The following is a 115343-nucleotide window of genomic DNA, read 5'->3' on the forward strand; positions in this document are numbered from 1 at the left end:
ATGCCGCGGGAGGGGGATCGACGAGGGGGACTGTGGTGACGTCGGTCCGCAGTGCGCACGTCAGCACCCCGGGTATCAGGGCGATGGCGTGGCCGGTTGCGACCAGCGCCATCTTGCCGGGCAGATCGGCCGCGGTGAGGTCGATGCGGGCGGTGACTCCAGCGCGGGCGGCGTGCTGGCGCAGCAGCGCCGCCGAGCCGTCGTTGTCCTCGACCCAGGTCTGGTCGGCCAGCGTCTGGATGCGCACCGGGCCGCGCCCTGTCCGCGGGTGGGCGACGGGCAGCGCGACGACCATCTCGTCCATCCCCAGGAACCGTCGTTCGACACGCGGGTCGTTGGGTAGCCCCGGTGGTGCGTCGGTGACAACAGCGACGTCGAGGTCGCCAGCGATCACGCGGTCGTGCAGTTCCGGGCTCAGCCCGGGCAACAGGCTCCACCGGAGAGGTCCGGCCGTCTCCAGCAGGCGGCGGATCGCCGCGGGCACGATCCCGGCGGCTAGAGACGGCGTCGCGCCGACAGTCAGCGGCCGACTGGGCGCCCCGTCACGAACGTCCCGCACGGCACGCACGGCACGGTCGGCCTCGTTGAGCGCGACCAGGGCGTGGTGACGGAACACCTCGCCGGCAGGCGTCGGACGCACGCCGCGCACATGCCGCTGCACCAGCGGCACCCCGAGCTGGCGCTCCAGCCCGGCGATCTGCCGGGAAACGGCCGACTGCGTGTAACCGAGCTCGGCGGCCGCCGCCGACAGCGACCCGAGTCGGCACACCGTCACGAACGTCCGCCACGCAGTCAACTCCATGGCACAAGTGTGCCTGCCAGGTATGCGCATCCCGCATCGTCGCCCTGCGATATCTGCGCTTGTCGCAGATATCGCCATGCCCCCACGCTGGAATGCATGATCGCACCGCACACGATCGCCGTCCTCGGCCGGGGCCGCATGGGAGCCGCGATCGCGACACGACTCGCCAACCACGACTGGGACGTCGTCGGTTGGACCCGCTCCGGGCGCTCGACAGGCGCTGTCGAGACGACCGGCGACCCGAACGACGCCGTGGCGAAGGCCGACATCGTGCTCCTGGCGTTGTTCGACGGCCGGGCCTGCCAGCAGATCGTCGACCACGTCCGCGACTCGCTGCGAACGGACACGATCGTGCTGAACACCAGCACCATCGCCCCCGCCGAGGCGGCGAGGCTGGCCCGGCAACTCGGCCCGTCCTACATCCACGCGCCCGTGCTCGGCTCCGTGCCGGCTGCCGCCGCCGGCGCCTTGGAGATTCTCGCCGCCGCCGACCGGGAGGCGCTGGACCGAGTTCGCCCAGTTCTGGAAGCGCTTGGCACGGTGCGGCACGTAGAGGACGCCGCCACCGCGGCTGCGCTCAAGCTGGTCGCCAACAACAGCCTCGCAGGTGCCGTCCTCGCGCTGCGTGACTCACTGCGGCAAGCTGATGCCCTGGGTCTGCCCCGTGCCCAGGTGCTGGACGTCCTCGAACTCGGCCAGCTCGGCGGGCTCGTCGCCCGCAAGAGAACCTTCCTCGCCGACCAGCCGACCGGCGCTGCCACGGCCACGGCCGAGTTCACGATCGGCGCGCTGGCCAAGGACATGGCGCTGCTGGCTGCGGCGTCAAACACCCCCCTGCACAGCGCAGCCGACTTGGCCGACACCCCTGTCGACCCTGAAGCCGATATCGCCGTTGCCGCCACGGTCCCCGCCGTGGGCGACGCCGTACTCGAACCGCTACGCGCCTACATCCGCGGACACGCCACCGGCGACCCCACCCACTTCCGCGACGCGTTCCTGCCAACCGCCCACATCGAGGGACTCCGGGACGGCGCATTCGTCTCGTGGCGCCTGGACGAGTACTGCGCTCTGTTCACCGGCCGGCCAGCCCCGGACGAGCCGATCCGCTCCCGCCGCATCGACGCCATCGATGTCCACGGCACCGTCGCAACCGCATCCATCACGCTCTGGCATGGCCCGGACACCTTTACCGACATCTTCCTGCTGACCCACGTCAACGGCAGCTGGCGCATCGCCAACAAGGTCTACCACCGCAACGCCTGAGCCGGTGTCCGATTCGTCGTTGCGCCGGGATCAGGTGAACCGGGCGCTGATTCCCCCGGTTCACCGCTGTCGCCACTGTCCGTCGTCGCGCGTTTCGGTGACGCCGCCCGGAACCGGCTGCAGGTAGTGGGCGAGGGTGGTGGACTGCTGCGGTGAGCGAGCGTCGTAGATTCTGCGTTGCCAGGTGCGCGAGCGCGCGGGCCGGGCGGAGGATCCGAGCCTGGTGGTGCCCGACCCGCAGAGCCTGCACGCGGCGGTGAACATCCCGGCATCCACGACCGGCCGGGACGCGGCGAAGAAGGTCCCCGGCCGCAAGCGCGGGATCGCTGTGGACGTCATAGGACTGGTCATCGCGGTTGTCGTGCTCGCCGCGAGCGTGCACGACAACCAGAGCGGCACCGAGCTGCTCACGCGGGTCGCCGCGCGCACCGCCGCGGTGAGCAAGGCGCTGGTGGACCAGGGGTTCAAGAACACCGTGGTCGAGCACGGCGCAGTGCTCGGCATCGACGACGAGATCGTCGAGCGCAACCCGCGCGAGGTCGGCTTCGCACCACAGCCGATCCGGTGGCGCGAGCAGACCCTCGGCACGCTGATGCTGCAACGGCGTCTGGTGCGCGACTACGAGGCAAACCCGCGCTCGTCCGAATCGCGTGTGTACTGGGCGATAACCGCTGTGATGGCCCGCCGTCCGGCGCAGCGGCCCCGACCTGGCGTGGGGCATAGCGGGATGCGCCGATGACAAGACCGATCCTGGAGAAGATCGCCGAGCGGGAGACTGCCGTGTCCGTCAAGGCCGAGCGGCTGCGCGCGGAGATCGTCCAGCTCGGCGATCGGCTGCGCGAGATCGAGCACGAACTCGCTGAACTCGCCACTGCCCGCAAGGGCATCCTCGCGCTCGATGGCGACGAGTCCACGCCGGCACACAGCAGCCCCGGCGGTACACGACACCTCGATCTCGGCAGCCGCGGCCGGGTCGGTGCCGCTCCCTTCGGCCGCTCCCGGGGTCGTGGCCGACTCCTGCGGATATCACTCCAAGTGAGCAGTCGAGTGCCAAGAGTGTCAACCAGCGCGTTCACTTCGCGTCGCACTGCCGAGCGGGCTCCCGCACGTCACTGAACGATTCCCGGCTCAGGCCCCCCGCGAGCGCACCTTTTGCGGCGGCCGACGAGACGTACAGGACAAAATCAGGCGATTTGGAATCACACCGACTCATGCCTGACCATAGCCCCCGTCCCGGCGATCCCGGGCATCTGTTCGAGAGAGGCGCACCACCCTATGCACGTCACCGGAACCGTCCCCCCGTCGGCTCCGGCCCCGCAGGAGACCCCCGCGGCCCCCGTCCCCACCGAAGACCCCACCGGGAACACCGGCAGGCATGCCCGCCGTTTCGGGCTGCCCGTCGCCACCGCCCTGGTCATGGGCAACATCATCGGCGGCGGTATCTTCCTGCTCCCGGCCTCCGTCGCCCCGTACGGCACGGTCAGCCTGGTCGCCTTCGGCGTCCTGACCGTCGGTGCCATCGCCCTTGCCCTGGTCTTCGGGCGGCTCGCCGAGCGGGACCCGCGTACCGGCGGACCCTACGTCTACGCCCGCGGGGCCTTCGGCGACTTCGCCGGCTTCCTCGCCGCCTGGGCATACTGGATCACCACCTGGGTGTCCAACGCGGCGCTCGCCGTCGCCGCGGTCGGCTACCTCGACGTACTGATCCCGGTCAACGGCCACCGCTGGACCGCGTGCCTGGCCGCGCTCGTCCTTCAGTGGCTGCCCGCGCTCGCCAACTTCGCGGGCACCCGCTACGTGGGCGCCGTGCAACTCGTCTCCACCGTGCTGAAGTTCGTGCCGCTGCTGCTCGTGGCGGTCGGCGGGCTGTTCTTCTTCGACCCGCACAACCTCGGCCCGTTCCAGGCGAGTGGCGGCAGCGCTGTCGGGGCGGTGTCCGCCTCCGCCGCGGTCCTGCTCTTCTCCTACCTCGGTGTGGAGTCCGCCGCCGTCAGCGCGGGCGAGGTCGAGAACGCCCGGCGCAATGTGGGGCGTGCCACCGTCATCGGCACCACGGGAGCGGCGCTGGTCTACCTGCTGGGCACGCTGTCCGTCTTCGGCACGGTCGCGCACGACCGCCTGGCGCACTCCACCGCGCCCTTCTCGGACGCCGTGAACGCCATGTTCGGCGGCTCCTGGGGCGGCTGGGCCGTGGCGCTCGCCGCTCTCGTGTCGATGACCGGCTGCCTCAACGGCTGGACGCTGCTGAGCGCCCAGACCCCGTACGCGGCAGCGCAGGACGGCCTGTTCCCCGCCGTCTTCGCGCGCCGGCGGCGAGGCGTTCCCACCGTGGGTGTCGGCGTCACCGTGGTTCTCGCCTCGCTGCTCACCGTCTCCACCTACACATCGGGCTCGGGCAAGGTCTTCGAGACCCTGGTCCTCGTCACCACGTTCACCGCGACCGTGCCGTACCTGCTGGCCACCGCCGCGCAGGTGTTCCACCTGGTCTCCGGCCGGCGCGAGCAGGTCGACCGGGCACGGCTGGCGCGGGACGCCGTGGTCACGGCGGTCGCGGCCGCCTTCACGCTGTGGCTCGTCGCGGGCGCCGGATACGCGGCGGTGTACCAGGGCGTACTGTTCCTGTTCGTCGGGATCATCGTCTACGCCGTGATGGCGGCACGCCGGCACAAGACGGCCTGATCCACCGCCTCCCCAGCCTTGACCACCTCGGCCCCGCGGCGCACTTGCACCCGTACACCGGTGTGTCGGCCGAAATGCGGCTCGTGACGTGACGGCTGGTTGCGTCAGCGGGCCGGGCGGGCGGCTCGCGTTGTGGGTGAGCACGCTCCTCTCTCGCCGAGACAGAGCAAGCCGACGAGCTGCGCCGCAGCCTGCCCGAACAGGAGTGCCGCCCGGAGACTGGCGGCGTCGAGCTGGCTCTGGCCACCGCCCTGCTGGGGCTGGGCCGCAGTACCGAGGCCCGCACCCTGGCCGAGACCGCCCACCACGCCTGTCTGGCCGCCTTCGGCCCGGACCACCGCCGCACCGCCGAGGCCCTGGCGCTGTTCGATCGCATCGACTGCTCATGACCCGGGCGCAACACCATCGACCGCACATCGCCGAGCCCTCACCTGCGCACTGACCACCCGGACCGACGACGGCGACGGCGACGGCGACGGACGGAAGTCGACCCGAACCCGCATATGCACGGGAACTACAGACAAAGCGAGCCGCGATTGAGCAGGTCAGCGCGTTCCGTCGGTTCCCCTTGCTCTGCGCCTGACACGCCGTCCGGTTCCGTGGTGGAGTGGCCTGAATCAGCCTGCGACCGGCCACCCGCCACGGCCCGCACGTCCGACACTCCAGCCGGGCGACCCCATCGATCCGCCGGCACGCCGCTCAGGGCAGCTCTCCTACAACCGCATGAGCGCGGACATCGCCCACGAGCGCGGCCTGCCGGCCGGCCTCAGGAACGACCTCCCGCAGATCCCGCACCTCGTTCGTGATTCGACTTCGGGGTCAACGAAGAATGCGCCCAGTACGGCGAGTGCGCCGAGTTCACCCGTTCATCAGAGCCGGCAAGGCGGTCTTCACGTCGAACACGCCGAGCGGAACGGGAAGTTCTGCGCCGAGTCCCGTCGGCTGAAGCTGTCGTCGATGCTGAGGAAGCCGGAACTCGGGGTGTGGCGCAAGCCCTGCTGACCGTGACACGCCTTGGCCCGCGTGCTCCGGGTCGGCGTGGATGTGCGCTACACCACCCGAATGAAACGAGTTGAACGGGCAACGTTCCCTCTCATGCCCCGAACCAATCCCCTCGGCAGGTGAGACGATGACGACGGCGACCAAGGCGCCCCGGACGCTGCCCGCCACCCCCACCGGCCGCGCCACCCAGACCTCTCCGCGTGCTCCGGTACCCCCGCTGCCGTCGCTCACCGGGCTGCGGTGGATGGCCGCGCTGCTGGTCTTCGGACTGCACGTGCGCAACTTCGGCTACTTCTCGGGCGCCGGCGACCGCGTCATGACGTGGGGGTTCGGGTCCGGCGCCACCGGAGTGTCGTTCTTCTTCATCCTGTCGGGGTTCGTACTGACGTGGTCCGCGCGGCCGAACGACCGCGTGCTCGCCTTCTGGCGACGGCGCATCGCCCGCATCTATCCGGTGCACCTCGCCACCGCCGCGATCGCGCTGCTCATGGCCTGCACACTGGCCCATCAGGCGAGACCGACACTGCCCCAGGGACTGGCGAACGTCCTGCTGGTGCACTCCTGGTGGCGTCCGTGGTGGCAGACACTGGACCCGGTCAGCTGGTCGCTGGCCTGCGAAGCCTTCTTCTACGCCGCCTTCCCGCTGCTGGCGGTCCTCCTGCGCCGTCTCGGCGCGCGCGGATCGGCGGCGCTGGCCGGGGCATCGGTACTCACGGTCCTGATCCTGAGCCGGGCGGACGCCCACCACTGGCTGAGCCAGCCGGTCAACTCCTTCCCCGCCGCCCGTCTGCCCGAGTTCGTCCTCGGCGCCGCCACCGCGCGCCTGGTGATCCTCGACCGGTGGCGCGGTCCCGGTCTGGAAGCCTCACTCGCTCTGGCGATCATCGGCTACTTCTTCGTCCCGCAGGTCACCGCCGGGTACCCGGCCACTCCCTGCACTCTCATCGGCTTCGCTCTGCTCATCCCGGCCGCGGCCGTCGCGGACCTCGAGGGCCTGCCCTCGCTGTGGCGGCACCGGCGGCTGGTACGTCTGGGGGAATTGTCGTTCGCCTTCTATATGGTCCACCTGCTGGTGCTGCGGGCCGGGACCAGCCTGCTGGGTACCTCCCCCCGCTTCGGTCTACCGACAGCCCTGGCCGTCACCGCCGTCCTGTTCGCCGTGTCCCTCGGACTGTCCTGGGTCCTGTACGAGGCTGTGGAACGTCCCGCGAGGCGGCTGCTGCTCCGCAACCGCCGTTCCGCCGGGACACCGCCGGCCACGCCGCCGCAGCCGGGTCCGCCCGCCGTCGAAGCCGCCGTCACGGCCGCGTCGGCGCCGAGCCCCGGCAGTCGGCAGGATCGCCTGAGCGAGTGACTTCCCCTGTCGGGCAGCAGCAGCCGGGCGGAGGGCAGACGAGCCTGACGGAGGGCGGTCTCGATGCCCACCAGCGGCTCGGTGCCGGGCGCCGCGGCCTGGCGCCGCGGGCCTCCATCCTGCCCGCGGAGCGCTCGTACACGGCGACTTCGGCTCCGACGGCCCGCATCTCGCGGGCGGTCGCGAGGCCTCCGACGGACCCGCCGATGACCAGGGCCTTGAACGTCGGGTGCCGCATCATATGCCTTTCTGACGCCGAGTCAGAAGGGGTGTCTCCGGCGGAGACACCCCTTCTGCATGTGTTCAGCCAGGGCTGCGCGGCGTTTGCCGGGCGCCTCCCGGGCCCGGCAATGTCATCCTGTCAGCGGACCGGTGGCTTCACGACGTTCAGGAAGACCGGGATCGGTGGCACCCAGTACGGCGTGTCACCGAGGGGGATCACGGACGCCGTCCGCAGGCCCGGCCGCGTCATGGCATGGGCATCGAGGGTGACGGTGAACGACGCGCTGCGGCCCGGAGTCAGGGTCAGCTGCCCGGGATTCTCCGACAGCCAGTCCACGTCCGTCTCCGTCTCGTCCCAGCCCGGCAGTTGCCGGGCGGTGGCCACGGGGACGGGGAAGCGGCTCTCCCTGCTGCCGCCCACCTGGTACATCCCCGGAGCGCCGCCACCGCGGTAGACCGCGGTCGGGGCGTCGGGCAGCCGGGCCCAGGTGTCGCTGCCCGGGTCGTACGCGTAGCCCTCGGCGGTGAGAACCCTGTTCACGCCGACCCGCTTGAAGCCGCCGGAGACGAGGAGCCGTCCGTTGGCGGCGGCGTAGGCACCGGTCGCCAGCCCGACGTCGTGCAGACCCGCCCCGCCGGAGGCGTACGCGTACACGTTGGGGTAGGTCCCGGCGACCGGGGCGCCCGCGTTCGCGTAGGCACCGGTGATGATGGGGGCCGATGCGCTGGTACCGCCGGCCACGCCCCAGCCTCCCGAGTCCCCGTAGCTGTCGTACACGGCGACGCCCGTGGCCGGGTCGGCCACTGCGGACACGTCGGCGACGGTGCGCCCGGGGCATCCGGTGTCCTGCTGGAAGGCGGGCTTGGGCTCGTACAGGGAGCACCCGGAGCCGGTGCCGCCGCCGTCGTGGCTCCACACCGACTCAGACCAGCCACGCGGCACTTCGGGGGCTTTGGTGAGGGTGGTGCCGCCGACCGCGGTGACGTGCGGGGAGGCCGCGGGGTAGGCGACGCCGTAGCGGGAGTCTCCCGAGGAGGCGACGATCGCGACGCCCGGGTGGTCGTAGTGGACGTCGGACGCGGCCTCGGCCGGGTCCTCCGGGTAGAACAGGTAGTTGGAGCCGTAGGAGTTGGAGACGTACCCCGCGCCGAGGGCCACGGCCTGGTCCACGGCGGATCCGAGGTCGTCGATGCCGGCGCTGTCGGCTTCCACCAGCAGGATGCGGGCGTTCGGGGCGACGGCCGAGATCATGTCCAGGTCGAGGGAGATCTCGCCGGCCCAGCCCGGGTCGGGGTCCGGGTAGGCGGTGCCGCCACGCTGATCGGCCTTGGTGAAGCAGCCGTTGGCGGTGGTGCAGGGAGGCAGCCCGTACTGCGCGCGGTAGACGGCCAGGTCCGCCTCGGCGTTCGGGTTGTCGAAGGCGTCGACGACCGCGATGGTGCGGCCCGCCCCTCCGTCCGCGGGGAGCCCGTGGGCGCTGCGGAGATCGGCCGGACCGAACCCGTCGGGGGCCTGCCCGGTGGCCTTGAGCCCCTTGCTTCGTGTGACGTCGGTGCGTCGCAGGCCGAAGCAGGCGAACTCGTGTGGCTTGGGCGGTCCGCAGAGCGGCTCGACGTGGCCCGGCAGCGGGCGGGCGGACGTCGTCGATGGTGACGTGGTCTGCGCGGCGGTGGTCGCCTGGGACGGCGCTGGGGCGCCGAGCGCGCCGACAAGGGCCGTGCTCACCGCCCCGGCGCCGAGGAGCAGCCGTCTCCCTCGACGCGGAACGAGGCTGTGCAATATGGACAACTCGCAACTCCTGGTGGGGATTCTGCGGGCGGCGGAACTCCGCCCCCGGCTGATAAGTGGAGAGCAGGGCCGGAAAAGTTCTCGGACTTCGACGGCTTTCTTCGCGGTCCGCGAGGCCGCCGCCGGGGTGCGCGGAGACTATGACGCACGAGGAAGCCTCGGAGGGCGGGGCCGGGTGGTTGATCCCGCCCTCCCTGCGGCTGCGTGCCGGTCAGAAACGGGTGACCGAGACGATCCATGAACGCAGGCGGGTGACGTCCGCGAAGCTCGCGACAGGCTGATTGCGCGGCCACCGGTCGCTCCCCGCGCCCGCGGCTCGCCACGCACACCCGCGCTCCCTTGCCTACCGAGCGCGCGCTCGTATGCGACGGCGCGAACCTTCGGGACCAGCAGGGCCGACAGACCCCGCACACAGTCGGTCACGGCAGGTAACAGGCTGTCGCTGACATCGGGATACGGAACTGCCGGGAGCCGCGCCGGTGGCCGTGTCGCACCTCGCGGGTGCGACGGTCGCGCTCTTGCGAGAGCCTGGGGAAGGTGAGCGTGCCCGGCAGTGGCGACGCGCCGCGGGAGCGCGCCTCGACACCGGCGCCGGACATCCGGGGCACCCGCGCCCCAGCGAGGAAGGCGGGCTGCGATGAGCGATTCGGATACGGGCTCCGTGGGGCGGGGCCAGGGCGAGACTGCCGGACTCTCGACGATCAGGCTGAGCGTCAACGATCAGGTGCGGCAGCTCGAGGTCGATCCGCGGACCTCGCTGCTCGACGCGCTGCGCGAACATCTGCGCCTGAGCGGCACCAAGAAGGGGTGCGACCACGGGCAGTGCGGCGCCTGCACCGTGCTGATCAACGGCTGGCGCGTCAACTCCTGCTTGACGCTCGCCGTGATGCACGAGGACGACCAGATCGTCACGATCGAAGGCCTGGGCGACCCGGATGCCCTGCACCCCTTGCAACGCGCCTTCGTCGAGAACGACGGCTTCCAGTGCGGCTACTGCACACCAGGCCAGATCTGTTCGGCCGTCGGCATGCTCGCCGAGGTGGAGGCGGGCTGGCCCAGCCACGCCACGGCTGACGTGTCCGCGCCGCAGGTCGCGTTGACCGACGAGGAGATCCGCGAGCGGATGAGCGGCAACATCTGCCGGTGCGCCGCCTATCCGAACATCGTCGCGGCCATCCGTGGCGCCGCGGAAGGGGGCCCGGAATGAGGCCGTTCACCTACGAGCGAGCGACGGACGCACAAGCCGCCGTTGCCGCGGCGTCCAGAGACGGCGCGAAGTTCATCAGCGGCGGCACCAATCTGCTCGATCTGATGAAGCTCGGCATCGAGAAACCCAGCCACCTGGTCGACATCAGCCGGCTTCCGCTGCGGGACATCGAGGAACTCCCGGACGGCGGACTGCGCATCGGCGCCCAGGCGCCGAACTCCGAGGTGGCCGCCGACGCCCGCGTACGCACCCGCTATCCCGTGCTGTCGGAGGCGCTGGTGTCCGGCGCCTCGGGCCAGTTGCGCAACAAGGGGTCCACCGGCGGAAACCTGGTGCAGCGCACTCGCTGCCCGTACTTCTACGACACCGCAGCGGGCTGCAACAAGCGTGATCCCGGGTTGGGATGTTCGGCGATCGGCGGGTTCAACCGGATACACGCGATCCTCGGCGCCAGTGGCTCCTGCATCGCCACCCACCCCTCGGACATGGCCGTGGCCATGACCGCGCTGGGAGCGGAGATCGAGCTGCTCTACGCCGATCAGGCGGTACGCCGAGTCGCCATCACGGACTTCTACCGGCTGCCGGGCGACACCCCGCACATCGAGACCGTGCTGCGGACCGGCGAGATGATCACGAGCGTCGTCCTGCCCCCGCCCCCGCCGGGCCGGCAGAAGTACCGCAAGGTGCGCGACCGGGCGTCGTACGAGTTCGCGCTGGTGTCCGTGGCGGCTGTCGTCTCGACCGATCAGGAAACGATCAGTCAGGCGCGGGTGGCGTTCGGCGGTGTCGCGCACAAGCCGTGGCGGTCCGTCGAGGCGGAGGCCGCGTTGATCGGTCGTCCGGCCATGATGGGCACCTATCACGCCGCAGCCGAGGCGGCGATGGGCGACGCGGTCGGGCAGGGACACAACGACTTCAAGATCGAGCTGGCCAAGCGCACGCTGTGCCGCACGCTGGCGCAAGTGGCCCGGGCGAGCTGAGGAGGCGGCATGATCGGGCAAGGTCTGAACCGCGTCGACGGCCCGTCGAAGGTCACCGGCCGGGCCACCTACGCCTACGAGCACTGGGAGGCCGGCCAGCCGCTCTACGGTTCCATCGTCGGCGCGACGGTCGGCAAGGGCCGTATCACACGGATCGACACGGAGAGCGCCGAACGCGCGCCCGGCGTGCGCATGGTGATGACCCATCTCAATGCCCCGGCGCAAGGCACTCGCGATGAGTCCATTCCGTTCGAGTACTGGCGCGCCCAGCCGGTGCTGACCGGCCCCGACATCCACCATTACGGCGAGCCGGTGGCACTCGTCGTCGCCACGGCCCTCGAGCAGGCCCGTGCGGCGGCCGATCTCGTCGAAGTCGAATACACCAGCGGTCGGGGACGTTTCAACTTTGCCGAGCAGGAAGACGAGGTGTACATCCCGAAGGTGGTCAATGCCGGTCTTCCCACCGACACCGCGGTGGGCGATTTCGATGCCGGGTTCGACAGCGCGGACGTCAGGATCGACCAGTACTACACGACGCCTTACGAGTTCTCGTTGCCGATGGAACCACACGCATGTCTGGTGGAACCGCGTGACGAGGATCTGGTCGTCTACGTCAGCTGCCAGATCGTCGATGCGGCGCAGGCCTCGGTCGCCAGCACGCTGGGGATCGACCCGGCGCGGGTACACATCGTCACTCCCTTCGTCGGCGGGGGATTCGGGTCCAAGCTGGGCATCCATTCCGAGACGATCCTGGCAGCGCTCGCCGCTCGCGAGTTGCGCCGACCGGTCAAGATCGCGATGACCCGGCAGCAGATCTTCCAGCTCGTCGGCATGCGCCCCACATCCAGCCAGCGGGTTCGGCTGGGCGCGGGGCAGGACGGACGGCTGGCTGCGATCGCCCATGACGTCACCATGCACACCAACCCGGACGTGGAGTACGCCGAGCAGACCGCCGCCACGACCCGCAGCCTCTATGCGGCGCCCCACCGGTTGACCAGCCACCGGCTGGCGCCACTCGACCTGCCGCCCGGGACGGACGTCCGCGCACCGGGCGAGGCGCCGGGCATGCTGGCGGTCGAGTCGGCGATGGACGAGCTGGCGCACGCGCTCGACATGGACCCGGTCGAGCTGCGGATCCGCAACGAGCCCACCGTCGATCCCGAGCGGGACGTGCCGTACAGCGACCGGCACCTGGTCGAGTGTCTGCGCGAAGGTGCGCGCCGGTTCGGCTGGGAGCACCGCCCCGCCGCCCCGGCGAGCGTGCGCGACGGGCGATGGCTGGTCGGCTACGGCATGTCGGCCGCCATCCGCGGGCACTTCCAAGGGCCGACCGCGGTGCGCGTGCGGTGGGAGGCGGACGGCACCGCCGTCGTCCAGACGGACATGACCGACCTCGGCACCGGTACGTACACCGTCCTGACCCAGGTCGCGGCTGACGGCCTCGGGCTCTCGCCCGATCGTGTGCGGATCGAGCTCGGGCGGTCCGATTTTCCCTCCAGCTGGGGGTCCGGGGGCTCGTGGGGCGCCACCAATTCGTGCACCGCGGTGCATCGGGCGTGCCTGGCCCTGCGCGAGAAGGTGCTGGTCGCGGCGGGCGGCGACACGCGCTCTCCGCTGCACGGCCTCGACCCGGCAGACGCCGTGTTCTCCGATGGCAACGTGGTTACCGGCGGCGCGTCCGAGGCAGTACGCGAGATCGTCGCACGCAACCATCCCGAAGGTGTGGAGGCGGAGGGCGGGACCCGCTTCATGGGCGATGATCCGAACTACACGGACTACTCGATCAACACCTACGGGGCCCATTTCGCCGAAGTGGGGGTCGACGCGGACACCGCCGAGATCCGTTTGAGGCGGATGCTCGGCGTGTTCTCGGTGGGGCGTGTGTTCAACTCGAAGACGGCTCGCTCGCAGCTGATCGGCGGCATGATCTGGGGTCTTGGGGCGGCCCTCGAGGAAGAGGCCGTCGTCGACCTGCGATCCGGCGCCTTCGTCAACCGGGATTTCGCGCAGTACCTGGTGCCGGTCCACGCCGACGTCCCCGACGTCGACGCCGTCGTCCTTGAGGGGTTCGACGACAAGGCCAACGTACTTGGCGCGAAGGGCGTCGGTGAGCTGGGAATCTGCGGGGCCGGCGCGGCGGTCGCGAACGCGGTGTTCAACGCCACCGGCGTGCGCGTGCGCGACTTCCCCATCACCATCGAGAAGGTGCTGCCCGGGCTACCGCCGATGGTTACCTGAATCTGTGACTACCGCGCAGAGAGTCAGCGGCAGCGAAGCAGACCGGTGTCCATCATCGGCCCGAACTCCTCCTGGGCGTTGAGCACTTGGCCGTGGATGCCGAACAGCCCACAAACGGCACCGGACGCTGCTCGTACGGTCGCCCGCTGCGGGATGCAGGCGCCGGCAAGCGGCTTTGCCCGGTGTGGCGTCCGGGCGCCGCTCAGCGCATCCAGTGGGTCGGACCGAACGTTTCGTTGCGCGCGCAACGATCGGTGGGGAGGGCAGGAAGTGATCAGGTGTCGGCCCGCGGAGGCCCGAAGCGGCGTCATCGAACGTGTGTCTAGGCCCATTCCCGACGGCAGACAGGTGCGGGCCGGCAGTATGTGGCGGTCGGGCTTATCTGGGGTGGGGCCGACCGGGTTACTTTTCGGCCTGGAGGCACTCGGAGGGAGTACGGGCTCGCGTGCTTGCCGTGTCCTTCAGCGGTCCAGGGCGGGGTGGGGTTGAGGGTAATTACGTTGCTGCTGCGATTCCGCTGTGCCGGCGTGGTGCCGGCCTTCGCGGCGGCGGCGAAAGGACGACCTCTGATGCGAGTGACCCGGACCATGTTCGCCTCCGCGGCGGTTGCCGCGGCCGTCGCGTTGTCCGCTCCCGCCGCGCACGCCGTGTCGCTGGCCGGGCTTCGCGCTCCGGACGGCGCTACTTCCCACGGCAGCCACGGGCACGACCCCTCCGGGGGAGCAGGCTCGGAGCACGAGTGGCACGGCGGCACCGGGGAGACACCCCGTGGCGGCGTGCGGGCCGGTGGCGGCGCCCTGGCCCTGACCATGGACCACCACGGCGGCAAGGGCCACGGGGCGCGCGGAGACGCGCAGGGCGAGGAGGCCCAGGGCGAGGAGGCCCAGGGCGAGGAGGCCCAGGGCGGGCCCCAGGCCGACAGCGACGCCCCGGCCGCCGGCGCCGAGGAGGGCGGCGAGGGCGGCCAGCGCGGCGAGGGCGGCAAGGGCGGCCAGCGCTGGGAGGGCGGCCAGGGCGGCGAAGGCGGCGAAGGCGGCCAGCGCGGCGAGACCCAGAGAGCGCCTCGCGGTGGCGTCCCCGCCGGCGGCGGTGCGCTGGCCGGGAGCACCAGCACCAGCGGCCTGGCTGCAGGATCGATCCTGCTGCTCGGCGGCCTCGGGGCAGGCGCCTACATGCTGCGTCGCCGCAACGCCTCCGGTGCCGCGGGAGCCTGACCGGTTCACCCCGCACCGGCAGCCGTACGGCCGCGGGTGCTGCCGCTCCACCACCAGCGACAGCACCCGCGGCCGCCGTGCCGACACAAGTGCCGTTTCGGTGCCCGTGCCGGACGCCGGCCGATCCACCGATGCCTGACCGCCGCCCCCCGTTGATGAACAGGCACGCTGCCATGACCCCCTCTCCTCGGGCCTCGACGGACCAGTCCTCCGCCGCTCCCACCCGTACCGTCAACCACACACTGCTGTGGCCTGCCGCAGCCGTGGCGCTGGGCGCCCTGCTCATCCACCACTCACTGACGCCCCCCGCCGATCCCAAACCTCCGACCCCGTCCGCCGCCGCCCTCATGCCGGCGGCCGGAGCGCCGCCAGCGCTCGTTCCCCCGGTCCAGCCCGCTCCGGAGACGACCGCACCCTCCGTCCTGCACGTGGTGCCGCGGTCGACGCCGAAGCGGATCGTCATCCCTCAGATCGGTGTGGACGCTCCCTTCACCGACCTTTCGCTCGACGCCTCGGGACATCTGAACCCGCCACCCGCGGCCGACAAGAACCTCGTGGGGTGGTACAAGGACGGGGTCCCACCCGGCGAACGAGGCACAGCGCTCGTGGTCGGCCACGTCGACACCACCACCGGCCCCGCCGTGTTCGTTTTCCTGCGCCTGCTCAAGCCCGGCAACACCGTCGACATCACTCGCGTCGACGGGGCCATCGCCCGCTTCCAGGTCGACTCCGTCGAGACATTCAGCAAGGCCCGCTTTCCCGACAAGCGGGTCTACGCCAACGCGCCCACCCCACAGCTACGCCTCATCACCTGTGGGGGTGCCTACAACCGCGCCGCGCACGAGTATCTGGCCAACACCGTCGTCTTCGCGCACCTGATCACACTCACCCACCCACGCAGCACCCCCAAACCGGCCACTCCCGCCGCGCCGGCCACCCACACGGCCCCCACCGCGCCCACCGTCTCGACGAGGCCCATCGCCCCCACCGCGCTCGCCGCGCACGGTGCCCCCACCGTGCCCGCCACCCGCACCGCGCCGGCCGCCTCCCGCCCACAGCCATCCCCGCCGAAGGCAGTGCCTCACCCCTCGGGCACTCCGGCCACGGGATCGGTCCCGGCCGTGCACCTCGCCCCGCGGCATTAGACGCCGACCACGGCGATCCGGGACGGGCGGGGCCAACCCTTGCCAACCAACCGAAACCTGGACCGGGAGGCTGGGGCTGTCCCCAAGCCCATCCGGGGAGCGAGCACCATCGCCGCCGGCAGCGCAGCCAGCGAAGCTGGAACCGACTTGATCACGTCGGGAAAGGCGTCCCATGATCGACCCCCCTATCCGGTACAGGCGTCCGCGGCACTCCGCCCTCGCCCTCGCAGTCACCTCACTCCTGGACGACCGATCCCCAGCCGTCGGTTCACATGGCTACGGCCAACGGGCACAAGCCGGCGCCCTACGTGACACCCGGTCATCTCCCGGCCGTGGTCTCGACTTGGGGCGAGGGCTCGACGCGTCGTATTGGAAGAGAACCGCACCCGTTCTCGCCCAGCGAACCGGCTCCGAGATCATCACCTACTCACTCCGGCGACTCGTCGACTCCTGGCAGCGGCAGACAACTACGGGCCGGTGCATCTCGTGCACGGCTGGAGCGCGAGCCCAGCGGCGGCACTGATCGGTGTGCCGGACCGAGGCCATTCATCCACGGAAGACGTTCACCGACCGGGCGACCACCAGGGCGAGGGTGAGCAGGGAGATCGACGCCTGCACCGCCATCAGCAGCTTGGCCCAGCGGGACAGCGGCATGGTGTCGGTCGGGCTGAAGGCCGTCGCGTTGGTGAAGGACACATAGAGGTAGTCGGCGAACGTCGGCTCCCAGTCCGCCTGCGTCAACTCGCCGCCCTGCATCTGGGGGAAGAGGAAGTCCGGGTAGTCGGCGCTGCCCTCGGCGCGGGCCACAGGTCCGCCCCGGTCCCACTCCCAATACCACAGAGCGAAGACGATGACGTTGGTCAGCCAGATGGCCGCCGCCGTCATCAAGAGCGTCCCGGCGTCGCTTGCCTCGGTACCGCGCGCCAGGCCCCGGATGAGGAGTACCGCGGACCACCCGTTGGCCAGGCTGACGACGGCGGCGAGCGTGAGCCCGCCGCCGCGCAGCAGAGATGTCGTCCGTTCGGTGTGGGCCCGGGAGGCCGGGAAGAGAACGACCAGCAGCAGCACCTCCAGCGCGGGAAGCAGCCATGCCGGCCGGAAGGCCAGCCGCTCGGGAAGCAGCAGCTGAAGGGCGACCGCGACCAGCACCGCCACGGTGACGGCCCAGCGGCTCTCACCGCGCGTGGGCCGACGCCAGGCCGGTTCGGCCGGCTTCTCCTGGGCCGCGGTGAGCAGTTCCTCCAACCGCGCAAGTCGCTCGTGCAGTGCCCTGAGCTCATCGTTCACGCACCCAGTGTGCCGTGAGAGATACGGGCGGCGCCTGCGGGGCCGTGGGACCCGGCACGCGCCGCCCTCCTCACATGCCGCGCGGCAGCGGTGACCGGCGAGGCGGCGTCACCGCGGCAGCGAGCCGGGCGGCAGTGCGGAGTTGTGCCTGCCTTGCTGATGGGGCGTGAACAGGTTCGGCTGGGAAGGGCCGGACGGCTGCCCCGTTCGCATGACTCCTTCCAGCTCGCGACGTATGCTCTCGGCCGCGTCGCGAACTCGCGCGGGCACATCACCGCGCTCAGCGACGAGCCGGTGATAGATCGGGGCATCCTGGAACACGTACAACGACACCTTTCCGTCGGCGGTTTGCGGCCGCATGGGCGACTGCCGAGTGTACGTGCAGCCGCCGCGCTCACCACGTCAGGTACCGGAACGGACGCCGACTTGACGACTTGACGACTCGGCCACTTGACGACCGGGCGGCCTGGCGACGGGGCACATGGGCGGATTCGAGGCCCGGGGGTCCTGGCGTCCGCGGTCACGAGCAGACTGAGTGCCACCCCGACGGTGCGCCGTTGTGTCCGAAGCAGGCCTCCTGCAATGTCATCACCACGTCGCTGTCAGGGCCGTAGAGTCGCCGGACCGCATTCGCCTCGAAGGCGGTGACCACGACATCACCGTCGCTGCCGCCGTGGATGTAGGGCACCTGCGAGAGGTCCCACCGGTCTCCCCGACACCGGTGAACGGCTTCCACCAGGGCGGCTCCGCTGTCGTCGCTGGCGAGGGGGTTCACCAGCCCGTCGCGGGTCATGGCGTGGGAGAGGATCCGCCCATGAGCACGCGCGCCCCGCTCATCGGCGTGCCGTCGGGACTCCAGGATGAAGGTGGCCGCGCCCTCGCCGTGGTTCACGCAGTCCGCCCGCCGGTCGTAGGGCGCATCAGGCGGTCGAAGGACGGCAGGAGCTCGGGCATGCCGTCGACGCGTACGGCCTCGTAGGCGCCCTGCGCCGAGCGCAGCAGCCGCTGGACGTTGAGGATGACGTCGAGGCCGAAGAGGTCCACACCCGAGACGACGGCGAGTTCGACCACACCGCCGGCGATCAACTGCTGGGCGGTTCCCACCTGCACCGCGGACGAGGCGCATCCGCAGGACACGGTGTTGATATCCGGTATTCCGGCGGCGGGTGAAGTGGATTGCTCATCTTGACCTCCACGATGCGGTTGGGGCGGCTGCGGATTCGAGTCCCGGGCTATTCCGCGTAACGTGTGTGACCCGCCCAGCGGTACACCGACATCGGGCCCGCACCGATGTCGGCGTATTCGCCGGTGAATTCGTAGTGGTCGTAACCGTCGCGATACGCGAGCTTCACGGGATCGTCGGTTCCGCCGGGCGGTGCGTGCACTACCTGCGGAGCATCGCTCGGGCCGCCTTTGAGCAGCACAAGACCGGCGGAAGACATGGGAGCATCACCCCTGGGACGCGTAAGGCGGGGACGGCTCGCCGAATGACCTGCCGATAAGGGGATTCCGCATCTCTCGCCAACTTAGATCTGAGCAACGACCGGCAGAAACGGGGCATCGAAGCAGAAAAACAGCGCGCGATTGTGGAATTCTTCCGCCCGCCCATGGGCGTGTAAATAAAGCGACCGGGGATCGGACGGCACTCCGGCGCACGCCTCCAACGGCATGAAATGCGGCCCCAGCCGTCGAAATCCAGTCAGCCGTGTGCGGCTGCCTCACCTTCCGAGGAATCGTTTCCCTCGGCGGAACAACACACTTGCATAGAGGCACGCACCGCGCGAGACCGCCTTGAAGCCACGGCCGCACCGCCGAGTGTCGTGTCGGTATACGGGGCGAACGGGCCCGTTTGTGCTCGCGCGAGGAGCTCCCGCGCCGCCACCTCCCATGCGCCGGGCACCCGGCCGGGCAGGTACGCCCGTTCGAGTGCCTTGGCGCAGCCGTATCGCCCGTCGTCCGCGCCCGGCGCGATCGTGTCCGAGGATGGCATGCGGCCAGCCTGTCCCCGAGCCACGGATGAGGACGACGTGACCGCCAAGACGCCGTTCAGGAATTCCGACCAGTTGCGGCCCCTGGGCGAAGCGCTCGACGGCGCCGCCATGTCCCGTCTGCACGTCCGGTTCTGGCTGCTGGCCGGTCTCGGCATCCTGCTGGACGGGTTCGACTTCTTCATCATCGGTGTCGCCAACCCGCTCATCGCCGCGGACTTCCCGGTGACCGCCGTGGAGAAGGGAATGCTGTCGGCGGCGGCGATCGTCGGACCGGTGTTCGGCGCCGCCCTGCTGGGGCCCCTGGGAGACCGCATCGGACGCAGCCGGATCTTCCGGGTCGACCTGTGGCTGTTCGTCGTGTTCTCCGTACTGTGCGCGGCCGCGTGGGACGTCTGGTCACTGACGGCCTTCCGGTTCGCGCTGGGCATCGCCGTGGGCCTGGACTACCCCATCGCCGCGAGTTACCTGGCGGAGATCCTGCCGTCCAAGGCGCGTGGACGGTGGCTGGTCGGCGCCTTCAGCCTGCAGGCGGCAGGCATCCTGCTGGGAGCGGCGACAGGAGTGGTCGTCCTCCAGGCCCGGCCACAGGTGACCTCGTGGCGGATCATGCTCGGGTTCGGGGTGGTACCTGCCCTGGCCATCATCTGGCTGCGCCGCCGCATGCCCGAAAGTCCCCGCTGGCTCGCCCAGAACGGGCGCGAACCCCAGGCCCGCGAGGTCGGCAGGGCGCTCGTCGGCACTCCCGTGCGGGTGACCGACGCGGACAGGGAACGGCACGAGCCGCCGGCGGAGGGGTTCCGGGCGTTCCTCCAGCCCCAGCTGTTCTCCCGCCGATGGCGCAGACGCACGGTCTTCACCGCGGTCCCCTGGTTCCTACGTTCGCCCTGCCCGCCGAGGTGTTCCCCTCCGAGATGCGCGCGGCAGGACATGGGTTCGCCGCCGGCTGCGGCAAATTGGGTGCCGCCCTCGGCACCTTCCTCTTCCCCGTGCTGCTGACGGGTATCGGCGAGACCGCACTGCTCTACGCGGTGGCCGCCGCCTCAGCGTGCGGATTCCTCATCACCCTCGCCTTCCGCGTCGAGACACGCGGCCACTCCCTGAACGCACTCTCCGGCGCCCAAGCCACCGCACTCGCACCCCGTATCACCCCGCCGTGACGTCCGGGCCGGGTTGGCCCCCCTGGGGTGGGGCGCTCGATGCCCGTGCTGCTCACCGTGGTCGCGGCCTGCCGGCTACAACGGAGAGCGTCCGGCCATATCGCCGCCCGGGTCGTCCCACAGGGCCAAGCGGGCGGTGACGCGTTTGCCGACCGGTTCTCGTTGCACCTCGAACCCCTGGGCGACGGCCATCACGATCTCCAGGCCGTGCTGGCCCACTCTCCCCGGATCCGCCGCTCGGGCCACCGGCAGCACCGGGTCGCTGTCCCACACCGTCACTTCCACCACGGCGCCGACGACCCGCAGCTCCAGCACCGCGGGACCGGGCGCGTACTTGCGGGCGTTGGTGACCAGCTCGCTGACCACGAGCTGGCTGAGGTCCATCGCGCGGGCCGACACGGGAAGCCCGTGATCTGCCTGCACCCGGGCCAGGAATGCCGCGGTGAGATGCCGGGCGTCGGCGATGCACGCGCCACCCCCGTCCAGCGCGATCGTGGTCTGTACCAGGCCGTAGTCCGGCCTCGTGCGGCTCTCGCCGCGCGGAAATGAATCCATCCGGACCGCCTCTGCCACCCCGTTCACACCCCGCGCCTACCCACAAACGGGCCACCCACGCCCCACAGGTCCTGACGGATTCGGTCCGGGAGCATTGCCCCGGCGTGTCCGGACATCGGACTCGACACCGTCATCGACTGCTATCCCGGTCTCCGCAAGGCTCCCGCCCTCCGGCCCTTGGCGGGCAGGACGGCAAGCGCGGTCGACGCGATCCGCTGCGCCTCCAGCCGGGACAGGAGCTGTGCTTCCTGTTCCCGTGTGACCACGAACCACAGGGAGGTTCCCGAGTCTCCGGCGCCGAAGACCTGCTCGCTCCCTCTCCGGCCCTCGGCGTGGATGGTGTAGGGCAGCAAGGCCGACAACACCGCGAACTGCTCGTCGTCACGGACGTCGATGTCGATCCCCATCCCGGGATCCGAGCGCCGGGCCCGGGTGCCGTCCGCGACCGCCTCCCGGGCCAGCGACAACGCGCGTTGGTACGAGGGCAGCACCTCGGGCGGCCAGGGGCCGTCGCTGTAGGCGTCGAGGTGGGCCTCTTCGAGGACGGGGCGCAGCACGCGAAGGGCCTCGCGATGAACGACCGCCACGTCCGCGGGAGTCAGTCCGCCCAGGAGCATCAGCGCGCGACCCGTCCCGCCCTGTGCAAGATCCCCGTGACCCCTACGGTCTCTGGGAGGAAGGTGGAACATACGACGACCTTGCCACACATGGTCCGTCGTGCCGCCCGCGGGGCTCCTGACGGTACCGTCGCGATTCAGAAGCGACACCGCTGAATCCGATGAGAAGGAACTGTTGGACTTCCGGATCACGCGGAGGCACTGTGAGCAGGGTCCCCTCTCCCCCGGCGGGGCACTTTTCACCGAACCATCCGGAGATCACCCGATGAACCACGTCGCGGATCCTGAGCGTTACAACGGCACCATGCGCTACCGCCGCACCGGACGCTCAGGGCTCGACCTTCCCGTCCTGTCCCTGGGTTACTGGCACAACTTCGGGGACGACAGGCCGTTCGAGACGCAGCGCGAGATCGCCCTGCGCGCCTTCGACCTCGGGATCACCCACCACGACCTCGCCAACAACTACGGCCCGCCCTACGGCTCCGCGGAGATCAACTTCGGGCGCCTGATGAAACAGGACCTGGCGCCGTACCGTGACGAACTGGTGATCTCCACCAAGGCCGGCTGGGACATGTGGCCCGGCCCGTACGGCCAGGGCGGCGGCTCCCGCAAGTACCTCCTCGCCTCGCTCGACCAGTCGCTACGCCGCATGGGGCTGGAGTACGTGGACATCTTCTACTCCCACCGCCTCGACGCCACCACCCCGCTCGAGGAGACGATGGGCGCGCTCGACACCGCCGTCCGTCAGGGCAAGGCCCTCTACGTCGGCATCTCCTCCTACGACACCCAGCGCACCCGTGAGGCGGCCGCCATTCTCAGGGAGCTGGGCACCCCGCTTCTCATCCACCAGCCGTCGTACAGCATGCTCAACCGCTGGATCGAGACCGAAGGCCTGCTCGACGCCGCCCAGGAGGAGGGCTTCGGAGTCATCGGTTTCACGGCGCTCGCCCAAGGCCTGCTGACCGGCCGTTACCTCGACGGCATCCCCGAGGGCTCGCGTGCCGCGCGCGGCACGTCGTTCGACACCGCATGGCTGTCGGACGACATGCTCCACCGTCTGCGCGCCCTCAACGACATCGCGGCGCGCCGGGGGCAGACCCTGGCTCAGATGGCCCTGGCCTGGGCCCTGCGGGACGAACGCGTCACCTCGCTCGTCATCGGCGCCTCCCGCACAGAACAGCTGGAGCAGAACGTCGCCGCGCTGGAGAACCTCGACTTCAGCAGCGAGGAGCTGGCCGAGATCGACAAGTACGCCGCCGACAGCGGCGTGGACCTGTGGCAGGACGCCCGTCTGGGCAATCTGCGCTGAGCTTCCTGTGGTACGGACCGGCCGTGGTACTGGCCGCTCCCGGCGGCCCGACCGGCCACCAGGTCGCCGGGCCTGAGGGCGTCGGCGCCGCCCGGTGCGCCCGCTGCCCGCCGGTGACAAGCAGGGTCAGCGGGCCCTCGCGCGTCAGATCCGCCCGCCGGTGAGCCGGGTGATGGGCCCCTGGGTGCCGTGTCCCGCGCGGCGGCCCACCGCGTACGACGCGGCGCTGAGCGCGGTCAGGCCGGCACCGACGCCTGCGGCGACGAGCTTCCGGTGGGCGATGACCGTCCAGGCGGTCTTGGCGGTGGCCGCGACCTGGCCGGAGGTCGCGATGATCGCCTGGCGGCCCGCTTCCACCCCCTTGGCGGCGATGTGCGCGGCCCCGGCTGCCGACTCCGCCGAGCGTTCGGCACCGGACTTGGCCGCTGACGCCGCGTCATCCGTGGCGGCAGCGGCGCTCTTCGCGGCCCGCGAGGCGGGAGCGGTCGCCTTGCTCGCGGTCCGCCTGGCCTTGGCCGCGGGCGTCCGCTTGGTATCGGTCTTCTGATTCGTTTCGCTGTTCGGTTCACTCATGCCCACCGCGTTACCGCTCGCGTCCGAGGCAAACACCTCCGGGAGGTACACCCGAGCTCAGCTCCGGGCGCGCACGACGAGCAGGGCGACATCGTCCTCGCCGTCCGGTGGCCGGAGCAACGTCAGAAGGCGGTCGCAGGTCTCCTCCAGGTCATGATGCCGAGTGTCGGTGAGGGCGTCGAGGAGGGCGTCCAGACGGACGTCGATGGGGTCGCTGCGGGTCTCGACCAGACCATCGGTGTAGAGCGCGAGCTGGTCACCGGGACGGAAGTCGATGGTGGTGGTGTCGAAGGGGACGCCTCCCACGCCCAGTGGCGCGCCGGCGGGCAGGTCGAGCAGCCGGGCCGTACGGCCCCGGCGCATCAGGGCCGGCGGCATATGCCCGGCGACGGCGATGTCGCACTGGGCCCGACGGGGATCGTAGACGCAGTAGAGGCAGGTGGTGATGGCCTGTCCGATGCCTTCGCTCAGGTGGTCGAGATGGCGCAGTACCTCGGTGGGCGCCAGGTCGAGCTCGGCGAAGGCGCGGGCGGCGATGCGGAGTTGGCCCATGGTGGCGGCGGCGTTGATACCGCTTCCCATCACGTCTCCTACCACCAGGGCGGTCTTGTCCCCGTGGAGGGATATGGCGTCGAACCAGTCACCGCCGATCTCGCTGGTGGCGCCCGCGGGCTCGTAGCGCCAGGCGACTTCCAGGCCCGGCCGTTTCGAGGGGAGTTCGGGGAGCAGACTGCGTTGCAGGGTGAGGGCCGCGTGGCGCTGGGTCTGGTATCCGCGGGCGTTGTCGATGCATACGGCGGCGCGGGCGCCCAGCTCGCAGGCGAGGAAGACGTCGTCCTCGTCGAAGGGGGCCGGGTGGTGGATGCGTTTGAGGGCGAGCGCGCCGAGGACCTCGCCCCGGGCCACGAGCGGCACGGCCAGGTAGGAGTGCACCCCGGCCGCCGCGAGGAGAGCGGCGGCCCTGCCGTGGTGTGCGATGCGCGGCAGATCCGCCGGGGTGGTGTGCGGCACCAGAACCGGTTGGCGGGTCTGCACGCATCGCGTGATCAGGTGGTCGCCGGGATAGGGGGTGGCTCTCGCGGGTGTGTCGCCCGAGTGGAAGGCCTCCTCGGGGCGAGCCGCGCTGACGGCGAGGACGCGGAAGCCCGCCGGGCCCGCGGACGGCGCGGTCCGCCCGACGAGAGCGCTGTCGAGCAGGTTCACCGCGGCCACATCGGCGAGGACCGGTACCACGACGTCGGCGAGCTCGCGCGCCGTCGTCTCCAGGTCGAGGGTCGTCCCCACGGACGCCGACGCGCTCGCGATCAGGGCCAGGCGTTGCCGGGCCTGGGCCACCTCGGTGGCCGCCCGGTGACGTTCGGTGATGTCGATGACGGAGAAGGCTATGCCGAGCACGCGCCCTCCCGAGTCCTCCAGCCGGTGATACGAGACCGACCAGGCGTGCTCGTGGTCCGGGTCGGCCGGGGGACGGCACAGGACATGACGGTCGACGACCGGCTCCCCGGTCTCCAGGACGCGCAGCAAGCGTTCCTCGACGGCCGGGACGTCGAGGAACGCCAGAACCTCGCCGACCGGTCGGCCGAGATGCTCGGCGGCGGGCAGGCCGACGATGCGCTCCAGCGCCGGGTTCACGGTCAGAAGCCGCAGGTCCGCGTCCAGCACGGCCAGCCCGATCGGGGACTGGGACACCAGGCGGGTGGACAGGGCGACATCCCGCTCGACGCGCTCGACGGTTGCCTGGTCGACCGCGAGGCCCAGCGCATAGGTGCCGCCGAGGCCGTCCAGCAGCCGCATGTTGCGGAACTCCACCAGGCGGGTGCTGCCGTCCTTGTGCCGGATCGGGAAGGCCCCGGCCCAGTCGGCTCCGGACCCCATGACCTCGGCGAACAGCCGGACCACCTCGTCCCAGTGCTCCTCGTGGACCATCAGCGGCGCCGCGTACCGGCCCAGCGCCTCGGCCGCCGTGTAACCGAACAACTCCTCGGCGTGAGGGCTCCAGAAGACCACCCGGCCCGTGGAGTCCAGCACCACGGCGGCGACGCTCAGCAGATCCAGGAGGCCGCTGGGCGGCATGGCGGCACCGGCCGGTGACGGGCGCCGGCACGGCCGGGAGGAGTCCGTCGTCCCCATGCACCACCCTCCTCTCCGGGTGCGTCGCGGCTCGTGTCGTCGTCGGTGGCCACTTTTGCCTCCTTCCATATTCGTCCCAAACCAACGAGGCACATCTGGAGCGGCCTGTCGGCCCTGACCTGCGTCGTTCACCGCTGTCATGGGGCCTGCGTCACGAAGCGCTCGGTGATGGCGAGGGCTGCCGCCACGATGCTCAGCTGGGGGTTCACCTCCGGGCAGCTGGGCAGCACGGAGCCGTCGGTGATCAGTACGCCGTGTGTGCCCCGCAGATGCCCGTCCGGGTCCGCCGGTGAGAGCTCGGGGTCGGCTCCGGCGGCGGCCGCACCGGGGGGTGGAAGGCGGAGACATGGAGGTTTCCTGACCATGCCCCTCCGGCGCGGGCGGAGTCGCCGCGCACGGCGACTCCCCCGGCCCAGCCGGTCTCAGATCCGGTGTACGGTGTGCAGCTTCCTGGCGTACGTACCCGTACCGTCCAGCAGGGAGGCGCCGCCGAGGTCGGCCATCGTAGGCCCGTTGACCGTCTTGCGGCTGGAGAGGAAGCGGCGCTTCCCGGTCGTGTCCTCGCCCAGGTAGATGCCCACATGGTCGACGGTTGCGGTGGTTATGTCGTCACCGGAGTCGGCGTTGAACATCACCAGGTCCCCGGGCTGGAGCAGGGCGGCGGCGGGCGGGTTGGTGCCGTCGGTCCGGTCGATGCGCACCCCGGGCGCGTAGTCGGCCATGTCGCGGGACCTGCGCGGCAGCCTCTCCTTGGAGGTGTCCTGCCCCGCGGCCAGCGGCACGCCCATGTGGTAGCCGTACACCATGCGCGTGTAGCCGGTGCAGTCCAGGTTGCCCACCTGCTTGCTCGACGGCCCGGTGTGGGTGCCGTGGTCGAAGGTCCAGCCCACGTTCATGTACTCGTGGAAGTCGGCGCCCTCGAAGCGGTAGCCCTGCGCGTCCAGGTAGCCGTAACCGGCCTCCCCCAGCACCCTCTTGCCCTGGGCGGGCCCCGAACCGGCGGTGACGGCGGGCGCACCGCCCAGGAACATCGCGGCATGAGCGAGCACATCCGGCACAGTGGAACCCGCCCAGGCGCGGAGGGTCTGCTCCAGTTGGTCGCTCCAGGTGCCGTCGAAGGGCCGGGGCAGAACGCGCACCCAGTCGCCGTGAGTGACGGCCGGCGGCGCCTCCCAGTTCGCGGCGGACACCTCGAAGCGGCTGACGGACAGCGTGACGGGCAGGTTGGTGCAGCCCTTGTTGGCCAGGGCGCGCACTCCCACCCGGCCCTTGGTGAACGTGGAGTCGGCGACGTCCACGGACCACGCGGGCGGCTCGGCCGAGCCCTCGCGCCAGGCCTTGGCCTGGATACGGGAACCTTCACGCCGTACCCGTATCGTCCAGTCGGTGCCGGCCGGCACCTCGGTGGCGAGGGTCTGGGGCGGGGCCAGCTGGGTGACGGTGTCGGCGACCTCCTTCTCCACTCGCAGTTCGACGGCGCCGGTGGTCAGGAAGGACAGCCGGGCGCGGTAGTTGTTGTGGGTGTCCTGGTGGCCGAAGGACAGTGCGAACGAACACGCCTGCCCGGTGGGCACCTTGTCGAAGCGGGCCGCACACCGCCCGTCGACATCGGTGATCTCATCGTCCTTGAGCGTGGCGTGACGGCTGGCGAAGTCGGTCGTCAGGCTGATCAGGCCGGCACCCGGAACGACCGAGTAATCGGTTTCCGCAGGGCCGAGGGTGAGCCAGCTCCCGCCCCCCGGCGAGGTCCCCCAGTACTGCCGGTCCTTCTCCGGCAGCGACAGATCCGGCAGGGTGCGCTGGAAGTCGTCCACGAAGGGCCGCTTGTTCTCGGCGAACGTGCGCTGCGGTCCGGGCAGTACGACGGTCCGGGCGCCGTGGGTCAGCAGGGCGACGCGCCGGCCGCCGGAGGTGACCTCGGTGCGGGCCGGGGTCCCCGGCAGCACCGAGGCGGTGAGCGGGGTGCTGAGCGTGACCGGGGTGAAGTAGGAGGCGTCCAGCGGCGGCAGCGTCACGGAGGAACGGGCCGAGTTCAGTCCGGCCGGACCGGCGAAGGGCGGCACTGTGGCGGCCGGGCCCGTGGCGCGGGCGGGGCCCGCGGCCAGTCCGGTGAGTGGGACGGCCGCGGCCGAGGCCACAAGGACGGCGAGAAGACCGCGTCGTGAAGTGTCAGGCATTTCGCCATGATCCCGCTCGCCCCGAGCGCCGGTGGCATCACCCCCGTCCGGCACCGGTGGACGCGGTCGGCGCTCCCGTGCCCCGACGGTCCCGCCCCGCCGGTGGGGCGGCGGGCCGCGGGTCACCGGGATCGGCGGGGCGGCGGGGCGAAGGAGACGTGGCAGGTGGACCGTTGGAAGTCGGGGGTGAGAGTCGTCGGGACACCGAGGCAGTCGGTGAAGAAGCTCTCCGTGGGTGCGGTCCGCTCCGGCACGGCACGGCCGGCCCCCCGCGCCGCACTTTCAGCCCGCGGCCATGAGGAATCGGGCCTTCCTGATCAACCCCCGACCATATGAGGATGAAGACGCGGGGAGGGCCTTCTCGAAGTACGCGCGTCGGACATCTGTACCGGTTCACTTACCGGCTGGTAGGGTCCGATCGCGGCTCGTACCGATCGTGCCGTCGAACTCAAGCCCTTGACGCGGCCCAGCCCATGCCGCAGCCGACACCGATGTCGACGCCGACAAGGAGCAGCAGCCTTGCGCGAGTTCAGCGTTCCGGCCTTGTACGACGTGCCCCCCGACGGCAACCTGGCGCAGGTCGTCGTCCGTAACGCGGCCGAATTCCCCGACCGGGCCGTGCTCGCCCGCAAGGTGTCCGGACAGTGGCGCGATGTCACCGCCGCCGCTTTCCTCGCCGAGGTACGCGCCGTCGCCAAGGGACTCATCGCCTGCGGTGTGCAGCCCGCGGACCGGGTGGCACTCATGTCCCGGACCCGCTACGAGTGGACGCTGCTGGACTTCGCCATCTGGAGCGCCGGCGCGGTCTCCGTCCCCGTCTACGAGACCTCCTCCGCCGAGCAGGTGGAATGGGTCGTCGGTGACTCCGGCGCCGTGGCCTGCGTGGTGGAGACCGGGACGCACCAGGCGATCGTGGAGCAGGTGCGGGAGCGGATCCCCCTGCTGAAGCACGTCTGGCAGATCGATGCGGGCGGAGTCGAGGAACTCGTCGCACTCGGGAGGAAGGTGACGGACGCTCAGGTGGACGAGCGCATCGGGACGGCCGATGCGGACTCGCTCGCCACCATCGTCTACACCTCCGGCACCACCGGCCGGCCGAAGGGCTGCGTGCTCACCCACCGCAACTTCCTCGCGGAGTGCGGCAACACCATCGCCCGAATGAAACCGATCTTCGCCGAGGACTCCTCCGTACTGCTCTTCCTGCCGCTCGCGCACGTCCTCGGCCGGGTGGTCGAGGTGGGAGCCATGATGGCCCCGGTCAAGCTCGGACACGTCAGTGACGTCAAGGACGTCACCGACGAACTCGCCTCCTTCAGGCCCACCTTCCTGCTGGGCGTGCCGCGCGTCTTCGAGAAGGTGTACAACTCGGCGCGGGCCCAGGCACGGGCGAGCGGAAAGGGCAAGATCTTCGACCAGGCCGTGGACACGGCGATCGAGTACAGCAAGGCGCTGGAGACACCGTCCGGGCCCGGCTTCCCGCTGCGGCTGCGGCACAAGCTCTTCGACCGGCTGGTCTACGGCAGGCTGCGCGCGGTTCTCGGCGGGCGCGCCCGGCACGCCATTTCCGGCGGCGCCCCGCTCGGCGAGCGCCTCGGCCACTTCTACCGCGGACTCGGCTTCACCGTGCTCGAGGGCTACGGTCTGGCGGAATCCTGCGCCGCGACCACCCTCAACCCGTGGGACCGGCAGAAGATCGGCACGGTGGGCCTGCCACTGCCGTGCAGCACGGTGCGCATCGCCGAGGACGGCGAGGTGCTGCTGCGCGGCGAGCACCTCTTCAGGGGTTACTGGAACAACGAGAAGGCGACCACGGCGTCGCTCGTCGGCGGCTGGTTCCACACCGGTGACATCGGCTCCCTGGACGAGGAGGGCTACCTCCGCATCACCGGCCGGAAGAAGGAGATCATCATCACCGCGGGCGGCAAGAACGTGGCCCCGGCCGTGATCGAGGACCGCATCCGGGCGCACGCGCTGATCGCCGAGTGCATGGTGGTCGGTGACGGCAAGCCCTTCATCGGGGCGCTGGTGACCATCGACGAGGAGTTCCTGCCTCGCTGGGCCGAGCAGAACGGCAAACCCGAGAGCGCGTCCCTGGCGGACCTCCGCGACGACCCCGAGCTCCTCGCCGAGATCCAGCGCGCGGTGGACGACGGCAACGCCGCGGTGTCCAAGGCCGAGTCAGTACGCAAGTTCCGCATCCTGGACGCCCAGTTCACCCTGGCCTCCGGTCATCTGACCCCGTCCCTGAAGCTGAAGCGCAATGTGGTGCTCCGGGACTTCGCTGACGAGATCGAGGCCCTCTACACCGCCTGAGCCGGACGACGGCCGACACCGGCAGCCGACACGAAGAAGCCTTCGGGGACCGCCCCGAAGGCTTCTTCGTATGACCGGGTGAGGCCGGTCGGGTCCCGTCTTCACTCCGAGGCACGAAGCCGTGCGCTCCCGCGGCACCTGGCAGACCGTCACCTCCTTACGGTGGGGCCGACCAGAACCGCACCATGCCCGGCCGGCCCACAACCAGCGGGGCGAGCTCGTCCTGCCCGGGCAGCACAAGTACCTGCTGCGCCGATAGCCCCCTCGCACCCCGGGTCGGGACGAACGCGAAGTCGAGCGTGGGGGAGCGTGCGCAGCGTCGCGACGGGCCGGACGTGGCCTGTTGGGGCACCTAGAGACGGCCTTCGTCGAGCGCGGCGTCGGGGCCTGTGTCCGGCCGGGTCCGGGAGTCCTCGGCCAGTGTCACCTCGACCCCGCCCGCGAAGCCCGACGACCAGTTGAAGAGGAAGGCGACCAGCGTCGCCAGCGCGGTGGCCAGTGCCACCTCCACCGCCACGACGGCGATGGCGACGGTGAGGGTGAGTTCCCAGCCCAGCGACAGCACCGGCTCCTGGCCGAACACGCTCATCATGATCGTGATCGCCGCCACGGTCACGATCACACACAGGCCCAGTCCCGCCGACACCAGGAAGCTCGTCGTCATCACCGACCAGGGATCGGCCCCGGATATCCGCAGCCGTGCCCTGCGCCACCGGGCTCCGCGGCCGGCGTTCGGCAGCCGCCGGGGCCCGTCGGCCGATGTCCCGGACACCCCGCCGTCCTCGTGACCGGGGACCGGGGGCGGCTGGTGCTTCCGGTGACCCGGCGGCCCATCCGCCGCCGCGGTGCCGGGAGCCGGCCCGCCGCCCGATGGCGAGAGGCGCGGTGCTGCGGTGTCGTCACCGGGTTCACCCTGCCCGCGGCTCTTCGCCGCTGGCGGGCCGGCCCCGGCCGTGTCCCCGGGCGCCGGCGCGGGGCGGTGGGTCTGTTCCCCCGGCCGGCCACCGTCCCGGCCGGAGGAACTACTTCCGGTGGCTTGCCGCGGGCCGGAACCCGTGGGGCGCTCGCCCTGGCTCATCCATCCTCCTCGTGCCTCACGCCCCTCGCGGCACCGTCGGACACGCCCGGTCAGGCGGGAGCGCCGACGGTGTGCTTCGGACCCTCAGTCAGCCGCCCGTACTCCGCCCTTGGCCGCGGAGGCGGGGGGCCCATGACGCGTGCGGCCTCGTGCCACGAGGGCCCGGCCGTTAGGGACGCGCCCAGCAGCCGAAGTGGTCATGGTGCGCATGGTGGACGGCCTCCCGCGCCGAACGGGCACTGCGCATGACAACGCGGCGCCCGGTGCCGCCCCCGCTGGGGTTCGCTTCAGACGCTAGGGGGACCCCCGTGGTTCCGCATCTCAGGGCACTGCGGAGAAGAACGGGGTCACGGCAGGATGGAGTCGACGTATCCCCCGTCCACCCGTAGCGCGCCCCCGGTGGTGGCCGAGGCCTGGTCGGAGCTGAGGTAGACGACCATATGGGCGATCTCCTCCGGTTCGATCAGCCGCTGGAGCAGCGACTGCGGCCGGTGCTCACGCATGAAGACGCGCTGAGCCTCGTCCCAGGGCAGTTCGCGGTCGACGAGTTCGTAGACGAAGTCCTCGACGCCTCCGGTGTGCGTCGGGCCCGCGATGACACAGTTCACCGTGACACCGGTGCCCGCGGCCTGTTTGGCGAAGCCCCGGCTCACCGCGAGCAGCGCCGTCTTGGACATGCCGTAGTGGATCATCTCGGCCGGGATGACGACGGCCGAGTCGCTGGCGATGTACTGGACACGCCCCCAGCCTCGTTCGCTCATGTCCGGCAGGTACAGGCGGGTCAGCCGCACCGCGGCCAGTACGTTGACCTCGAAGTAGCGCCGCCATTCCGCATCGGTGATCTCCAGGGCGTCCTTGACGCCGTAGATTCCGAGGTTGTTGACGAGGATGTCGACGTGCGGCAGCGCTTCCACCGCCTGGCGCGCGCCCTCCTCGGTGGTGACGTCGGCGGCGACCGGCACCAGAACGGCTCCGGGCACCTCGCGCGCCAGGTGGGCGATGCTCTCGCCGACGCGCTCGGCGGAACGGCCGTTGACACCCACGCGGGCTCCGGCCCGGGCCAGTCCGGCGGCGATCGCCGCGCCGATGCCCTTGGTGGAGCCGGTGACCAGCGCGGTACGGCCCGTGAGATCGATCTGCATCGTGTCACAGCCCTTTCGTGTGGGGTGCCCTTGTCCGAGTACCCGCGCAGTGGCCCCGACACGGACTTCGCGGGACCACGGCCCCCGGATGGCCGTTCCGCCCACGCGCGCCCTCAGCGGGCAGACCGCACCTTCCCCCTAGGCCGCGGTGCGGGCCGCCCTGCGGATCCCGTACTTCAGCGTGTCCCGCAGTGTCCGCGAGTACGCCGGCTACCGGCTGTGCGAGCAGTCCGTGCACACATGGGACGCGGAAGTCGCCCTGGACCCGGCCGCGTTGATCCCACCAGCCCCTGGGAGCCGAACTGCGCATCCACCCGTGTGAGCCCGCCGAGCCGACCGGCGCCCTGTCCGGCCCGGCGGAGGCGGTACCGCGCCTGGTCTACGGGCGCAACCGGCCGAGGAGTACGGCGTCGCCCTGACCGGCGCGGGCACGCTGCCGTATCTGCGCTCACTCTTTCCCGGCCACTGCCCGGGGGCTGCCGCGCCTAGGGGGCGGGCCGCCTCGCCGCTCAAGACGCGGACGTCGGGAACAGGACGCAGGTACTGGTGGCGTGGGCGAGCAGACGGTCCGCTCCGTCGAGCAGTTCGGCCTGGGCGAGGGCGGTGCGCCTGCCGCTGCTGAGCACGGTGCCCACGGCCCGCACCTCACCCGTGTCGAGGGTGACCGGGCGCAGGAACTTCACCGTCAGATCCAGCGAGGTGTATGCCATGCCCTCCGGCAAGGTGGAGTGGACGGCGCATCCCGCCGCGGAATCCAGGAGGGTCGCGTACACGCCGCCGTGCACACTGCCGATCGGGTTGTAGTGCTCCTCACCCGGCACCAGCGAGAACACCACACGCCCCCGCTCCACCTCCGAGAGTGCCAGCCCCAGCGTCGCGGTGACGGGCGGGGCCGGCAGTCGCCCGGCGAGCATCTCGTGCAGGAACTCGAGACCGGACGTGCGGCCCGCGGCAGCCGCGGTGACGGCGGGGTCTTCCCATGCGTACGTACGTGATCTCCCCATGGCCGGGGGCCTCCTCCTGTGCTTCGCCCCGCGAAACTAGCTCCCCCTCGAGCTGACTGTCAAAAATAAAAGTCAGCCCGGCCCGTCCTGGGAGCGACTCCGTCGGCGCGGATCAGTCACCGGCCGGCTGTTCGAAGGCGGCGATGAGGCGGCCCAGGTCCTGCCGCCGTGAATCGGTCGGCCGCACCGCCCAGGTCCGGCGGACGAGCGGGTGGCCTATCAGCGGCGACCACGCCACCCGCTCGGGAATGGGCTGCGACCAGTCCGGGGGCGCCAGGGCGAAGGCCCGGCCGGCGCTGACGGCCGCCAGTTTCACCTCCGCGATCAGCCGCTGCCCCTCGGGTGCCCCCGCCCCCAGATCGAGGCCGTGGCTGCGCAGGATCGCGGTCAGCTCGTCGTACCAGGCGGGGCTGTCCGAACGGGGGAAGGCGACCCACTGCAGACCGGCCAGCGCGTCCAGTGCGATCCCCTCCGCCGTGGCCAGCTCCGTCCGATGGCCGCCGACCCGGCGATCCACCGAGGCGGCTGTCAGCGCACCTCCCCGTCATCCGTGGAGGCCCGCCACGGCTCCGGTCCCGTTCCGTCGCTCCAGGCCTCCAGGTCCTCCCGGTCCCAGCACACGATCCCGCACTGCTCGGCGTACTCCCTGGCCGGGGCGGTGAAGCCGCTGGTGGTTACTACGACGGCGAGGTCCGCCTCGTGGACGGTGAAGCAGGTGCCGCCGAAGCGCTGGAGGTCCTGGGAGCCCACCCGGTTGCTGTCGCCGTAGCGCTTGCACTGGATGACCAGACGCCGTCCGTCCGGGGCCGTGGCCACGACGTCGGCGCCGAGGTCTCCGGCTCCGCCGACGACCTCCACTCGCGCGCATCCGTCACGCTCGCACAGCGCGGCTATCGCCCGCTCGAACTCGTCGGGGTCCAAGGCGCCGTAGTCGACGGCCTCGGTGGCCGGGGCCTCGGTGACCGCGCCGGGCGTGAGGGTGACGGTGGCTTCGACGTCACGGTGGTCGGCGGGTGGCTCCTGCGCCCCGGCCCGCCCGGCCGGGGCGAGGAGTGCGACCGTCGTGAACGGCACGCCCGGCTCCGGCCGGGGAGGCGACGCATGGTCCAGCGCGTCGATCGCCGTTCTGGTCGCCTCGTCCAGCGCGGCGGTCGCCTGGCGTACGGTCCGGGCCACGGAGAACGGGTGCCGTCGGCGCTGTCGGAGAACCAGGACGGCCGTGACGCCGAGCGCTCCCAGGACGACGGCCCAGGCGGGGCGGCGCTCGACCACACCGAGCGCCGTACGGGCCGCCAGGCCCACAAGGCCGACGACAGCTGCCAGAAGGCCGAAGAACAGGGCCGTGGAGCGGAGGTCGAAGGGGCGCTGGTTCCTCAGTCGGGTACGGCGGACGGGCGTTGCCACGTGGTGCACTCCCCCTCACAGGATCGACTCGAAGATCATTTCGGCCGTCTGCCCGGGATCGCGCATTTCACCGCCGTCCACTGCCGGCTTGTCAGCACAGCACGTCGAGCGCTCCGGGCAGCACCCTGGCCGTGACGGGGAGGACGGCGTCGACCTCGCCGTCGGCGCCGTAGGGAACCTTCCGGTCGGCCTCGATGCGGACCTCTCTGCCCCGCTCGATCCGCACTTCCCGCCGGTGCACATGGGCGCCCGACTTGAGCTCGTTCATCAGGGTGAAGAAGAGCCGGCGCGGCGCCTCGCGGATCATCACCACGTCGAGCAGTCCGTCGTCGACACGGGCGTCGGGGGCGATGATGCGGCCGGAGCCGTAGTAGGCGGAGTTGGCGGCGACGACGGTGTAGCCGCGATGCGTCAGTTCCTCGCCGTCGACGGTGACCCGGTAGGCGGCCGGGCGCCAGGTGGCGACGGCTCGCAGTCCGCCCGCGTAGTAGGAGGCGGCGCCTCTCAGGAGGGTGGAGCGGTTGGCGTGGCGGTTGGCGAGCGCGTCGACACCCGCGTACACGCTGCCGAGGACGACGCTGCGGCCGTGCGCGGACTCCACTTCGATGGTGTCGATGGAACGGGGCGTGTGATGCAGCAGGACGCGCGCCAGTGCCTCCGGATCGGTGGGCAGGCCGAGCGCGCGGGCGAAGTCGTTGCCGCGGCCGGCCGGGACCAGGCCGAAGAGCGTGCCGGTGCCGCTGAGGGCGCCGCCGATGCCGCCGACGATGCCGTCGCCGCCGACGGCGAGGACGACCCGCTGCCGCTGTCCGGCCTGCCGGGCAAGCTCCTGGGCGTGGGGGAGGCTGCGGCTGTACTCGGTCTCCAGCTCGGCCCCGGCCTCCCGCAGCACTCGGGCCACCCGGAGCAGTACCGCGACCCCGGCGGAGCCGCCGGCGGCGGGGTTGACGATGGCGGTGAACTGTCGCATCGGTGTGCCTCCGGGGGCGCCTTACGGGTCGTGGAAGAAGCGGGTGGTGTGCCGGGGGGTCAGTCGGCGGGCAGCAGGACGCCGGGGTTGAGCAGACCGGTGGGGTCCAGTCGTCGCTTGACGGCCTGAAGTGCGCCGATGCCGAGCGGCCCGGCTTCCCTGACGTACCAGTCGCGGTGGTCGGTGCCCACACCGTGGTGGTGGCTGATGGTGCCGCCCGCAGCCATGATCGCCTCATTGGCGGCGTGTTTGGCGGGGGCCCAGTGCGCCACGGGATCGTCGCCCTGTGCGCAGACCACGGTGAAGTACAGGGAGGCGCCGTTCTCGTAGACGTGGGAGATGTGGCACATCACCAGGGGCGGCGTTCCCGCGTCGGTGAGCGTGCTGGTGAGCGCTTCGCGGACCGATGCGTACAGCCGCGGCAGCCGGGACCAGAAGGCGGCGGTCTCCAGCGTCTCGGCGAACGCTCCGGCGTCCAGCAGCGCGTCCCGTAGGTAGGGCGCCGAGTAGCGGCCGTGGGCCCAGCGCTCCCCCGGCTCCTGGCCCAGGTGGGTGCCACCGCAGTCGCGCAGAACGGCCGCGGCCCGTTCCCGGCTGTGGGTGGTGTCCTCCTCGGTGCCCTCGTAGCCCACGATCGCCAGGCATCCGGCGGCCTGCGGCAGTCCGGAGGAACCGATGGCGTCGGGCTGGGCCAGGCCGATGAGCGTCTCGGTCTGGTCGGACAGGCGCAGTACGGTCGGCCGCGGCCCGTCCTGGGCCAGGCGACGCAGGGCGGCGGCGCCCTCCTCGAAGGAGTCGAAGCGCCATCCTTCGTAGACGCGGCTACGCGGGACGGGGCGGATCCGTACCGTCACCGAGGTGATGACGCCGAACGCCCCCTCGGAACCGAGGACGAGCTGACGCAGATCGGGTCCGGCGGCCGAACGGGGCGCGCGCCCCACCTCGAGGGTGCCGGCGGGGCTGGCGAGGGTGAGGCCGAGCACCATCTCGTCGAAGCGGCCGTAGCCCGCGGACGCCTGCCCGCTGGAGCGAGCGGCGGCGAATCCGCCGATGGTGGCCCACTCGTAGGACTGGGGGAAGTGGCCGAGGGTGAAGCCGTGTTCGGCCAGGAGCGCTTCGGCCTGTGGGGCCCGCAGGCCGGGCTGCAGGGTGGCGGTGCGGGAGACCGGATCGAGGTCGAGCAGGCCGTCCATGCGGCGTAGGTCCAGGGCTACGAAGGGGCGCCGCCCCTCGGGGGCGAGGCCGCCCACGACGGAGGTGCCACCGCCGAAGGGGACGACAGCCAGGTCGTGGTCGGCGCAGACCCTCAGCACCGCGAGGACCTCGTCGTGGCTCGCCGGGAGCACCACGGCCGCCGGGAGGTCGCCGATGTCGCCGCTGCGGATACGGAGCAGATCGGGGGTGGACTTGCCGCGGGTGTGGCGGATGCGGGACTCGGCGTCGGTGCGCAGACGCTCCTCACCGTCGACGGCGGCGAGAAGGGCCCGGTGCGCGGAGGGATCGAGGGTCGGCTCGGGAACGGTGATCTCTTCGAGGGCGACCGGCTCGGCGCCGCGCGGCTTCACTCCGAGCATGTCGCGCAGCAGCCCGATCACCGTGTCGGGCAGTGGCGTGGCCCGGGCCGGGTCGCCCCAGCCGCTCCACAACATGTCCATGGCACTCGTCCTCACCGGTCGTCGCGAAAAGAGCCGTCTCCCCGCACAGCCGCAGGGCGTTACACTGTGACACATGACGCCTATTCGTCACAACGCCTCGGACACCGATCCGGTGCTCGACGCGGTCCGCGACTGTGTCCTGGCCGTCGGTGTCCGGCGCACCACCCTGACCGACGTGGCCCGCCGCGCGGGCGTCTCCCGGATGACGCTGTACCGTCGCTGGCCCGACGTGCGGTCGTTGGTCGGCGACTTGATGACCCGGGAGTGGATCGAGGCGGCCACCGGCGCGATGCCCGAGCGCGGCACGGGGACGGACACCCGCGCCCTGATCGTGGAAGGGCTCGTGAAGGGCGTGGACGCCTTCCGCCGCCATCCGCTCTTCCGCAAGATCATCGACGTCGATCCCGAACTCCTCCTCCCCTACGTGCTCGACCGGCGCGGAGCGAGTCAGGACGCGCTCCTCGAACTGCTCGCCGGTGCCGTCGAGGAGGGCCACGCGGACGGGTCGGTACGCCCCGGCCACCCGGAACGGCAGGCCAGGTCCCTGCTCCTGATCGCCCAGTCCTTCACCCTGTCGCTGCGCACCATGACCGAGGAGGACGACGCCGAGTTGGGCACCGAGGCCTTCTACGCAGAACTGCGGACCATCCTCGAGAGGACCCTGACACCATGAGCTCCAGCAGCAGCCCGGCGTCCCCGGGGCAGCCGGCCCCGGGCGCGTCCCTGACCGCCGCCCGCCGTCTGCGTGAACTGGACGCGACCCTCGACGGCCCGCCCGTCGACGTGCTGGTCGTCGGTCTCGGCGCGACCGGCGCGGGCGCCGCCCTGGACGCCGCCGCCCGTGGGCTGACGGTCGCCGCGATCGACGCCCAGGACCTGGCCTTCGGTACCTCCCGCTGGAGTTCGAAGCTCATCCACGGCGGACTGCGTTATCTCGCCTCCGCACAGTTCGACGTCGCCCACGAGAGCGCGCGCGAACGCGGCATCCTGATGGAGCGCACCGCCCCCCATCTGGTACGCGCCCAGCCGTTCGTGCTGCCGCTCACCCCGCTGGTCTCCCGCGGTCAGGCCGCCCTGGCCTGGGCCGGCTTCCGGGCCGGCGACTCACTGCGACTGGCGGTGCGCACGGCCCGCGCGACGCTGCCCGCGCCGCGCAGACTCTCCGCGGCCGAGACGCGCCATCTGGCTCCCGCGCTGCGCGGGGCGGGCCTGCGCGGCGGGCTGCTGTCCTGGGACGGCCGCGTCACCGATGACGCCCGGCTGGTCACCGCGATCGCGCGCACGGCCGCGGCGCGGGGCGCGCGGATCCTGACCCGCGTGCGGGCGCTGGAGCTCACCTCGTCCGGAGCCCGGGTACGCGACGAACTCACCGGCCGCGAAGGCGAGATCCGGGCCCGCGCGGTGATCAACGCTTCCGGTGTCTGGGCGGGCAGCCTGGTGGACGGGGTCCGCATACGGCCCTCGCGCGGCACCCACCTGGTGCTTCGCGCGGATCGCCTAGGCTTCCTGCCCGCCGGCCTGCACATCCCGATCCCGGGCGAGACCAACCGCTTCGTCCTCGTCCTGCCCCAGGGCGACGGCCGGGTCTACGTCGGCCTCACCGATGAGCCCGTGGACGAAGTACCGGACGTGCCCTCCGTACCCGAGACCGACATCGGCTTCCTGCTCGACGTCCTCGGTTCCGCCCTGGACATCCCGGTCCACCGCGACGACGTGATGGGCGCGTTCGCCGGACTGCGGCCCCTGCTGGACACCACACCGGCCGGGGGTTCCGGTGCGGCGCCGAGCACCGCCGACATCTCCCGCAAGCACGCCGTCCTCACCTCGCCGGAGGGTGTGGTCACCGTGGTCGGCGGCAAGCTGACCACCTATCGGCGCATGGCCGAGGACGCCGTGGATGCCGCGGTCGCCGCCCGCCGTCTGACCGCGGGGCCCTCCCCCACCGCCGGCCTGCCCCTGGTCGGCGCCGCGCCGTCCCCTGTGCTGGGCGCCCTGCGCGCACCGCGCCGTCTGATCAACCGGTACGGGACCGAGGCACCGGCCGTGCAGACCCTCGCCGTGAGCGACCCCCGGCTGGCCCAGCCGGTCCTGGAGGGCCACCCGGTCACCCGCGCCGAGCTGCTGTGGGCCGTACGCCACGAAGGAGCGCTCGATGCGGCCGACGTCCTGGACCGCCGCACCCGCATCGGACTGGTTCCCGACGACCGTGCCACCGCGCTGGAGGCCGCACGGGAGGTACTCGGCGAGGACCCGGGCAGCCATTGACGGCAGCCGGAGCCCCGTCGCCCGCCGAACGGGGGTGCGACGGGGCCCGTACCGCCCTGCTGTCGTGCTGCCGTCGGCAGCGCACCGCACGCACTGCCCCGGCGGTCGGCACCGGTCACGCGGCGGTGGTCAGGTCCGCCCAGTCGGCCGGCAACTCCTCCACGGCGCCCGCCGTTTCGGGGTAGGGACGAGCAGCTCCGCGCCGGGTGGCCCCAGGCCTCCTCGCAGCCCAGCAGCCTCGCCACCACGTCGCACGTGGCCTGACGGGCAGCGAGCAGTGCTGCGCCACGGCCGCCCCCGGAATGCCCCGCCGGTGGAACGACTTCTGGGGTCGGCGCTACTGGCTCCAAGCCGCTTTGGCCATTAGGAGCATCAACGCCCTCGCGCACCGGCTCACCGCCCCGGCCGGCGCCCGGGAACGACTACGGGGGCCGGCCGTGCCCGGGTCTCCCGGCGGTCCGTGGCGCCACACAGGCACGTCGAACGGCCCCTCGGGAGCACTGCGGCTCAACACCGGGCTGCCACCGCACTCGTGAGCGCGCTTCAGGGGCGTACGCCGCCGCATGGGGTACCGGACACCCGGACGGGCTAGCCGGCTGCCTCGGCGTCGGACGTCCACCGCGCGCTGGTCACCGCAAGGAGCCACCGCCGGCCGCACCCGGGATGGACCAGGCCACCGCGCGATCTTCGCCCCGTTCGCACACGCTGATCCCGGGGCAGGCCCACGCCGCACACCGCTCCACAGGCAGGCCCGCCCCTCCCCGCCGTCCCACGACCCCACACAAGGAGCACGCGCAATGGCAGTGACGACGGACGCGCTGATTCCGGTGCTGCAGGACGCCCGGAAGACTCATGCCGCCCTCATCCACATGCTGCGAGCGGATCTGGCTGTCACCCCAGCACCTCCGCACCGCCACACACTGGAGAACCTCCTCGCCGACGTACGCGAGCACATCGACCGCATCGACGACCACATCCGCGCCCTACGGCCCCGCCGGCTGCTGAACGACACCACCGCCCTCATCCGGACGCTCGCCTCGGGCGTCGTCCGCGCCGCGCGCATCCCGCTGGAGGCCGGCGCGGTGATCGCGGACGGTGTCCTGCTCGGCGGGCGTCCGGCCACGGACCGTCAGATGCTGCGGATCACGCAGTGCGAGTACGCTGCCGCCGCCCAGGCGCTGGCGGCCTGCCGAGCCGGTGAGAGCATCGCGGCGCTCGCCGATGACGAGCAGGCCATGAACCTGCTCGCATCACTGCGCCACCGGGACGAGGAGCTGTTGCGAACACTGGAGAACCGCCTCGAACAGCTCGCCCTGGCCCTGGCCGAGGCAACGGCGGGCGGCGGCCGGTCGACCCGGACCTACGGCACGCCCACCGCGGCACAGGCCCAGGTGACCGGGTTGCACGGCCATCAGCCCTTCTCCGGTCACCGCCCGCCCACGGACCCCCGGGTCGGCTCCGGCGCACCCGGTACGGAACTCCAGGCGGCCGCACCCGTGGCGGGAGGGGGTCAGTAGCGATCGGCGGACAGCAGCACGGGGACCGCCGACCGACTGGGTGGGACGCCTCGCGGGCGGCCCGCCAGGGACACCGGTTCGGGACGGCGGCAGCCTCCGTCCTGATCCCGCGTATGCGCGTCAGGCCCCCGCGGGCCGTGCGTCGGGGCCTGGTCGGCCCCGCTTGCCGACCAGCCTCATGGCCGCGGCTCGCCCTTGTTCCCCTCCTGCCGGCTCAGTCGGCGCGCACCGGAACGCGGCGGTCCGACACGGGGTTTCGGGGAGCGAGGCGTCCGTGCATTCCCGTGCTTCCTGCGAAAGGTTTGCGCGGTAAGGGAGTAATTGCGCCACTCATCACCTTCAGGAGTTTTGATGACGCTAGAGACGGAGCCGGTCTCTCCGGTACCGGCGGTCGAGCGCCATGGCAGGGGCCAGGTGCTCGTGTCCTGGATGACGACGACCGACCACAAGAAGATCGGGCACCTGTACTTGATCACGTCGTTCGTGTTCTTCCTGATGGCCGGGGTGATGGCGCTGCTGATCCGCGCGGAACTGGCGCGCCCGGGGCTCCAGATCGTCTCCAAGGAGCAGTACAACCAGCTCTTCACGATGCACGGCACGATCATGTTGCTGCTCTTCGCGACCCCGACGTTCGCCGGCTTCGCCAACGCCGTCATGCCGTTGCAGATCGGCTCCCCCGACGTGGCCTTTCCGCGGCTGAACATGCTGTCGTACTGGCTGTTCCTCTTCGGCGGCCTGATCGTGATCGGCAGCTTCCTCACCCCCAACGGCGCCGCCGACTTCGGCTGGACGGCCTACACGCCGCTCAGCGGGCCCACTCGCACGTCGCACATCGGCGGGGATCTGTGGATCATGGGGCTGGCGCTGTCCGGGTTCGGGACGATCCTCGGCGCGGTCAACTTCATCACCACCATCGTCTGTATGCGCGCCCCCGGTATGACGATGTTCCGGATGCCGATCTTCACCTGGAACGTCCTGCTGACCTCGGTCCTCGTTCTGCTGGCCTTCCCGGTCCTTGCGGCGTCGCTGCTGGTGCTGGAGGCCGACCGGCGCTTCGGCGCCCGCGTGTTCGAGGCAGCCAACGGCGGACCGATCCTGTGGCAGCACCTGTTCTGGTTCTTCGGCCATCCCGAGGTCTACATCCTCGCCCTGCCGTTCTTCGGTGTGATCACCGAGATCATCCCGGTCTTCGCCCGCAAGCCGATCTTCGGCTACATGGGACTGATCGGCGCCACCATTTCCATCGCCGGTCTGTCCGCCACGGTGTGGGCCCACCATATGTTCGCCACCGGCGCGGTTCTTCTGCCGTTCTTCTCGTTCATGACCTATCTCATCGCCGTACCGACCGGGGTGAAGTTCTTCAACTGGATCGGCACCATGTGGAAGGGCTCGTTGTCCTTCGAGACACCGATGCTCTGGTCGGTCGGCTTCCTGGTCACCTTCCTCTTCGGCGGCCTGACCGGCGTCATCCTCGGCTCGCCGCCGCTGGACTGGCACGTGACCGACACCTACTTCGTCATCGCCCACTTCCACTATGTGCTGTTCGGCACCATCGTCTTCGCGATGTTCGGCGGCTTCCACTTCTGGTGGCCGAAGATGACCGGCACCATGCTCGACGAACGCCTCGGCAAGATTCACTTCTGGACGCTTTTCGTCGGCTTCCACACGACTTTCCTGGTGCAGCACTGGCTCGGCGCCGAAGGCATGGCCCGCCGCTACGCCGACTACCTCGCCGCCGACGGCTTCACCTGGCTGAACACCGTGTCGTCCATCGGCGCCTTCCTGCTGGGACTGTCCACCCTGCCCTTCCTTTACAACGTATGGAAGACGGCCCAGTACGGCGAGCGTGTGAAGGTCGACGATCCCTGGGGATACGGCCGCTCCCTGGAGTGGGCCACCTCCTGCCCTCCGCCGCGCCACAACTTCTCCACGCTGCCGCGCGTCCGCTCCGAATCCCCCGCCTTCGACCTCCACCACCCGGAGCACGCCGAGATCGACTACCGGGCGTACAAGGGTGCGGGGTCACCGGGAGGCCAGGACGAGCCGCGGTGAAACCGCGCTGCCGCCCAGGGGTCCGAGCACAGCGAAGACCCCGCCTCCGGATTCCGGAAGCGGGGTCCATTCGAGCGCCGGGCAGGCCTTGCACCTGCATCTCCCCGCAGGAAGCGGGACGTCTTTCCTTGGACCACCAACGCACTGCTCGCGCGCCGCAGTTCGGCGCCGCGCACAAGATCCATGGTAGCGCATCCGTACGGCACGCCGCACGCCGCGGTTTCCGCCGCCTCGGCGGCTCCCGCGCACCGGACGGCCGCTCGTGCCGCCGTACGGCGGGGGCGCCTGACCTCCCCCGCACCACCAGGAGTGATGAGCGGGACCGCCGGGTTTCAGCCGACGGTGGTCCGGGAACCGGGGGACGCATGACGGGTTCCCCGGGCCCGCCCCCGGACGAACGACCCCAGCACCGCGGACGGCATACCCGCTGGCACAACTCGGCCGCAGGACGGCTCTGGCAGCACGGCAGCGAGATGGAACTGCTGCACCGTTCCATGGGCTTCGCCGCTCTGGCCCTGGTGACCCTCGCACCGCTGCTGATCGTCGTCGCCGCCGCGGCCCCCTTCCAGCAGCGCGGCTTCGCCTCCTGGGTGACCGACGGCATGTGCCTGGCGGGACGCCCCGGAAGCGCCGTGGACCACCTGTTCTCCGCGCCCCGCAAGGTGCTCAGCGCCACCAGCGCCTTCAGCGTCGTCGCCCTCGCCCTGTTCGGACTCACCTTCGCCTCGAGTGTCCAGACGGGCTATGAGAGGGTGTGGGATCTGCCCGCGGGCCGCTGGCACGCCGTGTGGCGCCGCGCCGTATGGCTCGCGGCCCTGACGGCCTATCTGTTCGCCGAGGTGCAGAGCGGCGCGATCCTGGGCGGCGGGACCGTCCAGTCCTCCGTCCGCATCACCCTGACCGTGGTGTTCGGAATCCTGTTCTTCTGGTGGGGGCAGCACTTCCTGCTGGGCAGCCGGGTGTCCTGGCGGGCGCTGCTCCCCGGGGCGGTGGCCACCATGCTGGGCCTGGTCGGCCTGCGCTGGTTCTCCTACCTGGTCTTCTCCCCGCTCATCGTGAACAACGCCGTCACCTACGGCAACGTGGGCACCGTCCTCGTCGTCCAGTCCTGGCTCATCGGAGTCGGCTTCGTCGTCTTCGGAGGCGCCCTGCTGGGCCGCCACCTCCACGAGGCCCACTCAAGGCAACGGCCCTCGAGCCGATGAGTGAGAGCCTCTGGCGTCGGCCCGCGCCGCCGAACCGGCTCAACCGCCGCCGGACCTATGCCGCCGGGCACCGCCCGACCGCTTCGGGGAGCCGAGCGGGTCGGGCGGTGCGAGCGGACGGGGCGCGAGTGCGGTCCGACCGCTATCACGGGGGCGCTTCAGCCCCGCAAGGCCTGGCGCAGGGCCTCGGTGGCCCGGGCGACCGCGGACTTGGCGGCCTGGCTGTCGGCGAGACCGTTGAGCATCACGAAGTCGTGGATCATGTGCTTGTAGTGGACGTGGGTGACGGGAACGCCGGCCGTGCGCAGCTTGACGGCGTAGTCACGGCCCTCGTCGTACAGCACATCGCCGTCGGTGATCACCAGCGCCTTGGGCAGGCCGGTGAGCTCGTCGGCGGTGGCGCGCAGCGGGGAGGCCATGGGCTGGGTGCGGACGGAGGTGTCGGGGGCGTACTGCTTCCAGAACCACTCCATGCCCGCGGCCGTGAGCCAGCAGCCGGTGGCGAAGCGCCGGTAGGACGGGGTGGTGAACGAGGCGTCGGTGACCGGGTAGAACAGCACCTGCTGGGCCAGCTTGGGGCCGCCGCGCTGCTTGGCCATCAGGGTGACGGCGGCGGTCATGTTGCCGCCGACGCTGTCACCGGCCACGGCGAGCCGCGATCCGTCGACGTCTATCTCGTCCCCGTGCCGGGCGACCCACTGGGTGGCGGCGTACGCCTGCTCGTTGGCCACCGGGTACTTGGCCTCGGGCGACCGGGTGTACTCGACGAAGACCACCGCGGCCTTGGCGCCGTTGGCGATCTGCCGTACCAGCCGGTCGTGGGTGGAGGCGTCGCCGAGCACCCAGCCGCCGCCGTGGAAGTACATCACCGCCGGCAGCTTGCCGGACACGCCCTGCGGCCGCACGATGCGGATCGAGACCGAGCCGGTCGGCCCGACGGGGATGCTGCGTGTGGTGATGTCCGCCGGGAGCTTGGCCACCGGGTAGGCGGCCTGAAGGTCCAGGAGCACCTTGCGGGCGGCGGCGGGCGTCAGATCCTGGATCGGGGGGCCGCCCGCAGCGGCGAGCTTGTCGAGGAACTTCTGAGCGGTCGGCTCCAGGCTCTGCCGGGGGTCGCCGCAGGTTGCCTTGGAGGCGGCGGCGGCCGGGGTGGCGAGGGCCGGGACGGCGACGGCGAGGGCTGCGGTGGTGGCCAGCGCCGTCAGGCCGGACAGCGACTTGCGCAGGCGGCGAGAGCGTCGGGTGGCGCTCATGGGCGTCCTCCTTCCGAGGGGTTCTTCGCCAGCGAGCCTTCAGTGCTCGCCGCCACCCGGCCCGCCGGACCGGGCCGAAGGAGTGGCGCCGTACGCCCGCTCGGGTGGGCGGGGCACGCGCGACGTTTGCGGGCGTCCCTGCCGTGCGCGCACAGTCGGCCGTTCCGGGCGCGGCGGGGTCAGGCCCTGACGGGGGTGTCCGCCCCGGAATCCGTCGCGTACCGGTCGACCGCCCGCCGCAGTTCGCCCAGTTGCTGGTCGGGGAGGTCGCCGCCCAGGGCGAACCTCAGCACGCCCACCGCAACGTCGTCGAGGTCGCTGCCGGTGCGCTGCGCGACGTCGCGCAGGGCCCGCCATGCGTCGTGCGGCGCGATCCTGCCACTCTGCGGCAGGACGCCCTCTGACCGGCACCGACCGCCTCGCGAGGCCGGAATGGGCGGCTGCCCGCCCCGGTAGTGCCATCCCGGACCACCGGACGTCCTCAACGTGGGCGTCCGCGCCGGGCGGAGTTCCGCCGGGCGCGGACGCGACGACCTTCGCCAGGGAGGGCAGCCCCCGCTATCCGCGGCGGCCCTCAGACGCTCCCGGTGAAGCGCTCCCAGACACGGTGGGCGCCCAGGAGACCGGTGAGCTGCTGGAGGGTGGCGGTGCCGCTGTCGGCGATCACGACTCCGGGCGCGTCCGCGGGTACGCCGGCCGCCTCGAGAGCGGCCTCGCCGCCCGCCCAGGCGCCGATGGCCTTGCCGTGGCGGAAGGCTTCGGACAGCAGCAGGCTGACCCTCGGGTCGCACGTCGCCCGCGGGGAGACGGCGGGGGCGCCCTTGGCGTCCCGGGCGCCGTAGGCGTCGCCGCCCACGCCGGGCGCTCCGGCGAGGAGAACGGCGTCGAACTCGACGGAGCGCGCCGTGACATAGGTGCGCTGCACCGTCAGGGCCCCATCGCCCGTACCGATCTTGCCTCCGGTGGGTGCCACCACCAACGGCACCATGCCCGCTTCCAGCACCGCGTCGCGCACGGCGCGGACCCCGTCCAGGTCGCCGTCCGAGCCGGTCACGATGCCGATGATGCGCCCGCTCGTGGGCCAGGTGTGCCCGACCTGGGAAAGTGCCGGGCTGGGCTCGACCTCGGCCAGGGGCTGGCTGGGCTTGGGCTCCGGCAGGCCGAGGCCGGTGGCGACCTGCGCGCACAGTTCGGGATCGATATTCGCCAGGACCTGGAGCGCCCTTTCCTTGATGGCCTGTTCGTAGCACTTGCCCAACTCGAAGGTGTAGGCGCCGATGATGTGCTCGCGTTCCACCGGACTCATGCTCAGCCAGAATCGGCGGGGCTGGCTGAAGTGGTCCGCGAACGACTCCGGTGCCTCACGGACCTTCGTGGCTTCCGGAACTCGCACCGGCGCCTCGATGTACGCGCCGGTGTCCGCTCCCGCGGTGAACGGGCAGCCGCCGTCGAGCGAGTTGGGACGGTACGGCGCGACGCCCCGGTGCACGGCCGTCTGGTGCATGCCGTCGCGGAGCATGTCGTTCACGGGGGCGTGCGGGCGGTTGATCGGCAGCTGCGGGAAGTTAGGTCCGCCGAGGCGCGTGATCTGGGTGTCCAGGTAGGAGAAGAGACGCCCCGCAAGCAGCGGGTCGTCGGTGATGTCGATGCCGGGGACGAGGTGGCCCACATGGAAGGCGACCTGCTCGGTCTCGGCGAAGAAGTTCGACGGGTTGCGGTTCAGGGTGAGCAGCCCGATGGGCTGCACGGGGGCGAGTTCCTCCGGGACGATGTTCGTAGGGTCCAGCAGGTCGATGCCCTCGAACGTCTGGTCAGGGGTGTCGGGGAAGGTCTGGATGCCGAGCTCCCACTGCGGGTAGGCCCCCGCCTCGATGGCGTCGGCGAGGTCCCGGCGGTGGAAGTCGGGGTCGACGCCGTTGATGATCTGCGCCTCCTCCCACACCAGGGAGTGCACGCCCAGCTTCGGCTTCCAGTGGAACTTCACCAAGGTCGTCCCGCCCTCGGCGTCCACCAGCCGGAACGTGTGGACGCCGAAGCCCTCCATCATGCGGAAGGAACGCGGGATACCGCGGTCGGACATGTTCCACAGCGTGTGGTGGGTGGCCTCGGTGTGCAGGGTGACGAAGTCCCAGAACGTGTCGTGAGCGCTCTGCGCCTGGGGGATCTCCCGGTCGGGGTGCGGCTTGCCGGCGTGGATGACATCCGGGAACTTGATGGCGTCCTGGATGAAGAACACCGGGATGTTGTTGCCGACGAGGTCGAAGACGCCCTCGCTGGTGTAGAACTTGGTGGCGAATCCCCGGGTGTCGCGGACGGTGTCGGAGGATCCGCGGGATCCCAGCACCGTGGAGAACCGGACGAACACCGAGGTCTCCGCGTCCTTGGCGAGGAACGCGGCCTTGGTCACGGAGGCCGCCGTGCCGTAGCTCTGGAAGACGCCGTGCGCCGCCGCGCCACGGGCGTGCACCACCCGCTCCGGGATGCGCTCATGGTCGAAGTGCATGACCTTCTCACGCAGGTGGTGGTCCTGAAGCAGTACGGGACCACGGGGTCCGGCCTTGAGCGAGTGGTCGGTGTCGTAGAGCCGGGCGCCCTGCGCGGTCGTCAGATAGGCGCCGCCCTGGGCCATCACGGCCTGGTCGGCGCCGGTGGGCTGGCCGGTCGGTGACATCGTGTCCGGGCCGCTCTGGTCCGGCTTGGGCGGCAGGGGGCCCTGGGGCTCCGTCGGCTCCTCGACCGGCGGCGACACGGGTGCCGGCTTCCCGGGGATGCCCTCTTCCGGTCCTGTGCCGTCGCTGCCGTGCACGCTGTCGGTGAGCTTCTGCGCCGCACGCTTGACGGGGTTGGCCTCGGCCATGAACGTCCTCCTCGACACACCAAATGACATAAAAGGCGGATTTCTCGGCAAATTTCTCATGGGAGACGAGTGGGCGCACCGGCGAGCGCCGAGGGCACGAGCGGCTCCGTTTCGGCGCCGGCGCGCCGGGCAACTCGTAGGGCGCGAGCGATACGTGGTGGCGGTGGGCCCGCGGCCACGCCCGCGCGGTGGGCGGTGCCCACCGCGTCGTTCTCCCCCGGAGGCCGGATGAGAAGGCGGAAGAAGGACGCGCCGCGCGCCGCGACGTCTCCTGTGGAGTTGTGCGATCTGTGCGCCGCCACCTTCCCGGACGGCGACGCGGTGCGGGGCTATGTTCCGGACTCGTCCTCCGCTCCCGCGGGCGACGACTGGTTCGACGGTCTTCGTCTTGTCACCGCGTGCGGCGAGGCTCACTTCCAGGCTGTCCGGGAGAGGTACCGGCGTCGCCCCTTCGTGGCGGAGGAGCTCTGGGCGGCGAAGATCACCCGTGCCCTCACCACCGGCCCGCCGGTGCTGTCGCTGGTGCAGCTCGCGTGCCGCACCGGACTGCACGAGTCCCAGATCCGGCGGGCCGTCGTGTGGCACAACGAACGGCTCCGGCGGGAGCGGCGGATGGATCCCTGACCCGCCGTGCGCTCAGTGGCCCAGAGCCCTGGACAGCTGCTCCTTGTTCATCGAGGACCGGCCTTCGATGCCCTTGCGCTTGGCCTCTTCGTACAGTTCGTCGCGGGTGGGTCCCGACCGCGACGAGCCGCCGCCGGGGGTCCTGGACGACCCGCCCGAGGACCCGCCCCTGCGCGAGGAGGACCGGGAGGACTTCGTTTCACCTGCCTGTGCGCGCTGCTTGTTCACCGTTCGTGCCGCCATCTCCTTGGCCCGTCCGGTCGACGCCCCGCGTTCCTGGGCGCCCTCCTTGATGTGCTCGTACTGCCGTTCTCGCTTGGAACCTGACTTAGCCGCCATGGGGGACCAACTCCTTGGGTTCATGGGGCATCGCGACCATCCCACGCGACGCCGCTTCCTGGGTTTCCCACCGAGCGGGACCGAAACTGCGGCATGCGCGCCCATTCGGGTGATGCTCGCGGCAGACCCCTCCCCGCACGGTCACGACGAACGGAAGAGGTCCCCGACCGCCGCATGGGCCTTCCGGCGCAGGACACCGCGGGAGATCCTGGGAAGTGACCGGCCCTGGCCGCGCTGTGCTCCTGCGGCCTCCGCCCAGTCCGGCGGCTCCTCCCCGTCCACCACGAACTCCAGTAGGGTCGGCCCCTCCCTCCGCAGGGCCTCGTCCCAGACGGCGCCCACCGCGGCCGGGCGTTCGCAACGGACGCCGTTCAGACCGAGCAGCCGCGCGTACGCCGCGTACGAGACATCGGGAACGTCCTGTGAGGCGGGCAACAGCGGGTCGCCCGCCTCACAGCGGCGCTGCCAGGTGAGCCGGCCGAGGTCCTGGTTGTTGAACACGCAGAACACCAGCGGCGGCAGGCCGCCCAGCCGGGGGCCAAGGCGCCGCACGGTGATCAGTTCGTTCAGTCCGCTTCCCTGGAACGCGCCGTCACCGATCAGGGCGATCACCGGGCGGCCCGGGTACGCCAGCCGGGCGGCGACCGCGTAGGGCACGGACGCTCCGGGCAGGGCCGGATGCCCCGGCACCACGGCGCTCATCCCATTGCGGAGCTCCAGGTGCCGCGTCCACCAGTCCAGGGCGGTGCCGGAGTCCGCGACGATCACGGCACGGTCCGGGAGACGTGCCGACAACTCGGCGACCACGGAGCGCGGGTTGACCGTGTTCCCGAACACCCGCCGCGCTTTCCCCCTTCCCGCCGCACGCCACTCGGCGACCGCGTGTTCGATGTCCTCGCGCCACCCGCGGTCGCTTGTGCGCCTCAGCAGTGGCAGAAGCGCCTGGAGTGCCGTGACGGCATCGCCCGTCACCCGCACGGGACCGTCCGGTCGGGCGCCCGGGGGGCGGTTCCCTGGGTCCGTGTCGACGATGACGACGCGGGAGGAGGCCCGGTGCCAGACCCGGTCGATGTCCAGGTCTCCCGCCCCCACCAGCAGCAGCGTGTCGCATTCCCGCAGCAGGGCGGCGGCCAGCTCGCTGCCGAACGGTCCGATGACGCCCGTGGCGTAGGGCAGGTCGTCGGGCAGCGCGGCACAGGCGAGGGAGGTCTTGGCCACCCCGGCGCCGAGGAGTTCCGCGACGCCCACCGCCTGACCGGAGGCCGCCGTGCCGTCCCGTCCCAGGACGACAGCGACCCGCCGGCCTTCGTTCAGCACCTCGGCCGCCCGGTGCAGGGCCCGCTCCTCGGGCCGCCGCACCGGGGGTGTGAAGTCGGTGCGTGCGGACGGCGGGCCGCCGTCATCGGCCAGGCCCGGCCGCGCCTGCGTCTCGAGGAGCCGGCGGGACAGGACGAGCGTGGCGACGCCCCGGTCGGTCAGCGCGGCACGGAACGCCCGGTCCAGCGCGTCCCCGACCACCTCGGCGTCGGTCACCAGCTCGCAGAACTCGGACACCTCCGCGCAGAGGCGGGTCGCGCTGACCGTGCGCCGCCGACGGTCCGCATCCGGTACCGGCCCCTCCTGTCCCACGACGGCCACCACCGGCTCGTGGTCCAGCGCCGCGTCGGAAAGGCCGCCCAGCAGACGCAGAACACCCGCGCCGGAGGGGACCAGACAGCATCCGGGCCTGCCGGTGAGCTTGGCATGGGCGCCGGCCATGAGGGCGGCGGACTCCTCGTGCCGGACCTGGAGGAACTCCGGGCCGGCCTCCCGGCCGCCGAGCGCGGTGATCAGTGCGTCGACCTCACGGCCGGGGTACCCGAACACCCGGTCCACGCCCCAGGCCCCCAGGCGAGCAGCGACAAAGTCCGAGACGTTGGGCACGTGGAGCCTCCTGCACCGGATACCGACCGCTCGGCGCCCGAGTAGCCAGCCCCGGCACCGCCAAACAACCGTGGTCCCGCCGCCGACGGGACCGCCGTTCCGGTGGTTTCGAGCGGGCGGGTCCGGGGGACCCGTGCCAGGCTCGAAACGAGGACACACCGTGGCGTACGGCGAGCGGCGATGACGACCGGCAGGAGGGCGGACGCACCGTGAGGGTGTCTGACGAGGACGGCTCATCCCGGCACGCGGTGCGTGGGGAACGGGTGCTGACGGCGCTCGACAAGAGGCTGCCGGTCAGTTCCGCGGGCAAGGAGTTCCTGCGCAAGGCCTTCCCCGACCACTGGTCGTTCCTGCTGGGCGAGATCGCCCTGTACAGCCTGGTGATCCTCGTCCTGACGGGTGTGTATCTGACTCTCTTCTTCCATCCGGACATGACGGAGCGGCCGTACACCGGCTCCTACGGGCCGCTGCGCGGCCTGATCACGACGGAGGCGTACGCGTCGGTCGTGGACATCAGCTTCGACGTCCGCGGTGGCCTGCTGATACGGCAGATCCACCACTGGGCGTCGCTGGTGTTCGTCGCGGCGATCGGCGTGCATCTGTTGCGGATCTTCTTCACCGGCGCCTTCCGGCGGCCCAGGGAAGCCAACTGGACGATCGGCGTGACGCTGTTCCTGCTGTCCCTGCTGGAGGGCTTCTGCGGCTACTCGCTCCCCGACGACCTGCTGTCCGGCACCGGCCTGCGCACGGCCCAGGGCATCATGCTCTCGATCCCCGTGGTGGGCACGTACGTCTCCTTCTTCGCCTTCGGCGGCCAGTTCCCCGGGCAGGAGATCATTCCACGGCTGTACGCGGCGCACATCCTGCTGCTGCCCGGTCTGCTCCTCGCCCTGGTCACCGTGCATCTGGCGCTCGTCGTGTACCACAAGCACACCCAGTGGGCCGAGCCCGGCCGCACCAACCGGAACGTGGTGGGCAAGCCCATGGTTCCCCAGTACACGGCGAAGTCCACGGGCCTGTTCTTCGTCGTCGCGGGCGTCCTCACCCTGATGGGTGCTCTGCTGCAGATCAATCCGGTGTGGGTCTTCGGCCCCTACCGCACCGACCATGTCTCCCTCGACGTCCAGCCGGACTGGTACGTCGGCTTCCTGGAAGGCGGGCTGCGCCTGATGCCGGCCGCGGAGACGGACTTGGCGGGGCACACCATCGTGTGGGACGTCTTCCTGCCCGGCGTCGTCCTGCCCATGGCGCTGTTCCTGGTCCTGTACGCGTATCCGTTCTTCGAACGCTGGATCAGCGGCCACCGGCCGGAGCAGCATCTGTGCGACCGCCCGCGCAACCAGCCCACCCGTACGGCCCTCGGTGCCGCCGCGGTATCCGCCTATGCCGTTCTGCTGATGGCGGGCGGACAAGACGTCGTCGCCTACGTGTTCAAGGTTCCGTTCGAAGAGCTGACGTATACCCTGCGCACGTCCCTGTTCGTCGTGCCCTTCCTGACCTATCACGCCACCAAGCGGGCCTGCCTGGGGCTACAGGCGGCCGACCGCCGCCGTCTGTCGGAGGGTCAGGCCACCGGGGAGGTCCGGCGCACGCCCCAGGGCGGGTACCAGGAGGCACGCACGCTGCTGCCCCCGGCCGAGGCGTACCGCGTCCTCGTACGCGACGAGCCCCGGCCGCTCGCCCACGGGACGGAGGTCTGGCGCTGGTTCCGCAAGCACCGGATCCGCAATGCCCTCAGCCGCTGGTACTTCGGCCGGCGGGTCGAGATGCCGGCCACCGAGTGGCTGCGCCGCCGCATCGACGTGGTGCGGGCCGGCCCGGGCGAGGCGGGTGACGGCGATGACAGCTGAGCGAGCCGAGCAAGGAGGTCTGGGCATGACGCAGGGCAGCGCCGAGAAAGCGGGTGAACCGGCCGGGGACGGGGGGCGCGGCAACCTGCTGTTCGGTCCGCAACCCGATGTGGCGGGAGCGTCCGGCTACACCGACAGCCCGCCGCGCATGGGCTTCTTCACGGACACCTCCGTCTGCATCGGCTGCAAGGCGTGCGAGGTGGCGTGCAAGGAGTGGAACGCCGTACCGGAGGACGGCCTCGAACTGACCGGCATGTCCTACGACAACACTCAAAGGCTCAGCGCGGACACCTGGCGGCATGTGCAGTTCATCGAGCAGCGCAAACCGCTCGGTGGGCAGGAACCGGGCGTCGGCCACGGGGACGTCGACATCTTCGACGCGGCCCGGCGGCTGGGGACCTCCCCCTCCTCCCCGGGCCCCGGAGCCACCGCCCCGGCGCCGGACGCCTCGCCCACCGGCGCACCTAGCGGGGAGATCTCGCCCGTGGCGCCGGACGGACGCACCGAACTGCGCTGGCTCATGTCCTCGGACGTCTGCAAGCACTGCACGCATGCGGCCTGCCTCGACGTGTGCCCCACCGGCTCGCTGTTCCGCACCGAGTTCGGCACGGTGGTGGTCCAGGAGGACATCTGCAACGGCTGTGGATACTGCGTGCCCGCCTGCCCGTACGGTGTCATCGACCAGCGCCCCGGCGACGGACGGGCTTGGAAGTGCACCCTGTGCTACGACCGGCTCGGCGTCGGGATGGAACCGGCCTGCGCCAAGTCCTGTCCCACCGACTCCATCCAGTTCGGACCGCTGGAGGAGTTGCGCGAGCGCGCCGCAGCCCGCGTGGCGCAGCTCCACGCGGCCGGGGTGACCGACGCCCGCCTGTACGGCGAGAGGCCCGACGACGGTGTCGGCGGCGACGGAGCGTTCTTCCTGCTGCTGGACGAGCCGGAGGTCTACGGGCTGCCGCCCGATCCGGTCGTCACCACCCGGGACCTGCCCGCCATGTGGCGGCACGCCGCGGCGGCCGCCGTGTCCCTCGCCGCGCTGGCCGTCGCCGGTTTCGTCAGGAGGCCACGATGAGCGGATCGGACGTCACCCGCGGCGGGGTGGAGGGGGGCCGGCCCGGACGCGACGCCCTCACCGGCGCGACCACCGGTCGCCGCCGGCGCCGCCGCGGACGCGGCGAGCAACTCATGGTGCCCGAGGCCCGGTTCTCCTCGTACTACGGCAAGCCGATCCTGAACCGGCCGACCTGGTCGGCCCTCGACATCGCGGGCTACCTGTACCTCGGAGGCCTCGCCGGCGCGTCGTCGCTGCTCGCCGCCGGCGCGTATGCCACCGGACGGCCGGCGCTGGCCCGGACGGCGAAGCTGGGTGCGGCGGGAGCGATCTCCCTGTCCCTCGCGGCGCTCGTCCACGACCTCGGCCGACCCGCCCGCTTCATCAACATGCTCCGCGTCTTCAAGCCCACGTCTCCCATGAGTGTGGGCTCGTGGCTGCTGGCCGGATACGCGCCGCTCACCATGGCCGCAGCGGCCACCGATGTCGCCCGCCGCTACCGCCTGGTCGGCGCCACCGCGACGGCGGGCGCCGCCGTCCTCGGCCCCGCGGTCGCCACCTACACCGCCGTCCTGCTCGCCGACACCGCGGTCCCCTCCTGGCACGAGGGCTACCGTGAGATGCCGTTCGTCTTCGCGGGGTCCGGTGCGAGCGCCGCCGCCGGACTGGCCCTCGCCTGCACACCCGCCGGGCAGACGGAACCCGCGCGCCGCATGGCGGTGCTGGGTGCCGCCCTGGAGCTGTGCGCCTTCCGGGTGATGAAGCGTCGGATGGGCCTGGCGGCCGAACCGTACGGCCAGGGCGGGCCCGGTAGGCTGCTCCGCTCTGCGGAGGCGCTCACGGCGGGCGGCGCGGCGCTGGCGGTCCTCGCGGGTCGAGGAGCGGGCCGACGCGTGGGCGGGCGAGGAAACGGGCTGCTCACGGCGGCTGCCGGGGCGGCCCTGATGGCCGGGTCGGCGGCCCTGCGGTTCGGGGTGTTCCACGCCGGGGTGGCGTCCGCCGAGGATCCCAAGTACACCGTCGTTCCGCAGCGGGAGCGGCTGGAGCAGCGCTCTGGCTGACGGTCGGCGCCGTGCGGGGTTCACCCGTCCGGGGCGGTGTCCAGTCGCCGCGCGAGATCGGCGATCCCGGTGGCCTCCCGGTCGGCGGGGCGCATCGCCGCCGGGTAGGGAACGGGTGTCCGCCGCAGCCAGGCGGCGGACAGACCCGCCCGGCCGGCGCCGTCCACGTCCCAGGGGTGCACGGAGACCAGCATGGCCTGTGCGGCCGGTACGTCCACCGCGCGCAGCGCGTACGCGTAGGCGGCCCGTGCGGGCTTCCAGCCGCCCGCGCCCTCCACGTCGAGGTGCGCTTCGAAGCAGTCACCGACACCGGCCCGGTCCAGGACCGCCCGGGTGGTGTCGGCCGATCCGTTCGTCAGGGTCACCAGGCGGTGGCCGCCCGCGTGCAGGGCGCGTACGCCGTCGGGTACGTCCGGGTGCACGGGCAGCCCGGGCAGTGCGGCCAGGACGTGGTCCACGGCCGGTCCGGGGTCCGGTGCGCCGGGCCGTTCCTCGGCGAACAAGGTCCGCAGCACGTCCCGGGCCACGTCGGCGAAGGAGGCGTGACCGCCCGCCAGGGTCAGGGCGAAGCCGTCGCGCAGCACTCCGGCGAACCAGACCGGCAGCAGGCGGCCGGGCAGGCCGATGTCCTCCAGACGCCCGGCGAGCGGACCCATGTCCGTGAGCGTTTCGTTGACGTCGAAGACGAGGACGCCCGGCCCTGTGTCACGGGGCACTCAGATCACCTTCCCCGGCCGGCCGGACGAGAGCGTGCGCGGCCAGCCTCTCCTCGCGGTTGACCCATGACCAGGTGACGCCGGCCGCGACGGCGCCGACGGGCAGCATCCCGACGATCATGGCCAGGCCCTCGAGGGAGTGCCCGGCGGCGATGACCCCGACCGCGGGCAGGTCCAGCAGCGGCGCGGCCAGGAAGAGGTAGAGGCAGCGGCCCGGGTCGCTCAGGCGGTGCCGTGTGTGCGCGAGGACGGGGAGCCAGAACACGACCGCGGCCGCGACGAGGAGCGGTTCGGTCAGGAAGGTGGCGCCAGGGGGCGCGAGGCGCACCGGATCCCCGAGCACCGCCCAGGCGTGCGTCAGCACCAGCAAGGGCAGGGCCACGCCTGCGGGCAGGCTCACCCGATCCCACAGCGGCGCGCGGCGCACGCGCCACAGCGCGCCGGGGATCACCGCGGCCAGGACGAAGCCGGACCAGGCCATGGCCGCCGCGGAGGCCACGGAGGCCGTGTGCGTCGAATGGTGCATGCCGGCTCACCTCTCCCGGGGCGCGGTGCCGCGCAGCGCCATACCGCCCGCCAGGGCCAGCAGCGGAACCGCGATGGCCAGCAGCCACCGGCCGTAGACGAAGCACAGCGCGATGAACGCGCAGCCGAGGGCGGCGGGCAGCACCGCACCGGCACCGCGCTGCGGCACCCGGTAGCGCACATGCTCGTCGGGGCCCGTGCGGGAGGAGGCCAGTACCAGGAGTGCGGCCAGTCCCAGCAGCGCGACGGCCCCGCCCCACAGCCAGAACACCAGGGAACTCTCGCCGTAGACCGCCAGGATGGCCAGGAGCGCTACGTTGAGCAGGCCCCACCCGGCCACCACGACGAACGACAGGTGCCGCTTCACGCCGGGCTCCCCTCTGCTGCGGCTTCCTCCCGCGCCTGCCGCTGCCGCAGGTCCAGCAGCGGGGCGAAGCTGGTGATGGACGGCACCGGGTGGTCCTCGGTGAAGTTGGTGCGCGGAGGCGGCGACGAGGTGGCCCACTCCAGGGTGTGTCCGCCCCAGGGGTCGTCCGGCGCCGGTTCGGCGCGTCCGAGGGCCCGCTTGCGCAGCGTCCACGACACGTTGACGGCGAACACCGTGACGCCCGCGGCCAGGAAGGCCGCACCGCAACTCGACACCAGGTTCAGGGCGCCGAAGCCGTCGAAGGACGCGTAGGTCGCCATCCGGCGCGGCATCCCGAGGTAGCCGAGGACGAACATCGGCAGGAACGTGAGATTCGTGCCGATCACGAGCAGCCAGAAGTGCATCCGGCCCAGCCGTTCGCCCAGCATGGTGCCGGTCACCTTCGGGAACCAGAAGTACACGGCGGCGAACAGCCCGAAGGCGCTGCCGGCGAACAGCACGTAGTGGAGGTGGGCCACCACGAAGTAGCTGTCGGTGACGTGGTAGTCGATCACCGGGGTGCCGACCATGATGCCCGTCAGCCCGCCGATCAGGAACTGCGGGATGAACGCCAGGGCGAACAGCATCGGCGGGGCGAACCGCAGCCGTCCCCCGACGAGCGTGCCCAGCATGGCGAAGTACTCGACGCCCGCCGGGACGAGCAGAGCGATGGATGTCAGCGAGTAGTAGTCGTTGGCGGCCTGGCCGGTGGCGAACATGTGGTGTCCCCACACGCTCATCGACAGGGCGGCGAACACCAGCAGCGACAGCACGGTGCCGCGGTAGCCGAAGAAGCGGCGCCCGGAGAAGACCGCCAGTACTTCGGCCACGGCGGCCAGGTAGGGGAAGAACATCACGTAGACCACCGGGTGGCCGTAGAACCAGAACAGGTGCTGGTAGCCGATGTTCCACACGTTGGACGCGAACAGGGTCTGGTCCGCGCGCCCCACGGCCAGGAGCGCGAGCGCGGCCAGCAGCGCGGGAAACGCGCCGATCACCATCAGACAGGAGGCGATCATGGACCAGGAGAACACCGGCAAGCGCAGCATCGTCATGCCGCGCGTGCGCTTGCGCAGCACCGTCCAGAGCACGGCCCAGCCCATGACGATGGTTCCGGTGACCGCCATGAAGACGCCGGCGATCCACAGGTCCGGTCCGGTGCCCGGCGAGTGGATGCCGTCGGCCAGCGGCGGATAGGAGAACCAGCCCCCCGCGTGGGCCCCCTCCGGGGTGGCGAACCCGCTCAGCATGATCACCGCGCCCAGCACGTACAGCCAGTAGCCGAACAGTGTGGAGCGCGGCATGGCGATCCCCGGCGCGCCGATCTGCAACGGCACCAGGTACACGCCCATCCCGATGGCGAACGGGGTGAGCACCATGTAGATCATGCCGGAGCCGTGCATGGTGAACAACTGGTCGTAGGTGTGCGGCGAGACCAGGTTCGCGTCGGGCTGGGCGAGCTGGGCGCGCATGACCAGGGCGAGAATGCCGACGAGCACCAGCATGACCAGGGAGGTGCCGACCGTCAGCAGCCCGATGCGCTTGTGGTCGGTGCTCGTCGCCCAGCCCAGCCAGCCGCTCGGCTTGACGGGCCGCCCACCGGTGTCCTCCTGGCCGCCGGCGGGAGGGGCGACGGTCATACCGCCGCCTCCTGCCCGCCGCCGCCCGTGTGGCCGTGCAGCCACCGGTCGTACTCCTCGGGCGGGACCGCCTTGAGCCAGAAGTCCATGCTGTAGTGCCGCTGCCCGCAGAACTCGGCGCACCGGCCTTTCCAGCGGCCCTTGTGGTCCACGGTGAAGGTGAAGGTGTTCACATGGTCGGGGAAGGCGTCCCTCTTGTAGCGGAGCTGCGGGACCCACAGCGAGTGGATGACGTCCCGTGAGGTCAGCCGGAGCTGGACGGGGCGGCCGGTCGGCACCACCAGGGTCGGCAGGTTCCCGGCCCGGCAGTTCGCGATGACGCTGCGCTTCCCGGCGGACTGCGGATAGCGGAAGTCCCAGCACCACTGGAAGCCGGTGACGTCGACCCGGACGGGTGCGGGGCCGGCCGTCCGGTGCTCCCGGTGGTTCTGCCAGGCGGTCCACGCCACCAGGAAGACCGCGAACCCGGTCAGGACGCTGATGTAGTACGCCTCCAGCCGCGGGTGTTCCGACCGCTCGGAGGCACCCGCCCGCCGGCCGGCCCGGCGGGCGACCAGCGCGTAGCCGAAGAGGGCGAGCACGGCGGCGAACACCAGGGCCGCGATGACGGACTCCAGGGCGAAGACATCGCCGAAGACGCGCCGCTGTGTCACCGCGCCGCCTTCCGGGCGAGCCGGCCCTCCCCGTGCCCGGGTGCGCTCCGGCCGGGGTGCTCTTCGTCCGACGCCTTCTCGCCGCAGTCGCCGGCCAGCACCACCTCGTAACCGTCACCGGCATGCAATCCGATCACTCCCATCGCACCATCCCGGACCAGGGCCACCCGGACATTACGGGCGCAGTATGCGCTCCGCGAGAGGACACACCGCAGGCCGAAGTCCCCTGTCGGCCCGGTTCACACCTCCCCGACTCGACGGACAGCCGGTTTCACGGGGCACGCGACGGGTACTCAGGCGCGGCCGGGAAGGAAGGAGATGAACCCATGCCCACCCGCAGCCAGGTACTGCGCCTGCTCGCGGACGGCCTCGACTACGAGGAGGCCGGACGCCGGCTCGGTGTGCCCGCGGGCCAGGCCTTCCTGATCGCCACGGGACTGCCCGCCGACGGCGGCGACGCGCTCACCGCGCAGGAGCAGCACCGCCCCGGCATGACCCGGAAGTCCACCCAGCACCTGTCCCATCCGCAGGCCTCGAATCCCGCCGCCAAGGAGGCGGTGCACCAGTGGCTCGAGGATGCCGAGGAGTTCGACGATCTGGCCGACGAACTCGTGGGGCAGCTGCGCCGGCACGTGGCCTTCGAGGATGCCGTGTTCGCCCGGCTGCGGGAGAATCTGCCCCAGGACGAGCGGGAGCGCCTGGGGTCCGAGGTCGTCCGTGCGTGGCAGGCCGCTCCGACCCGCCCGCATCCCCACGCTCCGCAGCGACCGCCGCCGGCAGTGGCCACGGCCGGGAAGGCGGCGGCACTGGTGGACCGGCTCCGGGACGCGGTCGGCGCCCGCCCGGCCGAGCGAGGAGGAACGGGGTGAACGCTCCCCGCACCGGCTGAACGCGAGGGGCCTGCACACGGGCGGCCCGCACCGAGCACGAGCACCATCGAACGAGGACCACCGAACGGGCACCACGGAAAGGGCGGACATGGGCGTACGCACATGGATCGACTCCTGGCCGGTCTACCGCCAGCTGACGGGCACGGACCCCCTGGGCCGGGGCGCCGCGGCCAAGAGCGGAGCCAGCGCACGGCTCGCCCCCCGGACCGCCACCGCGGACCGGGTGGTGAAGTCGGTCTGCCCGTACTGCGCCGTCGGATGCGGCCAGAACGTCTACGTGCAGGACGAGCGGGTTACCCAGATCGAGGGTGACCCCGACTCCCCCATCTCCCGCGGCCGCCTGTGCCCCAAGGGCGCGGCGAGCCTCCAGCTGACCACGGGTGACGCCCGCGAGCACCATGTGCTGTACCGGCGCCCGCACGGCACCGACTGGGAGCGCCTCGACCTCGACACGGCCATGGACATGATCGCCGACCGGGTGATCGCGGCGCGCCGCGCCGGGTGGGAGTGGGAGGTCGACAGCACCCGCACCCGGCGCACCCTCGGTATCGCGAGCCTCGGCGGGGCGACGCTCGACAACGAAGAGAACTACCTGCTCAAGAAGCTGTTCACCGCCCTGGGCGCCATTCAGATCGAGAACCAGGCACGCGTTTGACACTCCTCCACGGTTCCCAGTCTGGGAACCTCGTTCGGCCGCGGCGGTGCGACCACCTTCCAGCAGGACCTCCAGAACTCCGACTGCATCGTCATCCAGGGCTCGAACATGGCCGAGTGTCACCCGGTCGGGTTCCAGTGGGTGATGGAGGCCAAGGCCCGCGGAGCGAAGGTGATCCACGTCGATCCGCGGTTCACCCGCACCAGCGCGCTGGCCGATGTGCACGTGCCGCTGCGCGCGGGCTCGGACATCGCCTTCCTCGGCGGGATCATCAACTACGTCCTGCGCAACGACAAGTACTTCCGCGACTACGTCGTGGCCTACACCAACGGGCCTGTCATCCTGCGGGAGGACTTCCGCGACACCGAGGACCTCGCCGGCGTCTTCTCCGGTCTGGACCCCGACACCCGCAGCTACGACAACACCAGCTGGCAGTACGAGGGCACGGAGGTGCAGGCGGCCTCCGGCGAACGCGACCAGGAGTACAAGAAGCGCGCCGAGAGCCGCAGGTCGGTGACCGAGGCGGCCCGCGGCGAGGCCCACGGCGCCGGCGGCGCCGTCATCGGTGAGGGCGAGCCCGAACGAGACGAGACGCTGACCCACCCCCGCTGCGTCTTCCAGGTCCTCAAGCGGCACTACGATCGCTACACGCCCGAGATGGTGGAGAAGATCTGCGGCGTGCCGCAGGACCTCTTCCGCCAGGTCTGCGAACTCGTCACGGAGAACTCCGGGCGAGAGCGGACCACCGCCTTCGCCTACGCGGTCGGCTGGACCCAGCACACGGTGGGCGTGCAGTACATCCGCGCGGCCGCGGTCCTGCAGAGCCTGCTCGGCAACATCGGCCGTCCGGGCGGCGGCATCCTGGCCCTGCGCGGGCACGCCTCCATCCAGGGCTCGACCGACATCCCGACCCTGTTCAACCTGCTGCCCGGCTACATCCCGATGCCGCACGCGCACAAGAACGAGGACCTGGACGCCTTCGTGAACGCCGAGGCGGCCCACAAGGGCTACTGGGGCAACATGCGCTCGTACCTCGTGAGCCTGCTCAAGGCGTACTGGGGGGAAGCCGCCACCCCCGACAACGACTTCTGCTTCGACTACCTGCCGCGCCTGACAGGCAGTCACTCCACCTACGACACGGTGATGGCGCAGCTCGACGGCACGTGCAAGGGCTATTTCCTGGTCGGTGAGAACCCCGCGGTCGGCTCGGCCAACGCCAAGATGCAGCGCCTCGGCATGGCCAACCTGGACTGGCTCGTCGTACGGGACTTCTCCCTGATCGAGTCCGCCACCTGGTGGAAGAACGGGCCGGAGATCGAGACGGGCGAGCTGCGCACCGAGGACATCCGCACCGAGGTGTTCTTCCTGCCGGCCGCCGCGCACACGGAGAAGGACGGCAGCTTCACCAACACCCAGCGACTGCTGCAATGGCATCACGCGGCCGTCGAGCCGCCCGGCGAGGCCCGCAGCGACCTGTGGTTCGCCTTCCACCTCGGCCGGATCATCCGCCGGAAGCTCGCCGGGTCGACCGACGAGATGGACCGCCCGGTGCTCGACCTCACTTGGGACTACCCCACGAAGGGCGAGCACGCCGAGCCGGAGGCGGAGGCGGTCCTCGCCGAGGTCAACGGCTACGACGCCGAGGGGAACCCGCTGAGCTCCTACGAGCAGCTGGAGTCCGACGGTTCCACGGCCTGCGGCTGCTGGATCTACTGCGGTGTCTACGCGGACGGCGTCAACCAGGCGGCCCGCCGCAAGCCGGGCAAGCAGCAGAACTGGGTGGCGAACGAGTGGGGCTGGGCCTGGCCGGCCAACCGCCGCATCCTGTACAACCGGGCCTCGGCCGACCCGGACGGCAAGCCCTGGAGCGAGCGCAAGGCACTGGTGTGGTGGGACGAGGACCAGGCCAAGTGGGTCGGCCACGACATCCCCGACTTCGCCGGCAACAAGTCCCCCTACCACCGGCCGCCGCCGGACGCGACCGGGGCGGAGGCCCTCTCGGGCGCCGACCCGTTCATCATGCAGGCCGACGGCAAGGCCTGGCTGTATGTGCCCTCCGGGCTGACCGACGGGCCGCTGCCGGCGCATTACGAGCCGCAGGACTCGCCGTTCCCCAACCTGCTGTACGAGCAGCAGCGCAACCCGGTGCGGCAGCTGCTGTCCCCGCACCCCGACAACCGCTACCAGCCCAGCGGCGACGAGCCGGGAGCGGAGGTGTTCCCGTACGTGGCCACCACCTACCGGCTCACCGAGCACCACACCGCGGGCGGCATGTCCCGCTGGCAGCCCTACCTGGCCGAGCTGCAACCGGAGTTCTTCTGCGAGGTGTCCCCCGAACTCGCGGCCGAGCGCGGGCTCGAGCACACCGGCTGGGCGACGATCGTCAGTGCCCGCAACGTGATCGAGGCACGGGTGCTCGTCACCGACCGGGTGCCGCCCCTGACCGTGCACGGGCGCGCCCTCCACCAGGTCGGCCTGCCCTACCACTGGGGGCCGAACGGTTACAGCCGGGGCGACGCGGCCAACGAGCTGGTGCACATGGCCCTGGACCCCAACACGCATATCCAGGAGACCAAGGCGTTCGCCGTCGACATCCGGCCGGGGCGCCGCCCGAGGGGCCCGGCCGCCGTGGAGCTGGTGCGCGTCTACCAGGCGCGGGCCGGCATCGACGACCACACCGGTACCGAGCCGTGATCCAGTGGCGGCCGGGCCGCGGCCCTCACCTCAGCACGATCGAGTACGGTCCGCGGGGGACGAGTTCGCCGACCACGGGCGCGCCGGGCACCTCCCCCGCCACGAGCAGGCCGCCCGAGGTCTGGGCGTCGGCGAGGAGCAGCCGGGTGTCGGTGTCCGTGTCCCCGAAGTCCGTGAACGGCGTGACCCACTCCAGGTTGCGCCTGGTACCGCCGCTGACGTAACCGTCGCGTACGGCCTCCCGTGCCCCGTCGAGGTACGGCACGGCGGCCGTGTCGATCACGGCGGTCACGCCGGACGCCCGCGCCAGCTTGTGCAGATGACCGAGGAGGCCGAAGCCGGTCACGTCCGTGGCGCAGCAAGCGCCCGCGTCCAGGGCCGCGGCGGCCGCGTCCCGGTTGAGGGTCACCATGGTGGCGACCGCCTGCTCGAACCGCTCGCCGGTGGCCTTGTGCCGGTTGTTGAGAACGCCCAGCCCGAGGGGCTTGGTCAGGGACAGCGGCAGGCCGGGCCGGCCGGAGTCGTTGCGCAGCAGCCGGGAAGGATCGGCGAGGCCGGTGACGGCCATGCCGTACTTGGGTTCGGGGTCGTCCACGCTGTGGCCGCCGCCCACGTGGCAGCCGGCCTCCGCCGCGACGTCCAGTCCGCCGCGCAGCACCTCCCGGGCCAGGTCGAGGGGCAGCACGTCGCGGGGCCACGCAAGGAGGTTGACGGCGACCACCGGACGGCCGCCCATCGCGTACACGTCGGACAGGGCGTTGGCCGCGGCGATACGCCCCCAGTCGTACGGGTCGTCGACCACGGGGGTGAAGAAGTCGGCCGTGGCCACCACCGCCGGCGCGGTGGTGGCCACGGTGGCGGGCAACGTCACGACGGCGGCGTCGTCGCCGGTGGCCGGCCCGACGAGGAGCGTGGTGCCGCCCGCGGCCGGTGGTACCGCCAGCGCGCCGACCACGTCCTCCAGCTCACCGGGCGGGATCTTGCAGGCGCACCCTCCGCCGTGCGCGAACTGGGTGAGGCGTACGGGTGTCTCACGCGTCGAGGTCATGTCGGGCGTCCTCCGTCGGGTGTGGGTCACGGCCGCACGTCTGTGCGCCGCGCGTTGGGTACCGAACTGCGGCGCCGTCGAACGTGCCGCCGTCCTTTCGCACGGGGTCGAACGCCCCGCCCGGGCATGGGGTGTGGCCGGTGCCGAGGCGGCGAGGAGTTCCGGTAGCCTGGCGGGCGGTGGAGGCGTGTGGGTGCCTGGTGGCCCTCCCGGTCTTCAAAACCGAGGTGTCCGAGGATCTCGGGCAGGCGGGTTCGATTCCCGTCCGCCTCCGCTCTCCGTGCCGGGCCGGCAGCGGCGACGCTGGTCGTCCACCCGTTGCGTGTACCCCCTGGCGTCCAGGAACTCCAGCAGTGGCACGGCCACCCTCCGTGTGGTGTCCAGGGCTCGCCGGGCCTCGCTGAGCGTGAACGGCTGGGGCAGTCGACGCAGGACGGCGGCGGCCCGGGCGTCCGCTCCGGGCAGCAGAACGATGCCGTCCGTCACCGCCAGCAGTGCCCCGGCGGAGACCGCGGCGGCGACCGCCTTGCGGGTGAGGCCCAGTTCCCTGAGACGGTCCGCCTCCGGGGCACGGAACGGCGTCAGCGCAAGGTCGCGCCGTACGGCGTCGACAGCCGCCGCGACGGGCGGCGGAAGTGTCGGCCGGGTGCTGCCGGGGCCGTACAACCGGCCCTGCCGCCACGTCAGTTCGGTGGTCCCCGGCGTCCCGGCGAGGGCGTCCACCAGCGATCTGTCGGGCAGGCCGAGCAGGTGTCGGGCCGCCTCGGCCGGCAGGCCGGGCTCCAACGGGTGCTGCCGTGCGTACCGTTCGACCTCGGTGGCGAGCCGCTCACGCAACCCCGCCCAGTGGACTTCGTCCACGAGCCAGTCCCCCGCGACGGGCGCGGTCGGCGCCGGCACGCCCATCGCCAACAGCTCGGAGCGGCGGACGAGTCTGCGCCGCCTCAGCTCCCCGGGGCCGTCCGGGCGGCCGGTCATGCCGGCGAGCTCCGCCGCCCTGGCCCGGCCCGCGCCCCGCCGGGTCAGCCGTGGCGGGCGCACGTCCAGCACGGTCACGCCGCAGGGCGGGCGCCGGCCGCCCGGTTCCCGCAGCACCGCGCGGTCGCCGACGCGCAGGGGAAGCCCGCGGCTCAGGGTCAGCCGCGCGGTGTCCTCGCCCAGGGGCCGGACGGTCACGGGGACGGCGGCCGTGCCGATGTGGAGGGCGACCTCGCGGGGCAGGTCGCCGACGGGCTCGCCCACGACACGGACGTCGATCAGGCCGGTGAGCAGCCAGCGGTCCGGGGCCAGCAGCGCCTGCCCCCGCCGCAGGGCGCCGTCCGCGGAGCCGTGCACGTTGACGGCCACCCGCGCCACGCCATTGACCGCGGTCCGCTCCTCGTGCAGGCACTGCAGCCCGCGCACCCGCAGCACCGCCGAGCCGTCCCCCGTGACCAGGCGGTCACCGACCCGCAGGGTGCCCGCTCCGAGCGTTCCGGTCACCACGGTGCCGTGGCCGCGTACCGTGAAGGCGCGGTCGAGCCAGAGCCGTGTGTCCGTGTCGGCGGGCGGGTCGGGCAGCGTGCCGGCCAGCCGGGTCAGCTCGGTGCGCAGCCCGTCCAGTCCGGCGCCGGTCACGGCGCTCACGGCGACGGACGGCACCGTGCCGAGCGAGGTGCGGGCCATGCGTTCCAGGGCGTCGGCCCGCACGGGTTCGGGATCCGCCAGGTCGCTGCGGGTGACCGCGAGCACGGCGTGCCGCACCCCGAGTGCGTCGAGGATCGCCAGGTGCTCCTGCGACTGCGGCTGCCATCCCTGGTCGGCGGCCACCACGAACAGTACGGCGGGCACGGGGCCCACGCCGGCGAGCATGGTCGCGACGAACTTCTCATGGCCCGGCACGTCCACGAAGGCGAGGTGCTCCCCGTCCGGGCCGAGCCGGGTCCACACGAAGCCGAGGTCGAGGGTGAGCCCCCTGCGGCGTTCCTCCTCGAAGCGGTCGGGTTCCATCCCGGTGAGCGCCCGTACCAGGGCGGACTTGCCGTGGTCGACATGCCCGGCGGTGGCCAGGACCCGCATGGCGCTACCTCCTCGCGGCCGACCGTACGGCGTCGGCGAGCCGCTCGTCGTCCTCCTGCGGCACCGCCCTGAGGTCGAGCAGGCAGCGTCCCGCCTCCAGACGCCCGACCACGGGGACGGGTCCGGTGCGCAGCGGGGCGGCGAAGGATTCCGGCAGGGACAGGGCCGCGCTGGGCAGGGTGACACCGGGCGCGCCGCCGCCCCCGACGGTCGCGGCGCTCTCGACGGCCCGCACGTCGATGCCGTCGGCCCCCAGCACATCGACGAGCCGGAGGGCGCGGTCCATGAGGTGTGCCGGGTCGGCGGCCAGAGCGGCCTCGGTCGGGGTCTGCGGCCCGGTGAGGGTCGCCTCCAGGGCGGCCAGCGTCAGCTTGTCCACCCGCAGGGCGCGGGCCAGGGGATGGCGGGCCAGGGTGCGCACCAACTCCGCGTCCCCGAGGAGCAGTCCGCACTGCGGTCCGCCCAGGAGTTTGTCGCCGCTCGCGGTGACGAGTGAGGCACCGGCGCGCAACTGGGTGTCGGCATCGGGCTCCTCGGGCAGCAACGGGTGCGGCGCCGGCAGGCCGGAGCCGATGTCGACGACCACGGGGACGCCCAGCTGGGCCAGTTCACCGGTCCCGGCGGTGCGGGTGAATCCGGTGATGCGGAAGTTCGAGGGATGCACCTTCAGCACGAAGGCGGTCTCCGGGCCGATCGCGGCGGCGTAGTCGGCGACGGTCGTACGGTTGGTGGTGCCGACCTCGCGCAGCCGGGCTCCGGTGGAGACGAGGAGGTCAGGGAGCCGGAACCCGTCCCCGATCTCCACCATCTCCCCCCGGCTTATGACGATGTCCTTGCCGACGGCCAGCGCGGTGGCGGCGAGGACCAGCGCGGCGGCACCGTTGTTGACGACGTGCGCGGCGGCGGCGGACGGGACGCGGTCGTGGAGGGCCCGCAGGGCCGTGCGTCCGCGGCGGGCGCGTACGCCGGTTCTCAGGTCGAGTTCGACGTCCGTCGGCCCGGCGGCCTCCTGCACCGCCTGCCGGGCGGCCGCCGACAGCGGCGCCCGGCCGAGGTTGGTGTGCAGCACGACACCGGTGGCGTTGATCACCGCCCGGAGCCCGCCGGCCGTGGCGGGCAGCAGGGCGGCTGCGGTGTCCCCCACCTGCTCCGGCGGGATACCGCCGTTGCGGGCCTGCTCCTGCGCCTGCCGGACCGCCTCCTTCACCACGCGCGGTCCCAGCCGACGCGCGGCCTGGGTCAGCCGGGGATCCCGCAGTACGTCGTCGGTGCGCGGAATCCGGCGTCGCGCATCGGTGGTGTCGCGGCGCCGTGACGATCCGACGGCGCCGTACGGGGCCGACCCGGTCCGCTGTCCGGTCCCGTCCGCTGCGACCTGCCGCTCCATGCAGCCCCTCCCTCTCCGCCCCACTCAAGGCTGTCCGGGAAAACCCATCGTCTCCCAGTGCCCGCGGCCGACCGTTCGACACGCCGGTACGGCACACCCCCGCCGCCCGGCGGCGGCCGGGGCGGGGGTGTACCGGGCGTCCGACTCGACAACTACGGCGGGGCTCAGGGGTCTGTGCGGGAGCCGATCCTGCCGCGGTCCAGGGCCCGTCTGAACTCGTCCAGTTCCGACTGCGGCAGATCGCCGCCCTGGGCGAACTCGAGGACGTGTGCGGCGACGACACGCAGCCTGGTGTTCGTGTGCTGCGAGACGTCCCGCAGCACCCCCCAGGCTTCGTCCGGCGGGATCCGCCCCAGGACGACCACGGCGCCGATCGCCTGGTCGACCAGGGCGTGCGCATCCACAGCGCGCTTCAGCTGCCGGTTCTCCACCAGCAGCCGCTCGCACTCCTGGGCCGGATCCGTCGCGCCCGCTGTCACCGTTCCACTTTCCCGCAGGAGGCCTCGGAGCACGACTCGGACTTGCGCCAGGCTTGTTCACGGATGGGCAAGGCAGGTCAGGGCGGGTTCGTTCCCCATGGCCACCGTGGTGGTGACGCGTACCAGGCAGGGCCCGCGCGGGGTCGATCCGAACCCGAACCGCACGGGGGGCTCGACCGGGGCGAGGGAGCCCAGGTCCTCGCCCTCATAGCGGACCGTGGCGGTGGAGACGGGGTGCAGGTCCTTCGCCCCGTACCACTCGTACCGGTCGCGGCCCGCGCTGCCACAGGTCCGCGCGCCCAGCAGCAGCCGCGCCGGCAGGGCCACCGCCGCTGCCCAGGCGGGCCGGGCGGCGAGCGGCCCGGGCACGGCCCTGAGCAGCCATCCCACGGCACCCCGGTGGCCCAGGGTGAAGGACAGACGCAGGGACGAGGCGGTGACCGTCCAGGCTCCCCCGCGTGCATCCACCCCGACGGGCGCCACCCGTACCTCGTCGAAGGTGTAGGTGCCGGCGATGAAGCGTGCCGTCTGCGCGGTGGGGGCCAGAAGGAGGCGGTGCCCGTCCCGGCGCTCGAGCATCACGTCGCTGAAGGGCCCGAACGGCGTTCGTTCCCAGTGCCCCACCACCACGCGGGCGCCGGACGACGTACCGATCCCCGCGATCCAGCCGTCGAGGCGCAGCCGGTTCCGGCGGCGCCGAGCGTGCGCACGGAAGATCGCCATCGTTGCGCGGTGTGACGGCGGGTCGGCCGGTCCGCTCCGACCGTGCCTTCCGCCTCTCATCTCAGGGGCGACGGCCCGGCCGTTGCGGCCGGCCGGTGGCCGGTGGCCGGTCGCGTCAGGTTCGCGTAGCCGATGCCTTCTCGGCGGGCGGCGGGCGGGCTGCTCGTTCACGGCGCCCCTTCCCCGCACGGCCGGCTTTCGCCGTCTCAGGCACGGCCTCCGGATCGGGTGAGGGCGTCCTTCACCCGGTCGACCATGGCGGCGAAGGGCCCGATGAGCCGCTGGGCGGTGGGTGATCCCGCCACGGCCGGGTGCGGATGGGTCGGTGCCATCTTCTCGGCCAACCGCAGCCGGGTACCCATGCTCTTGAGCTGGTCCTCGTCGCAGCCCTGACGCACGGCGGGGAACTCCTCCTGCTCCTCGTGCTCGGCGTGTTCGATCACGGACCGCTCGAAGCGGGCGAGCGCAGCGTCGAACTCGGGGTCGCTGACGTCCATCTTCTCCAGATCGGCGAGGACCTTGTTGGCCGCTTCCTCCTCATGGTTGCGGGCCTCGGCCTCGGCCTCTCCGGCGGTCTTCTTCGCCGCGGGGCGCAGGATCAGCTCCTCGCCGGTCTCGTGGACCGCCAGCAGAGCCCTCAGCTCGTCGAAGATCCGCTTCTTCTCCTCGCCCTGTGCACCCTTGACCTCCGTGAACAGGTCACGGATCCGGGCGTGCTCCTCCAGCAGGATGCGGATCACGTCGCCCTCCGGCAGCCGCGCCGCCTCCTCGCGTTCCGTCGTCGCGTTGCTCACGGCAGCGCCCTCCTCTCCATGTCGGCCGTCGGCTTCACCGGGGCGGGTAACCCAGACAGATTCGCACAAACGGCACGAAGGAGACGAAGGGGGATAAGAGACCCTCGGCGGTTCCGGCCCGAGGGCCCTCGCGCCTACCTCCTCGCACTGTACTAGGGTGCTCACCTCGCCGAGCACAAGAGCCCGAGGACGAGGGAGAACATGACGACCGACGAGACCATGACGACCGACGCGGGCTTATCGACGCCACGCTTCACGCCCTTGCGAGCCCCGGCGTTCCGGCGCTTCGGTCTGGCCGTCCTCGTGTCGGCCACCGGATCGGCGATGGCGCCCCTCGCGCTGGCCTACTCCGTGATCGGGCAGGGCGCGGGAGCCGGCGCCCTCGGCCTGGTGCTCGCTCTGAACACGGTCCCCACGATCCTCTTCCTGGTCGCGGGCGGTGTCCTCGCGGACCGGCTGTCGCGAAGCCGGATCCTCTTCCTCGGCAATCTGCTGGCGGCCGCCGCGCAGGGCACTCTGGCCGCGACCGTGGCCGGCGGCCGGGCGACGACGACGTCCATCGCCCTCTGCGGCTTGGTCTCGGGAATCGCGGCGGCCTTCATCCAGCCCGCCGCACAGGGCGCCGTCGGCCAGATCGTGCCGCCGGAACACCTCCAGCAGGCCAACGCGCTGCTCCGGCTGCCGGGCAACGCGGTCAAGGTACTGGGCCCCGTCGTCGGCGGACTCGTCGTGGCGGCGGCCGGCCCCGCCTGGGCCCTCGCCTGGGACGCCCTCACCTTCGCCGTCGCGGCCATGCTGCTCCTCGGCCTGCGCCTCGACGCTCCCCTGGCCGCCGGCAGCGCACTGAGCAGTCTGCGCGAGGGGTGGGCCGGCTTCCGGTCGCGCACCTGGCTGTGGACGTACACGGCCGCCGGGACCGTCCTGGTCGCCGCCTGGCTGGCCGGCTTCCAGCTGCTCGGCCCCCTGGTGGCCGCGCGCCTCTACGCCGGGGCCCGCGACTGGGGGCTCGTCCAGGCGGCCTTCGCGGGCGGGCTGCTGTCCGGGACGTTGGTGTGCCTGCGCTGGAAACCCCGCCGTGTGCTGACCGTGGCGGTCGCGGCGGGCTCGGCGCTCACCCTTCCTCTCGTGGCCATGGGAGTGGACCTGCCGCTGTCCGCGGTGCTGCCGGCCGCGCTACTCGCGGGGATCGGACTCGACATCGCGATCGTCGCCTGGACCACCGCCTTCCAGCAGCTTGTGCCGCAGGCCGAACAAGGGCGCATGAGCGCGTTCAACAGCGTCGGGGAGCGCCTTGCCATCCCCCTCGGCTACCTCGTCACCGCCCTGGCCGCCCGGATGTGGGACACCCGGACGGTGCTGCTGGGCTGTGCCGCCCTCATCGCCGCCGCCGTCGCCCTCAACCTCTGCGTCCCGGACGTGTACCGGATCACCCGACAGGGGCCCGGCGATTACTAACATTTGGTTGAACAGCTCAGGCTGATCAACCTAGTGTTATTACCTGTGAAGGTGGACAAAGGCACAAGTCCCGATCGCCACGCCGTCGCGGAGGACACCACCCGCCTGGCCTCGGCTCTACGGCTGGCCGTGGGGCGGATGACCCGGCGGCTGCGTCAGGCGCACGCCGTCGGGGACGTATCGCTCTCCGGGGTGTCGGTGCTCGCGCGCCTCGCGGCCGATGGGCCCGGGTCTCCGGGATCCCTGGCCGATCTGGAGCGCGTACGGCCGCAGGCGATGGCGAGCACGCTGGCCGTGCTCGAACAGCGCGGGCTGGTGCGTCGTACGCCCGATGCGACCGACGGACGGCGGGCCGTGGTGGCGATCACCGAGGAGGGACGGACGATGCTCGCGGAGCGGCACTCCGAGTCCGTGCACCGCCTCTCCGCCGTCCTGGAGGAGTTCACGGCGCAGGAGCGCGAAACGCTCGCCGCGGCCCTGCCCCTTCTCGACCGACTGGCGGCACGGCTGTGAGCGCTGGCGCCCCCGGCACCGGCGGCCGGCACGGGCACCGCGCGGTGAGCGGCGGGCCGTCCGCCGTCCGTGCCCCGCGCTCCACGCGACGACGGGACCTGCCTACGGGACCGGGCTACAAGTGGGTCGCCCTGTCCAACACCACCCTCGGCGTACTGATCGCGACGATGGACGCCTCCATCGTGATCATCTCGCTGCCCGCGATCTTCCGCGGGATCGGCCTCGATCCGCTCGCGCCCGGCAACATCGGCTATCTGCTCTGGATGATCCTGGGCTATCTGCTGGTGTCGGCCGTGCTCGTCGTCGTCCTCGGCCGGCTCGGCGACATGTACGGCCGGGTCAGGATCTACAACCTCGGCTTCCTCATCTTCGCCTGCGCGTCCGTGGCGCTGTCCCTGGACCCCCTCCGCGCGGGCGCGGGAGCCCTGTGGCTGATCCTGTGGCGGGTCGTGCAGGCGTTCGGCGGCTCCATGCTCACCGCCAACTCGGCCGCCATCCTCACCGACGCGTTTCCCGCCCGGCAACGCGGGATGGCCCTCGGCATCAACCAGATCACCGCGCTCGCCGGCCAGTTCCTCGGCCTTCTGGCCGGCGGCCTGCTCGCCGCCGTCGACTGGCGGGCCGTGTTCTGGGTGAGCGTCCCGGTCAGCGTCACCGGCACGATCTGGTCGTATCTGAGTCTGCGTGAGACCGCGGCCGGCCGCCGAGGCCGCATCGACTGGCTGGGCAACCTCACCTTCGCGGGAGGCGCGGGGATCCTGCTCGCAGGGATCACCTACGGCATCCAGCCCTACGGTTCCAGCGCCACCGGCTGGGGCAACCCCTGGGTGCTCGCCGGGCTGTTCGGCGGCGGCGCCCTGCTGCTGCTCTTCTGCTACGGGGAGACGAGGGTCGCCGAGCCCATGTTCCATCTGGCCCTGTTCAAGGTGCGGGCGTTCGCCGCGGGCAATCTGGCCGCCCTGCTGACCGCGATCGCGCGCGGCGGGCTTCAGTTCATGCTCATCATCTGGTTGCAGGGCATATGGCTGCCCCTGCACGGATACGCGTTCGAGGACACCCCGCTGTGGGCGGGCATCTTCATGCTGCCCCTGACGCTGGGCTTCCTGATCGCGGGTCCCCTGTCCGGTTATCTGTCGGACCGGTTCGGCGCCCGTGTGTTCTCCACCGCGGGTCTGGTCGTCGTGGCGGGGTCTTTCCTGGGGCTGCTCACCCTGCCGGTCGATTTCGGCTACGAATCGTTCGCGGCGCTGCTGCTGCTCAACGGGCTCGGCCAGGGCATGTTCTCCTCGCCGAACACCTCGTCGATCATGGGCAGCGTGCCGCCGGAGTACCGGGGCGTCGCTTCGGGCATGCGCTCGACGTTCCAGAACTCGGGCACCGCCTTGTCCATCGGCGTGTTCTTCTCGCTGATGGTCTCCGGACTGGCCTCGTCGCTGCCCCCGGCCCTGCGGGCCGGGCTGACGGCGCACGGCGTCCCGGCCGACGCGGCCGCGCACGCGGCGTCACTGCCACCGGTCAGTACGCTGTTCGCCACGTTCCTCGGCAACAACCCCATCGAGCACCTGCTCACCTCCGGCGGGACACTCGCCCACCTCTCGGCGGCCCAACGTGCCGCCCTGACCGGCCACGGCTTCTTCCCACGGCTGGTCTCCGAGCCGTTCCACCACGGGCTGACCATCGTCTTCGGTGTCGCCGCGGGCATGGCCCTGGTCTCCGCGCTCGCCTCGGCCCTGCGCGGCGGGCACCGTCCCCCGGGGCAACGCATGCCCCAGGACGGGCCGTCCACCGCCGCCCTCGGCAAGGATCCGCAGGAACGGCACAACGCACCCTCCTCGTGATCGCTCGGGTGCGGCGGGGGCCCGCTCGGGGCCGTCCCGTCCGTGGTCCGGGCGCGTCCTGTCCCCCGCTCGGGTCGTCCATGGACCGGCTGTTCGGCCCCCGCGCCTGGCGCCCTGACCACCGGCCAGAGCGAAACCCCCTAGTTGTCCGGGCGTCGGCGCGACGCCCGCGACGTGGGCTCGCCTCCTCGGGGATCTTTCGCGAGCTCCTCGGGGTCGAGGAGAATCCGGTCGCCGTACAGGGCCTCCAGCCAGTTGGTCTGGTAGATGGTGTCGAGATAGCGCTCGCCGAGGTCCGGGGCGATGGCCACGGCGGTAAGACCGCGCGTGTCATGGCGGGTCAGCCAGTCCATCGCGCCGCTGACCACCGTCCCGGTGGAGCCGCCGAACAGGAACCCGTGCCTGGCCAGGCGATGGCAGGCACGGATGGTGGACGCCTCCTCGACCCGCATCACCTCGTCCACGAAGGACTCGTCCAGCAGCGGCGGGCGCATGCTCATGCCCAGCCCGGGTATCATCCGGCGGCCGGGCTTGCCGCCGAAGGCCACCGAGCCGACGCTGTCCACAGCGACGATCAGGACGGGCCTGTGCCACTCACGGAAGTAGCGCGCACAGCCCATCAGGGTCCCGGTGGTGCCCGCCCCGATGAACAGCACGTCCAGCTCCGGGAACTGGTCGACGATCTCCGGTGCCGTGGTCCGGTAGTGCGCCCGCCAGTTGCCCGGATTGGTGTACTGGCCGAGCCACACGTACCGGTCGTCGGAGGCGCACAGCTCGCGTACGTAGTCGATCCGCGCGCCGAGGAAGCCGCCGTTGGCGTCCAGGTCGGCCACGATGTGGACCTGGCTGCCCAGTGCCTCCATCAGGAGGCGGGTCGAGAGGTTGCAGCGGGAGTCCGTGACGCACAGGAACTGATAGCCCTTGCTGGCGGCGATCATGCTCAGCGCCACGCCCAGGTTTCCGGACGAGGACTCGACGAGGATCGAGTCCGGCTTCAGGACCCCCTCCCATTCGGCGGTCTCCACCATCTCGGTCGCGGCCTTCAGCTTGATCGAGCCCGCGAAATTGAAGCCCTCGCACTTCAGGTAGAGGGACTGCCCGAAGATCGGCTCGAGGTCGACGTACAGCTGGCTTTCGTTGAAGGCGTGAGGAACGGTTATCACGGGCACGGTGGCCTCCTGGTGCCAGGGCTGAGGCAAGGCGCCATCAGCCGTACCGGCGCAGCTCGTGGAAGAAGTCGTCGATGAGATGGAGGTGTCCGGCCCGGGCGGCTTCGTCGTAGACGTACTTGCCGACGGCGAGGTCGAGGACGCCGAGCCCGAAGGGCGAGAAGATCACCGTTCGGTCGGCGGGCGGGGTCGCCTGTCCGGTCATGACGTCGTTGAGGGTGCCGTCCAGGAAGTCGCGATTGCCGGTGGCCTGCTCCGCGAGGTGCGGCGACGTGTCGGCCTTCAGACAGTGCTCGACGTCGTCCACGTAGTTGGCCGAGGCGAGCAGGATCCGGGGGTCGAGGTCGCGCAGCGACACATGCAGGACCAGCGGGTTGTGGTTGAACCATGCCGGGTCGGTGACATGGGGTGTGCCGGCGACGGTGGCGAAGACCACCAGGTCGCTGGAGCGGATCAGGTCCTCGGCACGGTCGTGGACGGTGACCTGTCCGGAGGTCGGGGACTGCCGCAGATAGCCGCAGAAGCCGGCGGCGCTGTCGGCGGAGAGGTCGTGCACACCGATCGTGTCGAACGCCCAGCCTGTGCCCACGAGGAAGGAGTGGATGTACCGGGCGATCAGACCCGCGCCGAAGAATCCCACTCGGGTGGGGCGGGGCCGGGTGCGACTGAGCCAGTCCGCTGCCAGCGCGGCGGATGCCGCGGTTCTGGTGGCGCTGATGATGGAGCTTTCCAGGCAGGCCAGCGGGTAGCCGGTCTCCGGGTCGTTGAGGATCAGGACCGCGGAGGCTCTGGGCAGTCCGGCTGACACATTGGCCGGGAAACTGGAGATCCATTTCAGGCCGTCGACCCGTACGGACCCGCCGACGGAGGCCGGCAGGGCGATGATGCGGGCCGTCGGACGGTCGGGGAAGCGCAGGAAGTACGAGGGCGGGTTGACCGATTCCCCCGCGCCGTGCAATCGGTAGGTGGTCTCGACCAGTTCCACGATCTGTCTCTCGCGTCCGGAGAGTACTTGGTGGACCTGGGCACCGGAGATCACCGCGAAGGTGGGTGGGGAGGCACCTGGCGGCGGGGCCGGCTGGGTGGCGGGGGACGGCAGGGTGGTCATCGCGAACTCACCTCCGGAGTGGGGCCGCTGTCGGGGAGACGCTGCGGTTCGGCCATGCCGACCAGCACCTGACGCTCTCCGGTGAAGGCCTCGCGGCTGTGTGCGGTGCGGATGTTGTCGACGAGCATCAGGTCTCCGGGCTGCCACGGCTCGCGTCGGGTGTGTTCCTCGTACGTGCTGTTGATGAGCTGGACGACGTCCTCGCCGATGGGGCTGTCGTCACCGAAGCGGGTGTTGAACGGCAGTCCGTCCTCGCCGTATTCGTCCACCAGGTACTCGCGCACGTCCGGGGCCAGCGTCCACTCGTTGAGGAAGGCGATCTGGTTGAACCAGCAGCGCCGGCCGGTCTTCGGGTGCCGCACCACGGCGGCGCGGCGCTGCCGCGTGCGGAGCGACCCGTCGGGCTGCCAGGCGAAGTCGATGGCGTGGGTACGGCAGTAGCGCTCGACGGCCGCGTGGTCGTCCGTGCCGAACGACTCCTCCAGGGACGCCCCGATCTCGTCGTTGTAGCTACGAGTGAGCAGCCAGCCCTCGCGTTCGAAGCGTTCGCTCAGCGTGGCGGGCAGCGCCTGGAGCACTCGCTCCGCGTCGGCGACGGCCGTCGCGCCGCCCTGGCCGGGCGCGCTCAGGCACGCGAACAGCATCAGGCCGGGAACCTCCAGCGTGTAGCTCAGTTCATGGTGCATACACATCGGCTGGTTGTTCGGCCAGGCCGCGGAGGAATACAGGCCCGGGCCGTGGCTCTTCCGGGGGGCGAAGGCCTCCCTCTCCGTCATCAGACCACCGGCGAGCGCCGCGAAGACGGCGCCGGCCTGATCCGTCTCCCGCAGTCCCAGGCCGCGGACGAGGAGCGCCCCGTGCTCGGTGACCTGTGCGCGCAGCGCGTCACGGTGTCCGGCGGCCCAGCCGGCCGCGTCGCCGGGTGTGTCGACGTGCAGGATCGGGGGTCCGTCCGGCAGCAGCTCCACCTCGAGCAGTGATGCCGGTGATGAGGAGGACATCGCGGTTTCCTTTCGATTGGCCCTTGGCAGACTCGGAGAGGCTTTTCAGGAGGAGGTCAGCAATTCGGCTGCACTCAGGACGGCCCGTGCCGCCTCGGCTGGTCTGGTGCGTGGGAAGTAGTGGCCGCCTTCGGCGAGTTCGTGCAGGTCGACGCGGTCGGCCAGGAGCTGCCAGTCGCGGTATCGGTCGCGCGCCCCGGGCGTGTGCGGGTCGTCGTCGGCCACGACCACGGTGACCGGCGCGGACAGCTTCACCGTGGGCGGGCGTTCCAGGGCGTCGGCGAAGTAGCGGTGTGCGGACAGGCAGTCGTGCCGGTAGGCGGCACCGACGTGTTCGGCGTGCTGGGCGCTCAGCTCCCCCAGCTCGGTGTAGCCGCTGTCGGCGGTGAGCCGCGCGGCGATCTCGGTGTTGCTCCTCTGCGTCAGCTCGGCGATGGCCGCGCGCCGGTCGGCGGCGGTGCCGGGCAACTGGGCGCCGAGGAACACCCGCGGGACCTCCAGCCCGGCCTCCTGGAGCTTCCTCGCCGTCTCGAGCGCCGGGGCGGCGCCCGAGGAGTGCCCCCAGAGCATGACCCTGGTGAGGCCACGTCCGGTGATCTCGGCGATGACCCGCTCCACCACCTGCGTGATCGACGCGAACGGCTCGTTCTGGGCGGCGAGGTCGTGACCGGGCAGGTCGACGGCGTAGACCGCGGTCCCGCTGCCCGCCAGGGCGCCGGCCATCGGCTGGAAGTTGACCGCGTTGCCGCCCGCGTAGGGGAAGCACACCAGGGCGCAGTCCGACGCGGCGCCGGGTCCGGACAGCGGCTGGAGCAGCTCCTGGCGCCGCTGGGCCGCGCCGTCGAGCAGCACGGCGAGGTCCGCGAGGACCGGGTGACGGGTGATGTCCTTCAGGGACACGGCCCGGCCCAGGGCGATGGTGAGTTTCACCGCCGACAGCGAGGTGCCGCCGGCGTCGAAGAAGTGGTCCTGCCGGCCGATATGGTCCTGGGGGACGCCCAGCAGCTCGGCCCAGGCCGCCGCGAGCTTCCGTTCGGAGGAGGTGCGCGGTGCCTCGAAGTGCTTCCCGGCGGGGCCGGCTTCCGCGGCCGCGGCGGTCTGTTCGGCGAGCGCGGTCAGGGCCTTCCGGTCGATCTTGCCGTTGGCGGTCAGCGGCAGGCTCTGCTGCCAGTGGAAGGCCGAGGGGACCATATAGGCGGGCAGCACGGTGTTCAGCACCTGGCGCAGCGCGTCCGCGGGCTGGCACCGGCCGGTGTAGAACGCGATCAGGTGCGCGCTGCGGCCGGCCAGCTCCGCGACGACCACCGCGCCGTCCCGCACCCCGGGCACTCTGAGCAGGTTGTTCTCGATCTCGCCGATCTCGATACGGAAGCCGCGGATCTTGACCTGGTTGTCCCGGCGGCCGAGGAACTCCAGCTTGCCGCCCGGGTGCCAGCGTCCCCAGTCACCGCCCAGGTAGAGCCGTTCACCCGGCCGGTACGGATCGTCCCGGTAGGCCTCACGGGTCCGTTCGGGGTCGTTGACGTACCCTCGGCCCACGCAGACCCCGGAGAACGCGATCAGGCCCGGGGCGCCCAGCGGCACCAGTGACAGCTGCTCGTCGACGACATGGACGCGTACGTTGTTGACGGCCCGTCCCAGGAGCACCCGTTCCGGTACCCGGTCCATGACCTCGTGGTTGGTGTCGTCGGAGGTCTCGGTCAGCCCGTAGGCGTTGATCAGCTTGATCCCCGGCTGGATCGTGAACCAGCGCTGGACCAGCTCCCGTTTCAGCGCCTCGCCCGTCACGGACACACACGTCAGATCGGGCAGTTCGCGGGGGTTCTGCTCCAGATACGACACCACCACTTCCAGGTAGGAGGGCACGACCTGCACCACACCGACCCGGCCGCGGGCCAGTGTGTCGACGAACTGCTCGACGTCCACGATCACGTCCTGCCGGACCAGCAGGGTCCGCCCGCCCACCAGCAGCGCGGCGAGCAGCTGCCACAGTGAGATGTCGAAGCACTGCGGGGCCGTCTGCGCCACCACGCGCCCCTCGCCGATACCCAGGTCGTCGATCTTGGCGTAGAGGTGGTTGAGCATGCCCGCGTGTTCGCACATCGCGCCCTTCGGCTCGCCGGTGGAGCCGGAGGTGAAGTAGATGTAGGCGAGCTGGTCGGGTGTGACCTTCACCGCGAGATCGGTGTCGGCGCGCTGTTCCGCGTACGCCGTCTCGACCGGCAGCCTCTCGATGTCGGGCAGCATGGCCAGGGCCTTGTCGAGGGTGTGTGTGCTGCCGGACTCGGTGAGCACCAGCCGGCACCCTGAACGCGACAGCGTCGCCTCGATCCGGCCGGCCGGGAATCGCGGTTCGATCGGCAGATACACGCCCCCTGCCTTGAACACCGCGAGCACCGCGGCCAGCCAGTCGAGGTTGCGCTCGGTGACCACGCCGACGACGCCCTCGCGGCTGAGATCTCGGGCCAGCAGCGCCCTTGCCAGCCGGTTCGCACGGGCGTTGAGCTCCCGGTACGTCCAGGTGCGGTCGCCGTGCACCGCGGCCACCGCCTCGGGGTGGGCCCGCACCTGCTGCTCGAACAGCTCGTGCACCCGCTGATCCGGCAGTGTCCGCCGGGGCCCGGCCAGCCCCTCGAGCTGATGCCGCAGTTCCTCCGCCGACAGCAGGCTCTGCCGAGCGTGCTCCGCGTTCGCGTCGGCCGTCATCAGCCTGAGCGCGGTGAGGTGGTAGCCGCCGATGCGGGCCGCGCAGTCGGCATCCAGTGCCTCCGTGCGACAGCGCAGTCGCAGCAGCGTCCGTCCGCCCCGGTCGTCCCAGTCCACCGCCAGCACCGTGGTGTCGGCGAGCGCGCTCCCGGTCCCCTCCGGGTCGAGGACGACCTCGTACGACGGCCCGGCCACGCCCAGCTCCCGGCGCAGTTCCTCCACCGGGAACGTTCGGTGTGCGAGCAGCTCCTCCGCGCTGCGATGGGCGTTCGAGACCAGGTCACGCCAGGTCGGGGAAGCGACGGTCAGCCGGCACGGCAGCGGGCCGCTGTCCGCCCCGGTGGCGTAGCCCGTCACCACGTCCTGCTCACCGGTCAGCGCGGCCAGCACCTTGGCGTGCGCGGCCAGCAGGACCGCGCTGACCGGTACCCTCAACTCCCCCGCCAGCGCGTGCACCGCCTGCGCCGTGTCGCCCGGTACCACCGTCTCGTGCACGGCGAGACCCGCGACCGGCTCGGGCGCCCACCGGGGGATCGCGGTGAAGCCACCGGCGGACAGCAGACGGCTCCAGAACTCGCGGTCCGCATTCACATGCGCTTCCATCGCAGGGCCTTCCTCAATTCACCGTCGGCGCGGCACCGGGTGCCGGGGACGTCGCTGTCGTCGTTGCCGGAACCACGCCGAAGGGTTGGCCGGGGGCGTCCGGGTTCTCCGCGGCGGGGTTGCCTCCCCACCGCGCGTACGGGGGAACTTCCTCGCCCTTCATGAGGAAGGAGTCGGGTGCCAGTTCGGCGCCGTCCCCCACGGTGACGCCGTAGTGGACATGTGCCGCGACCCCGAGGGTGCAGCCGGCACCGAGCGTGGTGCGGTCGGACTTGAAGGTGCCGTCCTCCTGGGAGTGACACTGGATCTTGCTCCCGACGTTGAGGGTGCAGTCGTCTCCGATGGCGGTGAGCGTCCGCTCGGTGAGATAGCAGCCGTCGTCGAAGACCCTGCGGCCGATGCGCACGCCGAGCAGCCGCCAGGCCAGGTTCTTGAAGGGGGTTCCGTTGAACACCATCAGATGCCGGTCCGGCACCTTCCACAGGCGTTCGTGCCACCAGAAGTACGGGTCGTAGATGGAGCACAGCTGGGGGCTCAGCCTCTGGAACCACGCGATGCAGCGCTCCACCAAGGCGTAGTAGACGGCGGTGAATCCGAGAGTGAAGGCCAGATATCCGGCTATCACGATGTACCCCAGGCTTCCGTACAGACTGAGGGAGGCGAGACCGAGCGCCGTGAGGACGAAGGTGTGCAGCCACCGGAGGCCGAGGAACAGGGTCATGGACCGCAGGTTGTAACGGTTCTTCCGGGTGAGATGGCTACGCCGTTCGTCGCCCGTCCTGAGGTGGTCGAACCGCGAGTCGCGTTCGACCGACCGGGGGATCTCGAAGCACGGCGAACCCAGCAGCCCGACGCCCTCACGGATCTCGCCGTCGAGGGGCACCATCACCTTGGTCGCGAGCAGGCAGTTGTCGCCCGTCCTGGCTCCCGCGGGAAAGGCGATGTTGTTGCCGAGGAAGTTGTGCGCCCCGATCGACGCCCGGGACACCCGGAAGGATGTGCTCGAGAAGTCCGCGTTGATGATGGAGAGACCGTCGGCCACCATCGTGCCCCTGCCGACGGACACCGTGTACGGGAACTCGTGCACTACTTCGGTGCCGAAGTTGGAGCCGGTCTGCTCCACCTGTGTCAGGTCGTATCCGAGGCCCCTCAGATATATAACGATGTAGGAGCTGTCGCCGAAGAGCCAGGTGAAGAACCTGATGTTCGTCATCAGGGCGGTGGCCCGCTGCACCGCGTACTGGAAGCCGTAGAGCGGATAGACCCTGTCGGGCTTGATGACCAGGCCCATCAGGCGGGGTGCGGTCAACAGCCCGGCGAGGCCGACGACGATGAGGCCGAGAAACAACGCGACGGACATGAGCAGCGCGTCGCCGACGAGCTCCGAGAGGGAGTCGGCGTCAGTCGGGTCCAGGCGCTCGCCGAGCGCGGGAACCAAGCCGAACACCATGTACAGACCGCCGACGGCCAGTGGGACGTAGAGCAGGAAGAGCTGGAGCAGGGTGGCGACGCCGAACCAGGCCCGGCGCCACGTGCCGCACTCGACCGGCTCGACTCGTACGTAGTCGAGGTCCGTGGGTTGCGCCGGCGAGCCGTGCCGGTGCTCCCCCTCCGGGATGGACTGGCCCCGGTACAGGGAGGACGCGTGGCCGAGCTGCGCTCCGTCACCCATCGACGTGTCGATGTCGAGCACGGTCTTCTCACCGACGTACACATCGCGGCCGAGGGTGACCCGGCCGGTCTGGATACGACCGGCGTGCGCCCGGTAGCACAGGAAGAACGAGTCCTTGCGGATGACTGTGCCGTCGCCGATCGTGAGCAGGTCGGTGCAGACCGGGATGGAGCGGGAGAGAATCGTGACTCCCTTGCCGATCCGTGCGCCGAGTGCCCGCAGGTACAGCACGTACAGCGGGTTGCCGACCAGGAAAACCATCGGATTGGCATGCAGCAAGGCCTTGACGATCCAGAACCGTAGATACGTCAGGCCCCAGACGGGGAATTCACGGGCTTTCCATCGCCCCACGAGGATCCACTTGGCCACGACAGGGAACCCACACAAGGCGACGAAGCCGAGTCCGCCGAACAGGAGCGACCGGACATAGATGCCGGCCGACCCCGCCCCGCCGGAGACCCAGTCGTAGCCGCGGACAGCGACGACCCCGGTGACGAAGGAATAAGTCAGGAAGACCAGCAACTGGAGCGTTCCGCACAGGACATAACTCGCTGTGCTCGCGCGGGTGATCTGAGCAGGGACCGCCGGCTGGGCCGGTCGTGCCGTCAGCGGCTGTCCGTCGACATGCGTGGGAATGGATTCCGCCAGTGCCGCCGCCAGGTGCCGGATCGTGGGGTTCCTATAGATGTCCTTCATGGACACGGAGGGAAGGTCCAACCGCTTCCTGACACGGGCACAGAACTGCGCCATCACCAAGGAATTGGCACCGAGATCTTCGAAGAAGTGACTGTCGGCCGAAACACGTTCGACACACACGACATCAGCCAGAACTTCGGCGAGTTTCCTCTCGGTTTCCATGATCGGAGGGCCTGCGCTGCTTCGCCTGGTGCTCGGAGGTTCGTCCGGCTCGGGTATCAAGACCTCGGCAGACTTCTCTCCCATGCTAACTCCTTGCGGAAATATCGCTCACCATCGCCTTGCGACAGCCAGGCCCACACCCTCGCGCCCGGCATGGGCCGATCCCGGTATCCCGGAAGTCACGCGACCGTGTCACTCCTTCTGCCTGATCACGAACCGTGCGTTTCAGTGTCGGCCTGTCACGGTCAGGCGGCCACTCGGAAGCGATCTCTTCCACTCGACACTATCGCTCAACCGGCCGGTATTCCTGGGCTCACGACAGCGGGGAGGCGAGCCACAAGCAGGCACCCGGATGGAGGATCATCCCCGCGCCGGTCGGCCGCATCACCGCAATTTTCGAGCTTCGACGTGCTCGACGGAGCAGCATGACCCAGACGCGTCAAAACAACCGGCACCACCCCTCCCGAACACTGTTTCCGCACGGTGTCCTGCTATTACGGACACATGAATGCAGACGCAATAGGTGAATCCTCGACAAGCTGGGGCTGCTGGCCCGAACGGGTGAATTCCTCTGGGCCGTTTGACAAGAGGAAATTCCTTGAGCATCCTGTCTGCCGCTCGGCCGAGGGGACGTCGCAGCGACGGGCGGAAAGGGCCTGGTGCGGGCCCGCCCCTGGAAAAACGCTTGCGCTCACCTGCTGGGTCACGAGAATCAGCGCGTGCAGATCCTGTCGTTCCCCGAAGAGGCCACCCCGCCCGAACTGCGCACACAGGTGCGCGACCTCCAGGAGCAGGCCTGGCCGTCCGCCGGCGGTCCGGTCCCCGCTTCCCACGTCCCGACCCACGATCCCGAGCTTCGGCCGTTGTCCATGCTCCTCGTGGACGAAGGGACGGTGCTGGCCGCTTTGGACATCCTGTCCAAGGAGATCTCTCACGCGGGCGAGCACTACGCCGCCGGAGGACTGAGCACGGTGGTGACGCGGCAGGAGCGACGTGGCCTCGGACACGGGCGTCGCCTGGTCGCCGCGGCCAGGGAGACGATGATCGCCCGGAAGCCGGATCTCGGGCTCTTCACCTGCGACCGCCCGCTCCAGGCGTTCTACGAGGGTGCGGGCTGGCAGCCGCTTCCCGGTGCGGTGCTGATCGGCGGGACACCACAGGACCCGTTCCCCAGCGACCGGCCCGGCTTCGACAAGGTCACCCTGGGCGGCTTCTTCTCGGCCAGGGCTCGGCAGCGCCGCACGTCGTTCCACGACAGCCGTGTCGAGCTGTATCCCGGGGAGATCGACAAGCTCTGGTGACCGACGTGGCGCGTACGAGTGGTGCGTTGCCCTGTCACGGTCGTAGCGTCGTTACGGAGCGCCTGTACCGACGGCCTGGAGCGAACATGCGGATGCACAACGTGAAAACGGCGGTCACTCTGGGTGCCGTCGCCTTGCTCGCAGCAGCCATGGGGACGGCCTCCGCCGCCCCACCGGCCGGGCACATCCCCCAGGGGCAGTCCGCGCGTCCCGTGATCGTCGACTGCGTCTGGCACCCGCAGGTACGCCCCGCCGACTTCCTGCTCGCCTGCGGGGACGGCAACAGCAGCCTCTCCTCGCTCCGCTGGTCGCACTGGGACCCGGGCTCGGCGACGGCCAGCGGCGTCAACGTGGTCAACGACTGCAAGCCGTACTGCGCGGCGGGCAGGTTCCACGCGTATCCGGTGATCGTGCGGCTCGACCACCCGCAGCCCTGGAAGAAGGATCCACAGGTGCAGCACTACACCCAGATGAGCCTCGTCTACACCGACACGAGGCCCGAGGGGTTCGACCGTATGGTGACCTATCCGCTGTGGGGCTGACGCCTGCGGGGGCACGGGTGAGGCGCGCTGCTACGGCACGCGGGCGGTCCATTCCGGAGCGGAGAACTTCGTGGCGGCCAGCGCCTCGGCCCGCTCCCGCTCCTGCGGGCTGAGTCGGCCCTGGCTGAGGCCGTAGCGCGCCCCGAAGGAACGGATCATGCGGTCGATGACGGCCTCCCTGGACAGCCCGGTCTGCCGCCTCAGCGGGTCGACCCGCTTCTTGGCGCTGCGGATGCCCTTGTCCGACAGCTTCTCCCGGCCGATGCGCAGCACCTCGAGCATCTTGTCCGCGTCGATGTCGTAGGACATCGTCACGTGGTGCAGAACCGCGCCCGGGCCGCCTTCCGGGCCCACCATCCTCTTCTGCGCGGCTCCGGCGATCTTGCCCGCGTCGGTGGCGATGTCGTTGAGGGGCTGGTACCAGGCCTTGATGCCCATGTCGTCCAGTGCGCCCAGCACCCAGTCGTCCAGGTAGGCGTAGGAGTCGGCGAAGGACAGTCCCGACACGAGGGAGGTAGGCACGGAGAGCGAGTAGGTGATGGTGTTGCCGGGCTCCACGAACATGGCGCCTCCGCCGGAGATGCGCCGTACGACGGTCATCCCGTGCCGGTCGGCGGCCTCCGCGTCGACCTCGTTGCTCAGGGACTGGAAGCTGCCGATGACGACGGCCGGGCCGCCCCACTCCCACACCCGCAGGGTCGGCGGTCTGCGCCCGGCGGCCACCTCTGCGGTGAGGACCTCGTCGAGCGCCATGTGCAGGGCGGGTGGCTGGGGCTCCTCGTGGATGAGCTGCCAGTCGTAGTCGGTCCAGTCGGTGGCCTGGGCGAGCGCACGGCGTACGGCTGTCGCGACGCCCTCGGGGGTCAGGCCGTACATGACGGTGCCCTCGGGCAGGCCCGCTCGGATGCGCTCGGCGAGTTCGGGGGCCTCCGTGGTGGCGGGGGCTCCCTCCAGAGCGCGGTCGATGGCCAGTAGAGCCTCGTCGGGTTCCAGGAAGAAGTCGCCCGCGACGCGGACGTTGCGCAGGACACCGTCGTGGTCGTCGAGATCGACCACCACCAGCTTGCCCCCGGGGACCTTGTACTCGCCGTGCATGCCGACCGCCTTGATCGTTCCTATGCCGCCGTCACGGTAACGCCGGTCGCAAGGCCCGCTGTTCCGGTCGCCGCCCGGCTGTGCGGCAGGTCCCCGGACGACCGGACCGGGAGCGGACCGGGACCAGAGCCACGACGGCCCCGGCCGGTGGGGGTTCCGGCCGGGGTGAGGGAGCGCCGGGCTATGGGCGCCGTGGGTCCGCCTCGGCTAGGGGGTGAGCACGACCTTGTTGCACTCGTTCTCCTTGTGCTTGAACATCTCGTAGCCCTGGGGGGCCTGATCCAGCGGCAGCCGGTGCGAGATGACGAAGCTGGGGTCGATGTCGCCGTCGCGGATGCGGTCGAGCAGCAGGCGCAGATAGCGGTGCACATGGCACTGGGCGCCGCGCAGCGTGATCGACCGGTTCATCAGACTGCCCATGGGGAACTTGTCGAGGAAACCGCCGTAGACACCGATCACGGAGACGGTTCCGCCGTTGCGGCAGGCCAGGATGGCCTCGCGCAGGGCGTGCGGGCGTTCGGTCTCCAGCCGTGCGGCCTGCTTGGCGCGGTCGTAGGCGTGGAGGGGACCGGTGGGGTGGTGGGCCTCCATGCCGACCGCGTCGATGCACGCGTCGGGACCCCGGCCGGCCGTCATCTCGGCGAGGGCGTCCAGCACGTCGACCGCCTCGTAGTCGAGGGTCTCGGCGCCGGCGTACTCCTTGATCCGGTCGAGCCGGTAAGGGAAGCGGTCGACGACGATGACCCGCTCGGCGCCCAGCAGATAGGCGCTGGCGGCGGCGAACTGGCCGACCGGGCCCGCGCCCCAGACGGCGACGACGTCACCCGGCTTGATGTCGCACATCTCCGCGCCCATGTAGCCGGTGGGCAGGATGTCGGAGAGGAAGAGAACCTGTTCGTCGGGCAGTTCGTCGTCGATCCTGATGGGCCCGATGTCCGCGAACGGCACGCGCGCGTACTCCGCCTGCCCGCCCGCGTAGCCGCCGAGCATATGGGAGTAGCCGAAGATGCCGCCGGGGCTGTGCCCCATGATCTTCTCCGCGAGGCCCGCGTTGGGATTGGAGTTCTCGCACACCGAGTACAGCTGGTGCTCACAGGCCCAGCAGTGTCCGCAGGCGATGGGGAAGGGCACGACGACCCGGTCGCCGACCTTGAGGTCGGTCACCTCCGGGCCCACCTCGACGATCTCGCCCATGAACTCGTGACCGAGGACGTCGCCTTTCTCCATGGTGGGGATGTAGCCGTCGTACAGATGGAGGTCGGAGCCGCAGATCGCCGTGGAGGTGATGCGGAGGATCGCGTCCCTGGGATTGAGGATCTTGGGGTCGGGGACCTCGGTCACCTCAACCGAGTTGCGTCCGGTCCAGCAGTTGGCCTTCATCAGATGTCCTTTCCGCAGCCGGGCTTCCGGCTGCCGTCGACGCGCGGTGGCCGTGGTCAGGCGGAAGCCAGGGGCCGGGCCGGGCGCTGCCTGAGCAGGCGCACGGCGAGCGTGCCCTCGGGGCTGCCCTCGGAGCGGACCACTTCCCCCGTCTCCAGCACCTGCTTGAGCCGGCGCAGGTCGTCGTTGACCTGCTGTTCCGGGTGCTCACCCAGGAGCTTGGCGAACGCGGTGCCGACCCGGCCGGCTCGGGGCTCGTAGGTCAGGCGCACCCGTAGTTCGGTGCCGCGCCCGCCGGGCGCGTCCGCGAACTGCACCGAACCGTGGTTCTCCACCGCGGTGCGGCCGACCGACCGCCAGGCGATGAGCTTTCCGGGCCGGTCCTCGACGATGTCGGCATCCCATTCCACGGTCTGCTTCAGCGGCCCCCGCGCCCTCCAGTGAGAGCGCCCGTCGCCACGTGGCTCGACGGACTCCAGGTGGGCCATGAACCGGGGCAGGTTGGTGAAGTCGTGCCAGAAGCGGTAGACCTGCGCCCGCGGGCGGTTGACGGTGATGGCCCCGTGTGCCTCCATGGCGTGTTCGTCGTCCCGGCGACGGGTCGGGCCTCCCGTTCCGACCGCCGCCGTGTACACGTCGAGTGCGGTCAGGGCGGTGACAGCGGCTGTGACGACACCCGTCCGGAGCCCGCGCCCGCCACTGCGGGAGCTCAGGGCGCGGCCCAGGGCCGCCAGGTCCATCACATCGCCCGCGACGCGGGTCCAGACCCAGGGGGCGGGCTCGCGGCTGCCCAGCAGGAGCCCGGCGTGCAGGAGTTCGCGGACACCCGCCATGGGGACCAGGACCCGGGACACCTGGGAGTCGTCGACGCCCGTCAGCTTCCGGACGGCGTCCGGAGCCGTGAGTTGGGCGCCTCCCAGGCCGAGGCTGAGCCAGCCGAGGGCGCGGGCGAGGCGGTGGGGCGTGGATTGGTGGTGTGCGTTCATGACGTCCTCATCTGATCGCAGCGCCGAAGACCGAGGAGGCGGGGCTTGCGACCGATGGGCGCCTACGGCACCGGCGGATCGCCCTGGCGGGTAGCGCCGGGGAACTCCCGGGCTGCCGCCGGGCCGGTCCACTGGAACGGGGAACCCGGCCGGTCCGTCCGGGAGAGATAGGACATGACCCTCGTCGATGCGCGGGTCGAAGCCGCACCGAGGGGCGTCGGTCGCATGTTTCCGGATTCCGCTGTCGCCCGGGCCGACGCTTCGTATGCCGTCGCGGAGCTGTGTCGCGAGGTCGGACGCCGGTGTCCGGCATCCGCTGCACGGGGACCTCCACGGCGAAGCCGCGGAGCGCGACCCCTCTCCGGTACCCCTGGGCCGACGTCCTACGCGCCCCCGGACCGTCTTTCGCCACCGGGCTCGGGCCCGGGCGTGAGTACTCCCCGGAGAGGCCCGGCGGAGCACGGGCCCGTATGACGTAGAGTCCGGCGTGACGCGCTGCCCGCCGATGGCCTGATTGTCCGGTGGTCCGGTGGTCTGATTGATTCGGGGCCCGGGGGCCGGTGCCCGCGTGGTGCTCGGGAAACTGGTGAGAATATCGGCAGCGAGTGCGATCGGTACCTGCGCGGGCAAGTGCCGGCATCGCTGACCACGGCATCGGGGGAGGAGGCTCAAGGTGACGGACCTAAACGACACGGACACCGTCGACGAGCCGTATCGGCACGCCGCCCAGGAGTCCCTGGCGGGGACGCTCGACGCCCTCGGCACCGGCGCCTACGTCGTCGACGAGCAGGGACACATCATTGCCGTCAACTCCCATGCCGAGCAGCTGCTGCTGCGCTCCTCCGGGGAACTCCTCGGGTACGACGCCCACGACCTGCTGCACCGCAACCGCCACGGGGAACCTGTGCCCCGGACCCAGTGCACGATGAGACCGGCCTTTCTGAGTAGGCAGACGGCGCAGGCAGGGGGCGTCTGGTTCGCCCGCGGGGACGGCGCCATGCTGCCGGTGTCGTGGCTGGTCACCCCGTACGACACGGGTGACCTGGGATCAGGCACGCTGGTGCTCTTCCACGCGGCCGCCGACATCCCCCGCCACGAGCCGGACCCGACCACCGCGCCGCTCGCCGAGCTGGAACGCCTGGCCCTGCTGGCCGAGACGACGACCCAGCTGACCACGACCCTGGACGTGGACGAGGCGCTGCGGCGGCTGGTGGGCCTGGTGGTGCCGCGGCTGGCGGACTGGGCCGTCATCGACCAGATCACCGAGCGCGACGAGGTGTGGCGCGCCGCCGTGGTGCATGCGGAGAGCGGCGTCCTGGTGCACCGGGAAGACCTGGAGGGGCCCATGCCGCCCGTGCCGGAGGAATCCCCTATGCCGCTGTCGCGCGCCCTGCGCGGCGTCGCGTCGACCGTGGCCGGCCCCGAGACCTACCAGCGTGAGCCGGACTCGGGGATCGCGGTCGCACAGCGCCGTCTGTTCGAGGCGACCGGTATGCATTCCGCCGCCATCGCCCCGATCCGTGGCCTGCGCGAGGTGCTCGGAGCCCTGACCCTGGGGCGTTCGGAGCGGCCCGAGGCGTTCACGCCCGCCGATGTGGCGCTGCTGGAGGACATCACCCGCCGGGCGGGGCTGGCCCTGGACAACGCGCGTCTCTACCAACGGCAACGCAAGGTCGCCGAGACCATGCAGCGTCACCTGCTGCCCCAACTGCCACGCCTGCCCGGGCTGGGGATGACCGCGCGCTACCTGCCCTCCCCCGACGCCTCCCAGGTGGGCGGCGACTGGTACGACGTGTTCACGCTCGCCGACGGGGAAACGGCGCTCGCCGTCGGGGACGTCGTCGGACACGATCTGGACGCCGCGGCCGGCATGGCGCAGGTGCGCAACATGCTGCGCGCCTACGCCTGGTCCCAGAAGGAGCCGCCGAGTCGCATACTCGAGTGGCTCGACGCAGCGATGACGCGCCTGACCGACGTCGCCATGGCCACCACGGTCTTCGCCCGGATGACGGTCGGCGAGGACGGGCGGTGGACCCTGTCGTGGACCAACGCCGGCCATCCCCCGCCCCTGCTCGTGACCCGGGAGGGACTGACCGAGTACCTCACCGAGGGCCACGGCCCTCTCCTCGGCATCTCGCCTCGCCGGCGCCGCTCCGACGCGACCGTGGTGCTACCGCCGGAGTCGACGCTGCTGCTGTACACGGACGGTCTCATCGAATCGCCGGGCCGCTCCCTCGACGAGGGACTCGACCGGCTGCGCCGGCACGCCGCCGCGCTGGCCCGCCGCCCGCTGGAGTCGTTCGCCGACCAGCTGCTGGAGCGCACACGGCCGGCCGACAACGACGACGACGTCGCCGTTCTGGCCCTGCGTATGCCTCCCTCGCGTGACGGCTCCCTCTCAGCCGGTGATGAGTGACCCGGCGGGGTGGCGGCGCTCAGTTCTCCGAGGGGATCCGGGCCGCGATCTCCCGCCCGAGCCGTTCCGCCTCCGCGGACAGCGGTCCGCCCTCCTCGGCGACCGTCGCCAGCAGCCGTAGCAGATCATGCGCCTCTTCACGGCTCATCAGTGCCAGCCGCTCCATCGTCCGCTCCACGGGAGCGGACGCGATGCCGTCGAGGCCGAGGGGGTCGTTGTCGTCCATGCACTGGGGAACGTACCCGACCACCGGCCGGTCACGCACGGACCGGCAGGTCGACCGTGCGCTCACCGATCGGCGCGGCGGGGACGACCGGCTCCTCGCATGCCGGCAGCCCCCGTCCTGACATCGCCGAGCACGCTACGGCGGGCCCCGTGCGATGCCCCTCAGACGGTGACGGTGGCGCGGTCCGCTCCGGGGATGAGCGTCGCATGCTCGCCGGGGCGGCAGACGACCAACCGGTCGGCGAACCCACATCGACCGGCTTCGGCCAGGAAGTCCTCCAGCGGTGACTTCATGACCGTGTACTCCCCGTAGTGGACCGGCATCACATGGCGCGCTCGCAGACGCCGGGCCAGTTCGGCACCCTGGGCGGCGTCCATGGTCACCAGGAAGCCGCCCGGGAGCCGGGTGCCACCGAGGTGCAGCACGGACAGGTCGATGTCGGGCCAGCGGGAGCCGATCTCGTCGAGGCCGTCGAACAACAGGGTGTCGCCCGACACGTACATCCGGTGCCGTACGCCGCCGGACACCGGACCGAACTCCAGCAGGCTCCCCATGACCGGCGGCAGCAGTCGGCGCAGGACCGGGTCTCCGGCGTGACGGCCCGGCAGGGCGGTGATCCGCACCCGGCTGCCGCCGTGGGTGAGCGTCTCCCGCTGCCAGGTGCGCAGGCCCACGGCCCGGTGGAAGCCGTGCAGGCCCTGGAGTCTCCGGGAGGCGTGCGGAGTGGTGATCACGGGCAGCGAGCGGTCGAGATGGCGCCGGGTGACCCGGTCCCAGTGGTCGCCGTGCAGGTGGGAGAGGACCACCGCGTCGAGATCCGGCGGCAGGTCCCGTATGTCGAGGCCCGGATCGGTCAGGCGTCGGCTGACCAGTCCGTAGCCGAGGTAGGCGTGCTGGCCCCGGTGCAGGAAGTTCGGATCGGTGAGCAGTGTCAGCTCTCCGTAGCGGATGAGGACGGTGGCGTTGCCGACGAAGTGAAGTCGCAGCGCCTCCGCGGCGGGGGCGGTCATGGTGTGTCCCTTCGGCCGGCCGGACAGGGCTCCGGGGCGAGTACCCCGGAGTGACCGCCTGAGGCGGAGGCCGGGCGCCGGGCCGGCCGAACTGGTGGGAGGGCAGTGCGGTGACGGTTCGCCGCAGGGTCTCCGCGTGGCCGAACGAGCCCGGCAGTCCGCCGGTGTTGAGCCAGCACGGTGCGCTCCCCGCGACGGATGCCGCCGTCCCTGACGGCGGCGATCAGACCGGCCAGGGCGCGGCCGCTGTGGACCGGGTCCAGGACGATGCCCTGCGTGGCCGCGGCCGTCCGCATCGCCTCCAGAACGGGTCACCGTGATCCGGCGCCTGGTGCGAGCGGGGCGCGCACCGTGCCCGCCCCTTCGTTATGGCACGGAAGCTACCGCCGACCGGCGTTCTCTGTGATTCTCATAGCCCGTTCGAAACAAGCGAGTTGACCTGGCGTCTGCTCCGGCCGAGCGGCCGGAGGCCCCTGTCCCCCTCCCTGAAAGGACCGGCCGTGGCGAAGAAGGCACGGAATCTCGGTGCGAGACGCGCGTTGGCGTTCAGTGCGGCAGTGATCAGCGGCGTCGCCACCCTGGCGGGCACGGGCGCCACTTCGGCGAGTGCGGCCCCCGCCGGCGCACACCGCCCGGACTACGTCGCCCTCGGCGACTCCTACGCGTCGGCACCGGGGGTCCCCGACCAGGTGGACGCGAACTGCAAGCGGTCCGACCGCAACTACCCCGCGCTCGTGGCCGCGTTCGAGCGGGCACGGCTGACGGACGCGACCTGTTCCGGGGCGACCACCGCCGAGATGACGGCCCCTCAGGGTACCGCCGCGGCCCAATTCGCCGCTCTGAGCCGGAAGACGGACCTGGTGACCGTCAGCATCGGCGGCAACGACGTCGGCTTCACCACGGTCCTCGGTACATGTGCCCGCCTCACCGCTTCGGATCCCGGGGGTGCCCCGTGCCGCGCCTTCTTCACCGGGGGCGGCGGGGACCGGCTGACGGAGACGGTCGAGCAGACGGCACCGAAGATCGCCCGGGTGATCCACGGTATCCGGCAGCGGTCCCCGCACGCCCGGATCCTGGTGGTGGGCTATCCGGACCTGTTCCCGGAGAACGGTGTCGGCTGTACGGGCGACTCGGTCCCCTTCGCCGCGGGGGACTTCCCCTATCTGCGGGACAAGGAGAAGGAACTCAACGCGATGCTGGCCAGGGAGGCGTACCGGCACGGAGCGGTGTACGTCGACACGTACACACCGACCGTCGGGCACGACCTGTGCCGGCCGACCGGGCAGCGCTGGATCGAGACCCTCTCCCCCGCCACGCCCGCCGCGCCCCTGCATCCCAACGCCGAGGGCGAGCAGGCGATGGCGGCGGCCGTCGAGCGCGCCCTCGTCTGTCACAGGCTGCGGCACAGGTGACGCGGCCACCGGGATGCCGACGAGAGGCGTGAACCGGGCGGCCGACCGCGCTTGCGCCCGCCCGTGAACCAGGTGCGGGCGGCCCCTGTCACAAGCCCCGCATCCGTCAGGTCATGGATCCGGGCGGGGGTCCCCCGGAGTCACTCAGCGCGGCAGCACCGGTGAGCCCGACCGGGTTGCCGGAGGGGATGAGTCCGGACGCCACCACCGTCCGGGCCCACGGAGCCAGCAGCTCTGCCAGCCGCGCGGTGGCCTCGTGCCCCAGAGCCCGCCACGGCCCCTCGGCCGCCGCGTCGGTCTCCTCCTCGACCGCGCGGCGCTCGGCGGCTCCCCGGGCGGTCAGCCGCCCGCTGTCGTCGATCCATCCCCGGGCCCGCAACTCGGCCTCCGTGCGGTACCAGGTGGCGGTGTCCCACTTCCGGCCCTCGCGCAGCAACGCACCGTCCGACTCACCCGAGGCGGCCTTGAGGACCAGCGCCTCGACCGGTCCGATGCCGCGGCTCACCAGGACGGCGACATGCCCGTCACCACGGTGTTCGCGGAGCGTGGTCGTGGCCTGCCACAGCCGCACATGCGGTTCGGCCGGGCGCTCGAGGGCCTGGTTGGCGCCGCCGAGCACCCGCCCCGCGGTGTCGGCCGCCTCGGCGGCGGCCCAGGCCAGGTCCGCCGCCTCCGTCATGGAGGCGCTGCACAGGGCGTCCTCCCCGTACAGCCGCCGCATGGCGAGGTCGACCCCCCGCTGTCGCGCGGCGAGGACGTCCTCCACCGTCGAGTACCGCCAGGCGTCCGGCAGTGCCCGGGTCACCCGGCTGGGGTGGAACACATAGAAGCTGCTGGTCACCACCGCGGGCTGAACCGGCCCCAACGGAGCGGCGCGCAGGGCGAAGTACCCCATCCAAAAGCCCCGCATGCCGATATCGTCCGCCGCTTGCCGTGCCTCCGGCGTGAAGTACACGAGGTCGTGCACCGGCTCGGCGAGCTCCCACATCAACCGGGCTGCGTCGTCACTCACCGTGCCCCCATGTTCGCCTGATTCGCCCGGTCCGACCCGTCCGCGGGTCCGGGCGGCCCGCCGGTCATGACAGCTGTCATAGCACAGGGCATGGCGGCTGTCATAGGGATGTCGAGCGATTGGCCGGTGGTGGTTTGAACACTGGACGGCGGGCCACCCGGTGTAGTGCACCCGTAGTCAACGTGACGTGGAGTGAGCAACGTGGCTGGAGAGCAGAAGGCCAAGGCGAAGATGGAACAGGCCAAGGGCAAGGCCAAGGAGACGGTCGGCCGCGCGGTCGGCAACGAGAGGATGACGGCCGAGGGCCAGGCCGAAAAGTCCAAGGGCGACGCTCGCCAGGCGAAGGAGAAGACGAAGGACGCCTTCAAGCGCTGACACGTCGGACGCCCTCAGATGGGTCCCCGTCCGGCCGGACGGGGACCCATCTGCCTGCCGCAGCCCCGTTCGTGGTTGCCCGAAGAGAAAGGCAGACGGCGACGTTGCGTCGCCCGCAAAGCCGTCGTGGCGGGCCGACCGGGCTAAGGTGCTCGTGCGGAGACCGGCACGAGCTGAGGGGTGGAGCGTGGACGTCGCATCCGGGGGAGCTTCCGCCGCGCCACCGAGCCACGAGGCCCCGCTCGAGGCCCATTCGCTCCCGGGACGCCTCGGTGTGCGGGTCGTCGGGGAAGTCACCCTCCACACGCGGCACACCTGGCGGGAAGCGCTCGGCCTGCTGGCGCGGCACCGTGGGGCGCCCCTCCACGTGGAGTTGTCGGAGGTGGCGTTCATCGACGTGGCAGGGGTGACGGACCTGGTGACGGCCGCACGGTCACTGCCCGAGGGACAGCGGATCGTGGTCCACCGGCCGCCGCCGCAGATGGCACGCGTACTCGACATCTTCTGGCCCGGACTGAGCGGGATCGAGGTGGCACCGTGACCGACGACGTCACCACCCGGGAAGCGTTCGTCCACCCGGCACTTTTCTACCGCGGCGCACAGCAGTACACGGCCGGTACGGTCCCCTTCGTTCTGGCCGGCCTCGCCGCGGGCGAGCCGGTCGCCGTGGCCGCGCCGCCGGACCGCCTCGAGCTGATCAGGGACGGTCTGGGCGCGCGCGCCGACGAGGTGCACTTCGTGGACATGACCCAGGCGGGCCGCAACCCGGGGCGGATCATTCCGGGAGTGCTGCGCAGATTCGCCGACCCCCACAACGGCGGGCGGGTGCGGATCATCGGCGAACCGATCTGGCCCGGCCGTACGACGGTGGAGTACGCGGCGTGTGTGCAGCACGAGGCGCTGATCAACGCGGCGTTCACCGGGCGCGAGGTGACGATCCTTTGCCCGTACGACGCCGCAGGGCTCGAAGGCGGTGTGCTCGACGACGCGTGGGCCACCCATCCGGTGGTCGTCGACGAGTACGGCGAGACGCCTTCCGCCGTCTACGACCCGGAGGCGGCGGTCGCCCGCTACAACGAGACGCTTCCGGTGCCCCCGGGCGCCGAGACGTTCGCCTTCCAGGGCAGCGGGCAGCTGTCCACAGCGCGTGAGTTCGCCGTGGGGCACGGCAAGCGGATGGGGCTGTCCGGTCCTCAGCTGGAGGATCTGGCACTCGCGGTGGCGGAGTTGACCACCAACAGCGTCGTCCACGGCGCCGGCGGCGGGACGCTGCGGATCTGGCTGGAGGGCGAGCAGGTCGTCTGCGAGGTGCACGACGCCGGGCAGCTGATCGATCCGCTGGCCGGACGCCGCCCCCAGGCACCCAGCCGGCCCGGCGGGCGCGGGCTGCTGCTGGTCAATCATGTCGCCGATCTCGTCCGTGTCCACACCGGCGATCCGGGCACCACGATCCGCTTCTACCTCGGCCGCTGACCCCTCGGTTCTGCGGATTCCGCCATCGCGCCAGGTCCGCTTCGTGGTGCCGTACCGCCGCCCCGCCTCGCCCCGCTTCGGGCCGTGGCTCAGGAGGCCATCCGGTCCTCGGGGAAGCGCGCGACCAGCAGGGCGCGGTCGTCCGGGAACTCCGCGTCCGGCTGCTCGTGGAGCAGCAGACCGCAGATCTCGCCGGCGGTGAGCCCCGGTGTGGCCTCGGCCAGTTGCCGCAGGCGTGCCAGGCCCTCGTCGATTGCCTCACCGCGGCGTTCGACCAGCCCGTCGGTGTACAGCACGAGTGCGGCGCCCGTGGGCACGGTGACCTCCTGCTGGCGGTAGCGGACGTGCCGGACCGGGCCCAGGGGCGGTGCGAGCGCCTGGTCGAGATAGCGGCCGCTGCCGTCGGGGTGGAGCAGCAGGGACGGGGGGTGGCCGGCGCGGGCGTAGCGCAGGGTGCGGGTGGGACGGTGGTAGGTGGCGTAGCAGGCGGTCGCCATCAGGCCGTCGTGATAGGTGGCCAGGAAGTCGTTCAGTTCCTCGAGGACCTGCGGCGGATTGTGGCCGCAGCGGCGGGCGATGCTGCGCAGCACCGTGGTGATCTGCGCCATGGTGGTGGCCTGGGCGATACCGTGGCCGGCGACGTCGCCGATCGTGAAGGCGACGGTGTCGGCGTCCAGCAGGTGGACGTCGTACCAGTCGCCGCCGACGTCGACAAGGTGGCTGCCCGGTGCGTAGCCACCCGCGATGTCCAGGCCGGGCACATGCGGGAGAGCCGGCAGCAGACTGCGCTGAAGGCGTTCGGCGAGCCGGTGCTCGTGCTCGAACAGCCCGGCACGCCGCACGGCCTGGGCGATCTGCTGGGCCACGGCGGTGGTGTGCTTGTCGTCGGGCACGGTGTCCGGCTCGTGATGGGCGGTCAGGTAGCCGAGGACGACTCCCTCCGCCTCGAGGGGCACACGCGCGGCGTTCTCCTGAGGGGCCTGGACCGGCGCAGTGTCTGGGGCATCGAGATCGATCGAGGTGCTCGCCGCGAGAGGGGCCCCCTCCAGCGGTACGGCCGGGCCCGGCACCGTGGAGCCGGCCGCTGCCGCCGGCTCCAGGAGCGGCACGATTCTGCTGGAGTGCAGCTCCAGCACAATCGTATGAGCGTTGAGGGCCTGGGGGGCCGTCTTGTAGACGGCTTCGCAGACCTCCCCCACGGTGACACTGGCCGCGAGCGCAGCGGTGAGCCGGTACAGGCGCTGCATCCGTTCGCGGGCGGCCTTCTCCTGGGCGAGGAGCCGCTCCTGCTGGGCGGTGATCGCCCGCCGGTAGGCCATCTGCTGGTCCCGCAGCCGCACCTGCTCACTGAGCGCGACGAACCGGTCCCCGTGGTCCAGACGGGACAGGTGCAGCTGGACCACCGGCTCCGGCCCGGTCCACCAGGCAGCCCGGGCTCCGTGGCTGCGGAACCGCACCGGCTTGCCGTCCTCGCCGGGCACGGTCAACGCGCCGGGAAGCGGGTGGCCGGTGCGCAGCCACTGCCGAAGGCAGGTGTTCAGTTCCGCCGCCGACTGGGACAGGTCGAGCAGGTTCGCCCCGGGCCGCAGCGAGGCCGCGGCCCGGGTCGCAGCGGGATTCACCGCCAGGACCTGCCCGGAGGCGGTGCACACGAGCATGGGGCGGGGCACGAGCCGGGAGACGGCGGTGAAGAGTGCCAGGCTCATACGGCCGCTGCCGGCGGCGCGGTTGCCGCCGCGTGCGGCGTGGTGGTTCCGGCCGGCTGCGCCGCGTCGCCGTAGTACTCCCGCGTCACCAGTTCGTCTTCCTCGTCCAGCCTCGGGCTCAGATGGACCACGACCCGGCAGCCCGCATGGCCGCGGGCGATGGTCTCCTCCAGTTCCACCCGCGCGTAGCCCAGGTTCTGAGCGGCGATGATGCCGAAGACGTTCGACGTCATCATGCACATCGAGTCCCGGCCCAGCGCCTTGTCGCCGAACGGGCAGCTGCGGCTGCCCAGCACGATCTTCTCGTCGTCCTGGGAGATGAGGTAGAAGTCCCCCTCGATACGCTGTTTGAGGTCCACCAGGACGTCCGCGACCTGCTCACGGGTCAGCCGCTCCACGTTCAGGGCCGTGGTGTACGAGGCGTTGATCTGCGAGCCGACCGACTGGCCGACCAGGGAGATGTAGCCGGAGGCTTCCTCCAGGCCCACCACCGATTCCAGCGAGGTCGCCAGCTCCCGCACCAGGGTCCGCATGAACACGTCCCGGTCCAGGCCCACGTCCGTCTCAGCCACCTGTCCTGCCACGAAAGCGCACCTCCTGGTCCCCTGCCGTCGCTTGTCGCGACCCGGTCGGCCGGCCAAGTACCGGGATGGCAATTATCGCGGACCGGCGGCCGCGCCGCTCATCCTGGTCGGTTCCACACAGCAGGATAGGAGGGTCGTGCCCCCGCCGTCCCACCCCTCGGAGCAGCTTCTTCCGGATCCGGTCACGCATCCGGGTGCGGCCTTGCACAACGGTGGCCGCGGTCACGGCCGCGTCACGGCTCGGTGGGTTCCGGCGTGTCGCCGCTCTCGTCGCCACGCCGGCGGCGAGGCGTCGGGGGATGAGCCGCTCCCGTGCCTCCCGGCTGGCCGCCGCCGGTGGTGCCGTAACCTCCGGGAATGCCGGGCTGCGTATCGGCGTCGGCCTCCTGTTCACTGATGCGACGCCGTGCCCTGACTCCTGCGCGGCGCTCCGGGTGGGGGTATTCGAAGGGTCGGGAAGCGGCGCGTTCGCGTTCCGCCTCGCGCTGCTCCTCAGCGGCCCGTCGGGCCTTGGAGGCGTCGGTCTCGGGTTTCCTCTTGTCGTTCATGCGCTGCCGAGTACCCCGGCGGGGCAACCGGAACGCGCGCCCCGGGGGCTCTCCCGGCACCCATGCTCAGCGGTCGCCGTCGCGGCGCAGTGGCCCCCAGGGGCCGGCCTGGCGGTCGACCGCGGTCTGCGCTTCCCTGATCACCCTGTCGTCGACCCAGCCGACGGGCTCCACGTCCGCCACCAACGGCTCGTTGTCGGGGCCTCGTCCCTCGACCCGGCCCCGGAGCACCCAGGGGCGCACTCCCTCGCCCTTCTCCCGGGGCAGGTGCGAGTAGTCGTGCAGCCGCCGGGCCACCCACAGTTCGACGGGCCGGTCCCCCCACCAGGGCTCGACTCTGAGAGGGTTGGCGGACAGCCCCGGCATGCGGACGCCGGTGAGGTCGTCTCTGCTCCCGGCGGTACCCAGATCGACGCGCGGGCCGTGCGACCAGCGAACGTAGAGGTCGCAATACCGTTCCACCAGGGCCCCGAGTTCGCCGAGGGTCCGCAGGACGGGAAGATCGTCGGTGGCAGTCATGCGTGTGGCCCTCCTCTCGCTCGCCCTTCTCATCGGCCGTCCCGGCCCGTCCCGGCCACCGGACTCGGCGCGATCATCGGCGCGCAGCACGGGTACCCAGGTGCGCAAGGGACATCCGTGCGCCGATGGGTTCCGGGCGACGCACGTGCCGCGCGCTCTCGCAGGTCAGCGAGCCCCTCGCAGGGCGGACGACGGTCGGGGCCCCGTCGCAGGCCCGCGGCGCGACGCTGCCTCGGCGCAGGCCGGCCGCAGTGGCGGACGGGGGAAGCGAACGCTCCGGGAGCGGCCGTCCCACCCGTTACGCAGCGTGACGCAACCATTCACCCGTTCGATTCGTATAAGTGGGTGGAGCCATGGCGGCCCGGCAGACGGCGGTCCCGCCGGAGCATCACCGTCCGCCTGCTGAGGAAGCACCGAACAAGGAGAGACGATGCGACCGTTCGCGCTGGACTACGCTCGCCCGGCCGAGGATTGGGAGGTCAGCACTCCGTACAGCTACGACTCCGCACTGCAGTTGAACCTTCTCCCGGACGGGCGGATAGCCGCCCACGACTACGCGGTGTTGCGGGAATGGGGGGCCACGACCTCGACGGCGGGCTCGAAGACCCACTTCGACGACTGAACGCGGCACGCCGACGATGACCGTGCTGATCCTCACCTGTGAACAGGACGTGACGGCGGACATGGTGGTGGCCGAGTTGCACGGGGCCGGAGTTCCGGTGGTCCGGCTCGATCCGGCGGACCTCCCGGGAGCGGTCGCCCTCTCCGGGGAGTACGTGCACGGCGCCTTCCAGGGGCACCTCTGTGCCGGCGGCCGTCTCGTGAGCACGAACGGGCTGCGGTCCATCTGGGTGCGCAGACCCGGGGTTCCCGCCGCGCGGGCCGCCGAGCCGTCGGCCTGGCTGACCGAGGAGACCTCGCAGGCCCTCTACGGGATGCTGGACGGCACCGGTGCGCGCTGGATGAACCGCCCCGACGCGGCCCGCCGGGCGCGTCACAAGCCCTGGCAACTCCGTCTCGCCCAGCGCACCGGACTCCCCGTGCCGGCCACCTTGATCACGACCTTTCCGCAGGCCGCCCGCGACTTCGCCGAGCGCTTCCCCGACCTGGTGGTCAAACCCGTCTCCGGCACGCACCCGCAGGACCCTCCCCGGGCGGTGCCCACCAGTCGTATCGCTCCGGACGCCGACTTCGCCGCCGTGGCCTTCGGGCCCACGCTGCTCCAGCGGCGGATCGCCAAGCGCGCCGACATCCGCCTCACCGCCGTCGGCGACCGGCTGCTGGCGGCGCGCAAACCGGCCGCCGCGGACTCCGACGACGTGGACGTCCGGTTCGCCCCCTCCGCCGGTCCCTGGCGGCCCGTCGACGTCCCACCGCGTATCGCGACCGCCGTGCACGCCTATCTGCGAGGGGCCGAACTCACCTATGGCGCCTTCGACTTCGTGGAGGACGCCGACGGCATCTGGTGGTTCCTGGAGTGCAACCAGTCGGGCCAGTTCGGGTTCGTGGAGATGGACACGGGCCAGCCGATCGCCCGCACGCTCGCCCGATGGCTGGCGCGCCATGACGGTGGTGAACAGGAGTCGGAGCCGCCCTCTTCGCTCCGCCCGGCACACTGACCCGGCACCCGCCGAAGGTGGGCGGATCCGCGTCTTGTGGGCGCGACGGCACGGTGGAACGCTTCCCCTCCGCCGGTGTGCCGCGGACACCGGCCGGACCGACCGGACGACGGGGCGGACCGGGGCTGCGAGGACGACGGGGAGGACCGGGACGGCGACGACCGGGACGGCGGGGGCGACGGGGAGGGCCAGGGCGACGGGGAGGGCGAGCGGGCGGATGGAGTTGGAGCTTCGGCATCTGCGTGTGCTGTGCGCGATCGCCGACGCGGGGAGCGTGGGCCGGGCCGCGTCGGACCTGGGGTACTCCCAACCGGCCCTGAGTACCCAGCTACGGCGCATTGAACGCTTCTTCGGCAGGCCGCTCTTCGAGCGCGGAGTGTCGGGCGCGACGCTGACACCGTACGGCTTCGAGATCGCGGCGGAGGCACGGGAGGTGCTGGCACGTGCCGAGGCGATCGGGCATCGAAGGGCGGCGGACGCCTCGGGAGCGCGCCGGACGCTGCGCCTGGCCGCGACCAACTCACCGGTCCTCTCCGGCATGGTCGCCCGGGTCCGCGGCCGGCTGCCGGAGGTCTCGCTCACCGTGAGCAGCGTGTACGCGTCCTCGGAGATCGTCGAACTCCTGGAGAAGGGTGAGGTGGACGCGGCGGTCGCCGCCGACTACCCCGGCAGGGAGCTACACCACTCCGCCTCGCTGGCACATCGCGGGATCGTCACCGAGCCGTCCTTCGTGGCCCTGTCGGCCCGTCACCGGCTCAGGCGCCGCCCTCAGATCGCACTGGCGGACCTGGCCGAGGACGCCTGGTTCGTGACACCCGACGACGGGGCCGGCTGGCCGGGCGTCTTCTACTCGGCCTGCGAGGCGGCCGGCTTCTCACCGGTGGCGGTGCACACGTTCCTCGGTGACCGGCAGCAGCTGCTGAACATGATCGCCGACGGCCTCGGGGTGTCCCTGGTGCAGGCGACCCTCCGGTCTGTCCCGGGCGTGCTGATCAGACCGCTGAGCGGGACGCCCTTGTGGTGCCGCTATGTGCTGGCCTGGCGGCGCGGCTCGGTTCCCGACGAGGTGGCGGAGACGCTGTTCACCTCCGCCACGGCCGCCTACCGCGATCTCGTCGCGCAGTCACCGCACTTGAGAGCCTGGGCGACGAGGACATGGAGCGTGGCCGGGCGGTAGGGCGGGCCCGGTCGTGAGGCGGGCCCGGTCGTGAGGCGGGCCAGGTGGCAGGGCGGGCCCCGTAGTGAGGCGGGCCCCGTAGTGAGGCGGGCCCAGTGGTGAGGCGGGCCGACGGCAGCCTGCGGGCGTGTTATGGGACATCAGTGCAATGTGCTATGTCACACCCCATTGTTGGCGACCGACGGCGCTGAGAAGGTGCCTCTCACGCCTCATCACCGTTTCCGAGGCGCATCTATCCGCAAAGGAGTCGGGATGCGCTACTTCGCCCTGCCCGCAAGCGTGGCCGGCGCACTCGCCGCCGGGATGACCCTCGTCGGCCTGCTGGCGCCGCCCGCGTTCGCCGCGCCCGGGCCGCCCACCGGCGCTGACGCCCCCACCGCCGTCCACAACTCCGCGCCGCCCGCTCCGACGGGCTCGACCCTCGCCACTTCCGGCCGCGCCGTTGAGGACCGGCGGATGGCTCCCACCCAGCTCCCTCCCCTGCACCCCGCCGTGTCCCCGCACGATCCGGATGCCGCGCCCGCCCCGGGCGCCGCGTCGAAGACCGCCTGCTCTCCGGCCGACTTCGGCGGCAGAACCGGCTCGGCACTCGTCGCGCTCGTCAGAGCCTCGACGGTGGAGTGCGTCGACAGCCTGTTCGCCGTCACCGGCGCCGACGCGGGCAGGGTCTTCGGAGAGTCCCAGATGGTCACCGTCGCGGACGCTTTCGCACGTGCTGCCCGGCGGTACGGCGGCGACAACTCGGCCGGCATCTGGCAGCTGGTGCTGTTCCTGCGGGCCGGCTACTACGTGCAGTTCGACAACCCGTCGGACACCGGGCCTTACGGAGCACGGCTGACCGCGGCCACGGCCCGTGGACTCGACGCCTTCTTCGCCCGCCGGCACGCCTGGGACGTCACCTCAGCGAACGGCGACGTCCTCGCAGACGTCGTCATCCTCACCGACAGCGCCGACCTACAGGGCCGCTATCTCCGCGCCTACCGACGGCTGCTGAGCGGATACGACGCCTCCTACGATGACGTCGCGAGCATGGTGGCGGCCGTCAACGACGTCTACACACCCCTGTGGCGCGGAAACTGGAACACCGCCTATGTCAGCGCTGTCACGGCCGACCCGCGCATCATCGGCACCCTCCACACCTTCGCCGTCGACCACATGAACCTGCTGGGCACCGACCGCGCCTATCTGGACTCCAACGCCGGGATGAGCCTTGCGCGCCACGTCGAGCACCCCGCGCTGACGGCCCTGGTCCGGCCTCCGGTCAAGGACCTGTTGGACGCCTCTCGGATCACCGGCCGGACCGCGCAGTTGTGGGTGGCGCTCGCGACCCAGGTGGACAGCTACGACAAGGCCGGTTGCTCGTACTACGACGTCTGCGACCTGGCGGGCCGGCTGAGCAGGGCGGCGCTGCCGGTCACCCACGCCTGCGACGCCACGCACACCATACGGGCCCAGTCGCTGACCGCCACCGACCTCGCGGCCACCTGCGCCGACGTGCTGGGCCAGGGACCGTATGTGCACGGCCTCGTCAAGGACGGGGGACCGATACCCGGCCAGTATGAGTCGACCGTCCACCTCGTGGTGTTCGCCAGCCGGACCGACTACCAGACCTACGCCGGGGCGATCTTCGGCGTCAGTACGGACAACGGTGGCATCACCCTCGTGGGAGACCCCGCCGACCCCCGCAACCAGCCGGTTTCGATCATGTACCAGAAGGCGAACGACGACGGCTTCACGGCCCGGATATGGAACCTCAACCACGAGTACACGCACTACCTCGACGCACGCGACGACATGAAGGGCGACTTCGCACAGCAGACGGCGGTCCCGGACATCTGGTGGATAGAGGGGCTGGCCGAGTACGTCTCCTACGGCTACCGGGGCATCACCGACGGCCAGGCAGTGGCCGAGGCGGGCAAGCACACCTACACCCTGAGCACGCTGTTCCAGAACACCTACGCCAACAGCGACGTGACCCGTACCTATCCCTGGGGCTATCTCGCGGTCCGCTACATGGTCGAGAGGCACCCCGCGGACATCCAGGGCATGCTCGCCCGCTTCCGGGTCGGCGACTACCCGGGCGGCTACGCCGTCTACGCCACCGACATCGGCACCCGCTACGACGCCGACTTCGACGCCTGGCTCACCGGATGCGCCGCGGGCGGCTGCGCCGGGCCGGGGCCGGGCAGCCTCCGTCCGGCGCACCAGCCGGGGTAGCCGGGGCGACAGGCCGGCCGACCGCGGCAGCGGGGCCTCGCGGGACCCGGGCAGGGATCTCGCCCTCGCGCCGCCGGCCGGCCTCGTCGACTCGAAGTCAAGACGCGCTTACCGACCTTCCGACGCGTGCCCGGTCGGTTCAACGACGCTTGCGGCCGACTCCCGCGTAGACCCAGTACTCCGACGGGTTCTCCGGGATCGGGTCCCCCGGGTCGGGACGCCACAGGGGCACATGGACCAGACCGGGCTCCGCCAGTTCGAAGCCGTCGAACAGGGCGAGGATCTCGGCGCGGGAACGCGCGGTGACCGGCGATGTGGCCCTGGACCGGTACAGCTGTCCCACGGCGGCAGCGGTGCCCGGGCGGTCCTCGTTGGTGGCGTGCGTCAGCGCCAGCCAGCCGCCGTCGGGAAGGGCGTCCCGGAAGGCGGCCGCGATGCCGGCCGGGCTCTCCTCGGAGGTGATGAAGTGCAGGATGGTGATCATCAGTACGGCGACGGGCTGGTCCAAGTCGATCAGCCGGCGCACCTGCGGGGAGGACAGGACGTCGGCCGGGCGGCGGATGTCGGCGTCGACGATGTCCGCGTCCGGGTTGTCGGCGAGCAGGGAGGCGCTGTGCGCCACGGCGACCGGGTCGTTGTCGACGTAGACCACCCGTGTTCCCGGGCAGGCGCTCTGCGCCACCTCGTGGACGTTGCCCTGGGTGGGGATGCCTGACCCGAGGTCTATGAACTGCCGCACCCCGGCGTCGACGAGAAAACGCACCGCTCTCTGGAGAAAGGCCCGGTTGGCCCGAGCCAGAGTGCGCACCTGGGGGTCGATGGCGGTGAAGGCGGCGACCGCCTCCCGGTCGATGGCGAAGTTGTGCTCCCCGCCCAGCATGGCGTCATACATCCGGGCGACGCTTGCCTTGCCGGGATCGACGCCCTTCGGAAGGAACCGGTCACCCGGCACGGCAACTCCCCTCTCGGCCAATGATCTTGATGTTCCATCATATAGCTGCGTCCTGACCCCCGGCGAGGCGTCGCCGATGCCGCGCGGTCGCAACCGGCCCCACCCGGAAAGGCACGACCCTGCGGAACCAAGCGCGCAGCCAGCTGGACGCATCACCGGCCGCCGCACACTCGCGTCGCCGGCCGGCCTTCTCCCCCGCGGCCGACGTCATCGGGTCGGAGCTCGATCTCGGCCTGACCGGCCGTCATATCGTCCAGGCACTGACGCCCGGCTTCTGCGACGCAGCCTCGGTGTACCTGCTGGAGCGCTGGCTCGTCGAGGAGAGCCCCTACCCGGCCGGGGACCCTCCCCATGTCGAGGCCCGCCGGCTGGCGCTGCGGGTGGGGACGGAGGCCTCCACGCGATGGGAGGACATACTGCCGGTCGGTGAGGTGATCGTCTTCCCGTGCGAGACGCCGTACGCCCGGGCCCTGGCCACCAGGCGTCCGCAACTCCTGGACACGGTGGACGCGCATACGTCCGAGCGGCTGCGCGCCTCGGGCGGCGACGACGCACGCATCGTGCATCTGTTGCGGACGGCGTCCTTCCTTGTCGCGCCCCTGCATCTGCGGGGCGCCGCCGTCGGTTTCGTCGTCTGCGGTCGCGGACCGGACCGGGCCCGCTTCCTGCCGGACGACGCCGTGGCCGTGGAGTCGCTGGCCGCGCGGGCCTGCGTGGCCCTGGACAACGCGCGTCGGTACGAACGCGAGCGCCGGACCGCGCTGGCCATCCGGCAGAGCCTGCTGCCCGCCACCGCCCACTCGTTCGACGGCTGCCGCATCGCCCACGGCTATGTGCCCGCCGGGCACGACACCATCGTCGGCGGCGACTGGTTCGACGTGCTGCCGCGGCCGGGCGGCCGTATCGCTCTGGTCGTCGGCGACGCCATGGGGCACGGTCCGGAATCGGCCGTGGCGATGATTCAGCTGCGCACGGCCGCCCGCACCCTTGCGGGTATCGACATCACCCCGGCCGAACTGGTGCGCAGGCTCGACTCGCTCGCCTGTGACACCCCCGCCGCCTCCTTCGCGACGTGCATGTACGCGGAGTGGGACGCGCAACGCCACACGTGCACGCTCGTCGGGGCAGGTCACCCTCCCCCGCTGATCCGAGGCACCGACGGACGGGCCGCACCGGTCACCCTCACCAGCGCGGGCCTGCCGCTGGGCCTGGGCACCGGCACGTACGAACCCACCGTGCTCCCTGTGCCCGAACCGGCGCTGCTGCTGCTCTACAGCGATGGCATGGTCGAGTCCCGTCACTCCGACATCGACCAGGGCATCGCCCGCCTCGGGAGCCTCTTCGCCCAGCACACGGACGAATGTGCGGACATCACCGCCCCGGACACCCTGCACGCGTGGTGCGAGCGGATCCTGCACCACCCGTCGGTCACCGGCGGCACGGACGACCGAACCGTGCTTCTGGCTGCGCTGACGCCCGCCAAGGACTGACGGTCAACACACGGTCCCGGCCCTCCGATTCGGTGCGGCCGAGAGCTGACAGGCACCGCACAGCCTGAACCCTCACCCTCGGCTCGAGCACAAGACATGACTCGAGAGGACCAAGAGGTCGCACTCATCCGTACCATCACTACGCCGGGGTATTCGCGCAGTTGCCGCCACCGTCACACGGACGCCAGCCCGAGAACACCTGCGCTTTGCCATCCACGCCCGCACCACGACATCCGGAGAAAGGTCGACCCCATGTCCGAGAGCACCACTCGCGCCACCGATCTGACATCGCAGTACGCCGCCCAGGTGACCGACGACCTCGAACGCAACGTCAAGGAGCAGGACCGCGTCAGCGCGGAAATCGCCGCACTCCAGGCGCAACTGGCCGCCCTCCAGCACGACCACGCCGTGCTGGTGAACATGCAGCAGGCACTCGGGCTGACCCCGCCCCCCGCCGGGCCCGCGTCCGAGCACGCCACCGTGCCCGCTGCCCGCAGGAGGCCCGGCGCCAAGTCCGGCACGGACGAGCAGGTGAAGTCGAAGAAGAGCGCCCCTTCGCGTGGCCGCACCACGGCCAGGAAGCCCACCGCGAAGAAGGCCGCCAAGAAGCCCGCGGGCGAGCCTGCCGCGGTGAGGACGGACAAGCCTGCCGCGGGGAAGACGGACAAGGACACCGCGGCGAAGACGGCCGAGCCCACACTGGTCGACCTCGTCCGCCGTCACCTCTCGGAACAGAGCGAGCCACGCTCCTCCGCGGAAATCGCCGCGGCGCTGGGCCGGGTCCATCCCGAGCGTGGCATCAAGACCACCGTCATCCGCACCACGCTCGAAGGGCTCGTGGCCAGGAACCTGGCCCAGCGCAGCAAGCAGGGAGCGTCCGTCTTCTACTCCTCCCCGGACGCCGCCGAGGAGCAGGCCGCCGCTCCGGCCGAGGACACCACGGGTTCGGAGCGGCCCGAGTAGGCCTCCCGCCCGCGGGCCGGCCGTCTCGGAAGGCCCAGCCCCGGCGAGGGCACGCGGAGGCCTGACTGCGGGAAGACCTCGAAGCCCCCCGGTAGGCCGGAGACGACCGGAGGCTCGCGAACAACACCATCGGCGCACACGGCGGCCCCCTCGCGGCCCGAGAGGCATCGGAAGGGTCCGGCCCCCGGCCAACGCGGACCTCCCCGAGTGGGGCGCGGTGGTCGCCGGCTCATCCGTCCCGGTGCATCGCCCGCGCGCCGCCGCTTCCCCGGGATCTTCGGTACGCGACCGTGGGTGGATGCGCCGCACGCTCCTCTTCGTCGTCGTCGCGCTGCTCGCCGCCGGGTGCGTGACCGTCCGGCCCGACTACGGCGACCGGCCCGTCCGGCAGGCCGAGGTCAACGATGCCCGTGCGCCTGCGCCGGCCGCTCCGCATGCCTCGGGGCCGCGGCCTCCACGCGGAGTCGCAGGGCTCGTACGCACCGGTCCAGCACCTCGTCCGGGGCCGGGGCGTCCCTCGCCCGCCGGCCTGCACGCCGCCTCGCAGGCGAACCGGCCCGTCCCGGCACAGCGCCGGGCGGCACCCACGCCCCGCCGCGCGGGCCCCGCGCCGGACCTGCCTCCGTCGCAGGGGCACCCCGGTCAGCGGACCGTCACCGCACCGACGCCACGCCCCGTCCCCCGTGGCACAGCGGGCTACGAAGCGTCCGCGCGGCCCGCCGCCGCACCTTGGTTCCCGGCCTCGTCGCGCCCCGGCACCGGCCCGTTCGCCCTCTGCGGTCTGGTCGAGGGCATGGGGCTGGGCCAAGCCGTGGCCGGCGTCTGCTAGGGGGTTTCGTTTGGATCGGTTCGGATCAGGCCGCGGCGTCCGGGGCAAGGGGCATCTCCCAGCGGTAGCCGGGGGAGCATCGCAAGGCGGAGGGCCGCCCGCGTACTGGATGTACTCGGGTGTCCGACAACGCGGCGAGGTGCCGTACCGGGCGTCGCGGACCCGGGCTGATCCAAACGAAACCCGCCTGTGCCCAACAGGCAACGTTCGCCCGGCACGCTCCCCCACGCTTCGCTCGCGCGGGCGGTGCCCCCATCGCCGCACCGACCGAAAGCCCAACCCGCCGAACCCTCCGCCAGCGCCACCGTCCGTATATGCCCGGCCACCGACCGTTTCCGGGCTGTGCAGGCCACACGGGCAGGGGCAGCATGGAAGTACCGGGAGGCAGGACCTGGGCGTGAGCCACGCCGGCGAGTGACAACGGTCGCGGCGGCAGGCGGAGGGAGACGTGGGATGGAAGCCGAATCCTTCCAGGCCGACCGCGATCGATCAGGCCCCGGGCAGCCCCGGCCCGCCACCCTGCTGGACGTCCTCAGCGTCGCCGCGGTGGTGCTGGACTCCGGCGGGCGGATCGTGTTCTGGAGTCCCCAGGCCGAGGAACTCTTCGGCTACTCGGCGCAGGAGGCCCTCGGCGAGTACGCGGGGCGACTGCTGGTCCACCCGGACCACCTCCAGACCGTCCTCGGTCTGTTCACCGAGGTGATGGAGACGGGCCGCAGCTGGGCCGGTTCCTTCCCCGTCCTGCGCAAGGACGGCAGCACCCGGCTGACGGAGTTCCGCAACATGCGGCTCCTCAACGATGCCGGCGACGTCTACGCGCTGGGCATCGCGGCGGACCACGACACGTTGCAGCGCGTCGAGACCGACCTCGCCCTGTGCGAGCGGCTGATCGACCAGTCCCCCATCGGGCTGGCCCTGATGGACCCCGACCTGCGCTATCTCCTGGTCAATCCGGCACTGGAGCGCATCGACGGCATTCCCGCCGCGGAGCACATCGGCCGCCATCTGCGGGAGACCCTGCCGTTCCCCGACATGGACACCATCGAGTCCGCCCTGCACCAGGTGCTGGCCACCGGTACCCCGATCCTCGACCAGTACGCGGTCGGCCGCACACCGGCCGACCCCGACAACGACCACGCCTGGTCGCTCTCCTTCTACCGGCTGGAAGACCCCGGCGGTCGGATCCTGGGCGCCGCGACCTCGGTCGTCGACGTGACGGAGCGGCACCGCGCGGCCACCGAGGCCGACCGCGCCCGGCGCCGCCTGGCCGTGATCGCGGACGCCTCCGCCCGCGTCGGCACCACCCTGGAGGTGGAGCACACCGCCCGCGAACTGGCCGAGGTCGCGACCCCCGAACTCGCCGACGTGGTCGCCGTCGACGTCCTGGACTCCGCACTGGCCTGCCGCCGCACGGGCCGGCCCGACAGCGGCCCGGAGCTCTTCCGCGCCCTGGCCCTCAAGGCGACCCATCCCACCGTGGCCCTCCGCGCGGCCGACCCGCCCGGTGACCTCGCCGCCTACGACGGGGACCGGCTGGTCACCCTGTGCGTGCACACCGGCCGGCCCGTCCTGGTGCGTCATGTCACCGAGCAGGACCTAAGGCGCATCGCCCGCGATCCCGAGGCCGGCTCGCTCCTGGCCCGCGCCGGCGTCCACTCCTATCTGGCGGTGCCGTTGATCGCCCACGGGGAGGTACTCGGCGCGCTCGACCTCAAGCGCACGCGCAACCCGTTGCCCTTCCACGACGACGACGTGGTCCTCGCCTGTGAGCTGGCCGGTCGCGCCGCCGTGGCCATGGACAACGCGCGCTGGTACCAGAGCGTGCGCAACACCGCCCTCACCCTCCAGCGCAGCCTGCTGCCCGACCGCCCACCGCACCACCCCGGCCTCGAACTCGCCTACCGCTACCAGCCCGCCCAGGCCACCAGCGAAGTCGGCGGGGACTGGTACGACGTCATCCCCCTCGGCGACGACAAGACGGCGCTCGTCGTGGGCGACGTCATGGGAAACGGCATCGACGCCGCTGCCACCATGGGCCGGCTGCGCACCGCCACATGCGCCTACGCGGACCTCGACCTGGCGCCCGGCACCGTGCTCCAGCACCTCGACAAGATCACCTGCGATCTGGAGCACTACATCGTGACCTGTGTGTACGGGACCTACGAACCCAGCCGGCGACGGTGCCACCTGGCCAACGCGGGCCATATGCCGCCCGCGTTGGCCCGTCCGGGGAAGGAGCCCGTGCTGCTTGACCTGCCTCCGGGCGCGCCGCTCGGGGTGGGCGGCGTCCCCTTCGAGACCACGACCGTGGAGCTCCTCGCAGGCGACCTGATGATCCTCTACACGGACGGTCTCGTGGAGACCCGCCACCACCCCATCGACGACCGTCTCAACGCGCTCCTGGCCCTCCTGGACAAACCGGAACGGCCGCTGGAGGAGATCTGCGACCTTCTGCTGCACGGACTGCGCCACCCCGACGACCACGACGACGTGGCCCTGCTCGCGGTCCGGGCGCTGTAGGACATCCACACCCCGTCCCTACGGCCGCGCGCTTCGCCGACGCGGGCGAGGTCCCGGTCAGCGGCGCAGGGCGGCGAGGTCCGTACCGGGCAGGTGGATCCAGCCCTCGTGCCGGGCTGCCTCGCGCTCGTCCGGGGAGCGCGGGCCCAGGGTGTCCCCGATCCGGACGGCGCGGGCGACCAGGGCGCAGATCAGGGCGTCGAGATGGTCGTGGCTGGTGGCACATGCCGCGCGCACCGGCTCGGGCAGGGGCGCTCCCAGACCCGACTCCAGCGAGCGGACGATGTGCTCCCGGACGGAACGCGCCTCGGGTGTGCCGCTCTTGTAGCTGCGGGCCGGGCGTATCCCCCACCGTCTCAGCGCCGCGGCGGGGTAGACCTCGGCGACCGGCCCCGACCCGTCCCGGGACACCGCGACACCGTCGGCCGCGAGGGCATCCAGCAGGTGGGCCGCGCGGAGCGCCACCACTCCGAGGAGGTCGGTGGACACCGACAGCGGGGGCCTCATCGCGGTCGCCTTCCAGGTCAGGTCGTCCGTCAGACGGAAGCGCAGTGCGTCCAGACCGGGTCTGCCGTCCGTACGCTCCCCGAACCTGACAGGGGCGGGGAGCCGTTCTCCCCGGTGGTGGGCCACGACGGTGGCCACGAAGTGCGACGGCCAGCCCAGGGGGCAGTCCACGCCCGTCTTGCCGGCCGTCCGCATCATGTCCAGCAGGTCGGCGTCACTCTGCGGCACGAGGAACTCGGCGGCCAGGCCGCCCTCGTCCTGCCAGGCCACCCGGCACACGGCCGTGCGCCGTGCGCTCGCGGCCAGGTCGATACCGACCGTCACCGCCCGTCCTCGTGTCATGCCGACATCCTTGTGCACCGGCGGCTGCAAGGGCCACCTGCGTGGAGCCGGGCCGGAGCCCGCTCACGGGGTCGGCAGTTGCGGCGTGAGCGGAAGTTCGGCCCAAATGGTCTTGCCGGAGCGGGTATGGCGGCTGCCCCAGCGCCGGGAGAGCTGGGCGACGATGAGCAGACCGCGGCCGCCCTCGTCGGAGAGGCGGGCGCGCTTGAGATGGGGTGCGGTGCTGCTGGCGTCGCCGACCTCGCAGATCAGGGCCGTGTCGCGGATGAGCCGCAGGTGCACCGGTGGGGAGCCGTAGCGGATCGCGTTGGTGACCAGCTCGCTCACCACGAGTTCGGCCACGAAGGCCGCGTCCTCGAGCTGCCAGGTGGCCAGCCGCTCGCAGGCGAGTTCGCGGGCCAGGGCCACGACGGAGGGCTCCGAAGGAAGTTCCCAGGTGGCGACACGGTCGGCGCCCAGGGCCCGGGTCCGGGTCAAGAGGAGCACGACATCGTCGGTGCGGGCGTCGGGGAGCATGCCCAGCGCCCGGTCGCACGTCTCCTCCAGCGGAAGGCCGGGGTCGGCGAGGGCCGCGCGCAGCAGGTCGCAGGCCTCGTCCACGTCCCGTGCCGGGGATTCGATCAGCCCGTCGGTGTAGAAGGCGAGAACGCTGCCTTCCGGGACGGCGAACTCGGCGGCTTCGAACGGCAGGCCGCCGAGGCCCAGGAGAGGCCCGGCGGGCAGGTCCAGGAAACGCACGGAGCCGTCCGGGGTGGCCAGGACGGGCAGGGGGTGGCCGGCCCGGGCCACGGTGCAGCGCCGGGAAACGGGGTCGTACACCGCGTACAGGCAGGACGCGCCGACCTCGCCCGAGCCGGGGGCGGAGCGGTCGTCGGTGTCGTCGCGGTCCATGAGCAGCACGAGGTCGTCGAGGTGCGTGAGCAGTTCGTCGGGAGCCAGGTCCACATCGGCGAGGGTGCGTACCGCCGTGCACAGTCGGCCCATGGTCGCCGAGGCCGTGATCCCGTGACCGACCACGTCCCCCACGACGAGGGCCACCCTGGCGCCCGACAGGGGGATCACGTCGAACCAGTCGCCGCCGATGCCCGCACCGAAGTGGGCGGGCAGATACCGGGAGGCGATCTCCACGGCGGGGTGGTGCAGTGCGGGGTGCGGGAGGATGCTCTGCTGGAGGGCGAGTGCGGTGGCACGTTCCCGGCCGTAGCGGCGGGCGTTGTCGACGTGGACCGCCGCGCGGGCGCTCAGCTCTTCGGCGAGCCGGAGATCGTCCACCTGGAAGGGGGCCTTGGTGCGGTGGCGGAAGAACAGCGCCAGCCCCAGTGTGACTCCGCGGGCCCGCAGCGGTACGGCCATGAGGGAGTGGATCCCGTACTCGCGGATGACGCGGGCGCGCTCGGGAGAGTGCTCCGCCCACCACTGCATGATGTCTCTGGCGTGGTGCAGGGTGCCCCGGCCGGCGGCGAGGGCGCGTCCCGGCGGAGAGTCCTCGGGGTAGGTGTAGATGCCACCCACCGGGACCACCGACTCCGGGCATCCCGGCAGGACGGAGCGCTTGGCGGTTCTGCGAAAGACCAGCAGGCTGTGGTCTCCGGCAACCGTCTCCTCCGTCTCCTCGCCTGTGAGGACGCTGTCGAGCAGGTCCACGAGGACGAAGTCGGCGAAGTGGTCGGTGCCGACTTCCGCGAGCTCGTCGGCGGTGCGGCTGAGGTCGAGGGTGGTGCCGATCCGCAGCGTCGCGTCGTTGAGGACGGCCAGTCGGCGACGGGCGCGGAACTGCTCGGTGGTGTTCACGGCCGCCGCCGAGATGCCGCACACCTGGCCGCCGGGTCCGCGCACGGGGTACAGCGACAGCAGCCAGAACCGCGGGCCGGTGACGCCGGAGCCGGGTGAGTGCGCCTCGCACGTCACCGTCTTCCCCGTGTGCAGGACCTCCCGCATGGCGTCGCCGATGCTCTGGAGGCCCAGCGCCGTGTCCCCGGTGCGGGCTTCCCCGATGGGCCGGTCGAGGAGTTCGTGATCCTCCGAGCCGGACTCGCGCCTCATGGCGGCGTTGACCTCCAGCCGCACTCCCCTGCGGTCGTACAGGGCCATGGGCAGTGGAAGCTGGTCCAGGGCCCACTGCTTGAGCAGGGCGATGTCCGGTTCGCCGCTGCTCCCGGGTGGGAGCCCGGGGGGCTCGAGGCCCTCGGTCGTCAGGAACCAGTACGTGTCGCCGGCCGCGTCCCGCAAGGGATGGGCCCTGAGCGTCCATGACAGCGGGTGGCCGTCCCGGTGCCGGAGGGTGACGCGGCCGCTCCAGGGCTCCCGTCGGACGTGGCTGCGCTGGACCGCCGCCGGCGGGGGCTCGGCGAGCAGTTCCGTCGCGGCCCGGCCGACCAGTTCCCGCGGCTCGTAGCCGAGGAAGCGCCCCACGTCCGGGCTCAGCGCGATCACCACGCCCCGGGGATCCACCATGACCCCAGCGCCCGGAGCGGGCTCCCGCCGTACGGAGCGGTGCCTGTCCGGTATCGCGGAGCCCTTCGCCATGTCGCCGCCCTCGTTCTGTCGTCCGGGCCGCCCTCGTTCTGTCGTCCGGGTGCCGTCCGGCGTCGCCGGTGGGCCCATCCGCAGCACTGCGTCCAGGCTGCTCCCGCGATGGGCCTTTCTCAACCGCTGATCACTCCGGGGCGGGGCGCCGGGCTCTGCGACCCGGCCGTGCGGTGGAGCCGGCGGCCGCGGTGCCCGTCCTCGCGGCCCGCGGCCCGCCCGCTCACCTCGGCGAGCAGCGCCTGTGGTGCGGGGTCCGCCTGGAGGGCGGGGAGAAGCAGCAACCACAGGTCGGTCAGGCGGTCCTCGATCAGCACCCGGTTGTCGAGGGCGTCGGAGAGGGTGTGCAGTCCGAAGAACGCGGCGACCAGGGTGGGGGCGTCGCGGCTGGGCTCCGCGTAGGGGGCGAGATCCCCCTCCGTCCGCGCCTGGGTCAGCATGGCCTCGACCGTGGCGATCCAGTCCACGAAGGGCGGGGGCATCTCGACGGCGATGGATCTGCGCTCGGCCCAGAGCCGGGCGCCGGCGCGGACGAGGACGTCGTCGCGGAAGGCGCGGGCCACCGCGAAGCTCAGGCGCACCAGCTTCCGAAGGGTGGGTTCGAGGGCGGCCGCGTGGTGCGCCACCAGTGCGGGCCAGGTCGCGAAGTGGGCTTCCACCACGGCCAGGGCGAGCTGTTCTTTGTTGGTGTAGTGGAAGTAGATGGCCCCGCTGGTGCGGCCGGACCGTTCGCTGATGTCGTTGATGCTGGTCGCCGCATATCCCCGTTCG

General features: G+C 71.5%; 97 protein-coding genes, 1 tRNA gene and 4 pseudogenes (2 of these 102 cut by a window edge). 45 read left to right on the forward strand and 57 right to left on the reverse strand.

All coding sequences use genetic code 11. The features are described 5' to 3' along the window. Positions 1-802, reverse strand: a pseudogene (locus ABZ823_RS09685) (LysR family transcriptional regulator); its annotated part reaches 82 nt to the left of the window's first position; the annotation flags it as partial. Positions 803-898: 96 nt separating this feature from the next. Here ABZ823_RS09685 and ABZ823_RS09690 point away from each other — a divergent pair. The 6 genes and pseudogenes from ABZ823_RS09690 to ABZ823_RS09715 all read left to right on the forward strand — a co-directional run bounded on the left by ABZ823_RS09690 (position 899) and on the right by ABZ823_RS09715 (position 7100). Continuing rightward, the gene (locus tag ABZ823_RS09690; protein WP_361656184.1) at positions 899-2065 is read left to right on the forward strand and encodes a nuclear transport factor 2 family protein; all 1167 of its coding nucleotides are present in this window, start codon (positions 899-901) and stop codon (positions 2063-2065) included. Positions 2066-2249: 184 nt separating this feature from the next. Then, entirely contained in the window at positions 2250-2804 is a 555-nt protein-coding gene (locus ABZ823_RS09695) for a transposase (RefSeq protein ID WP_361656187.1), read from the forward strand. Beyond that, on the forward strand, positions 2801-3181 hold the full coding sequence (locus tag ABZ823_RS09700) for a hypothetical protein (protein ID WP_361656190.1): 381 nt from the start codon (positions 2801-2803) through the stop codon (positions 3179-3181). The genes ABZ823_RS09695 and ABZ823_RS09700 overlap by 4 nt, the downstream gene beginning before the upstream one ends. Before the next feature lie 159 nt (positions 3182-3340). Then, positions 3341-4744, forward strand: coding sequence for an amino acid permease (locus ABZ823_RS09705; protein ID WP_361656192.1), 1404 nt, complete (start codon positions 3341-3343; stop codon positions 4742-4744). Positions 4745-5449: 705 nt separating this feature from the next. Further along, positions 5450-5746: pseudogene (locus ABZ823_RS09710) on the forward strand (endo alpha-1,4 polygalactosaminidase); the annotation flags it as partial. A gap of 127 nt (positions 5747-5873) precedes the next feature. Beyond that, a complete protein-coding gene (locus tag ABZ823_RS09715; protein ID WP_361656195.1) occupies positions 5874-7100 on the forward strand; it encodes an acyltransferase in 1227 nt (408 codons plus the stop codon). A gap of 361 nt (positions 7101-7461) precedes the next feature. Here ABZ823_RS09715 and ABZ823_RS09720 read toward each other — a convergent pair whose 3' ends face one another. Further along, the gene (locus tag ABZ823_RS09720) at positions 7462-9111 is read right to left on the reverse strand and encodes a S8 family serine peptidase (protein ID WP_361656197.1); all 1650 of its coding nucleotides are present in this window, start codon (positions 9109-9111) and stop codon (positions 7462-7464) included. A 637-nt stretch (positions 9112-9748) separates the two neighbouring features. Here ABZ823_RS09720 and ABZ823_RS09725 point away from each other — a divergent pair. The 5 genes and pseudogenes from ABZ823_RS09725 to ABZ823_RS09745 form a co-directional block, all read left to right on the forward strand. Then, positions 9749-10318: a 2Fe-2S iron-sulfur cluster-binding protein gene (locus ABZ823_RS09725; RefSeq protein WP_361656200.1), complete on the forward strand. Its 570-nt coding sequence runs from the start codon at positions 9749-9751 to the stop codon at positions 10316-10318. Continuing rightward, complete coding sequence (locus ABZ823_RS09730; protein ID WP_361656202.1) at positions 10315-11298, forward strand: xanthine dehydrogenase family protein subunit M; 984 nt, start codon at positions 10315-10317, stop codon at positions 11296-11298. Before ABZ823_RS09725 ends, ABZ823_RS09730 begins: the two co-directional genes overlap by 4 nt. A gap of 9 nt (positions 11299-11307) precedes the next feature. Continuing rightward, complete coding sequence (locus tag ABZ823_RS09735) at positions 11308-13536, forward strand: xanthine dehydrogenase family protein molybdopterin-binding subunit (protein WP_361656204.1); 2229 nt, start codon at positions 11308-11310, stop codon at positions 13534-13536. A 569-nt stretch (positions 13537-14105) separates the two neighbouring features. Then, on the forward strand, positions 14106-14750 hold the full coding sequence (locus ABZ823_RS09740; protein WP_361656207.1) for a hypothetical protein: 645 nt from the start codon (positions 14106-14108) through the stop codon (positions 14748-14750). Between the two features lie 173 nt (positions 14751-14923). Continuing rightward, positions 14924-15628, forward strand: a pseudogene (locus ABZ823_RS09745) (class F sortase); the annotation flags it as partial. A gap of 813 nt (positions 15629-16441) precedes the next feature. Here the strand turns inward: ABZ823_RS09745 and ABZ823_RS09750 are convergent. The 5 genes from ABZ823_RS09750 to ABZ823_RS09770 all read right to left on the reverse strand — a co-directional run bounded on the left by ABZ823_RS09750 (position 16442) and on the right by ABZ823_RS09770 (position 18624). After that, a complete protein-coding gene (locus ABZ823_RS09750; RefSeq protein WP_361656209.1) occupies positions 16442-17182 on the reverse strand; it encodes a hypothetical protein in 741 nt (246 codons plus the stop codon). Positions 17183-17290: 108 nt separating this feature from the next. Further along, positions 17291-17503 (reverse strand): hypothetical protein, encoded by a 213-nt coding sequence (locus tag ABZ823_RS09755; protein WP_361656848.1) that lies wholly within the window; start codon positions 17501-17503, stop codon positions 17291-17293. A gap of 199 nt (positions 17504-17702) precedes the next feature. Next, complete coding sequence (locus ABZ823_RS09760; protein WP_361656212.1) at positions 17703-18074, reverse strand: hypothetical protein; 372 nt, start codon at positions 18072-18074, stop codon at positions 17703-17705. Beyond that, a complete protein-coding gene (locus ABZ823_RS09765) occupies positions 18071-18292 on the reverse strand; it encodes a hypothetical protein (protein WP_361656215.1) in 222 nt (73 codons plus the stop codon). Before ABZ823_RS09765 ends, ABZ823_RS09760 begins: the two co-directional genes overlap by 4 nt. A 122-nt stretch (positions 18293-18414) precedes the next feature. Next, complete coding sequence (locus tag ABZ823_RS09770; RefSeq protein WP_361656217.1) at positions 18415-18624, reverse strand: DUF5988 family protein; 210 nt, start codon at positions 18622-18624, stop codon at positions 18415-18417. A gap of 585 nt (positions 18625-19209) precedes the next feature. On the opposite strand from ABZ823_RS09770, the gene ABZ823_RS09775 reads away from it, so the two are divergent. Both ABZ823_RS09775 and ABZ823_RS09780 read left to right on the forward strand, forming a co-directional pair. Beyond that, positions 19210-20169: an MFS transporter gene (locus ABZ823_RS09775; RefSeq protein WP_361656219.1), complete on the forward strand. Its 960-nt coding sequence runs from the start codon at positions 19210-19212 to the stop codon at positions 20167-20169. Beyond that, a complete protein-coding gene (locus ABZ823_RS09780) occupies positions 20085-20330 on the forward strand; it encodes a hypothetical protein (RefSeq protein WP_361656222.1) in 246 nt (81 codons plus the stop codon). The genes ABZ823_RS09775 and ABZ823_RS09780 overlap by 85 nt, the downstream gene beginning before the upstream one ends. A 75-nt stretch (positions 20331-20405) precedes the next feature. On the opposite strand, the gene ABZ823_RS09785 is transcribed toward ABZ823_RS09780, so the two are convergent. Both ABZ823_RS09785 and ABZ823_RS09790 read right to left on the reverse strand, forming a co-directional pair. Further along, positions 20406-20885 (reverse strand): ATP-binding protein, encoded by a 480-nt coding sequence (locus tag ABZ823_RS09785; protein ID WP_361656224.1) that lies wholly within the window; start codon positions 20883-20885, stop codon positions 20406-20408. A 140-nt stretch (positions 20886-21025) separates the two neighbouring features. Further along, positions 21026-21472, reverse strand: coding sequence for a hypothetical protein (locus ABZ823_RS09790; RefSeq protein WP_361656227.1), 447 nt, complete (start codon positions 21470-21472; stop codon positions 21026-21028). A gap of 295 nt (positions 21473-21767) precedes the next feature. On the opposite strand from ABZ823_RS09790, the gene mgrA reads away from it, so the two are divergent. Continuing rightward, the gene (gene mgrA, locus ABZ823_RS09795; protein ID WP_361656230.1) at positions 21768-22811 is read left to right on the forward strand and encodes an L-glyceraldehyde 3-phosphate reductase; all 1044 of its coding nucleotides are present in this window, start codon (positions 21768-21770) and stop codon (positions 22809-22811) included. Between the two features lie 144 nt (positions 22812-22955). Here the strand turns inward: mgrA and ABZ823_RS09800 are convergent, their stop codons facing one another. The 5 genes from ABZ823_RS09800 to ABZ823_RS09820 form a co-directional block, all read right to left on the reverse strand. Then, positions 22956-23420, reverse strand: a complete 465-nt coding sequence (locus ABZ823_RS09800) for a hypothetical protein (protein WP_361656232.1) — start codon at positions 23418-23420, stop codon at positions 22956-22958. 21 nt (positions 23421-23441) lie between these two features. Continuing rightward, on the reverse strand, positions 23442-25514 hold the full coding sequence (locus ABZ823_RS09805; protein ID WP_361656235.1) for a SpoIIE family protein phosphatase: 2073 nt from the start codon (positions 25512-25514) through the stop codon (positions 23442-23444). 137 nt (positions 25515-25651) lie between these two features. Further along, complete coding sequence (locus ABZ823_RS09810) at positions 25652-25879, reverse strand: GMC oxidoreductase (protein WP_361656238.1); 228 nt, start codon at positions 25877-25879, stop codon at positions 25652-25654. Between the two features lie 57 nt (positions 25880-25936). Next, positions 25937-27691, reverse strand: a complete 1755-nt coding sequence (locus tag ABZ823_RS09815) for an NlpC/P60 family protein (RefSeq protein WP_361656240.1) — start codon at positions 27689-27691, stop codon at positions 25937-25939. 122 nt (positions 27692-27813) lie between these two features. Beyond that, on the reverse strand, positions 27814-27945 hold the full coding sequence (locus ABZ823_RS09820) for a beta-carotene isomerase domain-containing protein (protein WP_361656242.1): 132 nt from the start codon (positions 27943-27945) through the stop codon (positions 27814-27816). 265 nt (positions 27946-28210) lie between these two features. On the opposite strand from ABZ823_RS09820, the gene ABZ823_RS09825 reads away from it, so the two are divergent. Further along, a complete protein-coding gene (locus ABZ823_RS09825; RefSeq protein ID WP_361656244.1) occupies positions 28211-30004 on the forward strand; it encodes an AMP-dependent synthetase/ligase in 1794 nt (597 codons plus the stop codon). Positions 30005-30356: 352 nt separating this feature from the next. On the opposite strand, the gene ABZ823_RS09830 is transcribed toward ABZ823_RS09825, so the two are convergent. The 7 genes from ABZ823_RS09830 to ABZ823_RS09860 form a co-directional block, all read right to left on the reverse strand. Continuing rightward, the gene (locus tag ABZ823_RS09830) at positions 30357-30776 is read right to left on the reverse strand and encodes a DUF3566 domain-containing protein (RefSeq protein WP_361656247.1); all 420 of its coding nucleotides are present in this window, start codon (positions 30774-30776) and stop codon (positions 30357-30359) included. Between the two features lie 653 nt (positions 30777-31429). Further along, positions 31430-32224, reverse strand: a complete 795-nt coding sequence (locus tag ABZ823_RS09835; RefSeq protein WP_361656250.1) for an SDR family oxidoreductase — start codon at positions 32222-32224, stop codon at positions 31430-31432. Between the two features lie 509 nt (positions 32225-32733). Next, entirely contained in the window at positions 32734-33228 is a 495-nt protein-coding gene (locus tag ABZ823_RS09840; RefSeq protein ID WP_361656252.1) for a PaaI family thioesterase, read from the reverse strand. A 112-nt stretch (positions 33229-33340) separates the two neighbouring features. Beyond that, positions 33341-33745 (reverse strand): LysR substrate-binding domain-containing protein, encoded by a 405-nt coding sequence (locus ABZ823_RS09845; RefSeq protein ID WP_361656255.1) that lies wholly within the window; start codon positions 33743-33745, stop codon positions 33341-33343. 11 nt (positions 33746-33756) lie between these two features. Then, the gene (locus tag ABZ823_RS09850; protein WP_361656258.1) at positions 33757-34632 is read right to left on the reverse strand and encodes a restriction endonuclease; all 876 of its coding nucleotides are present in this window, start codon (positions 34630-34632) and stop codon (positions 33757-33759) included. A gap of 91 nt (positions 34633-34723) precedes the next feature. Continuing rightward, the gene (locus ABZ823_RS09855; protein ID WP_361656261.1) at positions 34724-35602 is read right to left on the reverse strand and encodes a YegS/Rv2252/BmrU family lipid kinase; all 879 of its coding nucleotides are present in this window, start codon (positions 35600-35602) and stop codon (positions 34724-34726) included. Positions 35603-35661: 59 nt separating this feature from the next. Further along, a complete protein-coding gene (locus ABZ823_RS09860) occupies positions 35662-37257 on the reverse strand; it encodes an FAD-binding oxidoreductase (protein WP_361656263.1) in 1596 nt (531 codons plus the stop codon). Between the two features lie 73 nt (positions 37258-37330). Between ABZ823_RS09860 and ABZ823_RS09865 the strand changes: the two genes are divergently transcribed. From ABZ823_RS09865 to ABZ823_RS09885, 5 genes are all read left to right on the forward strand, one after another. After that, on the forward strand, positions 37331-37930 hold the full coding sequence (locus ABZ823_RS09865) for a TetR/AcrR family transcriptional regulator (protein WP_361656265.1): 600 nt from the start codon (positions 37331-37333) through the stop codon (positions 37928-37930). After that, the gene (locus ABZ823_RS09870; RefSeq protein ID WP_361656268.1) at positions 37927-39522 is read left to right on the forward strand and encodes a glycerol-3-phosphate dehydrogenase/oxidase; all 1596 of its coding nucleotides are present in this window, start codon (positions 37927-37929) and stop codon (positions 39520-39522) included. Before ABZ823_RS09865 ends, ABZ823_RS09870 begins: the two co-directional genes overlap by 4 nt. 797 nt (positions 39523-40319) lie before the next feature. Further along, the gene (locus tag ABZ823_RS09875) at positions 40320-41039 is read left to right on the forward strand and encodes a hypothetical protein (RefSeq protein WP_361656270.1); all 720 of its coding nucleotides are present in this window, start codon (positions 40320-40322) and stop codon (positions 41037-41039) included. Between the two features lie 351 nt (positions 41040-41390). Continuing rightward, on the forward strand, positions 41391-43091 hold the full coding sequence (gene ctaD / locus ABZ823_RS09880) for a cytochrome c oxidase subunit I (RefSeq protein ID WP_361656273.1): 1701 nt from the start codon (positions 41391-41393) through the stop codon (positions 43089-43091). A gap of 365 nt (positions 43092-43456) precedes the next feature. Continuing rightward, a complete protein-coding gene (locus tag ABZ823_RS09885; RefSeq protein ID WP_361656276.1) occupies positions 43457-44296 on the forward strand; it encodes a ribonuclease BN in 840 nt (279 codons plus the stop codon). Positions 44297-44454: 158 nt separating this feature from the next. Here ABZ823_RS09885 and ABZ823_RS09890 read toward each other — a convergent pair whose 3' ends face one another. The 3 genes from ABZ823_RS09890 to ABZ823_RS09900 all read right to left on the reverse strand — a co-directional run bounded on the left by ABZ823_RS09890 (position 44455) and on the right by ABZ823_RS09900 (position 48406). Next, entirely contained in the window at positions 44455-45549 is a 1095-nt protein-coding gene (locus tag ABZ823_RS09890; RefSeq protein WP_361656278.1) for an alpha/beta hydrolase, read from the reverse strand. A gap of 179 nt (positions 45550-45728) precedes the next feature. Next, a complete protein-coding gene (locus tag ABZ823_RS09895; RefSeq protein ID WP_361656281.1) occupies positions 45729-46034 on the reverse strand; it encodes a hypothetical protein in 306 nt (101 codons plus the stop codon). Between the two features lie 89 nt (positions 46035-46123). After that, positions 46124-48406: a catalase gene (locus tag ABZ823_RS09900; protein WP_361656284.1), complete on the reverse strand. Its 2283-nt coding sequence runs from the start codon at positions 48404-48406 to the stop codon at positions 46124-46126. 228 nt (positions 48407-48634) lie between these two features. Here ABZ823_RS09900 and ABZ823_RS09905 point away from each other — a divergent pair, with 228 nt between their 5' ends. Further along, positions 48635-49030 (forward strand): hypothetical protein, encoded by a 396-nt coding sequence (locus ABZ823_RS09905; RefSeq protein ID WP_361656287.1) that lies wholly within the window; start codon positions 48635-48637, stop codon positions 49028-49030. 12 nt (positions 49031-49042) lie between these two features. On the opposite strand, the gene ABZ823_RS09910 is transcribed toward ABZ823_RS09905, so the two are convergent. Together ABZ823_RS09910 and ABZ823_RS09915 are read right to left on the reverse strand one after the other, a co-directional pair. Next, positions 49043-49369 carry a plasmid stabilization protein gene (locus ABZ823_RS09910; protein ID WP_361656290.1) on the reverse strand — a complete coding sequence of 109 codons (327 nt, stop codon included), beginning with the start codon at positions 49367-49369 and terminating at the stop codon, positions 49043-49045. Between the two features lie 141 nt (positions 49370-49510). Further along, complete coding sequence (locus ABZ823_RS09915; protein WP_361656293.1) at positions 49511-51292, reverse strand: thiamine pyrophosphate-binding protein; 1782 nt, start codon at positions 51290-51292, stop codon at positions 49511-49513. A gap of 263 nt (positions 51293-51555) precedes the next feature. Here ABZ823_RS09915 and ABZ823_RS09920 point away from each other — a divergent pair, with 263 nt between their 5' ends. From ABZ823_RS09920 to nrfD, 3 genes are read left to right on the forward strand one after another with little or no spacing between them, the layout of a single operon-like run. Continuing rightward, entirely contained in the window at positions 51556-53142 is a 1587-nt protein-coding gene (locus tag ABZ823_RS09920; protein ID WP_361656851.1) for a ubiquinol-cytochrome c reductase cytochrome b subunit, read from the forward strand. Positions 53143-53167: 25 nt separating this feature from the next. Further along, positions 53168-54214, forward strand: a complete 1047-nt coding sequence (locus tag ABZ823_RS09925; RefSeq protein WP_361656296.1) for a 4Fe-4S dicluster domain-containing protein — start codon at positions 53168-53170, stop codon at positions 54212-54214. Then, positions 54211-55254, forward strand: a complete 1044-nt coding sequence (gene nrfD, locus ABZ823_RS09930; RefSeq protein WP_361656299.1) for an NrfD/PsrC family molybdoenzyme membrane anchor subunit — start codon at positions 54211-54213, stop codon at positions 55252-55254. Before ABZ823_RS09925 ends, nrfD begins: the two co-directional genes overlap by 4 nt. 20 nt (positions 55255-55274) lie before the next feature. Here the strand turns inward: nrfD and ABZ823_RS09935 are convergent, their stop codons facing one another. From ABZ823_RS09935 to ABZ823_RS09960, 6 genes are read right to left on the reverse strand one after another with little or no spacing between them, the layout of a single operon-like run. Then, positions 55275-55970: a haloacid dehalogenase type II gene (locus ABZ823_RS09935; RefSeq protein ID WP_361656302.1), complete on the reverse strand. Its 696-nt coding sequence runs from the start codon at positions 55968-55970 to the stop codon at positions 55275-55277. Further along, complete coding sequence (locus tag ABZ823_RS09940) at positions 55960-56496, reverse strand: hypothetical protein (protein ID WP_361656304.1); 537 nt, start codon at positions 56494-56496, stop codon at positions 55960-55962. The genes ABZ823_RS09935 and ABZ823_RS09940 overlap by 11 nt, the downstream gene beginning before the upstream one ends. Positions 56497-56502: 6 nt before the next feature. After that, positions 56503-56862 (reverse strand): hypothetical protein, encoded by a 360-nt coding sequence (locus ABZ823_RS09945; protein ID WP_361656307.1) that lies wholly within the window; start codon positions 56860-56862, stop codon positions 56503-56505. Further along, positions 56859-58541 carry a cbb3-type cytochrome c oxidase subunit I gene (locus ABZ823_RS09950; RefSeq protein ID WP_361656310.1) on the reverse strand — a complete coding sequence of 561 codons (1683 nt, stop codon included), beginning with the start codon at positions 58539-58541 and terminating at the stop codon, positions 56859-56861. The genes ABZ823_RS09945 and ABZ823_RS09950 overlap by 4 nt, the downstream gene beginning before the upstream one ends. Then, entirely contained in the window at positions 58538-59194 is a 657-nt protein-coding gene (locus ABZ823_RS09955) for a cytochrome c oxidase subunit II (RefSeq protein WP_361656313.1), read from the reverse strand. The genes ABZ823_RS09950 and ABZ823_RS09955 overlap by 4 nt, the downstream gene beginning before the upstream one ends. Then, complete coding sequence (locus tag ABZ823_RS09960; RefSeq protein ID WP_361656316.1) at positions 59191-59331, reverse strand: hypothetical protein; 141 nt, start codon at positions 59329-59331, stop codon at positions 59191-59193. Before ABZ823_RS09960 ends, ABZ823_RS09955 begins: the two co-directional genes overlap by 4 nt. A 189-nt stretch (positions 59332-59520) precedes the next feature. Here ABZ823_RS09960 and ABZ823_RS09965 point away from each other — a divergent pair, with 189 nt between their 5' ends. After that, entirely contained in the window at positions 59521-60063 is a 543-nt protein-coding gene (locus ABZ823_RS09965; RefSeq protein ID WP_361656318.1) for a hypothetical protein, read from the forward strand. A gap of 109 nt (positions 60064-60172) precedes the next feature. Beyond that, positions 60173-63433, forward strand: a complete 3261-nt coding sequence (gene fdh / locus ABZ823_RS09970; RefSeq protein ID WP_361656320.1) for a formate dehydrogenase — start codon at positions 60173-60175, stop codon at positions 63431-63433. A gap of 25 nt (positions 63434-63458) precedes the next feature. On the opposite strand, the gene selD is transcribed toward fdh, so the two are convergent. Then, the gene (gene selD / locus ABZ823_RS09975; protein ID WP_361656323.1) at positions 63459-64481 is read right to left on the reverse strand and encodes a selenide, water dikinase SelD; all 1023 of its coding nucleotides are present in this window, start codon (positions 64479-64481) and stop codon (positions 63459-63461) included. 181 nt (positions 64482-64662) lie between these two features. Between selD and ABZ823_RS09980 the strand changes: the two genes are divergently transcribed. Then, positions 64663-64755, forward strand: a tRNA-Sec gene (locus tag ABZ823_RS09980). 83 nt (positions 64756-64838) lie between these two features. Here the strand turns inward: ABZ823_RS09980 and ABZ823_RS09985 are convergent. The 5 genes and pseudogenes from ABZ823_RS09985 to ABZ823_RS10005 all read right to left on the reverse strand — a co-directional run. Then, positions 64839-66539, reverse strand: a pseudogene (locus ABZ823_RS09985) (GTP-binding protein); the annotation flags it as partial. Positions 66540-66543: 4 nt separating this feature from the next. Beyond that, positions 66544-67926, reverse strand: coding sequence for an L-seryl-tRNA(Sec) selenium transferase (gene selA, locus ABZ823_RS09990; protein ID WP_361656326.1), 1383 nt, complete (start codon positions 67924-67926; stop codon positions 66544-66546). A 164-nt stretch (positions 67927-68090) separates the two neighbouring features. After that, on the reverse strand, positions 68091-68405 hold the full coding sequence (locus ABZ823_RS09995) for an ANTAR domain-containing protein (RefSeq protein WP_361656328.1): 315 nt from the start codon (positions 68403-68405) through the stop codon (positions 68091-68093). A gap of 57 nt (positions 68406-68462) precedes the next feature. Further along, entirely contained in the window at positions 68463-69128 is a 666-nt protein-coding gene (locus ABZ823_RS10000; protein WP_361656330.1) for a hypothetical protein, read from the reverse strand. Between the two features lie 206 nt (positions 69129-69334). Continuing rightward, positions 69335-69922, reverse strand: a complete 588-nt coding sequence (locus tag ABZ823_RS10005) for a hemerythrin domain-containing protein (protein ID WP_361656333.1) — start codon at positions 69920-69922, stop codon at positions 69335-69337. A 201-nt stretch (positions 69923-70123) separates the two neighbouring features. Between ABZ823_RS10005 and ABZ823_RS10010 the strand changes: the two genes are divergently transcribed. The 3 genes from ABZ823_RS10010 (at position 70124) to ABZ823_RS10020 (ending at position 73728) form a co-directional block, all read left to right on the forward strand. After that, positions 70124-71377 carry an MFS transporter gene (locus tag ABZ823_RS10010; protein WP_361656336.1) on the forward strand — a complete coding sequence of 418 codons (1254 nt, stop codon included), beginning with the start codon at positions 70124-70126 and terminating at the stop codon, positions 71375-71377. Between the two features lie 45 nt (positions 71378-71422). Further along, positions 71423-71890, forward strand: coding sequence for a MarR family transcriptional regulator (locus ABZ823_RS10015; protein ID WP_361656339.1), 468 nt, complete (start codon positions 71423-71425; stop codon positions 71888-71890). A gap of 98 nt (positions 71891-71988) precedes the next feature. Then, positions 71989-73728, forward strand: coding sequence for an MFS transporter (locus ABZ823_RS10020; RefSeq protein WP_361656854.1), 1740 nt, complete (start codon positions 71989-71991; stop codon positions 73726-73728). A gap of 140 nt (positions 73729-73868) precedes the next feature. Here the strand turns inward: ABZ823_RS10020 and sbnA are convergent, their stop codons facing one another. The 5 genes from sbnA to ABZ823_RS10045 are packed head-to-tail and all read right to left on the reverse strand — an operon-like array spanning position 73869 to position 82929. Then, positions 73869-74897: a 2,3-diaminopropionate biosynthesis protein SbnA gene (gene sbnA, locus ABZ823_RS10025; RefSeq protein ID WP_361656342.1), complete on the reverse strand. Its 1029-nt coding sequence runs from the start codon at positions 74895-74897 to the stop codon at positions 73869-73871. Between the two features lie 37 nt (positions 74898-74934). Continuing rightward, a complete protein-coding gene (gene sbnB, locus ABZ823_RS10030) occupies positions 74935-76005 on the reverse strand; it encodes a 2,3-diaminopropionate biosynthesis protein SbnB (RefSeq protein WP_361656345.1) in 1071 nt (356 codons plus the stop codon). Further along, positions 76002-77006 (reverse strand): TauD/TfdA family dioxygenase, encoded by a 1005-nt coding sequence (locus ABZ823_RS10035; RefSeq protein WP_361656348.1) that lies wholly within the window; start codon positions 77004-77006, stop codon positions 76002-76004. The genes sbnB and ABZ823_RS10035 overlap by 4 nt, the downstream gene beginning before the upstream one ends. Before the next feature lie 45 nt (positions 77007-77051). Continuing rightward, positions 77052-80315, reverse strand: a complete 3264-nt coding sequence (locus ABZ823_RS10040; RefSeq protein WP_361656351.1) for an amino acid adenylation domain-containing protein — start codon at positions 80313-80315, stop codon at positions 77052-77054. Positions 80316-80328: 13 nt separating this feature from the next. After that, positions 80329-82929 (reverse strand): Pls/PosA family non-ribosomal peptide synthetase, encoded by a 2601-nt coding sequence (locus tag ABZ823_RS10045; RefSeq protein WP_361656354.1) that lies wholly within the window; start codon positions 82927-82929, stop codon positions 80329-80331. Between the two features lie 635 nt (positions 82930-83564). Here ABZ823_RS10045 and ABZ823_RS10050 point away from each other — a divergent pair. Together ABZ823_RS10050 and ABZ823_RS10055 are read left to right on the forward strand one after the other, a co-directional pair. Next, positions 83565-84146: a GNAT family N-acetyltransferase gene (locus tag ABZ823_RS10050; RefSeq protein ID WP_361656356.1), complete on the forward strand. Its 582-nt coding sequence runs from the start codon at positions 83565-83567 to the stop codon at positions 84144-84146. An 86-nt stretch (positions 84147-84232) separates the two neighbouring features. Continuing rightward, complete coding sequence (locus tag ABZ823_RS10055; protein WP_361656359.1) at positions 84233-84688, forward strand: hypothetical protein; 456 nt, start codon at positions 84233-84235, stop codon at positions 84686-84688. Between the two features lie 30 nt (positions 84689-84718). Here ABZ823_RS10055 and ABZ823_RS10060 read toward each other — a convergent pair whose 3' ends face one another. The 3 genes from ABZ823_RS10060 to ABZ823_RS10070 all read right to left on the reverse strand — a co-directional run bounded on the left by ABZ823_RS10060 (position 84719) and on the right by ABZ823_RS10070 (position 88149). Further along, the gene (locus ABZ823_RS10060; RefSeq protein WP_361656361.1) at positions 84719-85783 is read right to left on the reverse strand and encodes a biotin/lipoate A/B protein ligase family protein; all 1065 of its coding nucleotides are present in this window, start codon (positions 85781-85783) and stop codon (positions 84719-84721) included. A 207-nt stretch (positions 85784-85990) separates the two neighbouring features. Further along, on the reverse strand, positions 85991-87163 hold the full coding sequence (locus tag ABZ823_RS10065; protein WP_361656364.1) for a zinc-dependent alcohol dehydrogenase: 1173 nt from the start codon (positions 87161-87163) through the stop codon (positions 85991-85993). 56 nt (positions 87164-87219) lie between these two features. Then, a complete protein-coding gene (locus ABZ823_RS10070; protein ID WP_361656367.1) occupies positions 87220-88149 on the reverse strand; it encodes an SRPBCC family protein in 930 nt (309 codons plus the stop codon). Between the two features lie 736 nt (positions 88150-88885). On the opposite strand from ABZ823_RS10070, the gene ABZ823_RS10075 reads away from it, so the two are divergent. Then, positions 88886-90565 (forward strand): SpoIIE family protein phosphatase, encoded by a 1680-nt coding sequence (locus ABZ823_RS10075; RefSeq protein WP_361656857.1) that lies wholly within the window; start codon positions 88886-88888, stop codon positions 90563-90565. Between the two features lie 19 nt (positions 90566-90584). On the opposite strand, the gene ABZ823_RS10080 is transcribed toward ABZ823_RS10075, so the two are convergent. Together ABZ823_RS10080 and ABZ823_RS10085 are read right to left on the reverse strand one after the other, a co-directional pair. Further along, positions 90585-90791 (reverse strand): DUF6417 family protein, encoded by a 207-nt coding sequence (locus ABZ823_RS10080; protein WP_361656370.1) that lies wholly within the window; start codon positions 90789-90791, stop codon positions 90585-90587. A gap of 161 nt (positions 90792-90952) precedes the next feature. Next, the gene (locus ABZ823_RS10085; protein ID WP_361656373.1) at positions 90953-91801 is read right to left on the reverse strand and encodes an MBL fold metallo-hydrolase; all 849 of its coding nucleotides are present in this window, start codon (positions 91799-91801) and stop codon (positions 90953-90955) included. A 500-nt stretch (positions 91802-92301) separates the two neighbouring features. Here ABZ823_RS10085 and ABZ823_RS10090 point away from each other — a divergent pair, with 500 nt between their 5' ends. Beyond that, positions 92302-93213, forward strand: a complete 912-nt coding sequence (locus tag ABZ823_RS10090; protein ID WP_361656376.1) for an SGNH/GDSL hydrolase family protein — start codon at positions 92302-92304, stop codon at positions 93211-93213. A 106-nt stretch (positions 93214-93319) separates the two neighbouring features. Here ABZ823_RS10090 and ABZ823_RS10095 read toward each other — a convergent pair whose 3' ends face one another. Beyond that, the gene (locus tag ABZ823_RS10095) at positions 93320-94225 is read right to left on the reverse strand and encodes a hypothetical protein (protein WP_361656379.1); all 906 of its coding nucleotides are present in this window, start codon (positions 94223-94225) and stop codon (positions 93320-93322) included. 201 nt (positions 94226-94426) lie between these two features. On the opposite strand from ABZ823_RS10095, the gene ABZ823_RS10100 reads away from it, so the two are divergent. From ABZ823_RS10100 to ABZ823_RS10110, 3 genes are all read left to right on the forward strand, one after another. After that, positions 94427-94600: a CsbD family protein gene (locus tag ABZ823_RS10100; RefSeq protein WP_361656382.1), complete on the forward strand. Its 174-nt coding sequence runs from the start codon at positions 94427-94429 to the stop codon at positions 94598-94600. A gap of 187 nt (positions 94601-94787) precedes the next feature. Beyond that, entirely contained in the window at positions 94788-95141 is a 354-nt protein-coding gene (locus ABZ823_RS10105) for an STAS domain-containing protein (protein ID WP_361656385.1), read from the forward strand. Next, a complete protein-coding gene (locus tag ABZ823_RS10110) occupies positions 95138-96073 on the forward strand; it encodes an anti-sigma factor RsbA family regulatory protein (protein WP_361656388.1) in 936 nt (311 codons plus the stop codon). Before ABZ823_RS10105 ends, ABZ823_RS10110 begins: the two co-directional genes overlap by 4 nt. Before the next feature lie 89 nt (positions 96074-96162). Here the strand turns inward: ABZ823_RS10110 and ABZ823_RS10115 are convergent, their stop codons facing one another. The 4 genes from ABZ823_RS10115 to ABZ823_RS10130 form a co-directional block, all read right to left on the reverse strand. Beyond that, positions 96163-97779 (reverse strand): SpoIIE family protein phosphatase, encoded by a 1617-nt coding sequence (locus tag ABZ823_RS10115; protein WP_361656391.1) that lies wholly within the window; start codon positions 97777-97779, stop codon positions 96163-96165. Beyond that, positions 97776-98363, reverse strand: a complete 588-nt coding sequence (locus ABZ823_RS10120) for a methanogen output domain 1-containing protein (protein ID WP_361656394.1) — start codon at positions 98361-98363, stop codon at positions 97776-97778. Before ABZ823_RS10120 ends, ABZ823_RS10115 begins: the two co-directional genes overlap by 4 nt. A gap of 233 nt (positions 98364-98596) precedes the next feature. Further along, a complete protein-coding gene (locus ABZ823_RS10125) occupies positions 98597-98911 on the reverse strand; it encodes a hypothetical protein (protein ID WP_361656397.1) in 315 nt (104 codons plus the stop codon). Positions 98912-98977: 66 nt separating this feature from the next. Further along, the gene (locus tag ABZ823_RS10130; RefSeq protein WP_361656399.1) at positions 98978-99430 is read right to left on the reverse strand and encodes a DUF6098 family protein; all 453 of its coding nucleotides are present in this window, start codon (positions 99428-99430) and stop codon (positions 98978-98980) included. A gap of 430 nt (positions 99431-99860) precedes the next feature. Here ABZ823_RS10130 and tgmA point away from each other — a divergent pair, with 430 nt between their 5' ends. The 4 genes from tgmA to ABZ823_RS10150 all read left to right on the forward strand — a co-directional run bounded on the left by tgmA (position 99861) and on the right by ABZ823_RS10150 (position 104443). Further along, positions 99861-100052 carry a putative ATP-grasp-modified RiPP gene (tgmA, locus tag ABZ823_RS10135; RefSeq protein ID WP_361656402.1) on the forward strand — a complete coding sequence of 64 codons (192 nt, stop codon included), beginning with the start codon at positions 99861-99863 and terminating at the stop codon, positions 100050-100052. A gap of 16 nt (positions 100053-100068) precedes the next feature. Continuing rightward, complete coding sequence (gene tgmB / locus ABZ823_RS10140) at positions 100069-101049, forward strand: ATP-grasp ribosomal peptide maturase (protein ID WP_361656405.1); 981 nt, start codon at positions 100069-100071, stop codon at positions 101047-101049. Positions 101050-101266: 217 nt separating this feature from the next. After that, complete coding sequence (locus ABZ823_RS10145) at positions 101267-102226, forward strand: LysR family transcriptional regulator (RefSeq protein ID WP_361656408.1); 960 nt, start codon at positions 101267-101269, stop codon at positions 102224-102226. Between the two features lie 252 nt (positions 102227-102478). Then, positions 102479-104443, forward strand: coding sequence for a collagenase (locus tag ABZ823_RS10150; RefSeq protein WP_361656411.1), 1965 nt, complete (start codon positions 102479-102481; stop codon positions 104441-104443). A gap of 139 nt (positions 104444-104582) precedes the next feature. Here the strand turns inward: ABZ823_RS10150 and ABZ823_RS10155 are convergent, their stop codons facing one another. Then, positions 104583-105395 carry an SAM-dependent methyltransferase gene (locus ABZ823_RS10155; RefSeq protein ID WP_361656414.1) on the reverse strand — a complete coding sequence of 271 codons (813 nt, stop codon included), beginning with the start codon at positions 105393-105395 and terminating at the stop codon, positions 104583-104585. Positions 105396-105655: 260 nt separating this feature from the next. On the opposite strand from ABZ823_RS10155, the gene ABZ823_RS10160 reads away from it, so the two are divergent. The 4 genes from ABZ823_RS10160 (at position 105656) to ABZ823_RS10175 (ending at position 111197) form a co-directional block, all read left to right on the forward strand. Then, entirely contained in the window at positions 105656-106885 is a 1230-nt protein-coding gene (locus ABZ823_RS10160; protein ID WP_361656859.1) for a GAF domain-containing SpoIIE family protein phosphatase, read from the forward strand. A gap of 252 nt (positions 106886-107137) precedes the next feature. Further along, positions 107138-107848 (forward strand): hypothetical protein, encoded by a 711-nt coding sequence (locus ABZ823_RS10165; RefSeq protein ID WP_361656417.1) that lies wholly within the window; start codon positions 107138-107140, stop codon positions 107846-107848. 298 nt (positions 107849-108146) lie between these two features. After that, positions 108147-108677: a hypothetical protein gene (locus ABZ823_RS10170; RefSeq protein WP_361656420.1), complete on the forward strand. Its 531-nt coding sequence runs from the start codon at positions 108147-108149 to the stop codon at positions 108675-108677. 453 nt (positions 108678-109130) lie between these two features. Further along, the gene (locus ABZ823_RS10175; protein WP_361656422.1) at positions 109131-111197 is read left to right on the forward strand and encodes a SpoIIE family protein phosphatase; all 2067 of its coding nucleotides are present in this window, start codon (positions 109131-109133) and stop codon (positions 111195-111197) included. Positions 111198-111254: 57 nt separating this feature from the next. On the opposite strand, the gene ABZ823_RS10180 is transcribed toward ABZ823_RS10175, so the two are convergent. From ABZ823_RS10180 to ABZ823_RS10190, 3 genes are all read right to left on the reverse strand, one after another. Then, positions 111255-112046 carry a DUF429 domain-containing protein gene (locus ABZ823_RS10180; protein WP_361656425.1) on the reverse strand — a complete coding sequence of 264 codons (792 nt, stop codon included), beginning with the start codon at positions 112044-112046 and terminating at the stop codon, positions 111255-111257. Between the two features lie 63 nt (positions 112047-112109). Next, positions 112110-114572 carry a SpoIIE family protein phosphatase gene (locus ABZ823_RS10185; protein WP_361656428.1) on the reverse strand — a complete coding sequence of 821 codons (2463 nt, stop codon included), beginning with the start codon at positions 114570-114572 and terminating at the stop codon, positions 112110-112112. A gap of 119 nt (positions 114573-114691) precedes the next feature. After that, on the reverse strand, positions 114692-115343 hold the 3' portion of the coding sequence (locus ABZ823_RS10190) for a ScbR family autoregulator-binding transcription factor (protein WP_361656431.1). It continues 62 nt past the right edge of the window; only the last 652 of its 714 coding nucleotides appear in the window; its start codon lies off the right edge, out of view; it ends in the stop codon at positions 114692-114694.

It is taken from the genome of Streptomyces sp. NPDC047079, from assembly GCF_040643755.1.
Lineage (GTDB): Bacteria > Actinomycetota > Actinomycetes > Streptomycetales > Streptomycetaceae > Streptomyces.

What these genes read in the sequence shown, in the direction of transcription:
- ABZ823_RS09690 (WP_361656184.1), top strand. Translation starts at nt 899, where the DNA reads ATGATCGCACCGCACACGATCGCCGTCCTCGGCCGGGGCCGCATGGGA.
- ABZ823_RS09700 (WP_361656190.1), top strand. Translation starts at nt 2,801, where the DNA reads ATGACAAGACCGATCCTGGAGAAGATCGCCGAGCGGGAGACTGCCGTG.
- ABZ823_RS09705 (WP_361656192.1), top strand. Translation starts at nt 3,341, where the DNA reads ATGCACGTCACCGGAACCGTCCCCCCGTCGGCTCCGGCCCCGCAGGAG.
- ABZ823_RS09715 (WP_361656195.1), top strand. Translation starts at nt 5,874, where the DNA reads ATGACGACGGCGACCAAGGCGCCCCGGACGCTGCCCGCCACCCCCACC.
- ABZ823_RS09725 (WP_361656200.1), top strand. Translation starts at nt 9,749, where the DNA reads ATGAGCGATTCGGATACGGGCTCCGTGGGGCGGGGCCAGGGCGAGACT.
- ABZ823_RS09730 (WP_361656202.1), top strand. Translation starts at nt 10,315, where the DNA reads ATGAGGCCGTTCACCTACGAGCGAGCGACGGACGCACAAGCCGCCGTT.
- ABZ823_RS09735 (WP_361656204.1), top strand. Translation starts at nt 11,308, where the DNA reads ATGATCGGGCAAGGTCTGAACCGCGTCGACGGCCCGTCGAAGGTCACC.
- ABZ823_RS09740 (WP_361656207.1), top strand. Translation starts at nt 14,106, where the DNA reads ATGCGAGTGACCCGGACCATGTTCGCCTCCGCGGCGGTTGCCGCGGCC.
- ABZ823_RS09770 (WP_361656217.1), bottom strand. Translation starts at nt 18,624, where the DNA reads ATGTCTTCCGCCGGTCTTGTGCTGCTCAAAGGCGGCCCGAGCGATGCT.
- ABZ823_RS09780 (WP_361656222.1), top strand. Translation starts at nt 20,085, where the DNA reads ATGCGCGCGGCAGGACATGGGTTCGCCGCCGGCTGCGGCAAATTGGGT.
- ABZ823_RS09785 (WP_361656224.1), bottom strand. Translation starts at nt 20,885, where the DNA reads ATGGATTCATTTCCGCGCGGCGAGAGCCGCACGAGGCCGGACTACGGC.
- mgrA (WP_361656230.1), top strand. Translation starts at nt 21,768, where the DNA reads ATGAACCACGTCGCGGATCCTGAGCGTTACAACGGCACCATGCGCTAC.
- ABZ823_RS09805 (WP_361656235.1), bottom strand. Translation starts at nt 25,514, where the DNA reads ATGGGGACGACGGACTCCTCCCGGCCGTGCCGGCGCCCGTCACCGGCC.
- ABZ823_RS09810 (WP_361656238.1), bottom strand. Translation starts at nt 25,879, where the DNA reads ATGGTCAGGAAACCTCCATGTCTCCGCCTTCCACCCCCCGGTGCGGCC.
- ABZ823_RS09815 (WP_361656240.1), bottom strand. Translation starts at nt 27,691, where the DNA reads ATGCCTGACACTTCACGACGCGGTCTTCTCGCCGTCCTTGTGGCCTCG.
- ABZ823_RS09835 (WP_361656250.1), bottom strand. Translation starts at nt 32,224, where the DNA reads ATGCAGATCGATCTCACGGGCCGTACCGCGCTGGTCACCGGCTCCACC.
- ABZ823_RS09840 (WP_361656252.1), bottom strand. Translation starts at nt 33,228, where the DNA reads ATGGGGAGATCACGTACGTACGCATGGGAAGACCCCGCCGTCACCGCG.
- ABZ823_RS09855 (WP_361656261.1), bottom strand. Translation starts at nt 35,602, where the DNA reads ATGCGACAGTTCACCGCCATCGTCAACCCCGCCGCCGGCGGCTCCGCC.
- ABZ823_RS09860 (WP_361656263.1), bottom strand. Translation starts at nt 37,257, where the DNA reads ATGGACATGTTGTGGAGCGGCTGGGGCGACCCGGCCCGGGCCACGCCA.
- ABZ823_RS09865 (WP_361656265.1), top strand. Translation starts at nt 37,331, where the DNA reads ATGACGCCTATTCGTCACAACGCCTCGGACACCGATCCGGTGCTCGAC.
- ABZ823_RS09870 (WP_361656268.1), top strand. Translation starts at nt 37,927, where the DNA reads ATGAGCTCCAGCAGCAGCCCGGCGTCCCCGGGGCAGCCGGCCCCGGGC.
- ABZ823_RS09875 (WP_361656270.1), top strand. Translation starts at nt 40,320, where the DNA reads ATGGCAGTGACGACGGACGCGCTGATTCCGGTGCTGCAGGACGCCCGG.
- ctaD (WP_361656273.1), top strand. Translation starts at nt 41,391, where the DNA reads ATGACGCTAGAGACGGAGCCGGTCTCTCCGGTACCGGCGGTCGAGCGC.
- ABZ823_RS09885 (WP_361656276.1), top strand. Translation starts at nt 43,457, where the DNA reads ATGACGGGTTCCCCGGGCCCGCCCCCGGACGAACGACCCCAGCACCGC.
- ABZ823_RS09890 (WP_361656278.1), bottom strand. Translation starts at nt 45,549, where the DNA reads ATGAGCGCCACCCGACGCTCTCGCCGCCTGCGCAAGTCGCTGTCCGGC.
- ABZ823_RS09900 (WP_361656284.1), bottom strand. Translation starts at nt 48,406, where the DNA reads ATGGCCGAGGCCAACCCCGTCAAGCGTGCGGCGCAGAAGCTCACCGAC.
- ABZ823_RS09905 (WP_361656287.1), top strand. Translation starts at nt 48,635, where the DNA reads ATGAGAAGGCGGAAGAAGGACGCGCCGCGCGCCGCGACGTCTCCTGTG.
- ABZ823_RS09910 (WP_361656290.1), bottom strand. Translation starts at nt 49,369, where the DNA reads ATGGCGGCTAAGTCAGGTTCCAAGCGAGAACGGCAGTACGAGCACATC.
- ABZ823_RS09925 (WP_361656296.1), top strand. Translation starts at nt 53,168, where the DNA reads ATGACGCAGGGCAGCGCCGAGAAAGCGGGTGAACCGGCCGGGGACGGG.
- nrfD (WP_361656299.1), top strand. Translation starts at nt 54,211, where the DNA reads ATGAGCGGATCGGACGTCACCCGCGGCGGGGTGGAGGGGGGCCGGCCC.
- ABZ823_RS09940 (WP_361656304.1), bottom strand. Translation starts at nt 56,496, where the DNA reads ATGCACCATTCGACGCACACGGCCTCCGTGGCCTCCGCGGCGGCCATG.
- ABZ823_RS09950 (WP_361656310.1), bottom strand. Translation starts at nt 58,541, where the DNA reads ATGACCGTCGCCCCTCCCGCCGGCGGCCAGGAGGACACCGGTGGGCGG.
- ABZ823_RS09965 (WP_361656318.1), top strand. Translation starts at nt 59,521, where the DNA reads ATGCCCACCCGCAGCCAGGTACTGCGCCTGCTCGCGGACGGCCTCGAC.
- selD (WP_361656323.1), bottom strand. Translation starts at nt 64,481, where the DNA reads ATGACCTCGACGCGTGAGACACCCGTACGCCTCACCCAGTTCGCGCAC.
- selA (WP_361656326.1), bottom strand. Translation starts at nt 67,926, where the DNA reads ATGGAGCGGCAGGTCGCAGCGGACGGGACCGGACAGCGGACCGGGTCG.
- ABZ823_RS10000 (WP_361656330.1), bottom strand. Translation starts at nt 69,128, where the DNA reads ATGGCGATCTTCCGTGCGCACGCTCGGCGCCGCCGGAACCGGCTGCGC.
- ABZ823_RS10010 (WP_361656336.1), top strand. Translation starts at nt 70,124, where the DNA reads ATGACGACCGACGAGACCATGACGACCGACGCGGGCTTATCGACGCCA.
- sbnB (WP_361656345.1), bottom strand. Translation starts at nt 76,005, where the DNA reads ATGACCACCCTGCCGTCCCCCGCCACCCAGCCGGCCCCGCCGCCAGGT.
- ABZ823_RS10035 (WP_361656348.1), bottom strand. Translation starts at nt 77,006, where the DNA reads ATGTCCTCCTCATCACCGGCATCACTGCTCGAGGTGGAGCTGCTGCCG.
- ABZ823_RS10040 (WP_361656351.1), bottom strand. Translation starts at nt 80,315, where the DNA reads ATGGAAGCGCATGTGAATGCGGACCGCGAGTTCTGGAGCCGTCTGCTG.
- ABZ823_RS10045 (WP_361656354.1), bottom strand. Translation starts at nt 82,929, where the DNA reads ATGGGAGAGAAGTCTGCCGAGGTCTTGATACCCGAGCCGGACGAACCT.
- ABZ823_RS10055 (WP_361656359.1), top strand. Translation starts at nt 84,233, where the DNA reads ATGCGGATGCACAACGTGAAAACGGCGGTCACTCTGGGTGCCGTCGCC.
- ABZ823_RS10060 (WP_361656361.1), bottom strand. Translation starts at nt 85,783, where the DNA reads ATGCACGGCGAGTACAAGGTCCCCGGGGGCAAGCTGGTGGTGGTCGAT.
- ABZ823_RS10065 (WP_361656364.1), bottom strand. Translation starts at nt 87,163, where the DNA reads ATGAAGGCCAACTGCTGGACCGGACGCAACTCGGTTGAGGTGACCGAG.
- ABZ823_RS10070 (WP_361656367.1), bottom strand. Translation starts at nt 88,149, where the DNA reads ATGAACGCACACCACCAATCCACGCCCCACCGCCTCGCCCGCGCCCTC.
- ABZ823_RS10080 (WP_361656370.1), bottom strand. Translation starts at nt 90,791, where the DNA reads ATGGACGACAACGACCCCCTCGGCCTCGACGGCATCGCGTCCGCTCCC.
- ABZ823_RS10085 (WP_361656373.1), bottom strand. Translation starts at nt 91,801, where the DNA reads ATGACCGCCCCCGCCGCGGAGGCGCTGCGACTTCACTTCGTCGGCAAC.
- ABZ823_RS10115 (WP_361656391.1), bottom strand. Translation starts at nt 97,779, where the DNA reads ATGAGCCTGGCACTCTTCACCGCCGTCTCCCGGCTCGTGCCCCGCCCC.
- ABZ823_RS10125 (WP_361656397.1), bottom strand. Translation starts at nt 98,911, where the DNA reads ATGAACGACAAGAGGAAACCCGAGACCGACGCCTCCAAGGCCCGACGG.
- ABZ823_RS10130 (WP_361656399.1), bottom strand. Translation starts at nt 99,430, where the DNA reads ATGACTGCCACCGACGATCTTCCCGTCCTGCGGACCCTCGGCGAACTC.
- tgmA (WP_361656402.1), top strand. Translation starts at nt 99,861, where the DNA reads ATGCGACCGTTCGCGCTGGACTACGCTCGCCCGGCCGAGGATTGGGAG.
- tgmB (WP_361656405.1), top strand. Translation starts at nt 100,069, where the DNA reads ATGACCGTGCTGATCCTCACCTGTGAACAGGACGTGACGGCGGACATG.
- ABZ823_RS10145 (WP_361656408.1), top strand. Translation starts at nt 101,267, where the DNA reads ATGGAGTTGGAGCTTCGGCATCTGCGTGTGCTGTGCGCGATCGCCGAC.
- ABZ823_RS10150 (WP_361656411.1), top strand. Translation starts at nt 102,479, where the DNA reads ATGCGCTACTTCGCCCTGCCCGCAAGCGTGGCCGGCGCACTCGCCGCC.
- ABZ823_RS10165 (WP_361656417.1), top strand. Translation starts at nt 107,138, where the DNA reads ATGTCCGAGAGCACCACTCGCGCCACCGATCTGACATCGCAGTACGCC.
- ABZ823_RS10170 (WP_361656420.1), top strand. Translation starts at nt 108,147, where the DNA reads ATGCGCCGCACGCTCCTCTTCGTCGTCGTCGCGCTGCTCGCCGCCGGG.
- ABZ823_RS10175 (WP_361656422.1), top strand. Translation starts at nt 109,131, where the DNA reads ATGGAAGCCGAATCCTTCCAGGCCGACCGCGATCGATCAGGCCCCGGG.
- ABZ823_RS10180 (WP_361656425.1), bottom strand. Translation starts at nt 112,046, where the DNA reads ATGACACGAGGACGGGCGGTGACGGTCGGTATCGACCTGGCCGCGAGC.
- ABZ823_RS10185 (WP_361656428.1), bottom strand. Translation starts at nt 114,572, where the DNA reads ATGGCGAAGGGCTCCGCGATACCGGACAGGCACCGCTCCGTACGGCGG.